Source organism: Cognatundibacterium aquatile, assembly GCF_014699135.1.
GTDB lineage: Bacteria > Pseudomonadota > Gammaproteobacteria > Burkholderiales > Burkholderiaceae_D > Undibacterium > Undibacterium aquatile.
The window spans coordinates 1-115,343 of record NZ_JACOFT010000003.1 but is presented as its reverse complement, the minus strand read 5'-3'; the positions used below and the strand labels follow the sequence as shown (position 1 = coordinate 115,343).

Annotated in this window: 99 protein-coding genes and 1 riboswitch (1 of these 100 running past the window's edge); of the genes, 37 read left to right on the top strand and 62 right to left on the bottom strand. The window is 50.2% G+C overall.

The features are described 5' to 3' along the window. Nucleotides 1–202 carry the end of a glutamate-1-semialdehyde 2,1-aminomutase gene (gene hemL / locus H8K26_RS09075; RefSeq protein ID WP_190479000.1) on the top strand. 1,079 nt of this gene lie to the left of the window's left edge, so only the last 202 of its 1,281 coding nucleotides appear in the window; its start codon lies beyond the left edge, outside the window; the stop codon is at nucleotides 200–202. Nucleotides 203–285: 83 nt separating this feature from the next. Here the strand turns inward: hemL and H8K26_RS09070 are convergent, their stop codons facing one another. After that, nucleotides 286–1,578: an amidohydrolase family protein gene (locus H8K26_RS09070; RefSeq protein ID WP_190478998.1), complete on the bottom strand. Its 1,293-nt coding sequence runs from the start codon at nucleotides 1,576–1,578 to the stop codon at nucleotides 286–288. An 87-nt stretch (nucleotides 1,579–1,665) separates the two neighbouring features. Here H8K26_RS09070 and H8K26_RS09065 point away from each other — a divergent pair, with 87 nt between their 5' ends. Further along, nucleotides 1,666–2,670, top strand: coding sequence for a LacI family DNA-binding transcriptional regulator (locus H8K26_RS09065; protein ID WP_186882837.1), 1,005 nt, complete (start codon nucleotides 1,666–1,668; stop codon nucleotides 2,668–2,670). A gap of 9 nt (nucleotides 2,671–2,679) precedes the next feature. Here the strand turns inward: H8K26_RS09065 and H8K26_RS09060 are convergent, their stop codons facing one another. From H8K26_RS09060 to H8K26_RS09025, 8 genes are all read right to left on the bottom strand, one after another. Further along, a complete protein-coding gene (locus tag H8K26_RS09060) occupies nucleotides 2,680–3,228 on the bottom strand; it encodes a YggT family protein (RefSeq protein ID WP_186882836.1) in 549 nt (182 codons plus the stop codon). Nucleotides 3,229–3,317: 89 nt separating this feature from the next. Beyond that, nucleotides 3,318–4,157: a hypothetical protein gene (locus H8K26_RS09055; RefSeq protein WP_190478995.1), complete on the bottom strand. Its 840-nt coding sequence runs from the start codon at nucleotides 4,155–4,157 to the stop codon at nucleotides 3,318–3,320. A 424-nt stretch (nucleotides 4,158–4,581) separates the two neighbouring features. Then, nucleotides 4,582–5,763, bottom strand: a complete 1,182-nt coding sequence (locus tag H8K26_RS09050) for a ribonucleotide-diphosphate reductase subunit beta (RefSeq protein ID WP_190478993.1) — start codon at nucleotides 5,761–5,763, stop codon at nucleotides 4,582–4,584. Nucleotides 5,764–5,911: 148 nt separating this feature from the next. Then, nucleotides 5,912–8,824: a ribonucleoside-diphosphate reductase subunit alpha gene (locus H8K26_RS09045; RefSeq protein ID WP_190478991.1), complete on the bottom strand. Its 2,913-nt coding sequence runs from the start codon at nucleotides 8,822–8,824 to the stop codon at nucleotides 5,912–5,914. A 536-nt stretch (nucleotides 8,825–9,360) separates the two neighbouring features. After that, nucleotides 9,361–10,800, bottom strand: a complete 1,440-nt coding sequence (locus H8K26_RS09040; RefSeq protein ID WP_190478990.1) for a sigma-54-dependent transcriptional regulator — start codon at nucleotides 10,798–10,800, stop codon at nucleotides 9,361–9,363. Continuing rightward, nucleotides 10,797–12,575, bottom strand: coding sequence for a sensor histidine kinase (locus H8K26_RS09035; protein ID WP_190478987.1), 1,779 nt, complete (start codon nucleotides 12,573–12,575; stop codon nucleotides 10,797–10,799). The genes H8K26_RS09040 and H8K26_RS09035 overlap by 4 nt, the downstream gene beginning before the upstream one ends. 20 nt (nucleotides 12,576–12,595) lie before the next feature. Then, complete coding sequence (locus tag H8K26_RS09030; protein WP_186897058.1) at nucleotides 12,596–12,862, bottom strand: PP0621 family protein; 267 nt, start codon at nucleotides 12,860–12,862, stop codon at nucleotides 12,596–12,598. Then, entirely contained in the window at nucleotides 12,859–13,668 is an 810-nt protein-coding gene (locus tag H8K26_RS09025; RefSeq protein WP_190478986.1) for a cytochrome C assembly family protein, read from the bottom strand. The genes H8K26_RS09030 and H8K26_RS09025 overlap by 4 nt, the downstream gene beginning before the upstream one ends. Nucleotides 13,669–13,920: 252 nt before the next feature. Between H8K26_RS09025 and H8K26_RS09020 the strand changes: the two genes are divergently transcribed. Beyond that, on the top strand, nucleotides 13,921–16,083 hold the full coding sequence (locus tag H8K26_RS09020) for a S46 family peptidase (RefSeq protein WP_190478984.1): 2,163 nt from the start codon (nucleotides 13,921–13,923) through the stop codon (nucleotides 16,081–16,083). A 135-nt stretch (nucleotides 16,084–16,218) separates the two neighbouring features. Here the strand turns inward: H8K26_RS09020 and H8K26_RS17890 are convergent, their stop codons facing one another. Next, a complete protein-coding gene (locus tag H8K26_RS17890; protein WP_263398856.1) occupies nucleotides 16,219–16,350 on the bottom strand; it encodes a hypothetical protein in 132 nt (43 codons plus the stop codon). A 1-nt stretch (nucleotide 16,351) separates the two neighbouring features. On the opposite strand from H8K26_RS17890, the gene H8K26_RS09015 reads away from it, so the two are divergent. Both H8K26_RS09015 and H8K26_RS09010 read left to right on the top strand, forming a co-directional pair. Beyond that, a complete protein-coding gene (locus tag H8K26_RS09015) occupies nucleotides 16,352–16,921 on the top strand; it encodes a YIP1 family protein (RefSeq protein ID WP_186882826.1) in 570 nt (189 codons plus the stop codon). A 300-nt stretch (nucleotides 16,922–17,221) separates the two neighbouring features. After that, complete coding sequence (locus H8K26_RS09010; protein WP_190478982.1) at nucleotides 17,222–18,010, top strand: type IV pili methyl-accepting chemotaxis transducer N-terminal domain-containing protein; 789 nt, start codon at nucleotides 17,222–17,224, stop codon at nucleotides 18,008–18,010. Between the two features lie 39 nt (nucleotides 18,011–18,049). On the opposite strand, the gene H8K26_RS09005 is transcribed toward H8K26_RS09010, so the two are convergent. The 7 genes from H8K26_RS09005 to H8K26_RS08975 form a co-directional block, all read right to left on the bottom strand. Next, nucleotides 18,050–19,399 carry a sigma-54-dependent transcriptional regulator gene (locus H8K26_RS09005; RefSeq protein ID WP_317889263.1) on the bottom strand — a complete coding sequence of 450 codons (1,350 nt, stop codon included), beginning with the start codon at nucleotides 19,397–19,399 and terminating at the stop codon, nucleotides 18,050–18,052. A gap of 133 nt (nucleotides 19,400–19,532) precedes the next feature. After that, nucleotides 19,533–21,335 carry a sensor histidine kinase gene (locus H8K26_RS09000; protein ID WP_190478980.1) on the bottom strand — a complete coding sequence of 601 codons (1,803 nt, stop codon included), beginning with the start codon at nucleotides 21,333–21,335 and terminating at the stop codon, nucleotides 19,533–19,535. Nucleotides 21,336–21,388: 53 nt separating this feature from the next. Continuing rightward, on the bottom strand, nucleotides 21,389–22,186 hold the full coding sequence (locus tag H8K26_RS08995; protein WP_190478978.1) for an ABC transporter ATP-binding protein: 798 nt from the start codon (nucleotides 22,184–22,186) through the stop codon (nucleotides 21,389–21,391). A gap of 1 nt (nucleotide 22,187) precedes the next feature. Next, complete coding sequence (locus tag H8K26_RS08990; RefSeq protein ID WP_190478976.1) at nucleotides 22,188–23,006, bottom strand: ABC transporter permease; 819 nt, start codon at nucleotides 23,004–23,006, stop codon at nucleotides 22,188–22,190. A 115-nt stretch (nucleotides 23,007–23,121) separates the two neighbouring features. Continuing rightward, complete coding sequence (locus H8K26_RS08985) at nucleotides 23,122–24,093, bottom strand: ABC transporter substrate-binding protein (protein ID WP_186897064.1); 972 nt, start codon at nucleotides 24,091–24,093, stop codon at nucleotides 23,122–23,124. A gap of 259 nt (nucleotides 24,094–24,352) precedes the next feature. Continuing rightward, nucleotides 24,353–25,498 (bottom strand): ABC transporter substrate-binding protein, encoded by a 1,146-nt coding sequence (locus tag H8K26_RS08980; protein WP_190478975.1) that lies wholly within the window; start codon nucleotides 25,496–25,498, stop codon nucleotides 24,353–24,355. A 115-nt stretch (nucleotides 25,499–25,613) separates the two neighbouring features. Beyond that, nucleotides 25,614–26,762 (bottom strand): ABC transporter substrate-binding protein, encoded by a 1,149-nt coding sequence (locus tag H8K26_RS08975; protein ID WP_190478973.1) that lies wholly within the window; start codon nucleotides 26,760–26,762, stop codon nucleotides 25,614–25,616. Nucleotides 26,763–27,153: 391 nt separating this feature from the next. Between H8K26_RS08975 and ffh the strand changes: the two genes are divergently transcribed. Next, nucleotides 27,154–28,521: a signal recognition particle protein gene (gene ffh, locus H8K26_RS08970; protein WP_186882818.1), complete on the top strand. Its 1,368-nt coding sequence runs from the start codon at nucleotides 27,154–27,156 to the stop codon at nucleotides 28,519–28,521. A gap of 246 nt (nucleotides 28,522–28,767) precedes the next feature. Further along, nucleotides 28,768–29,097: an SWIB/MDM2 domain-containing protein gene (locus H8K26_RS08965; protein ID WP_186882817.1), complete on the top strand. Its 330-nt coding sequence runs from the start codon at nucleotides 28,768–28,770 to the stop codon at nucleotides 29,095–29,097. A gap of 133 nt (nucleotides 29,098–29,230) precedes the next feature. Here the strand turns inward: H8K26_RS08965 and H8K26_RS08960 are convergent, their stop codons facing one another. Then, the gene (locus tag H8K26_RS08960; RefSeq protein ID WP_223826977.1) at nucleotides 29,231–29,827 is read right to left on the bottom strand and encodes a lytic transglycosylase domain-containing protein; all 597 of its coding nucleotides are present in this window, start codon (nucleotides 29,825–29,827) and stop codon (nucleotides 29,231–29,233) included. Between the two features lie 135 nt (nucleotides 29,828–29,962). Beyond that, nucleotides 29,963–31,699, bottom strand: coding sequence for a proline--tRNA ligase (locus H8K26_RS08955; RefSeq protein WP_190478971.1), 1,737 nt, complete (start codon nucleotides 31,697–31,699; stop codon nucleotides 29,963–29,965). Nucleotides 31,700–31,915: 216 nt separating this feature from the next. On the opposite strand from H8K26_RS08955, the gene H8K26_RS08950 reads away from it, so the two are divergent. Beyond that, nucleotides 31,916–32,491 (top strand): RNA pyrophosphohydrolase, encoded by a 576-nt coding sequence (locus H8K26_RS08950; RefSeq protein WP_186882815.1) that lies wholly within the window; start codon nucleotides 31,916–31,918, stop codon nucleotides 32,489–32,491. 3 nt (nucleotides 32,492–32,494) lie between these two features. Continuing rightward, on the top strand, nucleotides 32,495–33,028 hold the full coding sequence (locus tag H8K26_RS08945) for a CNP1-like family protein (protein WP_190478969.1): 534 nt from the start codon (nucleotides 32,495–32,497) through the stop codon (nucleotides 33,026–33,028). Between the two features lie 44 nt (nucleotides 33,029–33,072). Here H8K26_RS08945 and proB read toward each other — a convergent pair whose 3' ends face one another. The 4 genes from proB to rplU all read right to left on the bottom strand — a co-directional run bounded on the left by proB (nucleotide 33,073) and on the right by rplU (nucleotide 36,279). After that, complete coding sequence (proB, locus tag H8K26_RS08940) at nucleotides 33,073–34,191, bottom strand: glutamate 5-kinase (RefSeq protein WP_190478966.1); 1,119 nt, start codon at nucleotides 34,189–34,191, stop codon at nucleotides 33,073–33,075. Nucleotides 34,192–34,404: 213 nt separating this feature from the next. Continuing rightward, nucleotides 34,405–35,517: a GTPase ObgE gene (obgE, locus tag H8K26_RS08935; protein WP_186897069.1), complete on the bottom strand. Its 1,113-nt coding sequence runs from the start codon at nucleotides 35,515–35,517 to the stop codon at nucleotides 34,405–34,407. Between the two features lie 149 nt (nucleotides 35,518–35,666). Continuing rightward, complete coding sequence (gene rpmA, locus H8K26_RS08930; protein WP_186882811.1) at nucleotides 35,667–35,924, bottom strand: 50S ribosomal protein L27; 258 nt, start codon at nucleotides 35,922–35,924, stop codon at nucleotides 35,667–35,669. 43 nt (nucleotides 35,925–35,967) lie between these two features. Beyond that, a complete protein-coding gene (gene rplU / locus H8K26_RS08925; RefSeq protein ID WP_186882810.1) occupies nucleotides 35,968–36,279 on the bottom strand; it encodes a 50S ribosomal protein L21 in 312 nt (103 codons plus the stop codon). 274 nt (nucleotides 36,280–36,553) lie between these two features. Between rplU and ispB the strand changes: the two genes are divergently transcribed. The 7 genes from ispB to H8K26_RS08890 all read left to right on the top strand — a co-directional run bounded on the left by ispB (nucleotide 36,554) and on the right by H8K26_RS08890 (nucleotide 43,327). After that, entirely contained in the window at nucleotides 36,554–37,534 is a 981-nt protein-coding gene (gene ispB, locus H8K26_RS08920; protein WP_223826933.1) for an octaprenyl diphosphate synthase, read from the top strand. Between the two features lie 250 nt (nucleotides 37,535–37,784). Next, nucleotides 37,785–39,524 carry a type IV-A pilus assembly ATPase PilB gene (pilB, locus tag H8K26_RS08915; protein WP_190478965.1) on the top strand — a complete coding sequence of 580 codons (1,740 nt, stop codon included), beginning with the start codon at nucleotides 37,785–37,787 and terminating at the stop codon, nucleotides 39,522–39,524. Nucleotides 39,525–39,539: 15 nt separating this feature from the next. Beyond that, complete coding sequence (locus H8K26_RS08910; protein WP_190478963.1) at nucleotides 39,540–40,766, top strand: type II secretion system F family protein; 1,227 nt, start codon at nucleotides 39,540–39,542, stop codon at nucleotides 40,764–40,766. Continuing rightward, the gene (locus tag H8K26_RS08905) at nucleotides 40,766–41,629 is read left to right on the top strand and encodes a prepilin peptidase (protein WP_190478961.1); all 864 of its coding nucleotides are present in this window, start codon (nucleotides 40,766–40,768) and stop codon (nucleotides 41,627–41,629) included. Before H8K26_RS08910 ends, H8K26_RS08905 begins: the two co-directional genes overlap by 1 nt. Continuing rightward, the gene (gene coaE / locus H8K26_RS08900) at nucleotides 41,629–42,282 is read left to right on the top strand and encodes a dephospho-CoA kinase (RefSeq protein WP_190478959.1); all 654 of its coding nucleotides are present in this window, start codon (nucleotides 41,629–41,631) and stop codon (nucleotides 42,280–42,282) included. Before H8K26_RS08905 ends, coaE begins: the two co-directional genes overlap by 1 nt. Nucleotides 42,283–42,379: 97 nt before the next feature. Beyond that, nucleotides 42,380–43,135 carry a cell division protein ZapD gene (gene zapD / locus H8K26_RS08895; protein WP_186882805.1) on the top strand — a complete coding sequence of 252 codons (756 nt, stop codon included), beginning with the start codon at nucleotides 42,380–42,382 and terminating at the stop codon, nucleotides 43,133–43,135. 9 nt (nucleotides 43,136–43,144) lie between these two features. Beyond that, a complete protein-coding gene (locus H8K26_RS08890) occupies nucleotides 43,145–43,327 on the top strand; it encodes a DNA gyrase inhibitor YacG (protein ID WP_186882804.1) in 183 nt (60 codons plus the stop codon). On the opposite strand, the gene H8K26_RS08885 is transcribed toward H8K26_RS08890, so the two are convergent. From H8K26_RS08885 to H8K26_RS08835, 11 genes are all read right to left on the bottom strand, one after another. Beyond that, nucleotides 43,324–44,883, bottom strand: a complete 1,560-nt coding sequence (locus tag H8K26_RS08885) for a sigma-54-dependent transcriptional regulator (protein ID WP_190478957.1) — start codon at nucleotides 44,881–44,883, stop codon at nucleotides 43,324–43,326. The genes H8K26_RS08890 and H8K26_RS08885 overlap by 4 nt on opposite strands. A gap of 27 nt (nucleotides 44,884–44,910) precedes the next feature. Then, nucleotides 44,911–45,462 carry a hypothetical protein gene (locus H8K26_RS08880; RefSeq protein WP_190478955.1) on the bottom strand — a complete coding sequence of 184 codons (552 nt, stop codon included), beginning with the start codon at nucleotides 45,460–45,462 and terminating at the stop codon, nucleotides 44,911–44,913. After that, nucleotides 45,459–46,751 (bottom strand): D-amino acid dehydrogenase, encoded by a 1,293-nt coding sequence (locus H8K26_RS08875; RefSeq protein ID WP_186882801.1) that lies wholly within the window; start codon nucleotides 46,749–46,751, stop codon nucleotides 45,459–45,461. Before H8K26_RS08875 ends, H8K26_RS08880 begins: the two co-directional genes overlap by 4 nt. Before the next feature lie 63 nt (nucleotides 46,752–46,814). Then, a complete protein-coding gene (alr, locus tag H8K26_RS08870) occupies nucleotides 46,815–47,939 on the bottom strand; it encodes an alanine racemase (protein ID WP_190478953.1) in 1,125 nt (374 codons plus the stop codon). A 676-nt stretch (nucleotides 47,940–48,615) separates the two neighbouring features. Next, on the bottom strand, nucleotides 48,616–49,089 hold the full coding sequence (locus tag H8K26_RS08865) for an ankyrin repeat domain-containing protein (protein ID WP_190478951.1): 474 nt from the start codon (nucleotides 49,087–49,089) through the stop codon (nucleotides 48,616–48,618). Between the two features lie 273 nt (nucleotides 49,090–49,362). Next, entirely contained in the window at nucleotides 49,363–49,809 is a 447-nt protein-coding gene (gene mutT / locus H8K26_RS08860; protein WP_190478949.1) for an 8-oxo-dGTP diphosphatase MutT, read from the bottom strand. Further along, nucleotides 49,802–50,680 carry an ATP-binding protein gene (locus H8K26_RS08855; protein ID WP_190478947.1) on the bottom strand — a complete coding sequence of 293 codons (879 nt, stop codon included), beginning with the start codon at nucleotides 50,678–50,680 and terminating at the stop codon, nucleotides 49,802–49,804. Before H8K26_RS08855 ends, mutT begins: the two co-directional genes overlap by 8 nt. An 11-nt stretch (nucleotides 50,681–50,691) precedes the next feature. After that, the gene (gene argJ / locus H8K26_RS08850) at nucleotides 50,692–51,930 is read right to left on the bottom strand and encodes a bifunctional glutamate N-acetyltransferase/amino-acid acetyltransferase ArgJ (protein ID WP_186882795.1); all 1,239 of its coding nucleotides are present in this window, start codon (nucleotides 51,928–51,930) and stop codon (nucleotides 50,692–50,694) included. 157 nt (nucleotides 51,931–52,087) lie between these two features. Then, entirely contained in the window at nucleotides 52,088–53,296 is a 1,209-nt protein-coding gene (locus tag H8K26_RS08845) for an acyl-CoA dehydrogenase family protein (RefSeq protein WP_190478945.1), read from the bottom strand. Nucleotides 53,297–53,760: 464 nt separating this feature from the next. Continuing rightward, a complete protein-coding gene (secA, locus tag H8K26_RS08840) occupies nucleotides 53,761–56,523 on the bottom strand; it encodes a preprotein translocase subunit SecA (RefSeq protein ID WP_190478943.1) in 2,763 nt (920 codons plus the stop codon). A 171-nt stretch (nucleotides 56,524–56,694) separates the two neighbouring features. Further along, complete coding sequence (locus tag H8K26_RS08835; protein ID WP_190478941.1) at nucleotides 56,695–57,651, bottom strand: M23 family metallopeptidase; 957 nt, start codon at nucleotides 57,649–57,651, stop codon at nucleotides 56,695–56,697. A 70-nt stretch (nucleotides 57,652–57,721) separates the two neighbouring features. Between H8K26_RS08835 and H8K26_RS08830 the strand changes: the two genes are divergently transcribed. Next, entirely contained in the window at nucleotides 57,722–58,237 is a 516-nt protein-coding gene (locus tag H8K26_RS08830) for a DciA family protein (protein WP_190478939.1), read from the top strand. Nucleotides 58,238–58,263: 26 nt separating this feature from the next. On the opposite strand, the gene H8K26_RS08825 is transcribed toward H8K26_RS08830, so the two are convergent. Further along, on the bottom strand, nucleotides 58,264–58,815 hold the full coding sequence (locus tag H8K26_RS08825; RefSeq protein WP_190478937.1) for a cob(I)yrinic acid a,c-diamide adenosyltransferase: 552 nt from the start codon (nucleotides 58,813–58,815) through the stop codon (nucleotides 58,264–58,266). A gap of 304 nt (nucleotides 58,816–59,119) precedes the next feature. Between H8K26_RS08825 and H8K26_RS08820 the strand changes: the two genes are divergently transcribed. Then, nucleotides 59,120–60,004 carry a LysR substrate-binding domain-containing protein gene (locus tag H8K26_RS08820; protein ID WP_190478935.1) on the top strand — a complete coding sequence of 295 codons (885 nt, stop codon included), beginning with the start codon at nucleotides 59,120–59,122 and terminating at the stop codon, nucleotides 60,002–60,004. A 110-nt stretch (nucleotides 60,005–60,114) separates the two neighbouring features. On the opposite strand, the gene H8K26_RS08815 is transcribed toward H8K26_RS08820, so the two are convergent. From H8K26_RS08815 to H8K26_RS08800, 4 genes are all read right to left on the bottom strand, one after another. Next, nucleotides 60,115–61,035 carry an aldo/keto reductase gene (locus tag H8K26_RS08815; protein WP_190478934.1) on the bottom strand — a complete coding sequence of 307 codons (921 nt, stop codon included), beginning with the start codon at nucleotides 61,033–61,035 and terminating at the stop codon, nucleotides 60,115–60,117. Next, nucleotides 61,032–61,682, bottom strand: coding sequence for a DsbA family protein (locus H8K26_RS08810; protein ID WP_190478931.1), 651 nt, complete (start codon nucleotides 61,680–61,682; stop codon nucleotides 61,032–61,034). The genes H8K26_RS08815 and H8K26_RS08810 overlap by 4 nt, the downstream gene beginning before the upstream one ends. A 56-nt stretch (nucleotides 61,683–61,738) precedes the next feature. Then, on the bottom strand, nucleotides 61,739–62,860 hold the full coding sequence (locus tag H8K26_RS08805; RefSeq protein WP_190478928.1) for an anhydro-N-acetylmuramic acid kinase: 1,122 nt from the start codon (nucleotides 62,858–62,860) through the stop codon (nucleotides 61,739–61,741). Nucleotides 62,861–62,922: 62 nt separating this feature from the next. Beyond that, entirely contained in the window at nucleotides 62,923–64,293 is a 1,371-nt protein-coding gene (locus H8K26_RS08800) for a M23 family metallopeptidase (protein WP_186882784.1), read from the bottom strand. A gap of 238 nt (nucleotides 64,294–64,531) precedes the next feature. Between H8K26_RS08800 and tyrS the strand changes: the two genes are divergently transcribed. The 9 genes from tyrS to ruvB all read left to right on the top strand — a co-directional run bounded on the left by tyrS (nucleotide 64,532) and on the right by ruvB (nucleotide 72,677). Beyond that, nucleotides 64,532–65,800, top strand: coding sequence for a tyrosine--tRNA ligase (tyrS, locus tag H8K26_RS08795; protein WP_190478926.1), 1,269 nt, complete (start codon nucleotides 64,532–64,534; stop codon nucleotides 65,798–65,800). Then, on the top strand, nucleotides 65,797–66,246 hold the full coding sequence (gene dtd, locus H8K26_RS08790) for a D-aminoacyl-tRNA deacylase (protein ID WP_190478925.1): 450 nt from the start codon (nucleotides 65,797–65,799) through the stop codon (nucleotides 66,244–66,246). The genes tyrS and dtd overlap by 4 nt, the downstream gene beginning before the upstream one ends. Nucleotides 66,247–66,295: 49 nt before the next feature. Next, complete coding sequence (locus H8K26_RS08785; protein WP_190478923.1) at nucleotides 66,296–66,955, top strand: histidine phosphatase family protein; 660 nt, start codon at nucleotides 66,296–66,298, stop codon at nucleotides 66,953–66,955. Between the two features lie 285 nt (nucleotides 66,956–67,240). Then, nucleotides 67,241–68,251 (top strand): tRNA dihydrouridine synthase DusB, encoded by a 1,011-nt coding sequence (dusB, locus tag H8K26_RS08780; RefSeq protein ID WP_190478921.1) that lies wholly within the window; start codon nucleotides 67,241–67,243, stop codon nucleotides 68,249–68,251. Nucleotides 68,252–68,348: 97 nt separating this feature from the next. Further along, nucleotides 68,349–68,582: a helix-turn-helix domain-containing protein gene (locus H8K26_RS08775; protein ID WP_186882779.1), complete on the top strand. Its 234-nt coding sequence runs from the start codon at nucleotides 68,349–68,351 to the stop codon at nucleotides 68,580–68,582. 51 nt (nucleotides 68,583–68,633) lie between these two features. Next, nucleotides 68,634–70,199 (top strand): bifunctional phosphoribosylaminoimidazolecarboxamide formyltransferase/IMP cyclohydrolase, encoded by a 1,566-nt coding sequence (gene purH / locus H8K26_RS08770; RefSeq protein ID WP_190478919.1) that lies wholly within the window; start codon nucleotides 68,634–68,636, stop codon nucleotides 70,197–70,199. A 35-nt stretch (nucleotides 70,200–70,234) separates the two neighbouring features. Then, a complete protein-coding gene (gene ruvC, locus H8K26_RS08765) occupies nucleotides 70,235–70,777 on the top strand; it encodes a crossover junction endodeoxyribonuclease RuvC (RefSeq protein ID WP_186897096.1) in 543 nt (180 codons plus the stop codon). 263 nt (nucleotides 70,778–71,040) lie between these two features. Continuing rightward, nucleotides 71,041–71,622: a Holliday junction branch migration protein RuvA gene (ruvA, locus tag H8K26_RS08760; RefSeq protein ID WP_190478917.1), complete on the top strand. Its 582-nt coding sequence runs from the start codon at nucleotides 71,041–71,043 to the stop codon at nucleotides 71,620–71,622. An 11-nt stretch (nucleotides 71,623–71,633) separates the two neighbouring features. Then, the gene (gene ruvB / locus H8K26_RS08755; RefSeq protein ID WP_190478915.1) at nucleotides 71,634–72,677 is read left to right on the top strand and encodes a Holliday junction branch migration DNA helicase RuvB; all 1,044 of its coding nucleotides are present in this window, start codon (nucleotides 71,634–71,636) and stop codon (nucleotides 72,675–72,677) included. Between the two features lie 295 nt (nucleotides 72,678–72,972). Here the strand turns inward: ruvB and H8K26_RS08750 are convergent, their stop codons facing one another. Together H8K26_RS08750 and H8K26_RS08745 are read right to left on the bottom strand one after the other, a co-directional pair. Further along, nucleotides 72,973–74,025 (bottom strand): porin, encoded by a 1,053-nt coding sequence (locus H8K26_RS08750; RefSeq protein WP_190478914.1) that lies wholly within the window; start codon nucleotides 74,023–74,025, stop codon nucleotides 72,973–72,975. A 423-nt stretch (nucleotides 74,026–74,448) separates the two neighbouring features. Continuing rightward, nucleotides 74,449–75,606 (bottom strand): porin, encoded by a 1,158-nt coding sequence (locus H8K26_RS08745; RefSeq protein ID WP_190478912.1) that lies wholly within the window; start codon nucleotides 75,604–75,606, stop codon nucleotides 74,449–74,451. Between the two features lie 349 nt (nucleotides 75,607–75,955). Here H8K26_RS08745 and coq7 point away from each other — a divergent pair, with 349 nt between their 5' ends. Then, complete coding sequence (gene coq7 / locus H8K26_RS08740) at nucleotides 75,956–76,585, top strand: 2-polyprenyl-3-methyl-6-methoxy-1,4-benzoquinone monooxygenase (RefSeq protein WP_186883310.1); 630 nt, start codon at nucleotides 75,956–75,958, stop codon at nucleotides 76,583–76,585. A 102-nt stretch (nucleotides 76,586–76,687) separates the two neighbouring features. Here coq7 and H8K26_RS08735 read toward each other — a convergent pair whose 3' ends face one another. From H8K26_RS08735 to H8K26_RS08700, 8 genes are all read right to left on the bottom strand, one after another. Further along, nucleotides 76,688–77,950, bottom strand: a complete 1,263-nt coding sequence (locus H8K26_RS08735) for a putative Na+/H+ antiporter (RefSeq protein WP_190478910.1) — start codon at nucleotides 77,948–77,950, stop codon at nucleotides 76,688–76,690. Nucleotides 77,951–78,087: 137 nt separating this feature from the next. After that, entirely contained in the window at nucleotides 78,088–80,373 is a 2,286-nt protein-coding gene (locus H8K26_RS08730) for a UvrD-helicase domain-containing protein (RefSeq protein WP_190478908.1), read from the bottom strand. A gap of 266 nt (nucleotides 80,374–80,639) precedes the next feature. Next, complete coding sequence (thiE, locus tag H8K26_RS08725; protein ID WP_190478907.1) at nucleotides 80,640–81,263, bottom strand: thiamine phosphate synthase; 624 nt, start codon at nucleotides 81,261–81,263, stop codon at nucleotides 80,640–80,642. A 6-nt stretch (nucleotides 81,264–81,269) separates the two neighbouring features. Beyond that, the gene (thiD, locus tag H8K26_RS08720) at nucleotides 81,270–82,058 is read right to left on the bottom strand and encodes a bifunctional hydroxymethylpyrimidine kinase/phosphomethylpyrimidine kinase (protein WP_223826932.1); all 789 of its coding nucleotides are present in this window, start codon (nucleotides 82,056–82,058) and stop codon (nucleotides 81,270–81,272) included. Then, nucleotides 82,058–82,867 (bottom strand): thiazole synthase, encoded by an 810-nt coding sequence (locus H8K26_RS08715; RefSeq protein ID WP_190478905.1) that lies wholly within the window; start codon nucleotides 82,865–82,867, stop codon nucleotides 82,058–82,060. Before H8K26_RS08715 ends, thiD begins: the two co-directional genes overlap by 1 nt. Before the next feature lie 63 nt (nucleotides 82,868–82,930). Beyond that, nucleotides 82,931–83,131: a sulfur carrier protein ThiS gene (gene thiS, locus H8K26_RS08710; protein ID WP_186883309.1), complete on the bottom strand. Its 201-nt coding sequence runs from the start codon at nucleotides 83,129–83,131 to the stop codon at nucleotides 82,931–82,933. A gap of 12 nt (nucleotides 83,132–83,143) precedes the next feature. Beyond that, nucleotides 83,144–85,069, bottom strand: coding sequence for a phosphomethylpyrimidine synthase ThiC (thiC, locus tag H8K26_RS08705; protein WP_190478903.1), 1,926 nt, complete (start codon nucleotides 85,067–85,069; stop codon nucleotides 83,144–83,146). An 84-nt stretch (nucleotides 85,070–85,153) separates the two neighbouring features. After that, a riboswitch (TPP riboswitch) is annotated at nucleotides 85,154–85,257 on the bottom strand. Between the two features lie 126 nt (nucleotides 85,258–85,383). Next, nucleotides 85,384–87,426 (bottom strand): tetratricopeptide repeat-containing diguanylate cyclase, encoded by a 2,043-nt coding sequence (locus H8K26_RS08700; protein WP_190478901.1) that lies wholly within the window; start codon nucleotides 87,424–87,426, stop codon nucleotides 85,384–85,386. A 287-nt stretch (nucleotides 87,427–87,713) separates the two neighbouring features. On the opposite strand from H8K26_RS08700, the gene H8K26_RS08695 reads away from it, so the two are divergent. The 5 genes from H8K26_RS08695 to H8K26_RS08675 all read left to right on the top strand — a co-directional run bounded on the left by H8K26_RS08695 (nucleotide 87,714) and on the right by H8K26_RS08675 (nucleotide 95,455). After that, nucleotides 87,714–90,539 carry a valine--tRNA ligase gene (locus H8K26_RS08695; protein WP_190478899.1) on the top strand — a complete coding sequence of 942 codons (2,826 nt, stop codon included), beginning with the start codon at nucleotides 87,714–87,716 and terminating at the stop codon, nucleotides 90,537–90,539. 169 nt (nucleotides 90,540–90,708) lie between these two features. Further along, on the top strand, nucleotides 90,709–91,152 hold the full coding sequence (locus H8K26_RS08690) for a DUF2147 domain-containing protein (RefSeq protein ID WP_190478897.1): 444 nt from the start codon (nucleotides 90,709–90,711) through the stop codon (nucleotides 91,150–91,152). Nucleotides 91,153–91,495: 343 nt separating this feature from the next. Next, nucleotides 91,496–93,094, top strand: coding sequence for a methyl-accepting chemotaxis protein (locus tag H8K26_RS17950; RefSeq protein ID WP_190478894.1), 1,599 nt, complete (start codon nucleotides 91,496–91,498; stop codon nucleotides 93,092–93,094). A gap of 147 nt (nucleotides 93,095–93,241) precedes the next feature. Further along, nucleotides 93,242–93,484, top strand: coding sequence for a YdcH family protein (locus H8K26_RS08680; protein WP_190478892.1), 243 nt, complete (start codon nucleotides 93,242–93,244; stop codon nucleotides 93,482–93,484). Between the two features lie 300 nt (nucleotides 93,485–93,784). Next, nucleotides 93,785–95,455 carry a methyl-accepting chemotaxis protein gene (locus tag H8K26_RS08675; RefSeq protein WP_190478891.1) on the top strand — a complete coding sequence of 557 codons (1,671 nt, stop codon included), beginning with the start codon at nucleotides 93,785–93,787 and terminating at the stop codon, nucleotides 95,453–95,455. A gap of 103 nt (nucleotides 95,456–95,558) precedes the next feature. On the opposite strand, the gene H8K26_RS08670 is transcribed toward H8K26_RS08675, so the two are convergent. From H8K26_RS08670 to H8K26_RS08640, 7 genes are all read right to left on the bottom strand, one after another. Beyond that, the gene (locus H8K26_RS08670; RefSeq protein ID WP_190478889.1) at nucleotides 95,559–96,377 is read right to left on the bottom strand and encodes a DUF3025 domain-containing protein; all 819 of its coding nucleotides are present in this window, start codon (nucleotides 96,375–96,377) and stop codon (nucleotides 95,559–95,561) included. Between the two features lie 5 nt (nucleotides 96,378–96,382). Next, the gene (pyrC, locus tag H8K26_RS08665) at nucleotides 96,383–97,447 is read right to left on the bottom strand and encodes a dihydroorotase (protein ID WP_190478887.1); all 1,065 of its coding nucleotides are present in this window, start codon (nucleotides 97,445–97,447) and stop codon (nucleotides 96,383–96,385) included. 233 nt (nucleotides 97,448–97,680) lie between these two features. Beyond that, nucleotides 97,681–98,409 (bottom strand): amino acid ABC transporter ATP-binding protein, encoded by a 729-nt coding sequence (locus H8K26_RS08660; protein WP_186882758.1) that lies wholly within the window; start codon nucleotides 98,407–98,409, stop codon nucleotides 97,681–97,683. Nucleotides 98,410–98,507: 98 nt separating this feature from the next. Continuing rightward, nucleotides 98,508–99,200, bottom strand: coding sequence for an amino acid ABC transporter permease (locus tag H8K26_RS08655; RefSeq protein WP_186882757.1), 693 nt, complete (start codon nucleotides 99,198–99,200; stop codon nucleotides 98,508–98,510). A 2-nt stretch (nucleotides 99,201–99,202) separates the two neighbouring features. Continuing rightward, nucleotides 99,203–99,955, bottom strand: coding sequence for an amino acid ABC transporter permease (locus tag H8K26_RS08650; protein WP_186882756.1), 753 nt, complete (start codon nucleotides 99,953–99,955; stop codon nucleotides 99,203–99,205). A 201-nt stretch (nucleotides 99,956–100,156) separates the two neighbouring features. After that, complete coding sequence (locus H8K26_RS08645) at nucleotides 100,157–101,104, bottom strand: transporter substrate-binding domain-containing protein (RefSeq protein WP_186882755.1); 948 nt, start codon at nucleotides 101,102–101,104, stop codon at nucleotides 100,157–100,159. A gap of 171 nt (nucleotides 101,105–101,275) precedes the next feature. Then, nucleotides 101,276–102,172 (bottom strand): amino acid ABC transporter substrate-binding protein, encoded by an 897-nt coding sequence (locus tag H8K26_RS08640; protein WP_186882754.1) that lies wholly within the window; start codon nucleotides 102,170–102,172, stop codon nucleotides 101,276–101,278. Between the two features lie 32 nt (nucleotides 102,173–102,204). Here H8K26_RS08640 and H8K26_RS08635 point away from each other — a divergent pair, with 32 nt between their 5' ends. Next, nucleotides 102,205–102,492, top strand: a complete 288-nt coding sequence (locus H8K26_RS08635) for a hypothetical protein (protein WP_186882753.1) — start codon at nucleotides 102,205–102,207, stop codon at nucleotides 102,490–102,492. Here the strand turns inward: H8K26_RS08635 and H8K26_RS08630 are convergent. The 3 genes from H8K26_RS08630 to H8K26_RS08620 all read right to left on the bottom strand — a co-directional run bounded on the left by H8K26_RS08630 (nucleotide 102,437) and on the right by H8K26_RS08620 (nucleotide 106,765). After that, complete coding sequence (locus H8K26_RS08630) at nucleotides 102,437–103,723, bottom strand: Glu/Leu/Phe/Val family dehydrogenase (protein ID WP_186882752.1); 1,287 nt, start codon at nucleotides 103,721–103,723, stop codon at nucleotides 102,437–102,439. The two genes, H8K26_RS08635 and H8K26_RS08630, sit on opposite strands and share 56 nt — an antisense overlap. 204 nt (nucleotides 103,724–103,927) lie before the next feature. Further along, entirely contained in the window at nucleotides 103,928–104,881 is a 954-nt protein-coding gene (locus H8K26_RS08625) for a LysR family transcriptional regulator (RefSeq protein WP_186882751.1), read from the bottom strand. Then, complete coding sequence (locus H8K26_RS08620; RefSeq protein ID WP_190478885.1) at nucleotides 104,882–106,765, bottom strand: ABCB family ABC transporter ATP-binding protein/permease; 1,884 nt, start codon at nucleotides 106,763–106,765, stop codon at nucleotides 104,882–104,884. Nucleotides 106,766–107,049: 284 nt separating this feature from the next. On the opposite strand from H8K26_RS08620, the gene H8K26_RS08615 reads away from it, so the two are divergent. Continuing rightward, nucleotides 107,050–107,469: an acyl-CoA thioesterase gene (locus H8K26_RS08615; RefSeq protein ID WP_186882749.1), complete on the top strand. Its 420-nt coding sequence runs from the start codon at nucleotides 107,050–107,052 to the stop codon at nucleotides 107,467–107,469. An 11-nt stretch (nucleotides 107,470–107,480) separates the two neighbouring features. Next, entirely contained in the window at nucleotides 107,481–109,064 is a 1,584-nt protein-coding gene (locus tag H8K26_RS08610; RefSeq protein ID WP_190478883.1) for an alkaline phosphatase D family protein, read from the top strand. A 214-nt stretch (nucleotides 109,065–109,278) separates the two neighbouring features. On the opposite strand, the gene H8K26_RS08605 is transcribed toward H8K26_RS08610, so the two are convergent. The 3 genes from H8K26_RS08605 to H8K26_RS08595 form a co-directional block, all read right to left on the bottom strand. Next, complete coding sequence (locus H8K26_RS08605; protein ID WP_190478882.1) at nucleotides 109,279–110,964, bottom strand: long-chain-fatty-acid--CoA ligase; 1,686 nt, start codon at nucleotides 110,962–110,964, stop codon at nucleotides 109,279–109,281. Nucleotides 110,965–111,226: 262 nt separating this feature from the next. Next, nucleotides 111,227–113,305: a molybdopterin-containing oxidoreductase family protein gene (locus H8K26_RS08600; protein WP_190478880.1), complete on the bottom strand. Its 2,079-nt coding sequence runs from the start codon at nucleotides 113,303–113,305 to the stop codon at nucleotides 111,227–111,229. 119 nt (nucleotides 113,306–113,424) lie between these two features. Further along, nucleotides 113,425–114,339 (bottom strand): NAD(P)-dependent oxidoreductase, encoded by a 915-nt coding sequence (locus H8K26_RS08595; RefSeq protein WP_190478878.1) that lies wholly within the window; start codon nucleotides 114,337–114,339, stop codon nucleotides 113,425–113,427. A 117-nt stretch (nucleotides 114,340–114,456) separates the two neighbouring features. Here H8K26_RS08595 and H8K26_RS08590 point away from each other — a divergent pair, with 117 nt between their 5' ends. Next, a complete protein-coding gene (locus H8K26_RS08590; protein ID WP_190478876.1) occupies nucleotides 114,457–114,999 on the top strand; it encodes an acyloxyacyl hydrolase in 543 nt (180 codons plus the stop codon). Nucleotides 115,000–115,343: the final 344 nt, after the last annotated feature.

Sequence of the window (115,343 nt, the reverse complement as noted above, 5' to 3'; positions counted from 1 at the left end):
CGCCGCGCAGATTCCCGACTCCTATGCAGCCATGATGGCAACGGACAAAGATAAATTTAACCGTTTCTTCCATCTGATGCTGGATGCTGGCGTGTATCTCGCACCATCGGCTTTTGAAGCCGGCTTCGTTTCGATCGCGCATGACGACGCGATTATTGAGACGACGATAGCAGCAGCAAAACAGGCATTTTCAAAACTGTAACTCCTAATATTTACGCGGCTGACAGCGCAAAAATAGCCTGTCAGCCGCGTGAATATTCAGAGTCCTGTTTTTCCCTTCCTTTTTTACGCGCCTTTTCCATCCCCTTGCCTTCTGAAACTCACCCGCGTTTCTTTGCCGGATAAATGCAGCAGTGCTTCCTGTTTTGGTGTTTCACTGATGATCTGGCCGCGTTTAATCACGTAGCGTCGCACCGGACGCAAACGTAATGCCTCGATACTGCTGGCAGCATCAAGAATAACGAAATCAGCAAAGCAACCCGGCTGCAAACCATAGCCTTCCAGCCCCATGATTTTGGCGGGCGTTTTAGTCACGGCATCAAAACACTGCCGCATTGCCTGCTGGCCGGTCATCTGTGCAACATGCAAGCCCATGCTCGCCACTTCCAGCATGTCACCAGACCCCAGGCTATACCAAGGATCCATCACGCAATCATGTCCGAAAGCCACATCGATTCCCGCCGCCAGCATTTCCGGCACCCGCGTCATGCCGCGACGTTTCGGGTAAGTATCGTGACGGCCTTGCAAAGTAATATTAATCAAGGGATTGGCAATGGCAGCGACACCTGCTTCACGCATCAGCGGCAACAACTTACTGACATAGTAGTTATCCATCGAATGCATTGATGTCAGATGCGATCCTGTCACCCGATGATGCAAACCGAGGCGCTGAGTATGAAAGGCCAGCGTTTCTATATGACGTGACAAGGGATCATCGGATTCGTCGCAATGCATATCAACGCGCAGACCTTTTTCTGCGGCGAACTCACATAACAGGCGTACCGATTCAGCACCCTCCGCCATCGTCCGCTCAAAATGCGGAATGCCACCGACCACATCCACACCCATCGCAATCGCGCGTTTCAGATTGTCGAATGCAGTCGGGCTACGTAACAAGCCATCCTGCGGAAATGCCACTAACTGCAAATCGATATACGGTGCCACCTGCCGCTTCACCTCCAGTAAAGCTTCGGCCGCCAGCAAACGATCGTCGCAAATATCGACATGGGTACGTATCGCCAGCAAGCCTTTGGCAATCGCCCAGTCGCAATATTCGATTGCTCTGGCAATCAGCGCTTCCTGCGTCAGCGTCGGCTTGAGTTCGCCCCACAATGCAATCCCTTCCAGCAGCGTCCCTGACTGATTCACGCGTGGCAAACCATATGAAAGCACCGCATCCATGTGGAAATGCGCGTCAACAAACGGTGTGCTGAGCAAATCCCCGTTTGCATCAATTTCAGGAATACTTATCTTCGGTAAGCGTTCCGCTATCACTTCTATCCTGCCCTGCCGCACAAGAATATCGACACCGCTGCGCCCATCAGGCAAATGAGCATTCCGGATCATCAGATCATGCATGTGAAACCCTTTCTGGATGTTTGCAAAAATTTTAAACGCTACCGCTATCCTGCGTCATAATCTCATCATCGAAAAGCAGGAATTTTTATGGCAACAATGAAGCAGGTCGCGGAAAAAGCGCGCGTATCAACGACTACCGTTTCGCATGTAATCAATAATACCCGGGTTGTCAGCGATGATGCCCGTGAACGTGTTCTCTCTGTCATCAAAGAATTACGCTACATCCCCAGCGCCGTTGCACGCAGTTTAAAAAATGACCGGACCCATACTCTCGGCATGATGATTCCGAATAATTCGAATCCCTATTTTGCCGAAGTGATCCAGGGCATAGAAGATGCGTCATTCAAACTCGGCTACAACATTATTTTGTGCAATTCTGATGATGATCCGAAAAGGCAGGCAGCGTATATCCGCGTACTGATGGAAAAACGTATCGATGGCCTGATTCTGGTGCCATCAGGATCCGACGAAGAATTAACAAAACTACTGGCCGATGAAGGCATCCCGAAAGTGTTGGTTGACCGTGAAGTGGCAGGCGTTGCGGCAGATTTAATTGAAGCGGATCACGTACAGGGCGGCTATGATGCGACCCGCTATCTGATAGGATTAGGACATCGCCGGATCGCCTGTGTTGCCGGGCCGGACACGCTGCTGCCGAGCGGTGGTCGGGTCACAGGTTATTTACGCGCTTTAGCCGAAGCAAAGCTGGAATTCCGCACTGAATATCTGATCCATAGCGACTTTACCAGCCAGGGCGGATTTAATGCATTTAAACAGTTACTGGCTTTACCTGAAAGACCGACGGCGATTTTTGTCAGCAATGATCTGATGGCCATCGGCGGCATCTGTGCAGCAAATGAAGCAGGAGTAAAAATACCGCAACAGCTGTCTGTCATCGGCTACGACGATATTGCACTGGCCTCATTCAGCACGCCACCATTGACGACCATCGCACAACCGAAACACGATATAGGACAACTCACCGCGCAGGTTCTGGTCGCCAGAATTACGAATCCTACCCTTCCGTTACGACGGGAAATGCTGAGGTCGCAGCTGATTATCCGTCAATCGACCGCCAGACCGGAAAACTAAGATATCCGGTTACAGCATCAACAAGCGAGGCATCAACTCATTGAGCACCCGGCTCAATATCTGCAATAAAATCAACACCAGCAAGGGCGAAAAATCGAGACCGCCCAATGCAGGCAATACCTTGCGGAACGGTGACAACAAGGGCTCATTCAACGCTCGGATAAAGGGTGCCAATGGCGCATGTGGATTCACCCAGCTGAAAATTGCCTCAAGCACCAGCAGAGCCATCAAACCATACAGTACCCACTGCAACACACGAAATACTGTGAGCAGCAAAATCGCACTGAATGAGACTTCGGATAACAACCAGAAATCCAATACCATCGACAACAACGCGGTCAGAAAAACGCCGACCATCGTTGCCCAATCGTAGCCACGAAATCCCGGAACGACACGTCGTATCGGATGTACCAGCCAATCTGTGATCTGAAAAATCGCCTGTGCTAAACCAGCAGGGGGACGAACCCGTTGCACTTGCATCCAGAAACGTAACAGCAAAAAGCCGGCAAAAAAACCAGTCAGGATATCGATGACGAAGGTAAAAATTCCATGCAGCACAAGTTATCCTCAAAAAAAAACCCACCAGGTGAATCATCACAGAGTGGGTATTGTGCCTGAATAAGGTCAGGCAACCAAGTAGCACAAAATTACGCTGGACGATTGCCAGTTGGGAATGGCCACGCAGCATTCGGGCTAACGACCGTTTTTGCATCAGGAGTCGCTGGCTTCGCTGGAGCAGCCTTTTTTGCCGCTACTTTTTTTGCAGTTGGTTTAGCGGCAGGTTTAGCCGCTGCTTTTGCTGCTGGCTTCGCTGCTACTTTTTTCGCTGCTGGCTTCGCTGCCACTTTAGCGACGACTTTCTTCGCTACTGGTTTGGCCGCTGCTTTTGCTGCTGGCTTCGCTGCTACTTTTTTCGCTGCTGGCTTCGCTGCCACTTTAGCGACGGCTTTCTTCGCTGCTGGTTTGGCCGCTGCTTTTGCTGCTGGTTTCGCTGCTACTTTTTTCGCTGCTGGCTTCGCTGCCACTTTAGCGACGGCTTTCTTCGCTACTGGTTTGGCCGCCGCTTTTGCTGCTGGTTTCGCTGCTACTTTTTTCGCTGCTGGTTTCGCTGCTACTTTAGCGACGGCTTTCTTCGCTACTGGTTTGGCCGCTGCTTTTGCTGCTGGCTTTGCAGCTGCTTTTACTGCCGGTTTCGCTGCTACTTTTTTCGCTGCTGGCTTCGCTGCCACTTTAGCGACGGCTTTCTTCGCTACTGGTTTGGCCGCCGCTTTTGCTGCTGGTTTCGCTGCTACTTTTTTCGCTGCTGGTTTCGCTGCTACTTTAGCGACGGCTTTCTTCGCTACTGGTTTGGCCGCTGCTTTTGCTGCTGGCTTTGCAGCTGCTTTTACTGCCGGTTTCGCTGCTACTTTTTTTGCGACAGCTTTTTTAGCAGTCGTCTTTTTCGCAGAGGCGGAATCGCCCGCTGCCGTTTTTGGTGCTGTTGCCATTTTGTTTCTCCTTCGATAGAGATGGAAAAAATCGGATAAAAATTAAATCCGCTCTATCCTTTCAAGCGGATTATTCATGGGCACAAACATAAACGATGTTTGCGCTAATGAATTCGGCACCGGCTGAACTGCTGCATGCCCTCGATGATGCAGCACTTCAGCCATCAAACTTTCGCTCTGCGATCGTCGTCTGAAGCGATCGATCTGCAACGCCCGCACTACCTGCGTACGTCAATATTAGTTACAGAACTCAAGGCACAAAGCCAAAAACCGCAATACCCGATTTCGCCAGGTATTGCGGCACTAACAGTACAAGTAATTTAATCTTTGACTGTCCATTCAGTTTGGTGAGGCCTCTCGAGTTTTACATCTCGTGCAAACCTTGAGTATCCCTTTTCAGGAGGCCGGGGCGCTTATTCAGCAGCTACTCCCAATTGAGGGCTCCGCCTGTTTGATACTCAATCACGCGCGTTTCAAAAAAGTTGCGCTCTTTTTTCAGGTCTATCATTTCACTCATCCACGGGAAAGGATTTTCTTCCTGAGGGAACAAAACATCAAGACCAATTTGTTGTGCTCTGCGATTTGCGATGAAGCGTAAATATCCTTTGAACATCGGCGCATTTAATCCAAGCACTCCACGCGGCATTGTATCCTCTGCGTAGCGATATTCCAACTCCACCGCGCGCAAAAACAACGATTTAATTTCACCTCTGAATTCCGCTGTCCACAAATGCGGATTTTCCATCTTAATCGTATTGATCAAATCGATACCGAAATTGCAGTGCATCGATTCGTCGCGCAAAATGTATTGATACTGTTCAGCTGCACCCATCATTTTATTTTGACGACCCAGCGCCAGAATCTGCGTAAATCCAACATAGAAAAACAGCCCTTCCATCAGACACGCAAAGACAATCAGCGAACGCAGCAATGTCTGATCCGCTTCAGTCGTACCTGTTTTAAATTCAGGGTTCGTCAACACATCGATGAATGGAATCAGAAACTGATCTTTGTCACGGATGGATTCGATTTCGTTATAAGCGTTAAAAATTTCGCCTTCATCCAAACCCAGTGATTCAACGATATATTGATACGCGTGAGTATGAATCGCTTCTTCAAATGCCTGACGCAGCAAATACTGACGGCATTCCGGCGCAGTAATGTGACGGTAGGTACCCAACACAATATTGTTTGCCGCCAGAGAATCTGCAGTCACGAAGAAACCGAGATTACGTGTCACCAAACGACGCTCATCATCAGTCAGTCCATTTGGATTTTTCCACAATTCAATATCGCGTTGCATATTGATTTCCTGCGGCATCCAGTGATTCGCACAACCAGCCAGATATTTATCCCATGCCCACTTGTATTTGAATGGCACCAACTGGTTAACGTCTGTCTGTCCATTGATAATACGTTTGTCGGCAGCATTCACACGACGCGCGATATCTTCTGCACTCGCCGCTGATTCGGTGTTTTTTACCAACGCTGGGTTTAGCGCAACTTCCTGTAATTGCAGACCAGCTTGTACATCGCTGCCTGCTGGCCGCACAGTTGATGGCGCTACAGGTGCTGCTGGTGTGGCTTCATCGTCCCAAGATAACATTTTTATTCCTTACAAGATGACACTTTATCTTTGCGCATAAGCAAAAATGTGCCGGACATTGCGAACGACGGATAGCTCACACCGTTCGCTGAAAATTCAATTGATTAGTTCTGTATTTCTGTCAGTTACTGCCTGAAAGCCGACAGCATTACTGACAAGCTTCGCACTCTTCAAAACCTGGGTCACCTGGACGAAGGTAGCAAGCTGCACCTTCCGCCTCAGGAGCAACTGCTGGAGCTGCCGCAACCGGTGCTGCGCTGAATGCACCCGCACCGCCATCTACCGCAACCGCATTCAACGCACCAGTTTTCGATGTCGATTTTTCGGTATGCGTCGCGCCAATCGTACGCAAGTAATACGTCGTTTTCAGACCACGTAACCAGGCCAGTTTGTAGGTCTCGTCCAGTTTTTTACCGGATGCGCCTGCCATATAGATATTCAGGGATTGCGCCTGATCTATCCATTTCTGACGACGTGAAGCCGCTTCGACCAGCCACGACGGGCTGATCTCAAACGCAGTCGCATACAGTTCGCGCAAATCTTGTGGAATACGATCAATGCGAGCCAAGCTGCCATCAAAATATTTCAGGTCAGCGATCATCACCTCATCCCACAAGCCACGCAATTTCAGATCGCGCACCAGGTGTTCGTTAATTTCAGTAAACTCGCCGGACAAGTTCGATTTCACATACAAATTCTGATAGGTCGGCTCGATACAGGCTGAGACGCCGATGATGTTAGAAATCGTTGCTGTCGGCGCAATCGCAACGCAGTTTGAATTGCGCATACCAAATTGTTTGATGCGATCACGCACCACAGTCCAGTCCATGGTTTCGCTAAAATCTGCTTCCAGATAACCACCACGCTCTTCCGCCAACAACTTCAACGAGTCTTGCGGCAGAATACCTCTATCCCACAACGAACCTTGATAAGAGCTGTAAGTGCCACGTTCTTCCGCCAGCTCAGTCGATGCCAGATAAGCGTAGTAACACACGGCTTCCATCGAGGTGTCAGCAAACTGCACCGCTTCATTCGATGCATAAGGCACGCGCATCATGTGCAGGCAATCCTGGAAGCCCATGATACCCATGCCGACCGGACGGTGACGCAGATTGGAATCGCGTGCTTTTTGTACGGCATAGTAGTTAATATCAATCACGTTATCCAGCATACGCATCGCGGTACGGATCGTTTTTTGCAGTTTGACGTGATCGAGCTTGCCATTCTTCATGTGCGCTGGCAGGTTAACCGAGCCCAGATTACATACGGCGATTTCGCTTTCGTTAGTGTTGAGCGTGATCTCGGTACACAGATTCGACGAGTGCACCACGCCTACATGCTGCTGCGGGCTGCGGATATTGCAAGGATCTTTGAACGTGATCCATGGATGTCCTGTTTCAAACAACATGGACAGCATTTTGCGCCAGAGGTCGAGTGCCGGGATTTTCTTGGACAATTCGATTTCCCCGGAAGCCGCTTTGGCTTCGTAAGCGAGGTAAGCACTTTCAAATGCCTTACCGAATTTATCATGCAGATCCGGCACATCCGATGGAGAGAACAGGGTCCACTCTCCTTTTTCCATCACGCGCTTCATGAACAGATCAGGAATCCAGTTGGCGGTATTCATGTCATGCGTACGGCGGCGGTCATCGCCAGTGTTCTTACGCAGATCAAGGAATTCCTCGATATCCATATGCCAGGTTTCAAGGTACGCGCAGACTGCACCTTTACGTTTACCACCCTGATTGACCGCAACCGCAGTATCGTTGACCACTTTCAGGAACGGCACCACACCCTGGGATTTACCATTCGTGCCTTTGATGTGCGCGCCCAGTGAGCGTACCGGTGTCCAGTCATTACCCAGACCACCGGCATATTTCGCCAGCAAAGCGTTTTCTTTGAGCGCGTCATAAATACCGGCCAGATCATCAGAGACCGTAGTCAGGTAGCAGGACGACAATTGCGAACGTTGTGTGCCGGAGTTAAATAGTGTCGGCGTCGAGCTCATGAAATCAAAGCTGGACAACAGGTGATAGAACTCGATGGCGCGCGCATTTCGATCTTTTTCTTCCAACGCCAGACCCATCGCCACGCGCATATAAAATGCCTGCGGCATTTCAATACGGGTGCCGCGGACATGCAGGAAATAACGGTCATACAAAGTCTGCAAACCGATATAGCTGAATTGCAGATCGCGGTCAGCGACCAGTGCTTTTGCCAGACGGTCCAGATCAAATTCCGCCAATTTTGTATCCAGTAATTCGGCAGCAATACCTTTCTGGATAAATTGCGGGAAATAGGTAATGTATTCAGCTGCAGCATCCTGCTGAGCCACCTCTTTGCCAAAGACTTCTTTACGCACTGTGTGCAACAGCAAGCGGGAAGTCACCTGGCTATAGGCTGGTTCTTTTTCCATCAAAGCGCGCGCAGCCAGAATCGCTGATTTATGCAATTCCTCGACAGGCACGCCGTCGTACAAGTTCTTCAATGTTTCAGTCAGGATCGCTTCTGCATCCGCCAGTTTGTCGAGACCAACGCAGGCAGCAGTAATAAGGGCACGAACTTTTTCAATGTCGAGGATGACTTTTTCACCGTCAATAACCACATGGATTTGCGGCAGTTTTGCCTGTGAGGCTTGTTGCGCTTCGCGTTGCAAGCGGCGTTCCTCCTGATGTTTTGCACGATACAAAACATAAGAACGGGCAACATCATGCTCACCGGAACGCATCAGCGCCAGTTCAACCTGATCCTGAATATCTTCAATATGAAACGTGCCGCCGGTTGGCTGTCTGCGCAGCAATGCCGCAACAACCATCGAAGTCAGTTGCTCAACGAGTTCACGAATACGGGCAGAGGCTGCGCCTTGACCACCGTTGACAGCAAGGAAAGCCTTCGTCATCGCGATCGCAATTTTTTGCGGCTCAAAACCAACTACGGCACCATTCCGGCGAATAACCCGGTGCTCGCTGTATCCGCTGCCAGCACTCGCCTGAACGGCGTTGCCGCTTGCGGAGCTTAGATCGGAATGAGATGGCGTTGATGTTTCCATTGAAGAGTGCATTGAACCTCCAGAGTCGGTGATATCTTGAGTCGCTCATGACCTCAGACGATCATGAAACGCTCGGGTTAACTGAATGTTGCGCCTTATTACAAACTAGCTTTACACGGAAAACGGCCGTGTTATTTCTTCATTTTTAAATCAATTGCTGCGAAAAAGGGGAATGTGAAGCAAGAAAGGTAAAACAAGAAAAACTACTATATATAGTGCACAAATAATTTATAGCCCTAATTCTAGTACCCGATGCTAAGGTGTGCAACCGCTTTATTTGCTAATTTTTCAGTAATTTTTTTGTGCAGGCGATTGACTTTCGCAGATGATCAGAAATCTGCAGCAAGCTGAGTAAGTGAGTGCTAACAGAAAATAGTCACACCGCTTACAGGATCTTTATCTATCGGTTTTCAGCATCATTATCAACAAGACTGCAACGAGGCGAAGCAGATCTTAGGGCGCAAGCAAAGTGACACTGGCAACATGCTGGCAATACTTTCGTCGGCGTGAAAGCGGACGCACAAGCGCCAATTGAATTCCCGGAAAAACTAATCCTGAATTTTTAATTTCTGTATCTGGTAACGCAACTGCCTGAAGCTGACGCCGAGCAGCTCCGCCGCCTGGGTCCGGTTATGCCGGGTCTGCTCCAAAGCCCGCATAATCATTTCGCGTTCGATATTCTCCAGATACTCAGGCAAGGAACAAGGAAGCGCCGGGGGAGAAAAAACGTCTTCATCTTTCGTTGATATAGCCTCAGTAACGATCTGCTCAGGCTGCACAACATCATCAACATGCTGTTCCGTTGGTAGTTTTTTATGATTGCGTAAGGCCAGATCGGCCACTTGTATACAACCATCGTTGGCAAACGCGAGTGCCCGCTCGAGTATGTTTTCCAGTTCACGGACATTGCCGGGGAAATCATAAGCACGTAAAGCTTGCAATGCTGCTGGCGACAAGGTGACATCACCGCCAGCGAGCTTACGTAATATCGCAGCAGATAAATCGGCAATGTCGTCAAGACGCTCACGCAACGGCGGCAAGTGCAGCTCAATGACATTTAAGCGGTAATACAAGTCCTGCCGGAATCGCCCTTCGTCTACACAAGTACTCAGATTCTGATGGGTTGCACTGATAATCCTGACATCCACGGACTCTTCCAGTGTTGCGCCGACTTTGCGAATACGGCGCTCCTGAATTGCCCGCAACAACTTTACCTGCATCGCGAGCGGCAAATCGGCGACCTCATCCAGCATCAGCGTGCCGCCATTCGCCGCCTGAAAAAATCCTTCACGATCATCTGCGGCCCCGGTAAAAGCACCTTTACGATAACCGAAAAATTCCGCTTCCATTAACGTCTCAGGAATTGCCCCGCAATTAACCGCAATAAACGGCTTGCCAGCGCGCGAACTGGATGTGTGAATTTCACGCGCTGCCAGTTCCTTACCGCTACCAGACTCCCCGGTAATAATGACCGGTGCCATACTACGCGCCAGACGACTGATTTGTGCCCGGACGTCCTGCATACCTGGCGATGAGCCAATCAGAAACGAGGCTGGCGTCATTTCACAGACATCGGAGGCCACTTCGGATTCCGCATTGACCAAATTTATTTCCAGCGCAGAACGCACCAGTTTGCGTAAATGATCAAGAGCCACAGGCTTGGATACATAATCAAACGCCCCGGCCTTCAGGGCAATCACCGCATTATCGGTGCTGCCAAAGGCTGTAATCACCGCGATCGGGGTATTTTTATAATGAAGATTAACCTCTTCAACTAACTCCATTCCCGAACCATCGGGCAAACGCATGTCGGTCAACACCAACGAATAGCAGTTTTTGGCTAGCAGCGTTCTGGCAATATCCAGATTTTCGGCGCTATCAACATCCAGCCCCATTTTAATCAGCGTGATCTCTAACAACTCGCGCAAATGCGCCTCATCATCCACCACCAGGATGCGTGGACAAGTGTTGCCGCTAGTGTTGCTCATGCGTTCAATCCAGAAAAATTAATCACGAAACGCCCCTTAGGCTCACTGTCTTCAGCATCGCTGTGATCGACACGATATTCATAATCTAGCAAGGCTTTGTTATTCAGGCATAATTCCCGCGCCATATACAAGCCCAGACCAGTTCCCATCCGCGATGTCGTATAAAAAGGTTCGAATAAATGCGCACGGACTTCAAAACTGATAGCGGGACCGTCATCCTGAATATGCAACTCCTGCCGGCCGCCAGGATTTACCATGGCATACAAACGAATGCTGCCAGAGCGACCGCTCGCATACCGGATTGCATTCGACAGCAAGTTTGAAACGATTTCAGTCAAATGACCAGGATCGAAGCTGACTTTGAAATCTACTTCATGAGCAACGGCGATCAGATCGGGGGCGACTTGTTTTATCTCGACGAAATCCTGCACGCACTGGCGCACCAGCGGCATCAGGAAATAAGGCTCCACATCATTGCGCGCCTTACGTGAGAGTTTCAGAATATCTTCGATCAACTGATTTAAGCGTCCGACATTATCGTCAACAATTTTTAAGAGGCGTTTGGCCTGCTCTTTATTGTCCTCAATGTGAGCAATATCTTCGTTCAACAAGGACGCCGCATAAGAAATGGACGACAGCGGATTTCTGACTTCGTGCGCAATGCTGGCGGTCAGACGTCCCATCGATGCCAGTTTCAATTGCTGCGCATGATTCTCAATATCCGACACATCCTGCATAAAAATAACGGTGTAATCATTCGCAGATGCCTGCAGACCAGTTTCATTCGCATCCTTGACGATAATCATCCGCAATTTCAGATGCGTGACAAAATGCGGTCGTTCTGATCTGAAACCAAAACTGCTGTGTTCAAAACCTGAGCGCGGTATCGCTGAGCCGGAAACACTCCCGTTACTTTCATCCAGGTAGCAGGGAATAGAAACAAATGAAATCTCATCTTCCAATTCTCTGGGCGTCTTACCCGCATTGCGGATCTGGATATCAGCCAAGGTGTCTACCATAGGACGCAAAGCGATGACATCTGCCAATTTGACGCCAATCATGCCTTTCTTGAGATTTCCCCCGAGCATACGTTCTGCGGCCGGATTCATTTCAAACATGCGCCCGGAATGATCAAGCACCAGTATTCCGTCATCCATATCCGCGATCACCAGACGATTAATTGCCTGCTGCATCACTAATTCATTTCCTCGCAGTGCCGCGAGTTGCTCCTGGCGGATAAGATTGCTCGCGAGACGATTCACCACGTACACCACAGCAAAATAGGATGCGCCGAATAAACCGGCCTGAGAAACCAGACTGCCATCATCTAACTCAAGGGAACGGTACATCCCTTCACTCAACAACAACAAACTGACAAGCGAACAGAAAAAGAAAGCCCACAATAAAGGCGCCAGAATTGAAACGCCTGCCAGAGGAAACAAAAATAAGATATTGAAGCCTCCACGCCCGCCGCCGGAACCGAGATAAAGCAAGGAAATAATAATGATATCGAGCGTAATCTGCGACAGCAGTTGCAAAATGAAATGCCGCGTGTGTACAACTTTGAGTATCGTAAAGCCCAGACTGGAAATTAAGTAGGCGGTACAAATATCAATGGCAAACACATGGGAAAATACCCAGATATCTTTGGTACTGCGTAAATTGAGCAGCAACAAAAGACTGATCGCAATGATTACCCGGGAAATATTCAGGGTTTGCAGAGATCGCCAGAACGAGGGCGTCGGCTCAGGAAAAACAGAAAAAGTCGCTGCCATGGGTTCAGCTTATTTCTGAACTAGTGCAAATCAGCGTGCGCTGAAGAACAATAGGTTTGCTGCTCCCGGATAACGGCTTCAGAAGCTGGTAAATAAATCTGACAATGCGCACAGCAAACCATGGTTTCTACTGGTGCAGCGGCCGTCGCCGGCATATCAAATGACGACGCATCGGATGTCGTTTCAGCATTCCGGCTGCGCATGCTGTCCTGAGACAAAGGTTTAGCTTTTTTACGTATCGCCAGAATGACCAACACTGCCAATACCAGCCACATCAGCAATTTCATACCAGACTCCTGTGCAACACCACTTCCAGCACGAAACGACTACCGACATACGCCAGCAATAAGGTCAGGAAACCGGACAACGTGAAATTCAATACAGTTTTTCCACGCCAGCCGCGCCACCGGCGCCCCACCAGCAAGATGGCAAACAACAGCCAAGACAATAACGACAAGATGGTTTTATGATCCCACTTAAATGCCACACCCAGTACCTGCTCAGAAAATACGATACCAGACAATACGGTCAGGCTGAGTAATACAAATCCGACAGAAATCAGCCTGAACAAGACCTTTTCCATCGTCAGTAAGGCTGGCAACTTATCAATCACCGCGCTCAGCCATGGCTGCAAGGTGCGTGAACGCAATTTATGCAAATGTTTGTCTTGCAGACTCATGATAGCCGCATGAAACGCCGCGATAGTCAATGTGCTGTAGGCCAGCAAAGCGATGCTGACATGCCATGGAAACATCGCTGTTTTCCCTGTCAGTGCAATCACTGCACCCGGAAAAAATACGGGCAGGATAGAAAATCCTGCTGCAGGCGGAAATAACAAAAACTTCAAGCCATCGAGTGAAAAATTACGATTCTCTATCAGATACACAGAGACGGTCACCCATAGCGCCGCCGATAACATAGTCGCAAAACCGATACGTAAAGCATCATCCGCAAACACCGCCAGCCATAATAAGGCAGCATGCAGCAACCACGCAAGGACGCTGACCCCGGCACCAACCATGCGCTGCGGGAACGGAATAAAAACAGCGGCCAGATAGAGAACGAGCACCAGAAAAGATAAATAGATTTGCATCAGCTAAGTTTACACCATGTCACCGTAAAAATTGACGTTCGCTTGCATACTGACTGCATTTCAGACACCGGCTGAAAATTGAAATGTCCGAAAAATCTCGGAACAAGCGATCGCATCAGGATTAATTGCAGAAATTAGAGGTTATTTTGAACTTTTCAGAATTTTTCGCGACTAAACTCGCTGTGTCCAGTATTCATATACTGAGCCAAGGGATAGACTCACTTCGTTTTCTCACTTTTCAATAATAAAACCATGAAAAAGACACTCATTACACTGGCAGTTCTGAGCACAGCCTCTGTCGCCTATGCCGACGAAGGCATGTGGATGCCGCAACAGCTGCCACAAGTAGCTAAAGAGCTGAAAGCCGCCGGCTTAAAACTGGATCCGGCAAGCTTAACCAAACTGACAGAATTCCCTATGGGCGCAATCGTCAGTCTCGGTGGTTGTTCGGCTTCTTTTGTTTCGCCACAAGGTCTGGTTGCAACCAACCATCATTGCGTCTATGGCAGCGTGGCGTACAACTCCAAGCCTGAGCGCAATCTGCTGGCGAATGGTTTCCTGGCAAATACGCTGGCAGAAGAATTACCGGCAGCACCCGGCTCACGTATTTTTGTCACCAAAGAAGTGACCAATGTTTCGGACAAAATTATCAGCAAAGATGTTGCGAAACTGGAAGGCAAAAAGCGCGTTGACGCAATAGAAAAAAACTCCAAAGCGCTGGTTGCCGAATGTGAAAAAGATGCCGGTCACCGTTGCAACGTCTATCCATACTATGGCGGTCTTGAGTTTTACATGATCAAACAGATGGAAATCCGTGACGTCCGTCTGGTACACGCACCTGCCGAAGGTGTCGGCAAATTCGGTGGTGATACTGATAACTGGATGTGGCCACGTCACACCGGCGACTACGGTTTCTACCGCGCATATGTCAGCAAGGATGGCAAAGCCGCTGACTACAGCAAGGATAACGTTCCTTACGTTCCTAAACATTACCTGAAACTGGCAAAAGACGGCTTGTCTGAAGGCGATTTCGTCATGGTACTGGGCTACCCTGGCCGCACTAACCGTCACCGTCTGCCATCTGAAGTTGCGTACACATTTGACTGGAGCTACCCTGCGTTCGTCAAAGCTTCCGGCGAGTCACTCGCGATCATCGCTAAAGAAACCGCCAATGATCCTGACGCCAAGCTGAAATATGCAAGCCAGGTTGCAGGTATCAACAACTACTACAAAAACCGTCAGGGCATGCTCGACAGTTACGCTGGCAGTGATTTTCTTGCCCGCAAAACCAAAGAGCATGAAGAGTTAAAAGCATGGGTCAATAGCAATCCGGCCCGCGCAAAAGAATTTGCCAGCGATATTGCGGATGTAGAAAAACTGATCGCTCAGCGCGATGCACAAGGCAAACGTGAGTTTTTCCTCGACCGTTCGTATCCGCGTCTGCTGAGCACTGCCCGTAGTCTGTATCGCCTGGCAAATGAAACGATGAAACCGGATGCTGAGCGCAAAGCAGGCTTCCAGGTCCGCGACCTGCCACGCTTTAAAGCTGGTGTAGAAGCAGTTGAGCGCAACTATGTAGAGAAGGTCGATAAAGCGCTGGTACTGAACAGTCTGAGCCAATACGCTGCACTGCCAAAAGATCAGCGCAGCGCTAACTTCGATGCGGCAATTGGCATCAAAGACGGCATGAACGAAGCTGACCTGAAAGCCTTGCTGGATAACTTGTATGCCGGTAGTAAACTGGGCGATAAAGCGACGCGTGCAGCCTGGCTGAGCGCTAAACCTGAAGACTTTAAAACCAGCAACGACAGCTTCATCAAAGCAGCGGTAGCAATGTATGAAGGCGGTCTGAAACACGAAGCGGAAGACGAAGAACTGGCAGGTAAAATCCAACAAGCCTATGCCAACTACATGAAAGCAAAAATCGCCTTCATGAAGAGCAAAGGACAAGCGGTTTACCCTGATGCGAACAGCACATTGCGCGTGACATTCGGTAAAGTGGCTGGACGCGATCACGGCACAGCCGATGGTCTGGCATGGTCTGCATTCACGACAGTCAACGGTATTCCGCCGAAAGCGACAGGCCAGGGCGAATTCAATGCGCCTGCTGCTCAGCTGGCCGCAATCAAAGCCAAAGACTTCGGAAAATATGTTGATCCTAAGTTGAAAGCAGTGCCGCTCGCCTATCTGGCAACACTCGATATCACTGGCGGTAATTCCGGCTCTGCTGCGCTGAATGCAAAAGGTGAATTCATCGGTCTGGCCTTTGATGGCACTCTCGATTCCATCATCTCTGACTGGGATTACAACAAAGCTAATACACGTTCGATTCAGGTCGATCTGCGCTACATGTTATGGCAAATGAAACATGTCGATAAAGCAGACAAACTGATCAAGGAAATGGGCGCAGAATAATTCGCCTTACTTCTCACCAAAAGCCACGCGGTCAGCGTGGCTTTTTTTTGTTGCGCATGATTGCCGACGATTACCCACAAAGACTGATTCTTCAAACAGCACAGCCTATCGTTTCCTTGACTTTCTCTGCTTATCTCATACATTGATATAAATTCTGTGCATCAGTAATTCCCCTGGCGGATGCCCGCTGCACGAGTTCACTGATTGGTGAGCAGCCAGACTGACACCGATATCCATCAAAGCACAATAAGGATAAGGACGAGACATTATGAATCTGCTGAATCTGGGAAAAATGCCATTTTCATTTCATGGCGGCTGGGATACGGTGAGTAAGATTCACCCTTCTGTGATCCGTAGTTTTCTGTTGCTGGTGTTGCCATGCTCATTGATCCCGCCGCTGGCATTGCTGTATGCGGGCAGCCATCATGCCGCCTTATACTGGGTTGATGCGCCTTACCTGCGCTGGCTTGATGTGGCTGCCGTTTTTCTGGTCATGGAATTAATGACCGTACCGCTGATGGGCTGGCTGATTCGCAAGCTGGCGAAAGATCATCAGGTGACCATGGACTTTCAGGATAGTTTTCTGCTGGCCAGCATTACTGCGGTGCCGATGTGGTTATCCAGTCTGGGCTTGTTATCCGCCGATCTCTGGCTGGTGATCGCCTGCGTGATTATGGGTCTGCTATTGGCGGCCAGCGTGCTGTATCATGGCCTGTATGCGATTTTGAAATTAGAAGATACCGTTGACGCGCAAGTCATGGGCTACAAAATTTTCTCTTTCGGTGGCATCGTCTGGATCATGCTCTGTAGTTTTGTCGCATTGCCACTGATGTGGTAAAACCTGCCGTCACGCGTGCTAACACGCGTTAGCTCTTCAGCGCCTTCCCCTGATGCCGGACATGCTGCATCTCAGCCTACGTGTCCGGTTTCGCATTACCAGATACTCCCCCCTCTTTTTTCGTAAAAAGCCTTATTTTCGGCATCAATAAAAGGCCTGTTCAGATACTCCCCGGAGTATCTTGATAAGCCGGAAGCCGCCCCGCATCCGGCATTTGCCTTGCCGCGTCTAGTTCCAATGACGAATAGACGCGCACTCCCCCACCCCTTAGCATCCTCAGGGTCATTCGGGAGAGCAATCATGAAACGCAGAACCTTCATCTTCACCAGCCTGGTCCTCAGCAGCGGACTGATATTGCCGGCGTCGGCACAAGTGAATAACATCAGTGATGCGATCAATAAAGCCGGACGACAGCGCATGCTGGCACAGCGGCTGGCGAAAGCCTATTTGCAGTTAGGCATGGATATCGATGCCGAACACGCCAGAAAAATTCTGGATCAGTCCTTATCCGTATTTGATCGCCAGCTGGTGGAATTACGGACCTTCGCGCCAAATCCCGACATCAAATCGCGCCTGAGCGAAGCCGAAAAAATCTGGCTCGATTACAAACAATTATTGGTGGGAAAAGCACCCAACAAGACCGATGGCAAAAGCATCCTCGTATCGAGCGACAAGCTGATGCAACTGGCCGATGACAGCACGCTGCAGCTGGAAAAACTTGCCGGAAACAGCAGCGGTAAATGGGTCAACCTCGCCGGTAGGCAAAGGATGTTGTCGCAGAAAATGGCCAAGCTTTATTTAGGTCGGCAATGGAATATCGCACCAGCCGACGCCAGCACTCTGCTCGACAGCGCACGCAGAGAATTCGTCGCGGCCCAGAACGCGCTGAAGAACGCGCCAGTCAACACCGCAAAAATTAAAGATGAGCTTGAACTGGCGCAGCAACAATGGCTATTTTTCGACCTAGCCCTGCAACAAGCGGATGATGCTAAAACGCGGCATCAGTCTGCCATCAATGTTGCCACCAGCAGTGATCGTATTCTGGAACAGATGGATAAAGTCACCAGCCTGTATCAGCAACTCAGCTAAATACTAAGCGCGCCCGGTTTTGTTATCAGCGCCACTCACTTAATTGAGCTGATATTTTTTGAGTTTGTCGTACAGGGTTTTTTTAGGAATACCGAGACTGTCGGCTGCCAGCGCGACATTCGACTGATGCGTACGCAGCGCCTGTGCGATCAGCGATGCTTCGATAGCCTCGAGTTTTTTCGGCAGACTGTTCGCGTCCGGCAGCGGCTGTTTATCAGTCGCGTTTTCGTTCACATATTCACTCTCGTTCTGACTCTGCATATCAGCGACACCGAGCACCAGCTTGTCTGCAAAATTGCGTAATTCACGCACATTACCTACCCAGTCGCGTTGCTGCCAGAGCTGCATTTCGGCCGCACTCCATTCCGGCAGCGGGCGTTGAAAACGCTGTGCCGCACCTTGTAAAAAATGCGCCAGTAACAGAGGAATATCTTCGCGTCTGTCATTCAGGCGCGGCAGATACACATGCACGATCGCCAGGCGGAAATACAGATCTTCGCGGAATTTATTTTCTGCGCTCAGCGCCAGCAAATCGGTTTTGGTTGCGGCGATAATCCGGCAATCGAGTTCGATCAGATTGTTGCCGCCCAGTCGTTCCAACCGGCGCTCCTGCAACACGCGCAGCAGTTTAACTTGCATCGCCAATGGCATGCTTTCAATTTCATCGAGAAATACCGTACCACCGTTAGCGTATTCAAGCTTGCCGATACGACGTTTTTGCGCACCGGTAAAAGCGCCCGCCTCATGCCCGAAAATTTCGCTTTCAAATACGGATTCAGGCAGTGCGCCGCAATTGATCGCGACAAATGCGCCCGCCCGTCCACTCGCCAGATGCAACTGGCGCGCCACCACTTCTTTACCGGTGCCGGTCGCACCGTGTATCAGCACGTCGGCTGGCGTCGGCCCGATATTGCGGATGAAATGGCGGATTTTTTCGATTGCCGCTGACTGCCCGATCAGCTCAGGCATCGCCGGACGATTCGCCAGAGTTTGTTTCAGTTGCTGATTTTCCAGCACCAGACGGCGTTTCTCCTGCGCGCGCAAACAGGTATTGAGCAAGCGCTCGGCCGAGAATGGCTTTTCTATGAAATCGTACGCACCGGCGCGCATCGCCTCTACCGCCATGCTGACGTCGCCATGTCCGGTAATCACGATCACCGGTAAATCTTTATCCGCAGCGACCAACTCGGCCAGTAAATCCAGCCCGGATTTTCCCGTTAAGCGCACATCCGTCACCACGATCCCGCTAAAGCCTGCGGACAATTGCGCCTGCGCCGCTTCTGCGCTGGCAAAAGCAGCGACGGAAAAGCCGCCCAGTTCCAGCGTCTGCGTGGTTGCCAGACGCACGGCTTGTTCATCTTCAATTAATACAACCGACAAAGCTGACACAATTTATTCCTCTCTATGGCGCTGATTATTCTGGCTGTAAATGCCAGGAAAATCAGATACTCCCCCCTCATTTTAACTTTTTCGGTCTAACCTCAAGGAAAACAAAGGACAAAAAAATATACTCCCCCCAGTATTATTCTGGCAAAACGGGCAATCGGATCACAAACTGGGCACCGCCCTGAATGTGATTGCCCGCATGCAGACTGCCGTTCATTGCCTGCACAATGGATGACGAAATCGCCAGCCCCAGTCCCAAACCTTTGCCGCTGGGCTTGGTGGTAAAAAACGGTTCAAACAAATGTGTAATGACATCTTCCGGTAAGCCTGCACCGCTGTCGCGTATCTGCAAACTGACGTGGGCATCACTTAATTCCAGCAGTACCTCAATTTTTCTTACAGCAGATGTTTCCACAGCATCCAGCGCATTTCTGAGCAGGTTGATCAAGACCTGTTCTATTCGCACACTGTCGCCCAGCACCAGCACCTTATCTGGCATCGCCAGTTGTACCTCTACCTTGAGCCGCTCAATATCGCTCTGCAACATGGCGATGGATGCATGCACAGCAGAACACACGTCAACCGCGCCTAACTGCCCGCTGCTCTTTCTGGCAAATCCCTTGAGCTGAGCGATGATGGAACCCATGCGTGCGCTGGCATCGCTGATATGCTGCAAGTTCGCAATCGCCTCATCTGTTTTACCACGCTGCAGAAATGTGCCGGCGTTATCGGCAAACGCGCGGATGGCAGTCAGCGGTTGATTCAGCTCGTGGGTGATTCCCGCCGCCATTTGCCCCAGCATCGCCAGCTTACCTGTCTGCACCATTTCATTCTGCGTCGAACGCAGCACTTGCTCGGTCGTCTGCAATTTATTGAACTGTTCTTCTAGCTGCATATTGGCCAGGATTAAGTCACCGGTACGCTGCGCAATTTTTAATTCGAGTTCATCAGCAGCGCGCTGTAAAGCAATTGCCGCCGCCTGCCGTTCTTCGATACGGCGTCGGCGCTGATAATAAACACCGGCAACAGTTGCCGCGAGCACCAGCAACAACATGGAAATCACCGCCGCCTGCACACCTGCCTGCACCACCTTGCTTTCATCGGGGAATAGCATCAGTTGCCAGCCAAGACGACCAATCGGACGCGTCAGATAATCACCAAAGCCAGCCTGATCTTTTTTGGGCAGGCTACTGATGGCCGTAACCGGCTTACCGGAATATTGCAAGGTCGCCTGAATATCGTTTAAAACGTCTTTATCCAGCAAACGCAGACTGCGATAGCGCCATTCGTCGCGGTTGCTGAGAAAAACCACGCCATTACGATCAGTCAGTGCTATCGGTTCATTATTACTGCGCCAGGATTTCTGAAATTCATCCAGACTGATCTTGACCGTAATTACACCGACAGGCGCACTATGACTGCGTTGCGCGGCCGATGCATGAACCGGTTGGGAAATAAAATAGCCGGGAATACTCGTGGTGTTGCCAACCCCATAAAAATGGCCTGCCCCACCACCTTTCACCATCGCATCCTGAAAGTAGGGGCGAAAGCTGAAATTTTTTTCTATGTAACTTTGTGCACTATTCCAGTTGCTGGAGGCGATCGTCAGACCTTGCGCATCCATCAGATAGATCGCGGCAACTTTTGCCTGCTGCTGCATATCTTGCAGTGTCAGATTTAATTGCTGCACCAGTGCTTTGTCAGCAGGATTCGCGAGTACCTGCGCGGCTAACGGCAGATACGAAATCGAGTACGGCAAAGTCTCGTAGCGCTCGAGCACCGACTCCAGATCCAGCGCAATGATTTGCAGTTGCCTGTCCCCGGCCAGACGGATTTCACTTTTTTCTTTTTGTGCGAAAAATAAATAAGCAAAAAAAATCAGCGCCACACTACATGCCGCACTGAGACACATAGTAATGATGCGCTGATGAGAGTTCATATATTATTCAATGACCTGCTTTTGCCATCATAGTGATGGCATGACGGGCATGTTTAATCAACGGCAGCCATTTTCAGTTCATCATTATGATGACGCTGCTGCTCTTCCATGACGAGCTGTCCGAGTTCACGTTTCAAGGCGTTGAATTCAGCTGCAGACGGGTCACGCAAACGTGGCAGGTCGATCAGAATATCTTTCTTCACGGTGCCCGGACGATAGGTCATGACGATAATCCGGTCGGCCAGATAAATCGCTTCTTCGATACTGTGCGTCACAAAAATAATGGTCTTTTTCAGCTCCGCCCAGAGACGCAGCAACTCATCCTGCAGATTACGGCGGGTCAGTGCATCCAACGCACCAAACGGTTCATCCATCAACATGATCGGTGAATCCAGCGCCAGCACGCGGGCAATCGCAACCCGCTGACGCATACCACCGGACAAATCTTTAGGAAAGCGCTGTTTGAAATCGGCCAGACCCAGCATCTCGAGTAATTTGCTGACGCGTGAGGCGATATCGGCTTTTCCCATACCTTTAATTTCCAGTCCGAAAGCGATATTTTGCTCGACGGTCATCCAGGGAAATAAAGCGTATTCCTGAAACACCATGCCGCGATCCGGGCCTGGTTCAGTCACGGCTTTTCCATTCGCAATAATGCTGCCGGACGACGGCAAAGAAAAACCGGCAATCGCATTCAGCAAGGTCGATTTACCGCAACCGGAAGGGCCAAGCAGGCAAACAAACTGCCCTTCAGGAATTTCCAGATTAATGTCGCGCAGGGCGACGACTTCTTTGTCTGCAGTCTTGAAGATTTTATTGACCGCATTCACTTTGATATGTGTGGGATTCATCTCAATTCTCCAATCCACGGTGCCAGCGCAGTAAATAGTTATTTAATTTATTCATCGCCAGATCAATTGCCAGACCCAGCATACCGATGCTGATCATGCCGGCGATAATTTTGTCCGACCAGAAATACTCACGCGCTTCGAGAATCCGGAAACCCAGACCGTTATTCACCGCAATCATTTCAGAAACGATCACGACAATGAAAGCGGTACCGATACCGATACGCACCCCTGATAAAATATACGGCACAGCCGCAGGCAGCATGACCCGTACAAACATTGTGCTCTGGCTGGCACCGAGATTACGGGCCGCGCGGATGTAGATCCCGTCAACATGACGCACACCGGCAATCGTATTCATCAATACCGGGAAAAACGCGCCGATCGCAATCAGGAAAATTGCCGGCGGATTACCGAGTCCGAACCAGAGGATAGACAAAGGAATATACGCAATCGGCGGAATCGGACGCAAGACCTGCATCAATGGATTCATCCAGGCATAGACGCGCTGGCTTGATCCCATCGCCAGCCCCAGCGGCAATGCAAGCCCGGCACCGACCACAAAACCAACCAGCACACGATACATACTGCCGATGGTGTCACGCACCAGTTCACCGGAAAATGCCCATGACAAACGGCTCATGGTCGCCGGGTCATACGCTTCCAGCGGCAATGCGTACTCTATCCATTTTTTCACCACAGCTACCGGTGAAGGTAATACTTGCGGATTGACCCAGCCATTGCTGGTGACGATTTGCCAGATCGCGATGAGGATGGCGGGCACAATCAGACCCGCGCCAATTTCACGCCATTTGAATTTCATTTGTTGTCCTTAGAAAAGAGAAACAGAAGCAGCGTCAGGGAATAGCAAGAGACTTGCTTCTGTTCTGAATGTTGCAGGCTGATGCTGTGCCGGGAGTACCAGGGCTTACCGGTACTTATTTAATGTTCAGACTTTTCTTCGCTTGCTCAAGCAAATCTGTTTTGACCCATTCTTTTGCCACTGGCGGCTTGCTCATTTTGCCGATGCCGTATTTTTGCATCAGATCCGTCGTGACCTGAATATGCTCTACAGACATATCGTAAGAGTAAGGTGAATTTCCTATCGCATTCACAAAGTCTTCGTGGCTGACCTGACCTTTGAACATACTTTCGCGCACATATTTTTCAGCCAGATCTTTGTTGTCGATGAAGGCTTTTGTCGCTTCAACGAAACAACGCATGAATTTTTCAGCGACAGGGCGGCGTTCTTTATAAAACTTCTCAGTCATCACCATCGCACGTACTGGTTCACCCAGCGGAGTATCGTAAGGCTTGATGACCTCTTTACCGAAGCCTTTACCAATCGACTGTGAAGAGTAAGGTTCAGACTGCATCATCGCATCGATATTTTTACCCAGCAAAGCCTGATTCAGATCAGGAAAACCGAGGTAAATAATCTGCACATCTTTACCAGGCTGATCGGAATACGTCAGCCCATTCTGCGACAACTCGGCAGCCAGCAAAATATCCTGAATGCCACCGCGCGTGACACCCACTTTTTTGCCTTTCAGATCCTTGACCGTTTTAACGCTGAGATCAGCACGAGCGACGAGGCGCGCACCACCTTTGGCAAAACCAGCCACCACATAAATTGGTGTGCCGCTGGCGCGACCAGAAATCGCCGCTTCAGAAGAGACTGCGCCGACATCCAGCTCTCCGGCGATCACTGCCTGCATCGCATCGAGGCCTTTGGAAAAAACGCGCTCTTCTACTTTCAGACCGCATTTCGGTGCGATTTCTTTGATGTAGGATACCGCACCATAATGGGCGAATTTGAGGTTACCGAGACGGACAACTTCCTGTGCCTGAGCACTGCCAGCCAATGCCAGAGGAATCACGGCGGCCATCGTCAATACTTTCTTCAACATACTATCTCCTTATGATTTTTTCGATAACGTTGATGTCAACACGGATCTATCAGCACAGATCGTGCCAATAACGCAACTCACGTAAATAATTGATTCCATTAGACCTCCGTAAATAATTTGCCGCAAACAGTCTGAATATTCAGAAAAAAATGCCGGAATCTTCTGAGACTCCAGCATTGTATTCGGCGTTGCATCACTTATACCTTCGCTTTCCAGCCCGTCTGGGACTAAACAGAAACGAAGGTAGATTCTCAAAGGATCAGCGTAAAAATTTCTTGTCGCGATTGATAATCGTCAATTCAACGAATTCACTGCCACTATGATCTTTCTCACCATAGGTCAACAAAATGCCGCCGATATCATTTTTATGCATCGATTCCAGCGCCCGCACAAAGCCATCACGCGTCAGACCGCGACCGCTTTTCTTCAAGCCTTCGACCAGCACTTTCGCAGACACGAAGCCTTCCATCGCGGAATAAGACTCTGGTACCGTAGTCCCTTTCGTCACCTGCTTGAATTCCTGACCCAGTTGCGTCGCCAGATTCGGCGCGGGCATCACTTGTGACACCATAATGCCCACTGCGTGCGGGCCCAGACTATCAATAAATCCTTGTGTCGCGTTATTGGATAAAGTCATGATCTGCGCGGTGTTGCCACCGGCACGCAAGGATTTAATGATATCTGCGGTAACGGGAGCAGCACCGACAATAATCAGGGCTTTTGCATTCGACGCCTTTACCGCATGAACCACCGCAGCCACATCAGGTTTTAAACGGTCAAACTTAATCGTTGCTGCCGGTTTCAGCTTAAAGCTGTTTTCTGCCGCCAGAAAACCTTCCAAGGCATCATGTCCGAAACTGTCGTCAATATGAATGATGCCGACTTCTTTCAGGCCTATCGTAGAAAACTGCTCGACCGCTTTTCTGACCTCATCCTGATATTTCGCCCGCACGTTGAATACGTAACGATGCAAAGGCTGATGCATCACTACCGCGCCTGTACTCGGAGCAACCAGCGGAATTTTATGTTCATTCAACAGCGGAAATAAAATCTCAGACGTCGGTGTGCCGCGGCTTTGGAACAATGCAAACACGTGGTCTTTTTTAATCAGCGTTTCCGCATTTTTATAGGCCTGGGTCGCATCAAATTTATCATCCAGAGTGATGAGTTCAATTTTCCGGCCATTCACTCCACCGTTTTTATTCACATAAGCAAAGTAGGCATTTGCACCTGCCTGCATTTCTTTGACAGCTCCGGCAATCGGGCCGGTGACACCGACGGTTTGTCCTAACAATATCGTCGAATCTGTCACACCATCTTCAGCCGCAGCGATAGCACTGGCGAAGAGGGCTACCACGCTCAGACTGAGCCCGGCAATCAGATGATTCAATTTTTTTTTGCGCATAATAGTCTCCGAAAAAAATAACAGGTTATGACGTCAGCGCTCCATAACTCATAACAAAAAATATAAAAACTCAATCACATACAGGACGAAAAATCCTTATAGATCATAAAAAGAATCAGCGTAAGAAACGCTTGTCACGTCCAATCATGGTCAGCTCCACAAATTCACTGCCAGTGTGGTCTTTTTCTGAATACGTCAGTGTCAGCCCGCCGAGGTCAAAGCGTTTAATTGATTCCAGTGCCCGGATCAGCCCCTCTCTTGTGGGGTTTTTACCGGCACGGCGCAAACCTTCTACCATCACTTTGGCAGAGACAAATCCTTCCATCGCGGCATACGATTCAGTTACATGATGCTCTTTCGTAACTTGCCGGAACTCTTGCCCCAACTGGCTGGACAACAGATGCGGTGCAGGTACGATCTGCGACACCATAATGCCAGTCGCATGTTTACCCAGCGAATCAATAAAAGACTGCGATGAATTATTCGATACCGCCATGATCTGTATCGCACTACCAGCATCACGTATGGCATTGATCAACTCCGCTGTTGTCGTGCCAGACGTCACCAGAATTAAGGCCTTGCCCCCGCTTTGAACGACGCTTGCAGCGACCGCTTTAATATCCGGTTTGGCTCTGTCGTAAGAAATGATGGAGACCGGTTTCAGCTTGAATTGCTGCATCGCGCTTTGAAACCCTTCCAGTCCATCTTTCCCAAAACTGTCGTCAACGTGGACCAAAACAATATCTTTCAGGCCGATAGTGGCAAATTGCTCGACGGCCTTTTTCACTTCATCCTGATATTTGGCACGGACATTAAACACGTAATGATTGACCGGCGTATGAAATGTCACCGCGCCGGTTGAAGGGGCAATCAACGGAATTTTATGTTCTGCCAGCAAAGGCAGAATCGCCTGTGTATGCGGTGTACCACGACTCTGGAACAACGCAAACACGTGCTCTTTCCTGATCAGAGCATCGGCATTGCTCATTGCCAGCGCCGGATCAAATTTATCATCCAGTGTCTTTACTTCAATTTTACGGCCATGTACTCCACCGTTTTTATTAACGTAGGCAAAATAGGCGGCAGCACCTGCCATCATTTCCTTAACAGGCCCAGCAATTTGCCCGGTCACGCCTATCGTCTGCCCCAGCAAGATAGCGGAATCCGTCACGCCATCCTCTGCGTTTGCATGCAAGCTGGAGAAGAACGTGCCGACGGCGAGCAAACCGACAACAAACAAACGGCGCGATAGATTTTTTTTCATTTGATTTGATTTCCAGCTTTTCAATGGACTTAGGTTTTTTACAATTTCGCAGCAAAGACAACAAAAATAATTACCATAAAGAAATATAATTATCAGGCCAAAGCAGATTTTATTCCCAGGAAAAATGTAAGCAAAAACCGGTGACGCTTATCTGTGTCAGCAAAGAAATAACCCCAACAGAAATGAATCTCTTCTGATTTTACAGAATTGTTCATGTAAACATTCTGATTTTACGGAACATCTGCATTTCAACCACAAGCTTTTCTATGAATTCGCAGAGCCACTGCGGTGATCAGGTAAAATGGCGGATTGTTTTGCCTCTGGCAGTTAAGCGCCAGGCTGGCAACTGCGCTCAATTTGCTTTTTACTCAAGAAATTCTACTCGTTCGCTATGCTTGATAACCTTACCCAGCGCCTCGCTAAAGTCGTTAAGACTATGCGCGGCGAAGCCAGACTGACCGAATCCAACACAGCCGATATGCTGCGCGAAGTGCGCATGGCATTGTTAGAAGCGGACGTTGCCTTGCCTGCAGTACGCGAACTGATCGCCCGCGTTAAAGAAAAAGCGATGGGCGAAGAAGTTATCTCTTCACTGACTCCCGGCCAGGCATTGGTCGGCATCGTTCAGAAAGAACTCGCCGTATTGATGGGCGCCGATCTCGGCGAAGAAGCCTCGCAACTCAGCTTTGCCTGCCAGCCACCAGCGATTATTCTGATGGCGGGTTTGCAGGGTGCGGGTAAAACGACCACCGTCGGTAAGCTCGCCAAATATCTGCGCGAACAGAAAAAGAAAAAAGTGCTGACCGTTTCAGCCGACGTTTATCGTCCGGCCGCGATCGGCCAGTTGCAAACGGTGACCGGACAAGTCGGTGCCGACTTTTTCCCATCGACACCAGATCAGAAGCCTGTCGATATCGCCCTGGCCGCGTTGGATTACGCAAAAAAACATTACCACGATGTGTTGATCATCGATACCGCCGGTCGTCTTGGTATTGATGAAGCGATGATGCAGGAAATCGCCGCTGTACACGCCGCAGTCAAGCCTATCGAAACTTTATTCGTCGTTGACGCCATGCTGGGGCAGGATGCCGTCAATACCGCCAAAGCGTTTAACGATGCGTTGCCACTGACTGGCGTGGTGCTGACCAAGCTCGACGGTGATTCGCGCGGTGGTGCAGCTTTGTCGGTACGTTACGTGACTGGCAAACCGATTAAATTTGTCGGTGTTGCTGAAAAACTTGATGGACTGGAAGCCTTTGATGCGACCCGCATGGCCAGCCGTGTGCTAGGCATGGGCGACATCATGGCGTTGGTCGAATCGGCGCAAAAGGGCATGGACGTCGCCGCTGCGCAGAATCTGGCGCACAAAATCAAAGACGGCGGCAAGTTCGACATGAACGACTTTAAAATGCAAATTTCGCAAATGAAAAACATGGGCGGACTATCCGGACTCATGGATAAATTGCCAGCGCAAATGCAGCAGGCCGCCGCCGGTGCGAATATGGATCAGGCAGAAAAATCCGTGCGCCGCATGGAAGGCATTATCAATTCCATGACGCCGCTGGAACGCGCGAAACCAGAGCTGATTAAAGCCTCACGCAAACGCCGCATTGCCACCGGTGCCGGTGTGCAGATTCAAGAAGTTAACCGTATGCTGGCGCAATTCGAGCAAATGCAGTCCATGATGAAAAAATTGCGCGGTGGCGGCATGATGAAAATGCTGCGCGGAATGAAGGGAATGATGCCAGGAAAACGCTGATTTTCAGACGTAAGCTGATGTTACAAAAAATGGCCGTATCAGAGGTAAAACCCTGCTGATACGGCTTTTTTTTGGATAGAAATCCAACGAAGCAGCATTTCCTGCATTTTTTCTTAAAAAACGCACAAAAAAGACTTGCATCACCGTGGAAACCGCACCACTATGGGCGATGCGTGAAGTGACGCAATGCAGGAGCTTTTCAAAACGATCAAAGCTCCGTCCACAAAATTGTGAAGGAGGCTATTTATGGCAACAGCAGCAAAAAAACCAGCAGCGAAACCAGCCGCAGCACCAAAAAAGGCAGCAGCTAAACCGGCAGCAGAACGCAAGCCAAACGCAGCGTTCATGAAGCCAATGACGATTTCCCCAACGCTGGCAGCAGTGATCGGTGCCGCACCGATTCCACGTACTGAAGTGACGAAAAAAGTATGGGAATACATCAAAAAGCATAACCTGCAAGCACCAGAAAACAAACGCAATATCAATGCAGATGACAAGCTGAAAGCCGTTTTCGGTGGTAAAGCGCAAGTCTCCATGTTTGAAATGACAAAACTCATTTCCGGTCACCTGTCCTGATTCTTCAGGAATAGCAACCGCAGTTGCGTTGGGAAACTTTATGGGAAGAAAATGTCCCATCCCAAACAAAAATGCCCGCATCGCGCGGGCATTTTTGTTTTCTGGTTTTATTTTCAAACCTGAAAATATCTGCTTACTTCTTAAATTCCCAGTTCTTCCAGTTTGCCAGTACGGCATTCGGATATTCCGGCTTGCCACGGCTGCCGTTATAACGGCCCAGCGCCAGATATAAATCGCCCTTTTCCATATCCATATACAGCCGCAGGATAGAGCAGCCATAGCGCAGATTGGTTTGCATGTGAAATAACTTGGTCGCATCACCATCGCCGATGCTGCGCGACCAGAATGGCATCACCTGCATATAACCGCGCGCGCCGACCACCGAGGTCGCGTATTTGCGGAATGCCGATTCGACCTGCATCAAACCCATCACCATCGCAGGATCCAACCCTGCGCGTTTGGATTCATACCATATCGTTTCGAGCAACTCGATGCGCGTCTGATAATCCGGTATCCGCTTTTTCAGGCGCGACGACATTTCGCCCAGCCAGTGCAGATAGCTGATGCGCTCTTCTATCGTATTGAAGCTGGGTTTGGGCGGACGCGGGTCAGAAATCGCTTTTGACAAGGCGAGACGAACCGAATCCGCCATGGCTTCTTCTTTCTGATTACCGGCGTGTGCCGGCAAGGCATACAGCAATGCGGTCCATAAACTGAACAGCAAGATCATCCATCGGGGCAACAGCAAAATCGCTTTCAACTTCTCAAAAATTAAGATTTAAGGGGAGTATCTGTCATTTCATGCCAATTGTCTGAATAAACAAAAGGTGGTTTGAAGATACTCCCCCCAGTATATTTAGCCGCTTTACGCCGCTACCAGCTTGCTCTGAACAAAAGCCAGCATCTCAGCAACCGGAACGTTGGTCGCTTCAGTATCGCGACGGCCGACGTATTCCAGCTTACCTTCTTTCAGACCACGGTCACCGATTACCACGCGATGCGGCACGCCGATCAACTCCCAGTCGGCGAACATCGCACCAGGACGCTCACCACGATCATCCAGAATAACGTCAATGCCAGCTTCCAGCATCGCCGCATAGAGCTTTTCGGTTTCTGCTTTGACCGCCTCGCTGCGATCCATACCCATAGGGCAGATCACGACTTCAAACGGGGCAATCGCGGTTGGCCAGATAATGCCTTTATCGTCGAAATTCTGTTCTATCGCCGCGCCAAGAATACGGGTCACGCCGATACCGTAGCACCCCATTTGCAGCAATTGTGGTTTGCCATTTTCATCGAGGAATGTGGCCTTCATGTCTTGCGAATAGCGCGTGCCGAGCTGGAATACATGGCCAACTTCAATGCCGCGCTGTATCGCCAGCACACCTTTGCCATCAGGCGAAGGATCGCCATCAACCACATTGCGGATATCCAGCACCAGCGGCTCAGGCAAATCACGTCCCCAGTTTGCACCGGTGAAATGGAAATCTGCTTCATTCGCGCCGCAAACAAAATCGGCCATATTCGCCACCGTACGATCAGCGACGATGTGGACAGGTTTTTTGGTATTGATAGGGCCTAAGTAGCCTGGCAATGTGCCGAACCATTCAACGATTTCCGCTTCGGTGGCGAAACGGTAATTTGCCAGACCCGGTATCTTGTTGGCCTTGACTTCATTCAACTCGTGATCGCCGCGCAGCAGCAACAGCCAGATTTGTTTGCCTGCCTCGCCTTTTTCTTCATCATCCACCGCGAGTACGATCGATTTGACTGTGCTTTGCAAAGGAATATTTAAGAATGCGGCAACGTCCTCGCACTTGGCTTTGCCAGGCGTCGCTGTTTTGGTCAGTGCTGCGCTCGCGCCAGGGCGCGTTGCCGACAATGCCACCGCCTCTGCGGCTTCCATATTGGCCGCGTAATCCGATATCGGGCAATACACCAGCGCATCTTCACCGGTTTCTGCAATCACATGGAACTCATGCGAGCCAGAGCCGCCAATCGCACCGTTGTCCGCGGCAACGGCGCGGAATTGCAGGCCAAAACGCTGGAAAATCCGGGTGTAAGCGTCAAACATGATCTGATACGATTTCTTCAGACCATCAACGTCGCGATCAAAAGAATATGCATCTTTCATCGTAAATTCACGACCACGCATCAGACCGAAACGCGGACGGCGTTCATCGCGGAATTTGGTCTGAATGTGATAGAAGTTGACTGGCAACTGACGATATGAACGGATGTCCGAACGCACGACATCGGTAATCGCTTCTTCCGAGGTTGGCTGAATGATGTAATCACGGCCATGACGGTCTTTCACACGCATCAGTTCCGGGCCCATTTTGTCCCAGCGACCGGTTTCCTGCCAGAGTTCCGCAGGCTGCACAACCGGCATCAGCATTTCAATCGCACCGGCGCGATTCATCTCTTCGCGGACGATATTTTCGACTTTACGAATCACGCGCAAGCCCATAGGCATGTAGTTGTAAATGCCGGATCCCAGACGTTTAATCATGCCGGCACGCATCATCAGTTTGTGGCTGACGATCTCAGCGTCGGCAGGGGCTTCTTTAAGTGTAGAAATAAAAAATCGGGTAGCTCGCATGACAGTGATTCTTTTTAAATGGAAGGTTATAATCAACTCAATTTTAAAGGATTAGCTGGCTAATGCGCCCACTCTTTGCATATTTGATGAAGGAAACCGCGTTTTGTTCGCCAGACTGGCTGCTGCCCGGAACTAAATGGGCTCGCTTTTTGACGTAACCGACGCTTTCAATTGCAGGGACAAGCCGTTTAGCCACAGAAAGTTTTGAGGTTAGACATGCTAGATCGTGAAGGCTTCCGCCCTAACGTTGGCATAATTTTGCTTAACGCCAACAATCAAGTCTGGTGGGGAAAGCGCGTGCGCGAGCACTCATGGCAATTCCCGCAAGGTGGCATTAAATATGGCGAATCTCCTGAGCAGGCAATGTTTCGTGAGTTGGAAGAAGAAACAGGTTTGTTGCGGGAACATGTCAAAATTATCGGCCGCACCCGTGACTGGCTCCGTTATGAGGTGCCAGATCATTTTATCAAACGTGAAATTCGTGGGCATTACCGTGGGCAAAAACAGATCTGGTTTTTGCTACGCATGGTTGGTCGCGATTGCGATATCAACCTGCGTGCCAGCAACCATCCTGAATTCGATGCGTGGCGCTGGCATGAATACTGGGTGCCGCTGGACGTGGTGATTGAATTTAAACGAGGTGTTTATCAACTGGCGTTACAGGAGTTATCCCGTTATCTGCACAGAAGCGATCACCCCGGAGCCCAGCGCCAGCGCTCGCAACGACAAACGCCGAAGGTCACGGAAAAATTGATGAATCCGGACAAACCTGAACAGGAAGAATCGAAATAATTTATGGCACATGACAATCAACACCGCTATGCCAAAGGCTTGTTCGGACTGCTGCTGATTGCAGCCGGATTGCATCTGCCGCTGACGCACGCAGCAGATCAGGAAGACGATGAAGTGAATACAGGATGGCAGGAAACGGCACTGCAATTACCTGCCGCACCAAAATCAGAAAATCTGCTGCCTTTTTATAACAGCGGCACGCAGACTTTTTCGATTGATAAGCCATCGGTTTCTGTCGAAAAAGATGGTTCTGTGCGTTACACCCTGGTGTCGACCAGCAGCAATGGCGCGAAAAACGTCAGTTATGAAGCAATACGTTGTGAAAGCTATGAAAAAAAGCTCTACGCATTTGGTCGCAGCGACGGCACCTGGTCAGCATCTCGACGTAAAGAGTGGGACAGAATTTCAAATGCTGGCGCTAACAAGCAGCACCACGTTTTATACACCGAGTATTTGTGTGACGGCAATACGGTTGCCGGAAAAGCTGCAATGATCACGGACCGATTAAACGGGAAACGCTCGCCGTTTAATCGCTAAAAAACGCGGGACTTATACAAAAAAAGGTGCTCAGGCACCTTTTTTTACAGAACAACCAGGTTGTCCCGGTGTATCAGTTCCTGCTCTTCGACAAAGCCAAGAATGGCTGCAATTTCAGCCGAAGGATGGCGCTTAATCCGCCGCGCGTCTGCGCTGGCATAATTCGACAGCCCTCTTGCAATAACACGCCCCGCTTCATCAACACAAGTCACCACCTCGCCGCGGCCAAACTCACCGCTCACATCCAGCACCCCGATCGGTAACAAGGATTTACCTTCCCGTGTTAATTTCTGTACGGCACCAGCATCGAGCACAATAGTACCCGCAGTTTGCAAATGATCCGCCAGCCATTGTTTGCGCGCAGCAATCGGTGCCATATCGGAAACCAGCTGCGTGCCGATGGCTTCGCCGTTTGCCAGCCTGACCAGCACATCCTCTTCGCGCCCCCAGGCGATCACGGTATGCGCCCCGGAACTCGCTGCACGTTTGGCGGCCAGAATCTTGGTCAGCATTCCGCCGCTACCGAGGCTGGAGCCGGCTCCGCCGGCCATCGCCTCCAGTGTTAAATCCCCTGCTTTCGCTTCATGTACAAATTTTGCATCGGGATTTTTCCGAGGATCTGCGGTATACAAGCCTTTTTGATCCGTCAGAATAATCAAGGCATCGGCCTCGATTAAATTCGCCACCAGCGCACCCAAGGTGTCGTTGTCGCCAAACTTGATTTCATCAGTCACAACCGTATCATTTTCGTTGATGATAGGAACGATACCGAATTGCAACAAGGTGAATAAGGTCGAGCGAGCGTTCAGATAACGTTCGCGATCAGCAAGATCAGCATGAGTAAGTAAAATCTGCGCCGTACCGATGTTATGCGCCCGAAAGCTGCTTTCATATATTTGCGCAAGCCCCATTTGCCCCACGGCGGCGCAAGCCTGCAGCTCATGTATGCCTGTCGGTCGTTTGTCAAAACCTAACCGTTGCCGCCCCTCAGCAATGGCACCAGAGCTGACCAGAACAACTTCCTTCCCCATTTGTCGCAATGCGGCGATCTGTACAGCCCATCGTTCTATCGCTACCTTGTCGATACCTTTGCCGTCATTTGTTACTAGTGAAGAACCCACTTTAATTATCAGCCGTTTGGCTTGCTGGATCACAGAATGCATAAAGAGTAAAACCAAAGTCGATGGGGAGGAAAGTCTTAAATTATACTTTATGTGGACTTAATCGCATTAAACTAAATTAAATTCAGACTTATCTTTTCTTTTCATACCAATATCCTGAAAAAATATTATTTCAATACGAATCAGGAAATCATTTTTTGAATGTCTGACAAAGTAGCAGGCGAAAAAAAAAGCCTGAAATTCAGGCTTTTTTGATTATTCGTCCCAGACTTTAAAACGAGGATCATCCGGATCAATGGATAAAATGCCCTGCGCTTCTTCTTTCATCTGTGTTTCTTGTGAACGCTGCTCTTGTGTACGCTTCTCTTCGATGTCTTTATAAATCGCCATGACCAGATCTTCGCAACCTTCGCGATTCAACGCGGAGATTTCAAATACCGGGCCTTTCCAGCCAAAACGTTTAACAAAGTCTTTGACTTTTTTCTTACGCTCATCTTCACTGAGGACATCCAGCTTATTCAATACCAGCCAGCGCGGCTTGTCGTAAAGGCTCTCATCGTATTTACGTAACTCTTTGATCAGAGCCTTCGCATCTTTAACTGGGTCAACGTTATCGTCAAATGGCGCCAGATCAACAATGTGCAACAACAAGCCAGTGCGCTGCAAATGCTTCAGAAATTGCACCCCCAGACCGACGCCATCCGCAGCACCTTCGATCAAACCAGGAATATCGGCAATCACGAAACTCTTTTCGTGGCTGACACGCACCATACCCAGATTCGGATGCAAAGTCGTAAATGGATAATCGGCAATCTTAGGGCGTGCGTTTGATACCGCCGTGATGAACGTGGATTTACCCGCATTAGGCAATCCCAGCAAACCAACGTCTGCCAGCACTTTCAATTCGAGACGCAATTCACGACGTTCACCCTCTTTACCTTCGGTACGCTGACGTGGGGCGCGATTGGTCGAGGTTTTGAAGTGGATATTTCCCCACCCACCTTCACCACCTTTAACCAGTTCCACTTGCTGACCATGCTCGGTCAAGTCAGCGATCACTTCGTCGGTGTTACGGTCTGCGATTAAGGTGCCGACTGGCATGCGGAGGAAAATGTCATCCGCGCCTTTGCCGTAGCAATCTGCACCACGACCATTTTCACCGTCTTTTGCCTTGTGCAGTTTCGAATAACGATAATCAACCAAAGTGTTAATATTACGATCAGCAACCGCCCAGATACTGCCGCCACGACCACCATCACCGCCATCAGGGCCGCCGAATGGGCGGAATTTTTCGCGACAGAAAGAGGCAACCCCATTACCGCCATCGCCGGCGATAACTTCAATTCTGGCTTCGTCAATAAATTTCATTTTTACCACCTAAAAAAGCTTGTATAAATCTTTGCTACCCAGATGGAACAAACGATTTATACAGGATTTCTCGAAACTAAAAAGGCTCTACCAATGGCAGAGCCTTTTCATCATACTGGCTTGCGCCTTAGCTTGAATTACTTCAAAACTTAAGCTGCAACTACAATCGCGTATTGATGCTTGGAAGCACCTTTGATTGCGAACTGTACTTTACCGTTAACCAGCGCGAACAAAGTATGATCTTTGCCCATGCCAACGTTTTCACCTGGGTGAACACGTGTGCCGCGTTGACGAACAATGATACCGCCAGCATTGATAGCCTGACCGCCGTAAACTTTAACGCCTAAGCGTTTTGACTCTGAGTCACGGCCGTTGCGCGTGGTGCCGCCGCCTTTTTTATGTGCCATTTAATAGCTCCTTGATACAGGTAATTAACAGGTAATCGAGAGATTAGCCGTTGATAGATACGATTTGCAATTCAGTGTAGTTTTGGCGGTGGCCTTGACGCTTCTGGTAATGCTTACGACGACGCATTTTGAAAATACGTACTTTGTCGTGACGACCGTGATCTACTACCTTAGCCAGCACCGTAGCACCTGCGACCAATGGAGTTCCAAATTTAATTGTTTCTCCAGCACCCAATGCGAGTACTTGATCAATGGTGATTTCGGAGCCAATGTCTGCAGGTATCTGTTCTACTTTAAGTTTTTCACCAGCGACAACTTTATATTGTTTGCCGCCGGTTTTTATGACCGCGTACATGTGAAACCTCATCAAATAAATAAAAGGGATTTTCCCCCGCACTTCAAAAACGACCTAGGAATTCGGGAAAACCCCAAATTATACATAGACTTAGACTTTGCGTCAAAAACAATTTGCATATTTTTTCAGCAGAGAAAACCTCACGAATGAAAGCGGTTTGAGGAATTTCAATAAGAAACGAGAAAACAGATGTATTGCGTACCGGCTTACAGCGCAAATTTAATCTTGTCGTCGTATAATCTCGCGGTCTTGAATTAATTAGCAGGATTCCCCCTTGTCTGCCACTGCAAACCCAAACCCTATTACCGACGTGATTACTGCGGATATGTCTGCGGTTAACGATGTTATTCGCCGACAGCTCTATTCTGACGTTCCTCTGGTAAATCAGGTTGCTGAGTACATTATCAGTGCAGGTGGAAAACGCTTACGTCCCGTTCTCGTACTGTTGATTGCGAACGCTTACGGCTATCAAGGGAAAAACCACCACGACTTGGCAGCAACTATTGAGTTTATTCATACCGCAACTTTGCTGCATGACGATGTTGTTGATGAGTCATCGCTGCGACGTGGTCGCCAGACTGCCAACGCACTGTTTGGTAACGCGGCATCCGTGCTTGTCGGCGATTTTTTACATTCACGCGCGTTCCAGATGATGGTGTCTGTCGGCAGCGTTCCGATTATGCAAGTTGTTGCCGACGCCACCAACGTGATCGCTGAAGGTGAAGTGCTGCAACTACTCAATATGCACGATCCGGATGTGACGGAAGATCGTTACTTACAAGTAATACGCTCAAAAACAGCCAAGTTATTCGAAGCATCGGCAAAAGTTGGCGCTCTTATTGCAGGGGCAAATGAAGAACAGGTAGAAGCGGCAGCAGAATATGGTCGCAGTATAGGCACTGCATTTCAATTAATCGACGACGTGCTCGATTACACAGGAAACGCAGAAGAAATCGGGAAAAATGTCGGTGATGATTTGCGTGAAGGCAAACCGACATTGCCTCTGATTTATCTCATGAAAAATGGTACGGCCGAAGAAAAAGAACTGGTTCGCACATGTATAGAACAAGGTGATGAATCACAGTTCGATAAAATCTTACATGCGATTACGCAATCCGGCGCACTGAATTACACTAAAGAAAAAGCGGTGGAAGCAGCGCGTAAAGCATCAGCCGCGGTCACGCATTTACCAGAGTCTCCATACAAAGAGGCACTTCTCACTTTGAGTCAGTTCGCCGTTCAACGCAATCACTGAGCGTAAAAAATCTCATTTAAGCAAAGTTTCTATAGAGGCAATCACAGAAATGTGCTTGCCTCTATTTATTAGCAGACTCTACTGAGTTCAGCAGTATTTTTGTCGCGCACTTTCACACAAAGACAACAGTTCCGTTGGCTGAATGCAGCTCAGATGTAAAAAAAAGTAGCATGCCTTTACAAAAAAGGGCTTCAGTTGCATCATCGCAAAGCAATTCATTCTTTTTTGCAAACCTAACCCATAAGTCACTATGTCTGCCGCTCCACCAAACACTGCACCGCAAGTAACAACCCCAGGACTTGCCCGAGCTTTAATGCAAGGCAATTTGCTGACAGCAGCACAAACGGACACGATAGTAAAAAAAACGCAGATAGACAAAACACGTTTTATCGATGGGCTATTGCAAAGCAACATTATCAGTCCGCGTGACCTTGCCACGTTTTGCTCTGAAACTTTTGGCTACCCGCTAATGGACTTATCGGTAATCAATGAGAGTCTGATACCGGACAAATTAGTTGATCCCAGGCTCATGCAAACGCAGCGCCTTGTTCCTATCGCAAAAAAAGGAAACAAACTGGCACTGGCGGTTTCAGACCCAACCAACAACTCAGCGTTCGATCAGGTTAAATTCCAGACCAGCCTGGGCATAGAACTCATCATGGTGCAGCATGATGAGTTGCTGAAAATGTTGGAAAAAATCAGTAAAACATCAGAGCAGAGTCTGAACGATCTGTCTGGCGATGAATTCGATCTGGACTTTAAAGAAGAAGACTTAGGTCAAGCCGCTGCTGCGGCAGCGGCAGATGCCCAGGCCAATGAGGTTGATGACGCACCTATCGTCAAATTTTTGCAAAAAATGCTGGTCGATGCCATCAACCTGGGGGCATCCGATTTGCATTTTGAACCCTTTGAAAAATTCTACAGGATTCGTTTCAGGGTTGACGGTGAACTAAGGGAAATTGCCCAGCCGCCGCTGGCTATCAAGGATAAGCTGTCATCCCGCATCAAGGTTATTTCCAAGCTCGATATCTCTGAGAAAAGAATACCTCAGGATGGCCGGATGAAATTGGTTCTGAACGCCAATAAATCCATCGATTTTCGTGTAAGCACGTTGCCAACACTGTTCGGCGAGAAGATCGTTATGCGTATTCTCGACGGATCGCAAGCGCAAATGGGAATCGATGCACTGGGTTACGATCCGGATCAAAAAGAAACGCTGATGAATGCGATTCAGCGTCCTTACGGCATGGTCTTGGTGACCGGCCCAACCGGTTCAGGTAAAACGGTATCTTTGTATACTTGTCTGAATGTGATTAACAAACCAGGCATCAACATTTCCACAGCCGAAGACCCTGCTGAGATTAACTTACCAGGCGTGAATCAGGTCAATGTGAACGATAAAGCCGGCCTCACTTTTGCTGCGGCACTAAAATCTTTCCTCCGTCAGGATCCGGACGTCATCATGGTCGGTGAGATCCGTGATCTGGAAACGGCAGATATTGCGATCAAGGCTGCGCAAACCGGCCATATGGTATTTTCAACGCTGCATACCAATGATGCTCCATCTACCCTGACACGTCTAATGAACATGGGCGTAGCACCGTTCAACATCGCATCATCAGTTATTCTTATTACGGCACAGCGTCTGGCACGCCGCCTCTGCACTTGCAAACGCCCAGCAGAAGTACTGGATGAAGTACTGCTTGCGGCCGGCTTTAAAGAAGAAGATCTGGACGGGACATGGAAGCCTTACGAACCCGTAGGATGTGATCGCTGCAATGGGAATGGTTACAAAGGACGCGTCGGCATCTATCAGCTCATGCCAATTTCCGAGTCGATTGAGCGCATTATTTTAAATAATGGCAGTGCCATGGAAATTGAAGAACAAGCACAGCTTGAAGGAATACGCAATTTGCGCCAATCTGGATTGCTGAAAGTGCGGCAAGGATTAACCAGTCTGGAAGAAGTACTTGGATGTACTAACGAATAATCGGAGAGCAGTTACATGGCAACTAATTCCGCCAAACCTATAAAAAAAACCAAAGATGTTCTCTATGCCTGGGAAGGTAAAGATAAATTCGGAAAAACAGTGCAGGGAGAATTGCGCGCAGGCGGAGAGGCTATCGTCAATGCTACTCTCAGGCGTCAAGGTATTCTGGTTACCAAGCTAAAGAAAAAAACTTATAGCTCAGGTAAAAAAATTACGGATGCGGACATCACCTTATTCACACGCCAGCTTGCGACCATGATGAAGGCAGGTGTACCACTTTTACAGTCATTTGATATCGTCGCCAAAGGAAATGCAAATCCATCAGTATCCAAGTTGTTACAGGATATACGTGGCGATGTAGAAACAGGGACCAGTCTGAATCAGGCATTCAGAAAATTTCCTTTGTATTTTGATCCGCTGTTCTGCAATCTGGTTGGCGCTGGCGAACAAGCCGGTATTCTGGAAGATTTGCTGACCCGACTGGCGATCTACAAAGAAAAAACCCAGTCTATTAAGAAAAAAATTAAATCTGCATTAACTTATCCGATTGCGATTCTGTCAGTTGCCTTTGTAGTGACAGCGGTGATCATGATTTGGGTGGTTCCTGCCTTTAAACAGGTATTTACAAGTTTCGGTGCCGATCTCCCTGCTCCGACACTATTCGTGATGGCGATATCAGATTTCTTTGTGAAATACTGGTACATGATTTTCGGTGGTCTTTTTGGCTCCGTCTATTTTTTCTTTCAGACTTGGCGACGCTCCTTACAAATGCAGCGCACCATGGACAGACTACTGTTGCAAGCCCCTATTTTCGGTGCAGTGATCAGAAAAGCAACGATTGCTCGCTGGACTCGTACTTTGGCAACCATGTTTGCTGCCGGCGTTCCTCTGGTTGAGTCGCTGGATTCCGTCGGCGGCGCTGCCGGTAATGCTGTATATCTTGACGCTACGATAAAAATTCAGACGGAAGTCAGCACCGGTACCAGTCTGACTGTCGCAATGCAAAATTCAAATGTTTTCCCGACGATGGTAACGCAGATGGTTGCCATCGGCGAAGAATCGGGGGCACTCGATAACATGCTGGGGAAAGTAGCTGATTTCTACGAGGAAGAAGTCGATGAGGCCGTTGCGTCTTTATCCAGCTTAATGGAGCCCCTGATCATGGTGATTCTGGGTGTCATTATCGGCGGTCTGGTCGTTGCGATGTATTTGCCTATTTTCAAACTGGGTTCAGTCGTCTGATGTTAGAAGAAATTTTTTTTGCACAACCCGGAAATGTACTGAGTACGGTCATATTAGGCATCTTCGGGTTGTTAGTAGGCAGCTTTCTGAATGTGGTTATTTATCGCCTGCCAAAAATGATGCAGCGAGAGTCCGATAACTACGTTGCGCATGAAACCGGGCAGGAATTACCTCATCAGGAACCTTATAATCTGACCATACCGCGCTCGGCTTGTCCTCATTGCGGACATAAAATCACTGCACTTGAGAATATTCCCATTGTCAGCTACCTGGTCATCGGCGGGAAATGTACAGGTTGTAAAGCACCGATTTCCATTCGCTATCCACTCGTTGAACTGTTCACTTGTTTGCTGAGCGCAGGCATGATCTGGCACTTTGGCAGCGGCATTGCAGGTTTATCGGCGATGTTTTTTGCTTACTTCCTGATTGCGATGACACTGATCGATGCGGATACGCAATTGCTACCGGATGACCTGACACTGCCATTGCTCTGGCTGGGCTTATTGGTCAATCTGAATGGCACGTTCACCTCATTACCTTCAGCAGTCATAGGTGCAGTGGCAGGCTATTTATCTCTGTGGTCAATTTACTGGATATTTAAATTGGCGACTGGAAAAGAAGGCATGGGGTATGGCGACTTCAAATTGTTAGCAGCACTCGGGGCCTGGATGGGCTGGAGTATGCTGCCCGTGATCATCTTACTGTCATCCGTTGTAGGTGCTGTTGTTGGCATTGCTCTGATCATCATGTCAAAAATGGGGAAAAACACCCCACTTCCCTTTGGACCTTACCTCGCAGGTGCTGGGCTGATTGCTTTATTCTGGGGAAAACAGTTATCAGCCATGTACCTGAGTACCTTCTGATGTCTGAGAGATTTACGGTTGGTCTGACGGGCGGCATAGGCAGTGGAAAAACAACCATTGCCAATATGTTTGCTGACTTTGGTGCAAGTATTATTGATACCGATGTCATCGCACATCAACTGACCCAACCAGATGGCATCGCCATACCAGTGATACGTGAACAGTTTGGCGATGCATATCTGACTGACGATGGCGCCATGGACAGGGCACGGATGCGTGAACTGGTCTTTGCCGATAGCGGCGAAAAACAAAAGTTAGAAAATATCCTTCATCCTCTGATACGTCAGGAAACCGAAAAAGCTGCCAGCCTCGCAACTGGTCTTTATCTTATTTTTGTCGTTCCTTTACTCATCGAATCAACAACCTGGCGCAACAAGGTGAGTCGTATCCTGGTTGTTGACTGTGAAGAGCAAACCCAGATTCACCGAGTGATGACGAGAAATAATTTAAGTGCTGAACAAGTTCGCGCCATTATGCGAGCCCAGGCAAGTCGCCAGCAACGACAAGCAACTGCGGACGATCTTATCTTTAATGACGGCGATCTGAGTTCAGTAAAAGCCGAAGTCCGTGCATTGCATGAACACTATGCATCTCTGGCAAAATTATCAATAAATAATCATCACAAAATAGCATCATCAGATAATTCCCGATAAGAACAAAAAAAATTCACGTGGCATTTGTATTTTCTGACAGTATAGTTCAGAATCACGTGAGGCTAGAGTTAGCATAAATTTAAACAGGGAAACTATTTTGATTGTTTACGAATACCCTTTCAACGAGCGTATTCGAACGCTATTGCGTTTGGAAGACCTGTACGAAAAATTTACTTTTTTCCTGCATCAGCCAGACCCTCTGCAACATCACATCGCGCTCGCAACCATTTTTGAAATGCTGGAAGTGGCAGGTCGTGCCGATCTGAAATCCGACCTATTACAAGAGCTTGAGCGCCAAAAACACACCCTGATCGGTTTCAAGTCCAATCCCAATGTGCAGGCAGAAATGCTGGATAAAGTGCTTGACGATGTCGATCGCGTCAGCAGTGCACTCATTGCCTGCACCGGAAAAACAGGACAAAATATTCGTGACAATGAATGGCTGATGAGCATACGTGGCCGCACTATCATTCCCGGTGGCGCATGTGAATTCGATTTGCCCAGCTATCACGCCTGGCAAAAAAACACGACTGAAAAACGATTTGCCGACATTACTGCCTGGTTTGCACCGATCGCCCCGTTATTTGATGCGATCAATGTGGTCTTACGTCTTTTGCGGGAGTCCGGCACAACAAGCAAAGTCATTGCACAAACTGGTAGTTATCAGCAGATGTTACAGGGAAAAGTGTATCAACTCTTGCGCGTCAACGTAGCTCGTGAGACTGGCGCTATTCCTGAAATTTCAGCCAACAAATATATGCTCTGGATACGCTTCATGTCACAAGATGGCGATATGAAACCCAAAGCATTTGAGGGCGATATCACCTTCGACCTCACACTCTGTAATTTTTAATTTCTGAATATGGCTACCTTTGTCAATTGCCCCACCTGCAGCAACAAGGTGGAATGGAAAGAAAGCAGCCTTTGGCGTCCTTTCTGCTCGGAACGCTGCAAACAGATCGACCTTGGCGCATGGGCTGAAGAAAAATATACGATTCCCGCCGTCAATTTACCGGAAGACCCCGAAGAAAGCGCAGTGAATTAACGCTTTTGCGGTATGCCATACTTGCGTAACTTCGTCGCAATCATGGAATGGGAAGTTGCAAGTCTGGCGGCCAGTTTCCGGCTGGAAGGATATTGTGGGTACAGCCGTTCAAGCAGCGCCCGTTCAAACGCTGACACCGATAAATCCCAGTTTTCTGCCGTATCCAGATTGACCTCATCGGCACTGATGCTGCCCTCTGCCCAATCCACATCAGCAGCGCCAAGCACCCGCTGATCCGACATCGTAATTGCCCTGAACACGACGTTTTGCAACTGTCGCACATTTCCCGGCCAGCGATTCGATACCAGCGCTGCGCAAGCAGACGTATTCAGACGACAAACCGGTTTTTGTGACTGTGTGCAGGCTCGTTCAATAAAATGTCCGGCAAGCAGCAAAATATCATCAGGTCGGTCGCGCAAAGCTGGCATCTCCAGATGCAGGACATTCAAGCGGTAAAACAAATCATCGCGAAACAAGCCTTCTTGTACCATCTTGGGCAAATTCCTGTGCGTCGCGCTGATGATACGCACGTTCACCCTGACTTCTTTATCGCCGCCGATACGACGAAACTTACCGTCATTTAAAAACCGCAACAACTTCGCCTGCAGATACAGGGACATTTCACCAATTTCATCCAGAAAAACGGTGCCGCCATCGGCCATTTCAAACAAACCGGGCTTGCCTCCACGCTGGGCACCGGTAAAGGCCCCTGACATGTAACCGAATAACTCGCTCTCAGCGAGACTCTCGGGCAATGCCGCGCAATTTAACTCAAGAAATGGCGCGTTACATCTGTTGCTGACGCCATGACAAGCTTGCGCAAGTAATTCTTTACCTGTGCCGGTTTCACCTGTAATCAGCAAAGGTGCATCGACCACCGCCATCCGGGCTGCACGTTTTTTCAGAACGCGCATCTGCTCAGACTCACCGATCAGCAAGTCAAAACCGCTGCCGGCAGAATTCTGCAGGGCATGAATCCTGCCGCCGATACGTGTAGGGGCATGAAACGTCAGTACGGCACCGACAGAGCGCGATAAGGGTGTCAGTTCCGGAAGTAAGGGTTCTGATACTGGCGTCACATCCATAAAGAAAGGTTCGCCATACAAGCTCACTTCACGACTCGGAATACGGAATCCGTTCGCAATCAGTTCCTCTTGCAGCGCCGCATCATCCAGCACCTGACTCAGGGTCAACCGGCACAACGCTGCTTCATCCATACCGGCAACAGCCGCAGCAGCGGCATTGGCGATGACCAGATTACCGCTGCCATCGACCGCCAGCACAGGGTCTTCCATAACCGCCATCATGGTGTCCAGATGCAAGCGCCGGCGTATGCCCGGCAATACATCAATCACCTCAATCTGACCAACACCATCCACTTTCTGACAATCTTCCTGCAAGGCAGGAAGCATATAGTCCAGCAGCTCCGGGCTGTCGATATAGATATGGGGCGGGTCAACCTCTACTGCGATGACATTCAGACCGCGCCTGGCCAGCACCGCCAGAATTTCATGTGCGATGCCAACCCGGTCACGAAACTGAATATTAATGCGCATGAGTTGATGAATGAATGTGGTGGAAAATCAATGCGGCTCGGGAATGTAGTCGCGTGGGCGCGCGTAGTGACTGCGAAAACTATTTGTTGCCGCCAGACCGCGCAAGCGTCCCAGATCGAACTGCTCGAGTTGCTCCAACACGGCTCGGTTCACCGTCATTCTGACCTGGATCAGCAACAGATCGACACTCTGCTGGCTAGGGTTGCGGCCTGAGCGCAACCCGTCTCCGGCAAGGTTGGCATCATCCTCAGCACCTTTACATAAAGCACGCTCTTCAGCCTCAACAAAGCAACGATAAACATCCGCCAAAGTAAAGATGCTGCTGCGGTCACGACAATGCCAGGCATCTTTCTCTTTGCTATCGCGCCCGACCAGGCCATTCTGACTCAGAGTCGAGAGAATAGAACGGATCAGCCGCGGTGATTTTCCCGTCGTTGCCACCAGACTGCTGATGTTCGTTGCTCTCGGCATCTCCATCATGATCTGGGCCAGCAGTTCAATTGCCGTATAAAAACGGGTATTCAGATTCGCATCTGCAAATATCTGCGTTGATGACAGCAATTGCTCAAACTGACTCATACCAATTCCTGAGGCATTACAACAGGACGATTAACGCTGCCATAACGATCCATGAACAAACCTTCGGTAGAAATCGCCGGACGCTTGCCTGAAACGATATCGGCGATGAACTGACCAGATCCACATGACATCGTCCAGCCCAGCGTGCCATGACCTGTATTCAGGAATAAATTGCGGTAAGGTGTAGGGCCAACGATAGGCGTGCCATCCGGTGTCATCGGGCGCAAACCAGTCCAGAATTCTGCCTGACTGACATCGCCACCACCCGGGAACAAATCATTGACGGAAAATTCCAAAGTATCGCGTCGCTCTTTGCGCAGATCGAGGTTATAACCAGCAATCTCAGCTGTTCCGCCAACCCGGATACGATCACCAAGACGGGTAATCGCAATCTTATAAGTTTCATCCATGACTGTGGATTCAGGCGCGCGTGTCGCATCGGTGATCGGTACCGTAATCGAATATCCTTTAATCGGATACACAGGAATTTTGATGCCCAGATCGCGCAACAGGAAAGGCGAGTAACTTCCCAGCGCCAGCACGTAACGGTCTGCCTTGAATTCGCCTTCCGATGTGATGACGGAAGTAATCTCGTCACCTTCGTGTACCAGTTTCTGTATCGTCACACCGTACTTAAACTGCACCCCAAGGCCTTCTGCCAGCTTCGCCAGATTTTGTGTGAACTTGAAGCAATCGCCGGTTTCATCGCCAGGCAAACGCAAGGCGCCGACAAATTTTTCCTGCACATTCACCAATGCTGGCTCGACTTTCAGACAACCCGCTTTATCCAGCGTTTCGTAAGGAACATCATAGCGTTTCAGAATGTCGATATCGGCTGCCGCGCCATCGAGCTGCGCCTGATTCCGGAATAACTGCAAGGTTCCCTGCGTGCGCTCATCATAAGAAATGCCAGTGTCAGCACGTAATTGCTGCAATACATCGCGACTGTATTCTGCCATGCGCAACATTCGGCCTTTATTCACTTCATAGCGTGCGTTGGTGCAATTCATCAGCATCTGCATGACCCAGCGCCAGGTATTCAGATCCAGCGTGGGCTGAATCGCCAGCGGGCTGTGTTTCATCATCAGCCATTTGATGGCTTTTAGCGGCACGCCCGGTCCGGCCCATGGTGACGAATAACCTGGCGATACTTCACCAGCATTCCCATAACTGGTTTCTAGCGCTGCAGCTGGCTGACGGTCGATCACCGTGACTTCATGCCCGGCTTTAGCCAGAAAATAGGCGGAGGTGGTGCCGATGACGCCGGAGCCGAGGATCACTACTTTCATATTATTTCTCCTGGATACTGAATACTGAATTAAGCGCGGATGCGTTGTTCGTCTATTGTTCGTCTATTGTTTGCCGTCTGGTTTGCCGTCCGTATACTCGCGCTGATAACGCGCGCCAAGACTGGTCAGAATTTCGTAAGCAATGGTGGACGCTTTACCGGCCACCGCATCTACGGTATTGGTTGCGGAAATTAAATCCACCAATTCCCCTGGCTGCAAATGCTCGCTGGCGATGTGCGTCACATCCAGCGTGATCGTATCCATCGATACCTTACCCACCATAGGCACATCGCGCCCGGCGATCTGTGCGATACCCCGGTTGCTCAGACTGCGCATCCAGCCATCGGCATAACCGACCGCCACCGTCGCAATGCGTGTCGTTTCGTTGGCCTGCCATGTCGCGCCATAACCGACAGTAGTACCGGCAGAGATTTCGCGGGTCTGAATGATGCGACCTTGCAAGTACGCCACTGGGAATAAAGGATTTTCCTGCCCGGCAACCGGGGCGATACCGTACAAAGCCGCACCGGGGCGCGCCAGATCGAAGTGGAAATCAGGCCCCAGAAAAATGCCCGAAGAATTTGCCAGACTACCGCCCGCAGAAGGAAGCAATTGACGAATCTGCTGAAAACGTTGAAGTTGCTGACGATTCATAGGATTACTCTGGTCTTCAGCGCAGGCCAGATGGCTCATCACATATCGCACATCAATACCCCGAATAAAATCAGGATCAGCGCGCCATTCCGCCACTTCAGCAGCAGACAAGCCCATGCGCGCCATGCCCGTATCGAACTGGATAATCGCAGGTAACGCGGTTTGTTTTGCCGCAGCCAGATTACGCCACGCCTGAATCTGTTCGCGACTGTTCAGCACCGGCATGCAACGATGCGCCAAAAATTCAGCTTCATAGCCGACGGGCGAACCGTGCATCACAACGATCTCAGCCGTATCCGGTAAATGCGGGCGCAAGCTGATCGCCTCTTCAAGATGCGCGACAAAAAAATGCCGGCAACCTTCATCGAACAACACCTGCGCGACCGGAACTGCACCCAGCCCATAAGCATCGGCTTTGACAGCAGCGCCGCAATGCGCAGTGCCGAGTTTGCTGCGCAGCAGCCTGTAATTACCCCGCACCGCCTGCAAATCAATACGCAGTACCGCGCCACTCTTTCCAGCTACTTGTTGCATGTTCTTAGCACTCCATCGCTACCGGGAAAATGATACATATTCATAGCAATGCCCGTGCCACGTGAATTAGTCTCATCAATTCAAAGACTTAGCTTGTCGCCTGAAAAACCACCCAGAAACAGGTGTATTGAAACCAATACACCGTTTGCGGCATTTACCGAGAATCACATGCAGAGCTAGACTGAATCGTATCAAAACCGGCACATCGTATATAAATCAATACAGTGTTCGCATTTTAATACAGCGCCAAATTAAAAACGAGCGACGACCATTTTCACCCAAAAAAATATCAGGCAATCGAATACTAAAAGGAAATGGTGATGAATTAGAAAAAAACACCAGGCTTGATGCACTCTCCCCGCACATTCCAGCAAAAACGTCGAACTGCCGAGGCAATTAGCGACGTGAGCAGATTCAACAGGGCGGTAGATTTAACTTTGTGCGGCCGATGTGCGGATTTTATTGATACGCTGCAAGCCACGTAGATATTGCGTAGAGTGCGCCGTGTCCACCAATGACAGAAGACGAATAGTGAAAAAGTTGAGGGTATCCGGTGAAACTTTGCACATGGGGCGCACACTAAGGGGGTGTGCACTCCGCTTGCTTTATCGACATCGATTTAGCTGTCCACTTGTGTGGACGTGACAATGGAAAAAAATGGATAACCCCATTTTCCTTACGACCTTAGTAAAGCAATCATATCCTCATCCTCTATCTGAATCGCAAAATCTAAAGGAGATCTATTACTCTTGTTTTTATGATTTACGTTAGCACCACGCTGTACTAATATTTTTACAGTATCGTATTTACCTCTTGCATTAAATACAGCGGTCCAAAGGGCTTCATTTCCGTAATCATCACTAACAAAAATGTTAGCTCCTGAAGCTATTAATTGAAAAACCGCATCATAAAAATTATGCATCGCGCAATAATGAAGCGGCGTTTGTCCTTTATGATCTTTTTGATCTACATTTATCTTTCGACTTAGCAACCTATCTACGAATATTAGCTGTTTATGTGCGATTGCCTCATGCAGCATATTTTGACTGAATTCATTTGTCGAATTCACGTCAATATTATCAATAAGTGATGAGAACAAACTCACATCGCCCGTACGAACTGATTGAAATATGACCTCAATTATTTTCATTTTTTTCCTTCATATTTATGTTCTCTATTATTAGGCAGCTCAGGTTGATATTTTGCTGGATCTCTATATATTTTTAGCAAGCGTAGGATGCGCAAGACGTACCCTCCGACGCTACGCTTGCTCATAGGCAAACAAAATGCTGCGATCACAACTCCCCAATCTGTTGACTTTAGAACTCGTTAGACTGCTCTCAATGCATTGCAAAATACGCGCACCGCGTCATCAAAGCGAGATCAACGACACAGAGCCGACAACTGATGACCGAGATGGTATTTAAGAAAGAGATGCGACCTGCGCGGAGATCTGGTCGTTTTGCAATAAACCCAGCCACTCAAGCAGGGGAATTGTCGCCGGTAACAGGGGTGTCACGCCGACGCTGCCTTGCCAGGCGAATGCCTGCCCCTCCAGACTTTGCGGCTCTCCCTGCCATTCGCGGCAGATGTAAAAATGCAGCCGGACATGGGCATGCGGATACACATGTTCAACGCCACACCACGGATCCGCACTCAGAATCTGAATGCCCAGCTCTTCGACAAATTCCCGCTTCAGCGCATGCAAAATGGTTTCGCCGGTTTCCACTTTGCCGCCGGGGAATTCCCAATACCCTTCGTAGGGTTTTCCTGCGGGGCGCTGACCAAGCAAGACATCGCCGTTTGGTTTCATTAAGATGCCAACCGCCACATCCACCGGTTTAACAGACACAGGCGCAACTTCAGACATGCGGCACCTTTGTCACTTTACCGGCATAGTCACGTGCAAACTGCCACGCGACGCGACCGGAGCGCGAGCCGCGCTGCAAAGCCCAGCGCAGGGCTTCGGCGCGGGCATCGTTAATCTGCTCGCTGCTGCAACCAAAATGACGGAGCCAGTGGGCGACGATCTCCAGATAATCATCTTGCTTGAATGGATAAAACGATACCCATAAACCGAAGCGTTCCGACAAAGAGATTTTTTCTTCCACCGTTTCACCGGGGTGCAGATCACCATCATCGCCATGCGTATAACCGCTGTTGTCCGACATTTTTTCCGGCAACAGATGGCGACGGTTCGATGTCGCATAAATCAGGACATTATCGGACTGCGTTGCAATGCTGCCGTCCAGAGCGACTTTCAGGGCTTTGTAACCGGCCTCGCCTTCCTCAAACGATAAGTCATCACAGAAGATGATGAAGCGCTCAGGGCGCTCTGCGATCAGATCAACGATATCGCCCAGATCTGCCAGATCGCTTTTATCAACTTCAATCAGACGCAAGCCCTGATCAGCAAACTGGTGCAGGCAAGCTTTGATCAGCGAAGATTTGCCTGTACCTCTGGCTCCGGTCAGCAAGACGTTATTCGCAGGCAGCCCTTGTACAAACTGCCGCGTATTTTGCTCAATTTGCACCTTTTGCGATGCAATGTTGTGCAGATCATCGAGTCGAATAACGGACGCGTGACGGACGACTTGCAAGTAACCTTGTCCACCGCGTTTGCGCCAGCGAAACGCATGACCGAGCTGCCAGTCCGGCGCCGGGGTTGCCATGGGCAGCAAACTTTCCAGCCGGTTCAATACATGTTCGGCGCGGAGTAAAAACTGATCAAGCTGCGTCATAGTTCAGCGTATCACGAACGGTAATCGGCATTGATCGATACGTAGTCATGCGACAAATCGCAGGTCCAGACCGTGGCGCTGGCGTTACCGCGTGCAAGCTTAACGCGGACGGTGATCTCGCTTTGCTTCATCACGCGCTGCCCGTCTTCCTCGCGGTAATCAGGATTGCGGCCACCATTTTTCGCTACCCAGACATCATCCAGATACAGATTCAATTTGCTCACATCCAGATCGGTCACGCCTGCATAGCCAATCGCCGCGAGGATGCGGCCGAGATTCGGGTCAGATGCAAAGAAAGCGGTTTTCACCAACGGCGAATGGGCAATCGAGTACGCAATTTTGCGGCATTCTTCGATATCACGCCCTTCTTCGACGGCAATCGTCATGAACTTAGTCGCACCTTCACCATCACGGATAATCATGTGCGCGAGTTTTTGCGACAGATCGATGACCGCTTTCGCCAGTTGCGCGTATTCCGGTGAACCGATTTCGTTCACTTCCACTTCACCCGCGCCGGTCGCGATCAGCATGAAAGAATCGTTGGTGGAGGTATCGCCATCAATTGTGATGCAGTTAAACGATTTATCAGCGGCCTGCTTGACCAGATGATCGAGTACGGGTTGCGCGACTTTTGCATCCAGCGCCAGATAGCCGAGCATGGTCGCCATATTCGGCTTGATCATGCCGGCGCCTTTACTGATGCCGGTCATGGTGACGGTTTTACCGGCTATCTCTACGGTTGCGGATGCCGCTTTCGGCTGCGTATCCGTCGTCATAATCGCTTCGGCAGCGAAGAACCAGTTGTCTTCTTTCAGATTGGCAATCGCTTGCGGCAAACCGGCCACCAGACGATCAACAGGCAAAGGTTCCAGAATCACGCCGGTGGAAAACGGCAGAATCTGCGCTGCCTCACAACCCAGCAAATCCGCCAGCGCAGCACAAGTCGCATTCGCCGCCGCCAATCCGGCGTCGCCAGTTCCCGCATTCGCATTGCCGGTATTCACCACCAGTGCACGAATAGGGGCGGACGCCATGTGCATGCCTTCCAGATGGGCTTTCGAGACCTGTACCGGCGCGGCGCAAAAACGATTGGTCGTGAAGACGCCGGACACAGTTGCCGTCGGTGCCAGTTCCATGACCAGCACATCTTTGCGGTTAGCTTTGCGGATACCTGCTTCGGCATGCCCCAGACGAATACCGGCAACCGGTTTCAGATCAGCAGCGACAGGGACGGGAGAATTGACGGCCATGATAGTTTCCTTGCGATGAAATCAAGCTGCCATTGTAGGACATTTTATTGTTCAGCGAACGGCAAAATCAGCACTGGGAATGAATGACAAAAATGGATGACATAAGCGGATAACAGAAGCAAATGCCCGCAGCATCCGCCTCTTCCGGCGCGGGACATTACAAGCCCATCATCATCTGGGCAATGATATTTTTTTGTATCTCGTTAGAACCGCCGTAAATCGATAACTTGCGCAGATTGAAATAGTTCGCACCGAGCGAACGTGCATCGCCATCGTTCGCTGCATCGCCGTCATATCCGTACATCGCAGTTTCCGGCTGAAATGGCTGTGCCTGCGGCCCCAATGCCTGCATCAATAATTCGCTGATGGTTTGCTGAATTTCTGTCCCTTTGATTTTCAGTATCGATGCTTCCGGCCCCGGCGCGCGCTGGCTGGCTTCTGCTGACAGCACGCGCAGATTGGTGATTTCCAGCGCCATCAGATCAATTTCCACCTGCGCCACGCGCTGCGCAAACTGCGGGTCCGCGAGCAAGGGCAAGCCATTCTTGTATCGAGTGAGCGCCAGCTTTTTCAGGCGTCCCAGTTCACGTTTGGCTATGCCTATTCCGGCGATATTGGTGCGCTCATGGCCCAGTAAAAACTTGGCATAGGTCCAGCCCTGATTTTCCTGCCCGACCAGATTTTCTGCCGGCACCCGAACCTGATCAAACCAGACTTCGTTAATCTCATGCGCGCCATCCATCGTGATAATCGGGCGCACCGTAATTCCCGGCGACTTCATATCGATCAGCAGGAAAGAAATGCCGCGCTGCGGCTTGACCTCTTTATCGGTGCGCACCAGACAAAAAATCCAGTCGGCGTACTGCGCCAGTGTGGTCCAGGTTTTCTGCCCGTTGACGAGATAATATTCGCCGTCGGCATCACGCATTCTGGCGGCGCTGGTTTTCACTGCCGCCAGATCGGAGCCCGCACCCGGCTCGGAATAGCCCTGACACCACCACTCATCCGCCGACAGAATTTTGGGCAGATGGCGTTGTTGCTGCTGCGGCGAGCCAAACGCCATCAGCACCGGCGCCACCATCTTGATGCCGAATGGCGGCAGGCGTGGCGCACCGGCTGCGGCACAGGCTTCTTCAAACAGATATTTTTGTACGGCAGTCCAGCCGGTGCCGCCAAACTGCTGCGGCCAGGAACTACCACCCCAGCCTTGCGCGAATAAAATCTTTTGCCAGCGTACATAGTCATCGCGTTCCAGCTTCCAGCCATTCAAGACTTTATCGCGGATATCGGCCGGTAAAGCACGCGCCAAAAACGCCTGCACTTCATCACGGAACATGCCATCGGCAACACTCAGATTCAGATTCATCACAAGACCCGGAGTAGTGAACAAAAATTAGAAAGCAGAACCCGCAGTATGCAATAAACCGGCGCTGACTGGCACTGCCTTCTGATGCTGCATGGCGGCAATCCGTCGTTGCAAAGTCAGGCGATTATCTGGATGACATCAGCGCGATTCTTCGTAAAAGAAGCGGTTAAAACGCATACTCCCCCCTGTTTTTATAGAAATCGGCTTAACCTCAGCATAAACATTGGGGTTTTTAAGATACTAGGGGGGAGTATTTTTAATGCATTTTGGAGCAAAAAAAGCCGTTGCAGACCAGATTACCGGCTATGTCAGTGCAGGCAAGGATGCCGCCACAATGACCAAGACAAACGCAGCCGCTACGGCGACAAACCGCACGATGTTGATCGTGCAAGAAAATGCCCATAAAAAAAGGGATGAATTTCTTCATCCCTTTTTCAATTCGTGACACTAAAGTCAGACTTGCATCACGCCAGTTTGCCGTGGCATTGCTTGTATTTTTTACCGCTGCCGCAAGGGCAAGGATCATTACGGCCGACCTTCAACGCATACGTGATTTCCTGCTGGCCACCGTTATTCGTCGCTGCAGATGGTGCCAGCATTTCTTCCGGTGATGCGTTTTCATCAAAGTCAGCATGTTGGTAATGCACGTTGCCGACTTGGGATTGCGCCATTTGTTCTTCCGCCGCTTCGATTTCTTCACGCGACTGGATACGGACAGTCACCACAGTGCGAACCACGTCGTTTTTGATCAGATCCAGCATTTGCGAGAATAATTCAAACGCTTCGCGCTTGTATTCTTGCTTAGGATTTTTCTGTGCGTAACCGCGCAGATGGATACCCTGACGCAGATGATCCAATGCCGCCAGATGTTCACGCCAGTGGCTGTCTATGCTTTGCAACATGACGCTGCGCTCGAAGCCAGCGAAAGATTCTTTACCGACGATCGCGATTTTTTCTTCGTAGCTTGCGTTCACGGCTTGCTGCACGCGCTCAAGAATATCTTCGCCGGTCAGATTCGGTTCTTTTTCCACCATGCTGGCCAGCGGCAGATCCAATGCCCATTCAGACGACAGTGCCGCTTCCAGACCTGGAATATCCCACTGCTCTTCGACCGAACCCGGCGGCACATACATGTGCACCACATCGGCAAACATACCGTGACGCAACGACGACATCAGTTCCGTCATGTCGTGCGCTTCCAGCAATTCATTACGCTGCTGGTAAATCACTTTACGCTGATCGTTGGCAACGTCATCGTATTCCAGCAATTGCTTACGCACGTCGAAATTGCGTGCTTCCACTTTACGCTGAGCAGATTCTATCGAGCGCGAAACGATGCCCGCTTCAATCGGTTCGCCTTCCGGCATTTTCAGGCGTTCCATGATTGCGCGCACGCGGTCACCGGCAAAAATGCGCAGCAACTGATCGTCCAGCGACAGATAGAAACGGCTGGAGCCAGGATCGCCCTGACGACCGGAACGACCGCGCAACTGATTATCAACACGGCGTGATTCGTGACGCTCGGTACCGACGATATGCAAACCACCGGCATTCACCACCTGCTCATTGAGTGATTTCCACTCGTCGCGCAATTGTTGCGACTGCGCCTGTTTCTCAGCATCCGACAACGCCGGATTCGCTTCGATCAGCTGCACCTGCTTGGCGACGTTACCACCGAGCACGATATCCGTACCGCGACCCGCCATGTTCGTCGCAATCGTGATCGCTTTCGGGCGACCCGCCTGCGCCACGATTTCCGCTTCACGTGCATGCTGTTTCGCATTCAGCACGTTGTGCGGCAATTTGGCCTTGGTCAGAATGTCAGATAACAATTCGGAATTTTCAATCGATGTGGTACCAACCAGCACAGGCTGACCACGTTCGTAGCAATCCTGTATGTCTTTCAGCATCGCGCCATATTTCTCGTCGGCGGATTTATACACCTGATCCTGACGGTCTTTACGTTGCGAAGGACGATTCGGCGGAATCACAACGGTTTCCAGACCGTAGATTTCCTGGAATTCATACGCTTCGGTATCGGCTGTACCTGTCATGCCTGACAGCCTGGTGTACATACGGAAGTAATTCTGGAATGTGATCGAGGCCAGTGTCTGATTCTCATTCTGAATCTTCACGCCCTCTTTCGCTTCAACCGCCTGATGCAAACCATCAGACCAGCGGCGGCCTGTCATCATACGGCCGGTGAATTCATCAACGATGACGATTTCATCATCCAGCACCACATAGTGCTGGTCTTTGAAATACAAGGCGTGCGCACGCAAAGCTGCGTACAGATGATGGATCAGGCTGATATGCGCCGCGTCATACAGCGATGCGCCTTCCGGCAACAAGCCCATCTGCGTCAGAATTTTTTCTGCCTTGTCGTGACCAGCTTCGGTCAGCAAGACCTGATGCGCTTTTTCATCTTTGGTGTAGTCGCCCGGAACTTCGATCTGGCCTTTGCCATCCGGCGTTTCTTCGCCGATCTGCAAGGTCAGCAGTTTCGGCACTTCATTAATCTTGTAATACAGTTCGGTGTGATTTTCGGCCTGACCGGAAATAATCAGCGGTGTCCGCGCTTCATCGATCAGAATCGAATCGACCTCATCGACAACGGCGAAATTCAGGCCGCGTTGTACGCGCTCTTTCGCTTCAAACACCATGTTGTCACGCAAGTAATCGAAACCGAATTCGTTATTCGTGCCGTAGGTGATATCGGAGGCGTACGCGCCCTGCTTGGCATCGTGATCGAGTTGCGACAGATTGATACCGGTCGTCAATCCCAGCCAGCCATAGAGTTGCCCCATCCATTCGGCATCGCGCTGCGCGAGGTAATCATTCACCGTCACCACATGCACGCCCTTGCCGGACAAAGCATTCAGATAAATCGGCAGGGTTCCCATCAGGGTTTTACCTTCGCCGGTACCCATCTCTGCAATTTTGCCGTAGTGCAGAACCATACCGCCTATCATCTGCACATCAAAGTGGCGCATTTTCAGGACGCGCTTACTGGCTTCGCGGCACACCGCAAATGCTTCTACCAGCAAACTGTCTAAGGTTTCACCTTTCGCGACACGGGCTTTAAATTCAGCAGTCTTGGCTTGTAAAGCCTCGTCCGACAGAGTTTCCAGCTGAGGTTCCAATGCGTTGATCTCACGCACCGTCTTTTGGTATTGCTTCAAAAGCCGCTGATTGCGGCTGCCGAATATCTTGGTCAGGAATGACATGCTATGAACGAAAAGTTAAATTCTGAAAAAAGCCGCAGCAAAAACTTGCTTGCACAGCAACAATATGGGATAACTCACGATTTTACCACGCGGGAACGGCTTGACCAGCAAATCACTGCCTAAACCTTGACGCATTGGTACGAGTTGGTGGCTATTTGGACAAACTCAAGCCTATTTTTGATTCAAAGCGGAAAGACTGGCCTGATTGGCTCCGGCGGACAGGAATTTATGCGGATTTTGCGGTACGTCCTTGACCCGCACCTCGAAATGCAGATGGGCGCCGGTTGAGCGACCAGTCGAGCCTATATCGGCAATATGCTGCCCGCGCTTGACGATATCGCCGAGCTTCACATAAATTTTGGAGGTATGGGCATAACGGGTAATCAGCTCACCGCCGTGATCAATTTCCAGCATATTGCCAAATTGCGGATGATACTCAGCGGCAATCACCACGCCCCCAGCGGCAGCCTGAATCGGCGTTCCGGTCGGCGCTGAAAAATCGATCCCTTCATGGAATGCGCTGCGCCCGGTAAACGGATCAAGGCGCCAGCCAAATCCGGAGGCGTTATACGCAACATTCACAGGCTGTATCGTCGGCAGCATTTTTGACTGTATCTTGAAACCCATCAGCTTCGTTTCGACGACATTCATATAATCGGAGCGATGTTCAACATCCTTTTCTAACACGTCCAGCGCTGCCTGAAACTCTTCCATATTCAGTTCATGCGAAGGTGCGCTGGAAATTTCCGGACCGCCGCGCGCTGGCAGCTCCTTGAAATTAAACTCCTCAGGCTTGACGCCCGCCAATCCTTGCACACGCTCGCCCAAGGCATCGAGCCGTATCAATTGCGCCTGCATTTCGCCCAGCTTGACCGCCATTGCCGCCAGGTTTTCTTTGACATAGCGGTCTTTTGCATTCGGATCGTTTGGCAGAGCGGCGCTGGCCGGCAGGATATTTCGCAAGAAAGGTAAATCGGCACTCGCCAACCGGAATGTGAGTGCCGCCATCAGCGCACCGCAAATAATCGTGATGAGCATAAAACCCAGTATCGCCAGCACGACATGATGTGACGACAAAGTCACCGATTTCGCTTGGGTAAAGCGGGAGTGCATTAATATAATTTGCATCAATACTACCCCTTAAAAACTGTGTGGAATGCGGCTGTAACGCCGCCCGGTTTGTGGTAATGTGCTGCCCATGTCAACACCATTCACACCATCGCGACCTCCGTACCGAATCAATATCAAGCGCGGACGCCCGGTTATGGGTGCCACTGGCGCTGGCGATTTTTTGCGTAGCAACGATAAAATTTCGCCGCTGCTACCTACGATACAACGTCATTTGTCGCTGCAAAAAGATTGCGGCGCGATTTTGCCGCCGATATTTGATACCTGTGAAGTCATGCAACTGGCAGACGGTCTGCTGACGTTGTCTGCGCCGAATGCGGCATTAGCAACCAAACTGAAACAACAATGCCCGAAATTGCTGAGCAGCTTGCAAGAGCGGGGCTGGCAGATTAACGCAGTCCGCATCAAAGTACAAGTCAGACGGGTGGTAGAAAAAGCCCCTCCTGTAAAACAACTGGCACTCTCAGGCAAAGCACTGCAGGCATTCAGCACCCTGGAACAGAATCTGGAAAACACATCCCAGAACACGGATCTGCTTGCGGCATTGTCACGGCTGCTAGAGCGCCATCAACAACAAAAAAAATAACACTGAGCATCACGGTGCAGCAGCAATCAGCGCTCGCGTTCTTTTTCCCACAGAACATCGCTGCCGCCATCAACCCGATTCAAAACCCGCGACAAAACGAACAGCAAATCAGACAGACGATTCATATACTGACGCGGATGATCATTGATGGCTTCATTTTTCCCGACACTCACAATCGCCCGTTCAGCGCGCCGGCAAACGGTGCGGCACACATGTGCCAGCGCTGCAGGCCGGTTTCCCCCGGGCAGAATAAAATCCCGCAACGGCGGCAAATCGGCGTTATATTTTTCCAGCAAAGCATCCAGACGTGCGACCTGTGTTTCAGTAATCAGGCTATAGCCGGGGATGCACAACTCGCCGCCCATATCAAATAAATCATGCTGAATAGAGATCAGCTCATGCCGCAACTGCGGCGATAAGTTTTCACACAACAAGACGCCGATATGTGAATTCAGTTCATCCACGTCACCCATCGCGTGCACCCGCAACGCGTCTTTATCGACACGACTGCCGTCACCCAGACCAGTGGTACCAGCATCGCCGGTACGTGTCGCAATTTTTGAAAGTCGGTTACCCATAGCTCATATAATTCGGACAGAAGTCGCAGAGCATAAGCCAAAAACGTCGGGAACGCATCATAATAGACTCCATCGAATATGCTGCTTACCAGCATAAAATAAAAAACCAGCGTTATCGTAGACCAGATCCGGGTGTACTTAATAACTGCAATACTGAGAGGCTTATAAGGCTGCTGTCAGAAATGCGCGTCATAATGGTGGATTAAGCGGCTATTCGCGCCGCCTTCGCTATGCCAATAAACGAGACACACTGCATGCATGTGCGCCACTGAGCGCATGGGATGAAGAATAATCAGGATACAGAATGGCTACAAGATTACCTCCGGTTCACGCTCTTTCCGCTTTTGAAGCGGCCGCCCGCTTTGGATCATTTGCCGTTGCAGCAGAAGAGCTGTGCATCACCCCTTCCGCGCTTTCCCACCGCATACGTTTACTCGAAGAACATTTGTGCGAACGTGTGTTTGTCAGAGAAGGCCGCAGCGTCACACTGACTGAATTCGGTCGTCGCTATCTTGACGTGGTGCGGAATGTGTTGCGCACTTTGTCTGATTTTCCGTTGCCCAACAAAGCAACGCAAAATCAGATGCGCGTCAAAGTTACAGTGCCGCCAACGTTTGCCCGCTACATGTTCATGCCACGTCTGGCAGAATTCACCAGCAAACATCCTGACATCGAAGTGGAAGTCTATCTGTTTGTTCCCTTATACGATCTCAGCCTCTCAGAAAGTGATGTCGAGGTCAGATTCGGCGCGGGAGAATATCCTAATCTCGTCACTAAAAAACTGTTCATCGAACCAAGCTTTGCGGTTGCCAGCCCGGCTTATCTGAAGACGATTCCAAAGATAAATACACCAGCCGATTTACGCCATGCCTGTTTGCTACGCTCAGCGCTGGAGCCATGGCAACCCTGGTTTGAAGTCGCCGGTTTGGACTGGGCAGAACCAACGCATGGATTACGCGTAGATGATCTGGGCTTATTACTTGAGGCGATTAAACATGGTCATGGTGTTGGTTTAACACGCCAGCACTTTGCGCAGGAAATGATAGACAACGGAGAAGTCATTCGCCTGTTTGACACACAACTGGCAACGCCGCCGCACGCCTACCATCTGGTACACGAAGCACAGCCAAGCCTGAGACCGGAAGTAGCATTGTTCATCGAATGGATGCAGTCTGTCTTTAAGGATTAAATGCGGGCGGCGCCGGCTTGGCGCTGCCACGCTATCAATTGGATCCGGCACAGTCGGAAATAAAATCTTTATCAAGGCTGCATCCCTTGCAGACAGGGCGTTGGCCAAGATCAGTCAACTCCTTTTCCGGCTGCGGCACACCAGAGAGAAAACCATTGCTCACGGCTCAATGTCTGGCTACATGCTAAAACAGCTTCACGCAATGCCGACATACGCCCAGATCCAGTCAGCACCATTGGCTTAGAAGGATGTTGTAATACCCAGGCAATCGCAACCGTTGCCAGAGGCACCTGAAGTTCTGCGGCCACCTGACCCAAAGCAACGCGGACACGCTGCACATCGGCATTCGCTGTGGCATCCGATAATAAAGCACCACCACCCAATGCCGACCAGATCATCGGCGCAATGCGCAATCGTTGGCACAAATCCAGTGTGCCGTCATGCAAAGGCGGCAGATGCAACAGCGAGAGTTCGACCTGATTTGTGACCAATGGAAAACGTGATGCCAGTAAATCAAATTGCGACGGCGTAAAATTCGACACGCCGAAATGTGCGACCTTGCCACTTTGCTGCAAATGATGAAATGCCTGAGCCATTTCATCGGCATCCATCAAGGGATCGGGACGATGAATCAACAGCAGATCCAGACGATCAATCTGCATTGCCCGCAAAGAATTTTCGGCAGAAGCAATGATGTGCTGGCGACTGGTATCGTAGTGCTGAAGATGATGTTCAGAGCGATGCTGCGACACCAGTTTGATACCGCACTTACTCACGAACTGAAATTCTTTTTTTAATTCAGGCGCTATATGCAACGCCTCACCGAGCAGACGTTCACTCTGGTAATCGCCGTAAATATCCGCCTGATCTATGGTTGTAATACCGAGTTCCAGCGCCTCTTGCAAAAAGCTGACCCGTTCTTGCGGTGTTTTTTGCCAACTCGCCAGTCGCCACAGACCAAGAACGATACGGGAAAATTCCGGACCACCGGGGGCAATCTGAATACGTGGGGAAATCAATGAGGTATTCATATTTTTTGTATTTCCTGAATCGCGGAAACTAATTCCGCTGTTTTCGTGAAGCCGGATGCAATCATGTGCAAGGCATTGTCGTGAACCAATAACAGTGCGGGGAAGCCGCGTATTCCCCAGCGCTGGCATTGCTCAAATTCCTGCCGTGTATCCGCCATACACATCGGCGACACGAGTGTTTCATAAAAACTGGACGCATCAAAGCTCTCTGCGCCGTCCATCTCATTCAAGGCATTGACCGCAACATCCGAAAGAATATGTAAATCGGTTACGTCTTTACCTTCGGCATAAAACGCATGTTGAATAGCGCGAAAGACCGATAACAGCTGTTCTGGTGCAAGGTGATCCGCCAGCATTTTGGTCGCCACAACTGCACGGCATGCGGGCTCAGTATCGTATTTAAATCCCTCTTGCGTCATCCCTGTTTCGGCAAACGGCAGGCCGGTAGCGTCGGCGACATGCGTCCAGTGACCGCGTATGGTTTGTCGTTGTTCCTCACCCATGATCTCCTGGTTATAGGCGCGCAAGCCAGCGACGACGATATCCAGATTCGCCTCCGGCATCAGTTCCAGCAAGGCTTGCAGCTCCGGGCCAAACCCATAGCACCATGAACACATAGGGTCAGCGACGTAGATCAGTTGAATCATGCGATGTCTCTTTTCATAGCGAGAAAAAATCAAATAGGGGTCAGAGTGTACGCAATTTATGCTGGATACAGCGCACCAAGAATACGCGGGCCTTTGGCGCCAGTGACTACCGGCAGATTACCCGGACGGCGCAGACAGAATTGTTGCGCCAGCCAGGCAAAAGCCATCGCTTCTACTTGCTCCGGTGCGACACCGAGCGCATCCGTGCTGCACACCAGCGCAGACGATCCGGCCTCAAACAAAAAAGTCTGCAACATCAGCATCAGACGACGGTTAAACGCACCGCCGCCGCACACATAAACGGCCTTTGCCTGCTGTCCGCCGTAAGTACAAATCGCCTGCGCCAGACTCATCGCGGTGTAAGCGCACAATGTCGCCTGTACGTCGGCAGCGGGTACGGTATCAAATCCCTGTAATTGCTGCTGCAACCATGCGGGATGAAACAGATCACGTCCGGTGCTTTTGGGCGGAGTCAGATGTAAATAAGGCTCAGCCATGAGTTTCTGAAGCAATGCTGAATTCACTTCGCCTTGCGATGCCCAGGCACCGTCGGCATCATAGTTTTTTGCCTGATGCTGATGTATCCAGTAATCCATCAGCACATTGCCTGGCCCGGTATCAAAACCAGTCGTGCTGCCATCCGCGCCAAGAATACTGATATTACTGATGCCGCCGATATTGGCGACGACTCTGCATTCATTGTCGGCCGCAAATACGGCGTGATGAAATGCCGGCACCAACGGTGCGCCTTGTCCACCTGCAGCGATATCGCGACTGCGGAAATCAGCAATCACATCAATGCCGGTTAATTCGGCCAGTAAAGAGGGGTTGTTCGTTTGACGGGTATAACCCAGCTCGGGCCGGTGCCGTATCGTTTGTCCATGTACACCGATTGCCCGGACATCCTGAAGAGGATATTGCTCAGACAAAAGATGAATGCACTCAGCATAGGCTCGCGCCAGCGCGTTGGCCAGCAAGGCTTCCTGATGCAGTTCATCATTGCAAGTACTCTGCAACATCATTGCCTGCTGTCGTATCTCTGTTGAAAACGGAAGGTAAGCACTGGCAAGCAACTCCACAGGCGTTCCCGGTATTTCAGGTAAGCGCACGAGCACTCCATCCACACCATCAAGGCTGGTGCCAGACATTAAACCAATATACAAAGAAGTATTCTGCATATGAACATCACTAAAATGAAAAAGGCCGAACGCAATGTTCGGCCTGTATTGAGCTTATCGCTTTAACGGGATGCCAGTTTCATCGTTTCCGCTAAACGTTCAGGACGCAGCAAATTGAAGCGGTGGTGCATTTCAGCAGCAACTACTTTGAAACGCGGCATATCGTTTCCTGCCAATGGCGGAGCCTCTGGCAAACTGATGCCCATAGGATCGCGTGCCTCATTATTCACACGGAACTCATAATGCAGATGAGGGCCAGTTGCCCAGCCAGTTGAGCCGACATAGCCGATGACTTCGCCCTGACTAACACGGCTGCCTTTATGTATGCCAGCCGCGAAACGGCTCATGTGCGCATAGGCTGTACTGTAATTGGAATGATGTTTCACCACCACCAGATTACCGTAACCATTGCTTGGCCCAACAGAATCCACAATACCATCAGCAGTCGCACGAATCGGCGTTCCTGTCACAGCAGCAAAATCGACTCCTTTATGCGCTTTCCACTGACCTGAAATCGGGTGTACGCGCATCGAGAATCCCGAAGAGATACGGGTAAATTCCAACGGCGATTTGAGGAAAGACTTTTTGAGAGACTTACCGTCGAAAGTGTAATAACCACCCTGACCACCGGCTTCATCAAACCACACAGATTGGTAAGTTTTTCCGGCATTAGTGAATTCACCTGCGAGTACCCGGCCAGTTTTCACAAGTTGGCCGTTTTGCCAGAAACTTTCATAGACCACATTAAACTGATCTCCGCGTTGCAGCTTGCGAAAATCAATGTTCGTTTCAAACATACTGACAATCTGAGAGGCCACATTATCAGCGATGTTCGCCTCATCCGTCGCTGCAAACAGCGAGGAAACGATATTGCCGGAGGTCATTTCAACGCGACGCTCCAATGCAGCAGGTGCGTCGGTTGCCACGAAATGCCCCGAAGCATCGCGTTTGACTTCGATATTCCGGGCGGGCTTATCTGTACCGTCCACGACTGTCGTCTGCAACCATTCCAGCTCGCCGTCTTCATTCGTTTTGACGCGAACGGACTTATCGGTACGCAACTGTAATAAGCTGCGCGCCACATTATCGGTTTTAATGAAAGTATTCGCGTCGGCGTCATCCACGCCCAGGCGCAACAATAAGCCACTGAGCGTGTCGCCACGACGGACTATCTCTTCGCGCACATACTGCTGGTCAGCATTGGCCAATGCAGCGACTTGTTCATCAAGGCTGGGTAAAGGCAATTCTTTGGTAATTTTTTTAACCGGCAAATCTGCCGCATCCGGTGCCAGAGGCGCAACGGCCGTCGCACCTACAGCACAGACAGCAAAGAATAAAGCAGTGACGGAAACAATACGGGAAACGCGGGTGGAACCTAACAACAGTCTGGAGCTGCCGGTAGCCACACGAAGTAATTTATCTGATGGTCGCATGCAATAAGTTAAAATTGACTGTTTTTATCGAAAATTCGGGGGTCGCTGCAGCAATAATATTCTAAGCAAAACATGCTCGAAGAATATGATCGGCGACAAACCAAGGCTGGATTATAAAGCAAGAAAACTTGATCCCAGCAAAATTAAACCGACACCCAGAATCTGGCAAAACGCTGATTATTGATTCAGAATGAGAACCCTGACCAGCGATGTTACAAAAAATCTCGTTTAAATACCTATGACTTCTGCACAAAATTCCACCTCCAGTTCCAGCATCATCACGCCAGCCAAAGCCTTGCCACTATCCGATGCCGTACAACACGCCCTCGCGGTCACCAAACGTGGCGTTGACGAATTGCTCATCGAAAGCGAATTTGCGCAAAAACTCGCCCGCAGCGAACAAACTGGCAAACCTTTACGTATCAAACTGGGGCTGGATCCGACTGCACCAGATTTGCACCTTGGTCATACTGTCGTTCTGAATAAATTACGACAACTGCAAGATTTAGGCCATCAGGTTATCTTTTTGATTGGTGACTTCACGTCGATGATCGGCGATCCTTCCGGACGCAATATCACCCGCCCGCCGCTGACCCGCGAGCAGATCGAGGAAAACGCCAAAACTTACTTCCGGCAAGCGAGCCTGGTATTAGATCCGGCAAAAACTGAAATCCGTTACAACTCAGAATGGTGTGATCCGCTGGGTGCACGCGGCATGATTCAGTTGTCATCAAAATATACTGTGGCTCGTATGATGGAGCGTGATGACTTCACCAAACGTTTCAAAGCAGGCACACCGATTTCGGTACACGAGTTTCTGTATCCGCTGATGCAGGGCTATGATTCCGTCGCATTACATGCTGACCTCGAACTCGGTGGCACAGATCAGAAATTCAATTTACTGGTCGGACGCGAACTACAAAAAGATTACGGACAAGAGCAACAATGTATTCTGACCATGCCACTGCTGGAAGGTCTGGACGGCGTTGAAAAGATGTCGAAATCAAAAAATAACTACATCGCCATCACGGAACCGGCAAATAACATGTTCGCCAAGATCATGAGTATTTCAGACGAGATGATGTGGAAGTATTACGACCTGCTTTCGTTCTGCTCTATTGAGCAAATTGCGGCCTATAAAAAAGCCGTTGCTGACGGCCAGAATCCACGCGATATCAAGGTTGCGCTGGCGCAGGAGATCGTTGCCCGCTTCCATAATAAACAAGCTGGTGAAGATGCACTGTCCGATTTCGTTAACCGCTCGAAAGGTGGCATACCGGACGACGTGCCGGAAGTCAGCCTGAGCGGTGCGCCAGTCGGCATCGCGCAGTTATTGAAACAGGCAAATCTGTGTGCATCGACCTCTGAAGCTTTGCGTATGATTGAGCAAGGCGGCGTACGTATTGACGGCACCGTTCTCAGTGACAAAGGCTTGAAGGTCGAAGCTGGGACATTTGTATTACAAGTCGGCAAACGAAAATTTGCCCGCGTGACTTTGTCAGCATGATCGCACTATTGCAACGCGTCAGCCATGCCAGTGTCGTCGTCGATGGTGAAACCACCGGCGCGATCACGGCAGGCTTAATGGTATTGGTCTGCGCAGAACGCGGCGACAGTGAAACCGAGGCGGATGCCTTACTCAATAAGCTGCTGACCTACCGCGTATTCAGTGATGATGCTGGAAAAATGAACCTCAGCATTACAGATACGCAGGGCGGCTTATTGCTGGTACCGCAATTCACGCTGGCGGCCAATACCAACGCCGGCACCCGTCCTTCGTTCACTCCTGCTGCACCGCCTGATGTCGCGCGCCAATTGTTCGACTATTTTGTCCGGCAAGCAAAAAGTAAACACAGCACAGTCGAGACTGGCCGTTTTGGTGTCGACATGAAAGTGTCGCTGACCAACGACGGCCCTGTCACATTTTGGCTGGAAACAAAAAAATCGGCGTAAGGACAACGCCATAGCCGTTTCGACGTGCCTGCAACTATCCACAAATCAGATGACTGAAATTCTCCTTATCCGCCACGGCGAAACAGCCTGGAATGCTATTAAACGCTTGCAGGGCCACCTTGATATTCCATTGAATGCACAAGGAACGCAGCAGGCAAAGGCGCTGGCGTGGTCGCTGCAAAATGAAAAACTGGATGCCATCATTTCCAGTGACTTACAACGGGCAGTGCAGACTGCCGGTGAAATCGCGCGCTTGCAAGGCATCAGTACCCGCATCGATGCTGGCTTACGCGAACGTTGCTATGGCGGCTTTGAAGGACAACTGTACAGCGAGATTCCACATGTTTTTCCGGAAGCCTATGCGGCCTGGAAATCGCATGATCCTGATGCAGAATTTCCTCCAGGGGAAAATAAAGGTGAGACGACACGTCAGTTTCATCAACGTATCGTCGAGCACATTGAGCACTACGCAAAACAATTCGAAGGAAAAAAAATCGCCCTGGTCGCCCACGGTGGTGTACTCGAATGCGCGTATCGTGCAGCCAAAGGATTGCCGTTGAATGCTCCGCGTGAGGTGACGATTTACAACGCAAGCATTAACCGCTTTGAGTACAAAGACAATGCTTTGCAACTGATCCAGTGGGGAGACATTGCCCATCTCGATACTGACGCCATGGATGAAATTAATCAAAACGATAAAGCATCCTGACGTCGTTCATATCGCTCATTTCCACTGATAGCGCTGATGCAAGCACCGCATCCGCTCTACACCAAGCCCATACATGCTGCGCAATTTTCAGCCAAACTTCAACCAAACAAAACATGACGACAAGCCAGTACCGACTGGCTGTCGAAATTTAGAAAAGCAAGTCTAAAGCTATCAAAATCGCGACCTGATTGAAATAAATATTCCTTCAGAAAACAGCGTATTTGCTAATTATTTAGGCAGGTTTCAGGTAAAATAGCGCTTCTTCAAATTCCCTCCCACCTCATCGTGCAAATTGGTTCCTACGTCTTGCGTAACAATATTTTTGTGGCTCCCATGGCTGGGGTCACCGACAGACCTTTCCGTCAGTTATGCAAAGAACTTGGTGCAGGTTATGCCGTTTCGGAAATGGCGGCATCGAATCCAAAATTGTGGGAAACCGAAAAATCGACCCGGCGCACCAACCATGCCGGAGAGATGGAACCCAAGGCAGTACAAATCGCAGGCGCAGACCCACAAATGCTTGCAGATTGCGCAAAACATAATGTGGATAAGGGAGCGCAGATCATCGATATCAACATGGGCTGCCCAGTCAAGAAGGTATGCAATGCGTGGTGTGGCTCGGCTCTGCTACAAAACGAAGCTCTGGTTGGCGACATTCTCGATGCCGTGGTCGGTGCCGTCGATGTGCCTGTCACGCTGAAATTCCGCACAGGCTGGGACAGAGCAAACAAAAACGCGCTGACGATTGCACGCATGGCAGAATCGGCAGGTATACAAATGCTGACCTTGCATGGCCGTACCCGTGCTGACGGCTACAAAGGCGATGCCGAATACGACACCATTGCCGCCGTCAAAGCGGCGGTGACTATTCCAGTGGTTGCCAATGGCGATATCACCACGCCGGAAAAAGCAAAATACGTGTTAGAAGTCACCGGAGCAGATGCGATCATGATAGGACGAGCAGCACAAGGGCGGCCCTGGATCTTTCGCGAAATCGAACATTTCCTCGCAACTGGCGAACACTTACCGCCGCCATTGATCAGCGAAGTCCGGCACCTGATGGATAACCACCTGAAAGCACATTATGAGTTTTACGGTGAGTATCTTGGTGTCAGGACTGCGCGCAAACACATAGGCTGGTACGTGCAGGATCTCGTCAACGGTGAGGAATTCCGGCAGCAAATGAATTTGCTGACCTCTTGCGATGAACAACTTGATGCCGTCAGTCATTTTTTTGATCGCATGGCGGGGGAACGGTTACAATACCGCCCCTTTGAAGAAAAAATGGCGGCGTAAAACAAACCGATATTTGTAATCCGACCGCATAACATCAGCGCTTTCAGTATTTGAATAAAAGCGCCGACCGGCATAACCGAACAGTGACAAAAACAGCATGAGCAAAGATAGCATTCAGGACGCCGTCCATAAAAATCTGGAAAAATATTTCCGCGATCTCGGCGAACAACCCGCCTCCAATATTTACGACATGGTTGTATTAGCAGTAGAAAAACCTATGCTGGAAATGGTGATGATACGCGCCTCCAGCAATCAGTCACAAGCAGCAGACATGCTCGGCATTAACCGCAATACCTTGCGCAAGAAATTGCAGCAGCACGGTTTGCTGTAATTATTTGCCGCCAGCGCCTGACACCGATTTCCTTACTCACTTATCTTCATCATGATCAAACAAGCTCTTATCTCCGTCTCCGACAAGACCGGTGTGCTCGAATTTGCACGTGAATTGTCTGCACTCGGTGTCAAGTTGCTCTCCACCGGCGGCACCGCTAAATTATTAGCCGATAATGGTTTGGCTGTAACCGAAGTAGCGGACTACACGGGCTTTCCTGAAATGCTCGACGGACGTGTGAAAACACTGCACCCGAAAGTACACGGCGGCATTCTGGCGCGCCGCGATTTTCCTGAGCATGTGGCAGCGCTTGCACAGCATGGCATTCCGACGATAGATATGGTCGTCGTGAATCTGTATCCATTCCAGCAAACGGTCGCAAAAGCAGAATGCTCACTCGAAGATGCAATTGAGAACATCGATATCGGTGGCCCGACGATGCTGCGCTCATCGGCAAAAAATCACAAAGACGTGACCGTGATTGTTGACCCCAGCGATTACGCCGTGGTTCTCGCTGAAATGAAGGCGAATAACAATGTCGTCAGCTATGACACCAAGTTCACGCTGGCAAAAAAAGTCTTTGCGCATACAGCACAATATGACGGTGCTATCACTAACTATCTGACCAGCCTCGGTGAAGATAAAGCACACACGACACGCAGCGCTTATCCACAGACACTGAATCTGCATTTCGACAAAGTGCAGGAAATGCGTTATGGCGAAAACCCGCATCAGTCGGCAGCTTTCTATCGTGATTTGAAAGCAGTTGACGGTGCACTCGCCAACTACAAACAATTGCAAGGCAAAGAACTGTCTTACAACAATATCGCTGACTCCGACGCAGCCTGGGAATGCGTTAAGTCGTTCAAAGAATCCGCTTGCGTCATCGTTAAGCATGCGAATCCTTGCGGCGTAGCGGTAGCCCCGACACCATTTGACGCATACAGCAAAGCATTACAAACCGATCCGACATCAGCCTTTGGCGGCATCATTGCATTCAACCGTGAACTCGATGGCAAAGCAGCAGAAATCGTCGCTAAACAATTCGTTGAAGTACTGATCGCACCATCGTTTACAGCAGAAGCAAAAGCGATTTTTGCGGCGAAACAAAACGTGCGTTTGTTGGAAATTGCCTTGGGCAACGAAGTCAATCAATACGATGTCAAACGCGTTGGTGGTGGCTTGTTGGTGCAGGCACCGGACGCGAAAAACGTTTTGCAGGAAGAATTGCGCGTCGTTTCCAAACTTCAACCGACACCACAACAAATGGCCGACATGATGTTTGCATGGCGTGTCGCGAAATACGTTAAATCGAATGCGATCGTATTCTGTGGCAACGGTATGACGCTGGGTGTTGGTGCCGGTCAGATGAGCCGTATTGATTCTGCGCGTATCGCCTCGATCAAAGCACAAAATGCCGGATTATCGCTGGTGAGCTCCGCAGTTGCATCCGACGCATTCTTCCCGTTCCGCGACGGTCTGGATGTGGTGGTCGATGCAGGCGCGACTTGTGTGATTCATCCGGGTGGCTCTATGCGCGATCAGGAAGTCATTGATGCCGCAGATGAACGCGGCGTGGTGATGGTCTATACTGGCACACGTCATTTCCGTCATTAATCATTCGCCTTGCTCTTTTGCGGGGCAAGGCACACATGAAGATTTTAGGTATCGACCCCGGATTGCGGACAACTGGATTCGGGGTTATTCATAAGCAGGGACAGAAGCTCACTTACGTGGCCTCTGGCACCATCAAAACGGTCGAAGGTTCTTTACCTGAGCGGCTGAAAACTATCCTTTCTGGCGTTTCTGAAATTGTCCGCACTTATCAGCCTGATTGTGCAGCGATAGAGAAAGTCTTCGTCAACGTCAATCCCCAATCCACCTTATTGCTGGGACAGGCACGTGGCGCCGCGATTTGTGCTTTGGTCGCTGCCGATCTGATGGTCGCCGAATACACAGCGTTGCAGGTCAAGCAAGGGGTCGTCGGCCAGGGGCGTGCCAGCAAAGAGCAAGTGCAGGACATGGTGCAACGTCTGTTAATGCTATCCGGCACACCAAGTGCGGATGCCGCTGATGCACTCGGCGTAGCGATTTGCCACGCCCATAGTGGTGAAGCCCTGGCAACCTTGAGTGCCATTGCGCCCGAACTGGCCAAAAAAGGTTTACGTGTGAAAGCAGGCAGACTGATAGGGTAAGCGACCATCCTGTCAAATCACATTCGATGTCAGACATTCGTTCCCAGCTTGGCACCTCTCAATATTAATCCGGCTTAGCGCACTTTTTTGCCTGAAAACCCTTGCAAATACAGCGACACCTCTCCGCTTATATTTTTATCTCTCATCGCCGTTCAGGAAAACAACAGCAGTCCTGAGTAACGGAATTTCGCTGACACACTCTCGTCAAGCCAGAGAGAATCGTTTACTATCACTGCTTATTCATACAGTATGAAAGCAGTCTCATGATAGGTCGCATCGCAGGCACTCTGCTAGAGAAAAATCCCCCGCAATTACTGATTGATTGCCAGGGCGTGGGCTACGAAGTCGATGTGCCGATGAGCACGTTTTATAACCTGCCACCGCTAGGCGAAAAAGTGGTTTTGCTGACACATCTGGCCATACGCGAAGATGCACATGTGTTGTTTGGTTTTGGCTCAGCAGAAGAACGCGCAACCTTCCGCCAACTGGTTAAAATCAGTGGCGTCGGCGCGCGCACGGCATTGTCTATTCTCTCAGGAATGTCCGTGGCAGATCTGTCGCAAGCGATTACGATGCAGGAAGTCGGTCGCTTAACCCGCATTCCGGGAATAGGCAAAAAAACCGCAGAGCGCCTGTTACTGGAACTCAAAGGCAAACTCGGTGCCGATTTATTTACGTCCAGTATGGCGGCCGCAGCAGGTGATCATAGCGCCGACATTCTGAATGCCTTGTTAGCCCTGGGTTATTCCGATAAAGAAGCGATGCTGGCGATGAAATCCGTACCAAAAGACACTGGCGTATCGGAAGGAATCAAGCTCGCCCTGAAATCACTGTCTAAAGGCTGAAAAATTACATCATGAGCATACAGACAGATAACCTTTCTATCAATTTCAGCGAACAGCGCATCATTGCGGCAACACCAGTGTCCGTTAACGAAGAAGCGATTGAACGCGCATTACGGCCAAAACAACTCGACGAATATGTTGGTCAGGAAAAAATCCGTGGCCAGCTGGAAATTTTCATCACTGCTGCACGCCAACGCGGAGAAGCACTCGATCACACCCTGTTGTTCGGGCCTCCGGGCTTAGGTAAAACTACGCTGGCACACATTATTGCCCGTGAAATGGGAGTAAACCTGCGTCAGACTTCGGGGCCGGTTCTGGAGCGTGCAGGCGATCTGGCCGCACTACTGACGAATCTGGAAGCAAACGATGTGCTGTTTATCGATGAAATTCACCGTTTGTCTCCCGTCGTTGAAGAAATTTTATATCCGGCATTGGAAGACTATCAGATCGACATCATGATAGGCGAAGGCCCCGCTGCACGCTCGGTTAAACTGGATCTGCAACCGTTCACGCTGGTCGGAGCAACAACGCGGGCGGGTATGCTGACGAATCCTTTGCGTGATCGCTTTGGTATCGTCGCCCGTCTGGAATTTTATACGCCGGAACAACTGACGCGTATCGTCACACGTTCGGCCTCCCTCCTGAATGCACCGATACACGAAGCTGGCGCGCGAGAAATCGCTAATCGTGCGCGCGGCACGCCGCGTATTGCCAATCGCTTACTGCGACGAGTGCGCGACTATGCCGAGGTGAAAGGCAATGGGGAAATCACCAAAGATATTGCCGATGCCGCGCTGAAAATGCTGGATGTGGATACCGTTGGCTTCGATCTGATGGACAGAAAACTCCTGGAAGCCATCCTGTTTAAATTCGGTGGCGGCCCTGTCGGGCTGGACAATGTTGCGGCAGCAATCGGTGAAGAGCGCGACACCATTGAAGATGTACTGGAACCCTATCTGATACAACAGGGTTACCTGCAACGTACTCCTCGCGGGAGAATTGCCACCACGCTGGCTTACGAACATTTTAATCTTGTACCGCCAGAGAATGAGTAAAAAAATAAAGAGACTGCTGAAGTAAAACCGTCAGCAGACCGAACGGCATAGTCTATGCTAACAGAGGCAATTCATGCTCATTATGCGCGTGAACCTAAATCATCGTTAAAGACGTGGCATCTTCAAGATCACATTCTGCAAATGAAAATCTGGTAAGCCAAACTGATCCTGCACTTCCCTGATACACGAAAATTAAAACCACAAAAGTGAAATTTTTAAATTAATACGCAAAATAAAAAAGCACCCAAAGGTGCTTTTTTATTTTCTAAGACAGCAAGCTCACGCCTGCTGAAGATTAGAATGCGTGACGGATACCAACGTTAACCATACGCTCTGTACGTCCCAGCCCAGATGCTAAGCCACCTGCATTTACGTTTGCATCATTAGACAACCGAGAAAAAGATGTGTAAACATTAGTACGTTTAGACAGAGAGTGTGTATAACCTAAAGCCAGTTGTGTGCTGTTGCGATCAGTACTGACTACATCACTAGAAACGCGTGTTACACCGGCGATGATAGTACCTGCTGCGCTGACCGGGAAAGTTGCACCAAGATTCCAAAGTTTGTAGGCAACAGAGTTATCATCTGATTTCACTTTACCATAAGCAAGCGCTGCTTTTACAACTGTGAAGTCATAAGTTGCACCAGCGAAAATATGCTTAACAGCATTCGTTGGCTTTGCAGCAGCAGATACATCTTCTGTGTGGTATGCCACTGTTGCGAGCAACGGTCCTGCTGCGTAAGACCCAGATGCACCGATACCACGGTTTTTGCTGTTATCACCAGCTTGTTCGCCAAATGTGTAAGCCAGAGAACCAGTAAAACCACTCAGGTTGTTGGTTGTATAGTTTGCTGTGTTGGTGGAACGTGGATTTGTTGCAAAAAACAGATTACCCAAGCCTGTTGCACTTGTGCTGTCTGTTGCGCTACCACCGATAATGCCTGTACCGAACGGATCGATAGAATCTACAGCATCGAACATTGGTTTGTTTTGACGACCCAGTTGAATCGCGCCAAAGTCACCGGACAAGCCCACCCATGCTGCGCGACCAAATGCCAGTCCGCCTTGAGCAGACGCACCGGTATCAGCCTGAATACCCATTTCCAATTTGAAATTTGCTTTCAAGCCGTTACCCAGATCTTCACTACCTTTGAAACCCAGACGAGAGCCAGATTGCACGCCACTGTCCAATGACGTAATCGCACCTTTACCACCTTTAGAAAAGGCACCGTTATTTTCATTCTGAAGAGCCATATCCAGTACACCGTATACGGTAACGGAAGACTGTGCCTGAGCCGTACCTGCAACTGCTGCCAATACTGACAATGCGATAAGTGATTTTTTCATTTTTATTTCTCCAAAGGGTTAAGACAATTGCGTTGAGTTTCGATCATTCATTTCAACTTGCTGGCAAGTGATACTAAAAATGAAACGTCAAAATATATGAACTGCTAATATCAACAGTCGTATTTGACCAAATTTGAAGAAGAACAGCCAAGTTAAATCGACGTTCGAGGGTAAATAAGCGAAATTGATGTCTCAATTCCACAACAGACCTTAACCGGAAATCTATATTGCTCTGGACGATAAGAACATAGTGAAAGACAAATTTCGAGTATCTGAATATGAGTTTTTTAAAATTTAAATAACGAAAAAACATTAAAAATCACAAGAACATCAACACAACGTCATTAATAAATTTCGTTGTTCAAAGAAAAAAAGCCAGCGATTCGCTGGCTTTTTAATTGCGTGAACTGATGAAACTACATATCAGAACGCGTGCAAGATACCAAATGCTGCGCGAGTCGCGCTACTCTGAACGCCATCAGTGCCGATGATACCCAGTGCCAATGTAGTGTCTTTCAAAGCTGAAGAACCAGCTTTAGCATAAGTCAGCGATGCGTAAGCAGTAGTGCGTTTGCTGAATGCATACTTAGCCAGACCGATGTACTGATCAGCCTTACCATCGAAATCGCCCGAGCGTTTTGTATTGTAGTAAGCGCCAGTCAGAGTCAACTGATCAGAAACCGCATAGTCAACACCCAGACCAATAACGGTAATCTTGCGATTATTGTTTGGCGATGTCACTGCAACCGGAGCACCCAGATTGCCTTCAATTGTATTGTGGCCATAGGTAAAGCGCAAAGTAGTTGATGGCACAACTTTGTATTTAACGCCACCAGCCCAACCGCTCAGAGAAACATTTCCTGTAGGATCTTTCAATTTCGCGAAAGACAATGCGGCGCCATTCGTGCCATCTGTGAAGATACCTGCCAGACCAGCATAAGAACTGGAAGAAATTTCGCCTGCTTTTTCACCAAAGCCGTACATCGCTGCGCCAGCGAAGCCAGAAATGAAAGGGGAAACATACTTAACCGAGTTATTTTGACGCAAAGCTGTACCGCCCTGATTTGTACCGAAACCGCCGAAGAATGCACCAGAGTTCAAGCCCACCAACGCTACGTTAGGATTTGTACCTGCATGTGCCAGACTCATAGGATCAGCCAGACCAACGGAATCCACACCCAGAATATTGTTACGACCCATCGTAACAGCACCGAAATCGCCAGACAGACCAACCCAGGAAAGGCGGTCAAACAGGGAAGTGTTATTACCGGCCTGGCTGAAATTTTGCGTCAGGTTGCTGCCGCCAAAACCGGCACCTGCTGCACCTGTATCATTCGCCAGAGTGCCTTCCAGATTAAAGTTAGCTTTCAGACCGCCGCCCAGATCTTCGCTGCCTTTAATACCCCAGCGAGATGTCAACAGCTGACCAGCTTCCATAACGGCTTTATTGGTGCCGCCCGCTTGATTATTGGTGTACATAACAGCGGCATCGACGATACCGTAGACGGTCACATTAGATTGTGCGGATGCCGCAGATGCGAACGCGCCCAGTACAGCAAAAGCGATGAGTGATTTTTTCATTGAAATTGTCTCCAGATTTTATAGTGTGATTTGACTTGATGTCTGCGGCTCTTAGTTAGGCCGCTTTTTTTGATTGTGTTGCAAGTTCTTCCAAACTGATTGATAAACAATCTAGGAACGATTGAACCAAACTACGTGGATTTGGGCAAAGAGAATTTGCGAACGACCGTGTTTAAGCAAATTAAATGTGGCGCGGCGACAACAGTCGCATTCAGCACACCGGTAGTCACTTTTAGGCACCCGTGAGGCACCTGTATATCTGCGCATGCCTTGCGCCAGCTTAAAGCCAGCCCCCGGGTCTGTTGTTTTACAATAGCGCCTTACCTTTTACCGCATTGAAACCATGTCTCTGCCAAATATAGATCGTATCGTCCTCAGCTTTGATCGCGCGCTGCGCACCGTTTCGGCTCAGGCGAAAAGCTCGCGCCCTTATCCCGCCGCGACCGTCACGACTGAAGACGCACTGAGTGAGCAGGAAAAAAAACACAGCGCCGGTCTGATGCGGGTCAATCATGTCGGGGAAATCTGTGCACAGGCACTGTATGACGCCCAAAGTGCGTTTTCACATACAGCAGAAGTGACCCGCCAGTTGCAACATTCCTGCATCGAAGAAGAAGATCATCTGGCGTGGACGGCAAGCCGCCTGAAAGAACTGAACTCCCATACCAGTTTCATGAATCCGCTCTGGTATGCAGGCGCCTACACTTGCGGCGTCATCGCGGCAAAATGTGGCGATGCAGCAAGCCTGGGATTTGTCGTTGAAACCGAGCGGCAGGTTGAAGCCCATCTGGCCGGGCACCTGAAGTCGCTTCCTGCACATGACAACAGGTCGCGTGCGATTGTCGAACAGATGCGCGTTGACGAAGTTGCACATGGTGCTGCGGCACAAGCGTTGGGGGCAAGTGAAACGCCGCAGCCAATCAAAATGGTGATGAAACTGATGGCAAAAGTGATGACATCAACGGCTTACTATATCTGACAGCAGACACCAATGCCTTACCGCAACAGCGCATTTTGAAAGTGGATTCAGGCGCTGTTGCCGCAGAGCATTTGCAGCTATTCAGCCAGCAGCGCATGGGGCTTACACAAAATGTAAAAACAAAGCGGCGATACCAGTCGGTAAGGCTGCAGCGGCGATCAGACCCAGCGGGCTGATCGCTTTCTCATTAAACGAGTCTTTTAAAATCGCAAATCCGGCAGGATTCGGCGCATTCGCAATCACCGTCAAACCACCACCCGTAACAGCGCCAGACACCAGCGCATATTTGGCCGCATCCGGCAAACCAACGACCAACGACCCCAGATAAGTCAGCGCGGCATTGTCCGTCACTGCCGTTAATGCGACCGCGCCGAAAAACAAGACAGCGTTATCCATGCCTGCCAGCAACGGTTGCAGCCACCACGCCTGTTTGCCGCCAAGAACTACCAGGCCAGCCAGAAAAAATGCGACCAGCAAGCCTTCTCTCAACATCAGCCTGTCCTGATACTGTTTGTACGCTTCGGTGAACCCGAGGAAAAATAAAAACAGTCCCAGAAATACGACCGGATAATGTGCAAACCAGACCGTGGCCGCGAGAAAAATAAAATGAATTGCCACGACAGAAAAAGGCACAGGCGCATCCGCTGTTGTCGGTTCCGGCGCTTTCAGTGACGTCAGTTCTTTACGGAAGAACAAGCTCAGCAATAAGGCATTTAATACGACGGCACCAGCGGCCTTCCAGCCGAACATCTGCATCATGAACACGCTGTTCCAACCCCATTTCTCTGCGACCATCAACACCGGCGGCGCCGCAAACGAAGTGAGTACGCCACCGATAGAAATGTTGACGAATAAAACGCCCAACGTCATGTACTTCATCCGCTCGGAAATCGCTTGCGAATAAAAACGGTCGCGTAACATCAGCGCTGCCAGTGTCATCGCTGCCGGCTCAGTAATAAAGGAGCCAAGCAAAGGCACCAAAGACAGACACAGAAAATACGAAGCGAGCTGGGTATTTAACGGCAGCGCGCGCGCGATACGAGAAACAAACGCCTGCACTGCCCACAACACTGGCCGGGTACCGGCCACCACCAGAATCACAAATACGAATAAAGGCTCAGTAAAATTCTGTGCTTCAAGATAATGAATCGCGTCTTTCTGATTCATTAGTAAAGCCATCACGGCGACCAGCACAAAAGCCCAGAAGCCGAAGACGACCTCGACTTCCCCCAGCAAATGCCAGAGACCGGCATGATGCCGACTTTTGTGTGCCAGCGAAATAAAAAATTTGGTGGAAAAAGTATGCAGCACAGCGATACCGAAGATCGCCGCCGCCACATACTGAATCAACATATCAGTCGTCATTCTGTGTCCTTTTCCATTAATTTAAGCAGATCAACACACCGCAGCCGCGCACACAATCAACGCAGGCACCAGCACGTTGCGGAATAAACTGCGCTGACCGGTTAAAGCCATCCAGCGAAATTTATGCGATCACAAAATCAGATTTTTTCCAGTTTGGCGATACTCAGATCCAGCAGTTTCATTCCGAACTTACCGAAATTGATATGCGCACGCGCATTCGTGCCGCTGCCTTCGATATTTACGATCACCCCTTCACCAAACTTAGGATGCGCGACGCCCTGCCCGATACGCCATGCATTCGCATCCGCGACCTGATTGAAATTCTGTGCAATCCGATTCGCGCCTACAGCAGGAGCATCATCCCATGCCGATTTTTTATTGCCAAACCATTGCGGCTGAATCTTTGGCGACAGCCATTTCAAGGATTCTTCCGGCAACTCTTCCAGAAAGCGCGAACGCATGTTGTAGCGTGTCTGCCCATGCAGCATGCGGGTTTGCGAGAAACTCAGATATAAGCGTTGCCGCGCACGGGTAATCGCCACATACATCAGACGCCGTTCTTCTTCCACGCCGCTTTCTTCCTGCGCGCTGTTCTCGTGCGGGAACAAGCCTTCTTCCAGACCGGTGATAAATACCGCATCAAATTCCAAGCCTTTGGCGGAATGCACCGTCATCAACTGCATCGCATCCTGCCCAGCCTGCGCCTGATTATCACCCGCTTCCAGCGACGCATGCGACAGAAAAGCTGATAACGGCGACATGACAGTCGGCAAAGCGGCATCAGCATCGATGATGACATTGCCATCGCCGTTCTCCAGCAACACGGTATTGGCAGATGCGGGGCCGGTCAGCGCTGGGGCATCTTTGCCAAAGCCTTCTTCCGACACAAATAAACTCGCGGCATTCACCAGCTGATCCAAGTTTTCTATGCGGTCTGCGCCTTCTTTTTCTGTCTGGTAATGCGTCTTCAGGGTGCTGAGCTCGATCACGATCTGCACCATCTCCGGCAAAGGCAGATACTGCGTTTCAAAGCGCGCACCTTCGATCAGTTTGATGAATGCTGCCAGCGATGAGCCCGCTTTACCGCCGACATACGGCACCGCCGCATACAGTGAACAGGCATGCTGTTTAGCAGCATCCTGCAACTGCTCCAGAGAGCGCGCACCAATGCCACGGGTAGGGAAATTCACCACCCGCAAAAAGGCGGAATCATTGTGCAGGTTATCCATCAACTGCAGATACGCAATCGCATGCTTGATTTCGGCGCGCTCAAAAAAACGCTGGCCGCCATACACACGATAAGGAATATTCGCGCTGAACAAGGCATGTTCGATCACGCGCGACTGGGCGTTCGAGCGGTACAGAATCGCGATTTCACTGCGCGGCAAACCTTCGCGGATCAGATTTTTTGCTTCTTCTATGATCCAGTTTGCCTCTTGTATATCGCTGCTGGCTTCCATCACGCGCACAGGTTCGCCATGCCCGGCATCGGTGCGCAGATTTTTTCCGAGACGTTTGCTGTTATTCGCAATCAGGATATTGGCGCTGTCCAGAATGTGGCCATGCGAGCGGTAATTCTGTTCCAGTTTGATCAGATTCTGCACTTCAAACTCGCGTTCAAATGCCGACATATTGCCGACATTCGCACCACGGAAAGCGTAAATACTCTGGTCGTCATCACCGACCGCAAAGACCGCAGCACCACGGCTGCTACCGGCACCGGCCATGAGTTTCAGCCATTTGTATTGCAGGTCATTGGTATCCTGAAACTCATCGACCAGTATATGTTTGAAGCGAGCCTGATAGTGTTCGCGCAAAGGCTGATTGCGGCTGAGTAATTCATACGTGCGCAACAACAGTTCAGCAAAATCGACCACGCCTTCACGCTGACACTGGGCGTCATACAGATCGTACAGTCCCACCAGTTTGCGATTGAACTCATCGTAGGCATCGACCTGCGCGGCACGCAAACCCTGATCTTTGGCGCTGTTGATGAAATACATCAGGGTCTTAGGCGGGAATTTTTCATCGTCGATATTATTCGCTTTCAACAAGCGCTTGATGAACGATAACTGATCGCCGGAATCGAGAATCTGAAACGTTTGCGGCAAACCGGCATCGCGGTGATGCGCGCGCAACAGGCGATTGCACAGACCATGAAAAGTACCTATCCACATGCCACGAGTATTGATCGGCAACATCGCCGACAAGCGTGTCAGCAATTCTTTCGCCGCCTTGTTGGTAAAGGTCACCGCCAGCACACCCTGCGGGGACACCTGGCCGGTTTGTATCAGCCACGCAATGCGAGTCGTCAGCACGCGGGTTTTGCCGGAACCGGCACCCGCTAAAATCAGCGCCGACTGCGCCGGCAACGTCACAGCGGCAAGCTGTTCTGGATTGAGATTGTGAAGTAAATTTTGCATACCCCGATTATACGGGACAGACCCTGTGCTGCTTCGCCGATCTGCAGAATATCCGGCAAACCGGCGTGTAATAGCATGCCCGGAAAACGTATAGGATTGCGCGATACCAGCGCCCCGCACTAAAGCAAAAAATCTGCAGAAAATACCTTAACAATATCGGGAATTCTGCATACTCCCCCTGAAATTTGATAAAACCAGGCTAATCTCAGCATAAACAAAGGGCTTCAAAATATACTCCCGGGAGTATATTGATGCCCAAAATGAGCTCAAAACAAGCCGCAGAAATCGACTGCGGCCTGACGCGGATTTTCTGCCATATACACGCTGCTGATGACCGCCACCATTTCCGCCCCGTTGGCAATCAGCGGCTGGCAGTTTTGCAGCGTCATGCCGCCAATCACGACCCGCGGCAGATCGAATTCTTTGCCTGCGACGCTCACAATATCTGCGGGCGTAGTGACCGCATATTGTTTGATCCGTGATGGATAAAATCCGCCGAACGCAATGTAGCTGGCGCCACTCGCAACCGCGCTACGGGCCAGTTGCATATCGCCATAACACGAGGCACCAAGAATTTTATCGGCACCGATCTGCGCCCGCGCTTCGGCCACCGAGATATCCGTACCGCCAACATGCAAACCATCGGCATCGATTTCCAGAAACAAATCCAGATGATCGTTGACGATAAAAGGTTTTCCAAAGCGACGGCATAGAGCCAGCAAAGCCGTGGCCTGTTGCCGCCGCAATTCCATGTCTGCCGTTTTGTGGCGATACTGAACAATCGCCGCGCCGCCCAGCAAAGCCTGTTCAGTGACGGCGAGTAACTGCTCCGTGTCGTTCCAGTCCGGGGTCACGATATATAAACCACGCAATGTATGTATCTTTGTCATTTGAAGTTATCTCCCCGGAATAAATTGCCCGTCTGCGATTGCGTAAGCACGCTGCAGACTTTGTTGTGTGTAGATTTGCGCCTGATGCAAAGCTTGTTGCATGGAATGCCCCAGCGCCAGCTGAGCCGCAATCGCAGACGCCAGCGTACAACCGCTGCCGTGAAATTCACCGGATAAGCGCGGCCATTGCCAGCGCTGTTCACCCCCGGCATGTGAATACCAAAAATTATCAACCAGTGTCCCCGCTGCATGTCCGCCTTTCAGCAGGACATCGGCTGCCGTCATCTGCATCAGCATTTTTACCTGCGCCTGCGGTTCTGCGGCGTGCGGCACCAGCCTTTGCAACTCCGGCAGATTCGGCGTCAGCAGCGTCGCAACTTTCAGCAAAGGCTGTATCGCAGCGACCGCATCATCCAACGATAAACGATCACCGTGACCGCTGCCCAGCACGGTATCGACCACCACCGGCAGACGCGGATTTTTTATCCGCAACTGCTGTATCAGTGCAGCAATAGCACGTGCATTTTCTGCATTACCAGCGATACCGACTTTTATCGCAGTCACCGTTATTTTGTCGAGTAAGCACTGTGCTTGCTGAATTATCAGCGTGTGCGGCACCGCCTCCAGCGCATACACATGATCATTGTCTTGCACAGTTAATGCAGTAATGACCGGCAAGGCATGTGCGCCCTGCGCGTCGATCGCTTCGATGTCTGCCTGTATGCCAGCGCCGCCACTAGGGTCATGGCCGGCAAACGCCAGTACGCACGGGCGCTGCGGCATGGTCGCTGCCATCAGACGATGCGCCCTGCCATCGGTGAGGATGGTGACGCTGCAAATTTGCGCGGCATACGTCCGGCCAGAAACGCTTCGCGCCCCGCCTCCACCGCCAGCCCCATTGCCCGCGCCATGCGGACTGGGTCTTTAGCACCAGCAATCGCGGTATTCATCAACACGCCATCGCAACCCAACTCCATCGCAATTGCTGCATCAGACGCCGTGCCAACGCCAGCATCAACCAGCACCGGCACCCTGGCCTGTTCAATAATCAGCGACAGATTCCACGGATTCAGTATGCCCATACCGGAACCAATTAAGGATGCCAGCGGCATCACCGCGACACAGCCGAGGTCTTCCAGCATACGCGCCTGTATCGGATCATCGCTGCAATACACCATCACATCAAAGCCATCCTGCACCAGTGTTTTCGCGGCTTTCAGGGTTTCCGGCATATTCGGGAACAAGGTCTTTTCATCGCCTAACACTTCGAGTTTGCACAGCTTGTGACCACCCAATAATTCGCGCCCGAGCTGCAAGGTGTAGACCGCATCTGCTGCGTTATAGCATCCGGCTGAATTCGGCAAGATTGTGTATTTGGATGGCGGCACCGCATCCAGCAAGCTAGGCACATTCGGGTCTTGCCCGATGTTCACGCGACGAATTGCAACCGTAATAATTTCCGCGCCTGCGGCTTCGGTTGCCAGTCTGGTCTGTTCCAGATCTTTGTATTTACCGCTGCCAACCAGCAAGCGCGAACGGTAAGTTTTACCGGCAATCGTCAGGCCGCTGTTTGCGTCGATTTCTTTATTTATTTCTGTTTGCATGTTCAAATCCTTTTCTGTTTTTCCTGTCAACTGGTGCGAACTGTCTGAGTTATTTTTCAGCCATCAGCCGCCACCAATGGCGCGCACCACATCGACTTTGTCATTCGCCTGCAATGCGTGATCTGCCCAGCATGAACGCGGAATAATCTGGCGGTTCACCGCCACCGCAATCGCTTTATCCATCAGACTCAGATCGGCAATTAAATCAGCCACCAGTTGTGCAGACCTGATCTGATGCGGCGCGCCATTTAACTGAATTTCCATCATCGTCACCACTTACTGTTTTTTATAAATTTCAGCGCCGGACTTGATGAATTCCACTGCCTTCACTTCCATGCCTTTTTTCAGCGCATCGATTTCGCTGATACCCTGATTCGCTGCGTAATCGCGGACTTCCTGCGTGATTTTCATCGAACAGAAATGCGGCCCGCACATCGAGCAGAAATGCGCGACTTTGGCAGAATCTTTCGGTAGAGTTTCATCGTGAAATTCGCGCGCTTTGTCAGGGTCAAGACCGATGTTGAACTGATCTTCCCAGCGGAATTCAAAACGCGCTTTCGACAAGGCGTTATCGCGGATTTGTGCCCCCGGATGGCCTTTCGCCAGATCGGCGGCATGCGCGGCAATTTTGTACGTGATGATGCCGTCTTTGACGTCGACTTTATTCGGCAAACCCAGATGTTCTTTCGGTGTGACATAGCACAGCATGGCCGTGCCATACCAGCCGATTTGCGCCGCGCCGATGCCGGAAGTGATGTGGTCGTAACCCGGTGCGATATCGGTCGTCAATGGTCCCAGCGTGTAGAACGGCGCTTCGTGGCACTGTTCTAGTTGCAGATCCATATTTTCTTTAATCAGATGCATAGGCACATGACCTGGCCCTTCTATCATCACCTGTACATCGTGTTTCCACGCAATCTGCGTCAGTTCGCCCAGGGTTTTCAATTCACCGAGCTGCGCTTCATCGTTAGCGTCGTAAATCGACCCGGGACGCAAACCGTCACCCAGACTGAATGACACATCATAGGCTTTCATGATTTCGCAGATGTCTTCGAAATGCTCGTACAGGAAGCTTTCTTTATGATGCGCGAGGCACCATTTCGCCATGATGGAACCGCCACGCGAAACGATGCCGGTCATTCGCTTCGCTGTCAGTGGCACATATTGCAAACGCACACCGGCGTGGATCGTGAAGTAATCGACGCCCTGCTCGGCTTGCTCAATCAGCGTGTCGCGAAAGATTTCCCAGGTCAGATCTTCGGCCTTGCCATTCACTTTTTCTAAAGCCTGATAAATCGGCACGGTACCGATAGGAACGGGTGAATTGCGGATGATCCATTCGCGGGTTTCGTGGATGTGTTTGCCGGTTGACAGATCCATCACGTTGTCGCCGCCCCAGCGTATCGCCCAGGTCATTTTTTCGACTTCTTCACCAATCGATGAAGTCACTGCGGAGTTGCCGATATTGGCGTTAATTTTCACCAGAAAATTACGACCGATGATCATCGGTTCGACTTCAGGATGATTGATGTTCGCCGGAATAATCGCGCGACCGCGTGCAACTTCTGAGCGCACGAATTCCGGCGTGATCTCATTCGAAGGATTGGAAAATGCGGCTGCACCAAAAGACTGCCCCGGATGCTGGCGTCCCATCAGATCTGCCAGCTTGTTACCCATAGGGCCGGACGCTTTTAATTGTTCCAGATATGCTTTGCGTTGCAGGTTTTCGCGGATGGCGATGTATTCCATTTCCGGCGTGATGATGCCTTGCCGCGCATAGTGCATTTGCGTCACATTTTTGCCTGCCAGCGCGCGACGTGGTTTGCGTTTCAGGTTGAAGCGCAGTTCAGCCAGCTTGGGATCATTCAGCCGCGCTATGCCATATTCAGAAGTCGGGCCAGCCAGTTCTTCGGTATCGTTTCTTTCTGCAATCCAGTTGCCACGTACAGAAGCTAAGCCTGAGCGGATATCGATTTTGACGTCAGGGTCGGTGTACGGGCCCGATGTATCGTAGACATAAATCGGCGGATTTTTTTCCGAACCGAACATGGCGGGCGTATCAGACTGGCTGATTTCGCGCATAGGCACACGGATATCGGGGCGGCTACCCTGTACATAGATTTTGCGGGAATTCGGCAGCGGCTGTATCGCGGCTTCATCAACTGTCGCGGTGGCGGACAGAAATTGTGGGTTGGCATTCATTTTGGCTCCTTTGCGCTTTGCATATAGGCATGGAGCCAGCAAAGGAGTTTGTAAAGAGGTGCGCAGTCGTCGCGGTACGGCGTTGGCAGTCTTTAGCAGCTTCCCTTCGCTGGCATTATCCAGATCAGGTTCGAGGGTATTTCTCACCCGTCATCGCACAAGTGCGGACAGGACCCCTAGCATTTTTTATCCGGGCAAAAACAGTGCTTTTGTCTTTGCCCGGAAGACCGACATTATAGCGGGTTTATTGCGGATTTAATCAGAGTGTCAATTTTACGATTGCATGATGAAAATCAGACAAACCAATATCAGTATCAATGCGGCTCTGGCGTTTTAGCGAATGATAAATCCAGCCTGGGTGGCCCCGACACTTCGATCAACTCCACCATGCCATTCGCAATCGCCGTGGAAATATCCGTTTCCAGCACTGGCAACGCGAACTCAGGCGGGACCAACAAACGCGAAATACCGTAAGCACGGTTACGACCATTCGCCTTCCCCAGGTACAAGGCCATATCGGCAATCTGCAATACTTTTTCCCAGCCAAATGCCGACTCTGGTACGTCAGAAAATGGCAAGGCAATGAAGCCCGCGGTTACCGTGACCTGTATTTCCTTGTCACCGGCGACGATAGGTTCAGCTCCAACCGCTTGCAGCAGACGTTCAACCAAACCGGCGCTCTGGGGTGGCGATGATTTTGGTGAAAACACCAGAAATTCTTCGCCCCCCCAACGCAGCACCATATCGGTGTCCCGCACCACTTTCCGCAACCGGTGCGCTACTTCCATCAACACCGCGTCCCCAACGGCGTGCCCCAATCCATCATTAATCTGTTTGAAATAATCGATATCCAGCAAGATCAGACAATCCGGATTATGTTCCTGCACATCACGCCGCTCCGCCTCGGTCTGCGCCATTCTTGCCTTCATCATGTCGAGGAAAGAACGGCGGTTATATAGCCCAGTGAGTGGATCGCGTATGGCATGAAATTCCAGCTGTGAATTAGCTTCACGCAATTGCAGATTAATCCGCTTTACCCGGCGATATAAGAGGAACAAAAATGCTACCACCAATACAGTCACAATCGCCCCCAGCAGCGTAACGATTTGCTGCAAGCGATGATTGCGGATGTCCGCGTCCTTCAGGTCATTTTCTTTCGCCAGTAATTCAATCTGCTTCTGCTTTTGCTCGGAATGGAACTGTTCCTGTAATGCGGCAACGGCCTTGGCCCGGTCTGAGCGAAATAGTTCGTTACTGAGTTCTTGCTGCTGACGCACGGTTTGTAAAGCCTCTTTGTACATACCGGCGCGCTCATACATCGCGGCCTGCTCAGACAATATAGCCTCGGCATCCGGCTTCTGATCCGAGTCGAGAAAGTACTTCACTACGTCATTAATCAACTCAACGCCTTGGGAAATCTTTCCCTGACCTGCCAGCGCAAAACCCAGATTCACACGGGCGATGGTGATCGATTGCTTATCCTTCAGGGTCTCGGCTTCTTTGAGTGCCTGCCTTGCATAATTTTCCGCCTGACGGTACTGATTCATGATCAGGTAATAATCGCTGATATTAATCAGGCTGGTTACCGCCATGGCGACTAATCCCGCCTCGTTGGCCAGTTTCAGGGCGCGCTTATACGCTTCGGCCGCCTCCTTATTTCTGTGCAGCGCCGATAAGGCAATTCCCTGGCTGATGTTCAGCGATGCCGCCGTTTTGGGCGAGCGCGACAAAGGCGACAAAGAAAAAGCTTCATCTATCGTCACCAGCGCTTTTTCAGGGTCTTTCATGACGGAGTACAACTTGGCAATGGCGTCCAGTTTGTACATGCGGTTTTCGATTTTGCGTGTAGTCAGCTCATCGGTGAGCCGTAATGCTTCGAGAAAATGCTGCAATGACGCCGCAAAATTACCGGTAATGTAATACGCCGAGCCAAACGCACTGTGCAAACGCATACGAACCTCCGCGCTGGCGGATGCATGCAGAGAAGATCGGATCTGTAATAAGTTCTTTATCGCATCATCGGGTTTCCCGTCGTCAATCAGTGCGTAACTTTCCATGATGCGGGCGATTGCCACACCATCCTGATCATGTTCAGATCCTGCCAGTGTTTTTAATTCAGCAATGCTGTCAAGCGCTGACTGTATCCGTCCCGCATCGTAATACAGGCTGACGATGACCTTGAGCGCCTCCAGACGCACCTTGGGTGTCGATTTGGCGAACTGTTTTTGTTTCAGGAACTCAAGTTGTTTTAAGGCTTCGGTATTATCGGTATCAGATAATTTCCGGATATTGTTGATATGTTCAAGATCGGCCTTTTCGTCTGCTTTTGCAGGAGACGCCGATAGCGAAAGGGTCAACGCACCACAGACACACAGAGATATAAAATTCCACGTTCTGAGGTTCGCCATCGGTATTTATAAGCAACGGAAAGTAAAAGGCAGGAAAATCTATCCTAACACTTTATCGCCAAAAAATAACATTTTTGGGACAAATGCGGGAGCGACTAAAAAACAGGTAGCAAAACTTCTACGACAATTGACAGGACTAAGCAGCAAAAAGCCGGGCAGAATTATGTAATAGAGCGATATCAGACAGCACTGTCATTTATAATCAAAGGTTTAGCACACTCAACTTTCAGACAATCATGGAATTAGCGAAGTCTTTCGAACCCGCAGAAATCGAACAACAATGGCGCTCCGAGTGGGAGAAACGCGGTTATTTCGCGGCCAGCATGGACGATGGCAAACCCTCATTTTCTATCCAGTTGCCGCCGCCGAACGTGACCGGCACGCTGCATATGGGGCACGCATTTAACCAGACCATCATGGATGGTCTGACGCGTTACTATCGTATGCGTGGTTACAACACGGCGTGGATACCCGGCACCGATCACGCCGGTATCGCGACACAAATCGTGGTGGAGCGTCAGCTCGATGCGCAAAAAATTTCACGCCATGATCTTGGCCGTGAAAAATTCCTCGAAAAAGTCTGGGAGTGGAAAGAAAAATCCGGCTCCACGATCACCGGCCAGATGCGTCGCATGGGCGCGTCCGCCGATTGGGATCGTGAATATTTTACGATGGATGCGGAACGCTCGAAATCGGTCACCGAAGTATTCGTGCGCCTGGTCGAGCAAGGTCTGATCTATCGGGGCAAACGTCTGGTGAACTGGGACCCGGTGCTGGGCACAGCAGTCTCGGATCTGGAAGTCGTATCGGAAGAAGAAGACGGCTCGATGTGGCATATCCGCTATCCGTTTGCGGATGGTTCCGGTCATCTGACAGTGGCGACAACACGCCCTGAAACCTTGTTAGGTGACGTGGCCGTGGCCGTTGATCCTACCGACGAGCGCTATCTCCATCTGGTCGGCAAGATGTTGAAACTACCGCTGACCGACCGTGAAATTCCGGTAATTGCCGACAGCTATGTCGATAAAGAATTCGGTACCGGTTGTGTGAAGATCACGCCAGCGCATGACTTCAACGATTACGCCGTTGGTCAACGTCACAATCTCGACAAAATCAGCATCCTGACACTGGATGCAAAGATCAATGAAAACGCGCCAGCGGTGTATCAGGGCATGGATCGTTTCGTCGCACGTAAACAAATCGTGGCCGATCTGGATGCACAAGGCTTACTCGAATCCGTTAAACCACACAAACTGATGGTGCCACGTGGTGACCGTACGAATGTGGTGATTGAACCGATGCTGACCGATCAATGGTTCATGGCGATGAGCAAACCTGCGCCGGAAGGTACGCATTTCCCGGGCAAATCGATCGCTGAAGTCGCGCTCGAAAAAGTCGCTTCCGGCGAAATCAAATTCGTGCCCGAAAACTGGACCAATACCTACAACCAATGGCTCAATAACATTCAGGACTGGTGTATCTCGCGTCAATTGTGGTGGGGTCATCAGATTCCGGCATGGTATGGCGACAATGGTGAAATTTTCGTCGCCCGCAATGAAGCAGAGGCAACAGCAAAAGCCGCGGCAGCTGGCTATACCGGTGCACTGAAGCGCGATGACGACGTGCTCGATACCTGGTTTTCTTCTGCGCTGGTACCGTTCTCAACGATGGGCTGGCCGGAAGAAACACCGGACATCAAACACTTCCTGCCTTCGTCGGTGTTAGTGACTGGCTTCGATATTATTTTCTTCTGGGTGGCACGCATGGTCATGATGACCACCCACTTCACTGGCAAGGTACCGTTCAACACCGTGTATGTGCATGGTCTGGTGCGCGATTCCAGCGGTCAGAAAATGTCCAAATCGAAAGGCAACACACTCGATCCGATTGATCTGATCGATGGCATCAAAGTCGATGATCTGGTCGCCAAACGCACGGTTGGCCTGATGAATCCTAAACAGGCAACGGCAATTGAAAAAGCGACCCGCAAAGAATTTGCCGATGGCATTCCGGCGTACGGCACAGATGCATTGCGCTTCACAATGGCGAGCTACGCTTCACTCGGTCGCAATATCAACTTCGATCTGGGGCGCTGCGAAGGCTATCGCAATTTCTGCAACAAGCTGTGGAATGCAACCCGCTTCGTACTGATGAATACGGAAGGTAAAGATTGCGGTTTCGGTGCAGATGTGACCGATGCCGATCTCGATTATTCACAAGCCGACAAATGGATCATCTCGACACTGCAACGCGCAGAAGCAGAAATCGAAAAAGGTTTTGCCGACTACCGTTTCGACAATATCGCTTCCGCTATTTATAAATTCGTCTGGGATGAATACTGTGACTGGTATCTGGAAGTTTCTAAAGTACAGGTACAGCAAGGCACGGAAGCGCAACAACGCGCCACCCGCCGCACACTGCTGCGCGTACTCGAAGTCACGCTGCGTCTGGCACACCCTGTGATTCCTTTCGTCACCGAAGCGCTGTGGCAAACCGTTGCACCGCTGGCTGGTAAGACTTTAAATCCAGCAGGCGACTCCATCATGGTGCAGCCGTATCCGCTTTCCGTGGCAGCGAATATCGACGAGACAGCCGAAGCCTGGATGCATGCGCTGAAAGCCATGACCGACGCTTGCCGCAATCTGCGCGGTGAAATGCAATTATCACCAGCATTGCGTGTACCTCTGTTATTGCAAGCAGCAAATGCAGAAGACAAGGCGCGTCTGCAATCCTTTGCACCGTATCTGCAGGCATTAGCCAAGCTGTCTGAAGTGCAGGTGCTGGACGCCTTGCCGGAATCACCGGCGCCAGTCTCCATCGTTGGCGAATCCAAGCTGATGCTGAAAGTCGAGATCGATGTTGCTGCCGAACGCGAACGTCTGAGTAAAGAAATCACGCGTCTGGAAACAGAAATCGGCAAAGCAGAAGCCAAGCTCGGCAATGAAAGTTTTGTCGCGCGCGCACCAGCTGCGGTGGTCGCCCAAGAGAAAGAAAGAATGGCGAATTTCTCTGCCACACTGGTCAAACTGCGCGAGCAATTTGGTAAATTGCCAGCAGCTTGAAACAGCGTGTTTAATCAGTAAGGCAGTGAGTTAAATTAAAGTAGTTGCTCTAAAAATATTGTGCGTGGCGCAAGTTTCGCCACGTACAATCAGCGCTCAGGAAAGCGGTTTTCATGTACGTAACTACAGATGAAAACCGCAAAAAAAAATAAACTTATTTGGTGAGACTATGAAAAAAACTGCACTTCTGGCTACATTTCTTTCCCTCTTGTTTTCCTCTTTCGCGCATGCAGAAGAAGCCGCTGTCGGTCTCTGGAAAAATATCGACGATAAAACCGGAAAACCGAAAGCGCTGATCCGCATCACTGAAACCGGTGGTGAACTGCAAGGAAAAATCGAAAAATTGTTTCTCGAAGCCGATGCAGATAAAAATCCTAAATGCGACAAATGCGAAGGCGCGAATAAAGATCAGCCGATTATCGGCATGACTATTTTGTTTGGTCTGAAAAAAGACGGTGACGAATACAATGGCGGCAAAATTCTTGATCCGGGCAATGGTAAGTTATACAGCAGCAAACTGACCCTCGCTGATAACAATAAAAAACTCAATGTCCGCGGTTACATCGGTACACCATTTCTTGGCCGCACACAGGTCTGGCTGCGGGAACAATAAGCCTGCCGGTCACATATTTTGATATTAAAAAAGGAAGCCAAGCGCTTCCTTTTTTTATTTTTCAAAAAAATAAATGTGGTGATGTGTACGATTTCAAGCATGCGACAAACAGCATTGCAGATTAAACATTTGCATACACACCACGAAAAAAAACCAACTTTACTTACACAGAATTGGTACGCACGTTGTTGCAAAAAATCACGGCGATCAACAGTGGTTTTTTTGAGAAAATAATTCCACAGGTAAATTTTTGCAATAAGATGAAGCATCATCGCGCGGTACGGTCTTCAGAATCTGTAGCCGCGATTCAGGCAGATACTATTTTAAAGAAAAGAAACTGACCATGAGCTACCTGACCGAACTCAAGATTCGCACCCGCCTGATGCTGGGCTTTGGTATCGTGCTGCTGTTTGCAACGGTCTTGCTGATTCTCGGTCTGTATAAACTGAGTCAGTTACAAGGCTCAACCGACTACATCTTTCAGACCAAAGTCGCGAGTCTGAATGCCGCCACCGAAATGCGCGAACAAGGCCGCGCCTTAGCGCTGGTACTCAAAAAAATGAGTTCTCCGCGTGACCTCGCCGAAGCAGCGCAGGAATCAAAACGGCTGGCCAGCACACTGGAAATATATGACACATCTGAAACGCTGGCGAAAAAGCTGATTGACGATGCGGCTGGTCAAAAAACGCTGAAGCAGGCTCTGGATCAGAAAACAGCAATCTTATCGATCTCAAAAAAAATCCGTGATTTTGTTGCAGAAGGAAATTACTTCGATGCCTCTGCTTTGCTGCAAACGGAATTCGTCGTGCCGCATGAAAAATGGATGAACGAATTATCTGAACTGGCAAAGCAACAGCATGAAGCCATGCAAGTCGCCTACGATGGCTCCAACAGTAATTACAGGAAATCGCTGGCCAGCATGCTGATCATCGGCTTGCTAACCCTGGCACTGGGTGGCGTTGCGGCATGGATGATTGCGCGCAGCATTATCGAACCGATCACGAATGCTGCCGCATTTGCCGACCGTATTGCCAACAGTGATCTCAGCACCAGCATAAAAGCTGAAGGGCGCGATGAACTGAGTGATTTGCTGCGTTCGCTGCTGCAAATGCAAAACAACCTGTTGGCAACAGTGAGCCAGATCAAGCAGGGAACCGAAACGATTACCGTCGCCTCGCAGGAAATTGCTCATGGCAATGCGGATCTGTCTAGCCGCACAGAATCGCAGGCCGGCTCACTGGAAGAAACCGCCAGTTCCATGGAAGAACTGACCAGCACAGTCAGGCAAAATGCGGATAATGCGCGCCAGGCGAATCAGTTGGTAGTGTCGGCCACACAAGTCGCGGTAAAAGGCGGCACCGTGGTGCAGGAAGTCGTGGCAACGATGGGATCGATTAAAGACAGTTCCAAAAAGATTGTCGACATCATCAGCGTGATTGACGGCATCGCCTTCCAGACCAACATTCTGGCGCTGAACGCCGCAGTAGAAGCGGCACGCGCTGGCGAACAGGGACGCGGCTTTGCCGTCGTCGCCTCCGAAGTCCGTAACCTGGCACAGCGCAGTGCGACGGCAGCCAAAGAAATCAAGCTGCTGATCGACGATTCAGTCAGCAAGGTGGATCAGGGTGGTGCACTGGTCGATAACGCCGGCAAAACCATGGATGAGATTGTCAAAAGTGTGCAGCATGTGGCGGACATCATGAGCGAGATCACGGCGGCCAGCATGGAACAAAGTTCCGGCATAGAACAGATTAACCTTGCCATTACCCAGATGGATGAAATGACGCAGCAAAATGCGGCACTGGTGGAACAAGCCGCTGCTGCTGCCGAAAGCATGGAGGAACAGGCGATGGCACTGACACAGGCAGTCAGCATTTTCACCCTGCCAGCAACACACCGTGCTGCTACACTTAGCAGCCAGCCGGCTTTGCGTCTGAGCTGAGTACGGCGGCACTGCAATAATTCACCTTTGACTTACCTTTGGCTCAGCTGAAATACTTTGAATCAATTGATCTATATCACGCTATAAAAAGAGGAACCGAATACCATAAGGTCAGACTGACATTTACAAATTTTAACTGGAGCACATATGCAAGTAGAACATCATCCTTTAGCAGTGGAATTTCCTGAATTTAAAGACAAAATTCACACAATGAAATTGCAGAATGCACACTTTGCAAAATTATTCAGTGAATACGACGAAGCGGACAAAGCTGTCAATCGCGCAGAAAATGATGTGGAACATCTGGCCGATGAAGCCTTGGAAAATCTGAAGAAAGTCCGTATCAGCCTGAAAGATCAGTTATTCCATTTGTTGCAAACAGCATCCTGATCGGGATGCCTGTGTCTCCGGATAGTTTTCACTAGCCGGAGCTGGCATTCAACAGTACGTGGGATAAGACAGTTTATCCGTCATAAGCGGTCTTTACCCACGTCAACCTGTTGAATGCTGTTCATATCTGCGACGGCCGGATATGACAATTCGCGTTATGCAAACACAAGCAATATTGTTTAACGTTACCCGTTGCCGTAGCTTTTTGCGGGATATTTTTTCTTCGCCCCGACAACACTCTGATTTTTTTTAATTCTCTCCATTTATTTTCACGATGGCTGTATCTGCACGTCTATTACTATGAATCTCAATAACTTAAAAATCAGCACACGGCTTGGCCTTTGCTTTTTCATGATTCTGTTGCTCGCATTTATCGCAACCGGATTTGCACAATGGCGACTGGCACTGACCGCCTCAGAAACTAAACTGATGATGGAGCTGCCATTAGCAAAAGAGCGCATGATTTCTGACTGGTATCGTTACATTCAGGTTGGTGTCCGGCGCACAGCCGCCATTGCGCGCAGCAGCGATCCCTCGTTAACGGCGTTCTTCGCAGAAGATGCTGCGGTCACGATGAAGGGCGCGACTGAAATGCGCGACAAGATCGAGCCCTTATTAACGACTGATGAAGAAAAGCGCTTATTCAGCGACATTACAGAACAGAGAAAAATTTATACTGCTGCACGCGAAGATATTTTACGTGCCAAAAATAGCGGGCAAGCAGAAGAAGCAAACCGGATTATCGAACAGGTGTTTATGCCTGCCGCCAAGAAATATCAGGAGTTGGTACAGCAATTACTGGAAGCGCAGCGCGGATATCTGAATCATCTTGCCAACGCTGTTCAGGATAATTATCAGAGCGCAAAAAGTACGATTCTGGCGCTGTCGCTGGCAGCATTTATCTGTGGCATGATCTGCGCCTGGCTGCTGTCCCGCAGTATCACGCGTGAGCTGGGCGGTGAGCCTTCTTATGCGGCAGATATTGCGCGCCACATCGCTGCCGGTGATCTGTCCACCGAAATCAAGATTGAATCAAGCGATCACAGCAGCTTACTGAATGCGATGAAACACATGCGCGACAGTCTGGCGGATATCGTCAGTCAGGTCAGAGCTGGCACCGAAACCATCGCCTCGGCGTCAAACCAGATCGCCGCCGGTAACATGGATTTATCTGCGCGCACTGAAGCAGAAGCCAGCGCGCTGGAGGAGACTGCGGCCTCAATGGAAGAATTAAACGCCACGGTACGCCAAAATGCAGACAATGCGCGGCAGGCGAATCAGCTCGCAGCGTCAGCATCAGAAGTAGCGGCAAAAGGTGGCGCCGTCGTCAGCGAAGTGGTCAGCACTATGCATGGCATTAACAGCTCCGCTTCAAAAATTACCGAAATTATCGGCGTGATTGATGGCATCGCATTTCAGACCAATATCCTTGCATTGAATGCCGCAGTAGAGGCTGCGCGCGCCGGTGAACAGGGACGCGGCTTTGCCGTGGTGGCGACCGAAGTGCGTAATCTGGCGCAGCGCAGCGCGGCAGCCGCAAAGGAAATCAAAGTTCTGATCGGTGACTCACTGGATCAGGTGCAGACGGGCAGTAAGCTGGTCGAACAGGCCGGCGCAACCATGCGCGATATTGTCGACAGCGTCGGGCAAGTGGCCGCGATTATGCAAGACATTACCAGCGCCAGCCAGGAACAAAGCCTGGGTATCGCGCAGGTCAATCAGGCGATCACGCAGATGGACGATACGACGCAGCAGAATTCTGCACTGGTGGAAGAAGCCGCCACCGCCTCAGTCTCCTTGCAGGATCAAGCGCAAAATCTGGCGCAAATGGTCAGCGTGTTTAAGCTCGGCAATCAGAAAACGCAGACGCATGTACGGCCTGTGAGGTCGCAGCAAAGCGTGGCATCTGGCGAGATGGGCGCACTGCTGCAGCAAAAACGGAAGCAGCAGCTCATCAATGCGGGTTACTGAGGCGTCGATTTCATCTCCGGCGTTCAACGCTCTGTAGCGTTGAACGTGCCGGGCAAAACAATGCGGCTTATGTGAGTTATGTGGCTGATGGAGCTGATACAGCTTATGCAGCCTGCCCCGCTTTGTTTTGCCGTGCCGGGCGAAATACCTGCGCGTCCTGATAAAACCTCAAATCCTGTGTATGCCACCAGCCGGGAATACCCAGCACCGGCAAAGGTGTGTAACCCGCCGTCGTTAAGGGCTGCTCTTGCAGTTGTGCCGTGACCAGTTGATCAATCAGTGCATAACGCTCTGGCGTACTCAGAGAAAAATAATCCGCATCGACCCGCACCAGCCAGCTGTGCGCCGTAATCGCCTTATACGGTTGCACCAGTTTTTCCATCAGGGCATGACCAAAACTCAGCACTTCGGCGTGCGCGCCAAACTGAGCTCTGTGGTCGATAAATGCCGCTGTCCATTGATGCTGGCGCAAAGCCGCAACCAGTGCATCACCGCTGGCTGAATTCTCTACCACCAGCAAAGCGGCATTTTCATCAAAAATGGTTGCCGCATCGCGCGCCGGGCCACGTGATTTTCCTATGCCGAGTTCAGCAATCTGCGCGGCTTGCAAGGCATTGAGCTGACGCTTAATGCGGGGAAACGTCAGCCAGACCAGCGCATTAAAAAAATCGTGCAGGTTTTCGCGGGTAGGCACATTTCCGCTCGCGCTGATATGCGCCTCGTAAGCCACGCCTTCCGGTAAATCTTCTTGCGGAATGAATTGTGTCGGCAGCGAACGGTGATTCTGCAAGCGCATTTCCTGCGCCATGCGGTTCAGTGCGGGACGCCACTCTGGCGCGGCGACTAACTGCATTGCCGCCGGACGTACCGTTGCAAACCAGGCTTGCGACCAGTCTATCTGATCAAAAAAACGTGACGACATCCGACTTAATCCGCCAGCATTTTCCAATGTATCGTCTCGCCGCTATTTAATGGCACGATGGTGGTTCCGGCAAATGGTAATTCTGCCGGTAAAGTCCAGTCTTCGCGCTGGAGTGTGATCGTGCCGCTGTTACGTGGCAGGCGGTAAAAATCCGGGCCATTGAAACTCGCAAAAGCTTCCAGCTTATCTAAAGCGCCAGCCTGATCAAACGCCTCAGTGTACAACTCCATCGCATGCAAGGCGGTATAGCAACCAGCGCAGCCGCAGGCGTGTTCTTTCAGCCCTTTCGGATGCGGCGCAGAATCGGTACCGAGGAAGAATCGGGGGCTGCCGGATGTCGCCGCTTTCAGCAGTGCCTGGCGGTGCGTTTCGCGTTTCAATACAGGCAGACAATAGTAATGCGGACGGATACCGCCTTTGAAAATCTCATTGCGGTTATACAGCAGATGATGTGCGGTAATCGTCGCTGCGACCGGGCCGGCAGCCTCGGCCACATACGCCGCTGCTTCGCTGGTGGTGATGTGTTCAAACACCACGCGCAGTTCCGGCATATCCTTGCGCAGCGGCTGCATCACGCGCTCGATGAAGACGGCTTCGCGGTCAAACAGATCAATCGCGGCATCCGTCACTTCGCCATGCACCAGAAACGGCAGCCCGACTTCCTGCATGACTTCCAGTGTCTTGTAGCATTTTTTCAGGTCAGTTACACCGGCATCAGAATTCGTGGTGGCACCGGCAGGATACAGTTTGACTGCATGTACAAAGCCACTGTCTTTGGCGCGGCGGATTTCATCCGGCGGCGTATTGTCCGTCAGGTATAAAGTCATCAGCGGCTCAAACTGCATTCCGGCTGGCAACGCGGCGAGAATGCGCTGGCGATAGGCGGCGGCCTGCTCCGTCGTCGTGACCGGTGGTTTCAGATTCGGCATCACAATTGCGCGCGCAAATTGTGCTGCCGTGTGCGGCAAGACACTGGCTAAGGCATCGCCATCGCGTAGATGCAAGTGCCAGTCATCGGGACGGGTGATCGTCAGCGTCTGGGTCGGCGTTTGGATAGGGGAAGTGGTCATGGTGGCTTTCAGTAGCAAATTCTGTCTAGCCGCCATTCTACCTTTCCGCGCGTCGCGCAGAAAGCATAAAAATATACTCCCCCCAGTATCTTTAAACGCCCATTGTTTATGCCGACATCAGGGCAATTTCTATAAAAATGAGGGGGAGTATATGAAAAACGCACTCCTTTGAGGGAGTGCGTTTTTTATTCAGATCGCGATCAGCGCAGCACAACACTGCACTGACGATGTGATCAGTGCGTGATGATCTTCGCGAGGAAATCACGTGCGCGGTCAGAGCGCGCATTGGTGAAGAATTCATCTTTCACGCAATCTTCCACAATCACGCCTTTATCCATGAACACGATACGGTTCGCGACTTTTTTTGCAAAACCCATTTCATGTGTCACGACCATCATCGTCATGCCGTCTTGCGCCAGACCGACCATGACGTCGAGCACTTCATTAATCATTTCAGGATCAAGCGCCGATGTCGGTTCATCGAATAACATCGCAATCGGGTCCATCGACAAGGCGCGCGCAATCGCCACACGTTGCTGCTGACCACCGGACAGCTGGCCGGGGAATTTATCTTTCTGCGCAATCAGACCGACGCGATCCAGATATTTCAAACCGCGTTCAGTGGCTTCGTCTTCTGTGCGTCCCAGTACTTTCATCTGTCCGAGCGTCAGATTCTGGCGTATCGACAGATGCGGAAACAACTCAAAATTCTGAAACACCATACCGATGCGGGCGCGCAGTTTGGATAAATCTGTTTTCGGATCGCCGACAGAAACGCCATCCACAGTGATCTCACCTTTCTGAAACGGCTCCAGACCATTGACGGTTTTAATCAGTGTCGATTTACCTGAGCCAGACGGGCCGCAAACCACCACGACCTCGCCTTTAGCGACCTGGGTTGTGCAATCGGTCAATACCTGAAACTGACCATACCATTTGCTGACGTTATTTAATTTGATCATTTTTATCTCCAATATCTCAACGAGAGAAGTGGCGGAAAATACGCTGGCGACAGAACCTGGCAGCGCGTCATTTTCCGGCGTTTCTCAGTGAATAATCCTCAGCGAATAATCGCTACTTTCTGCTGCAGTTTTTTCACCAGACTGGACAAGCCAAAACACATGATGAAATACACAACAGCGACAAATGAATACATTTCCACCAGACGACCATCGCGTTGCGCTACTTTCGATGCCGCACCGACGAAGTCCGTAATCGATAACACATAGACCAGCGAAACGTCCTGGAACAGCACGATCGTTTGCGTCAGTAATACCGGAATCATATTGCGGAAAGCCTGCGGCAATACGATATGGCCCATGGTTTGCCAGTAGTTCATACCCAATGCATAACCAGCCCAGATCTGCCCGCGCGGAATCGACTGAATACCGGAACGCATGATTTCGCAGTAATACGCCGCTTCAAACATCACGAAGGTAATCAGGCACGATGAAAACGCACCGACCTGTATCGGTTCGGTCGCCCCGGTCAGCCAGGCACCGATGTACGGCACCAGAAAGTAAAACCAGAAAATCACCATCACCAGCGGAATCGAACGCATGATGTTGACGTAGGTCGTCGCCACCAGTGAAATCAGCTTATTGCTGGACAAGCGCATCATTGCCAGTATGGTGCCGAGCACCGTACCACCGATCATCGCCATCAAAGTCAGCTTGAGCGTAAATGTCATGCCAGTCGTGAAAAGATAAACCCACGAACGTTGGATGACATCAAAATCGAAATTAGAAAACATGATTAATGCCCTCCTGTCTTAGCAGAACCCGAAGTGATGAAGCCGGGAACCGCGAGCATTTTTTCCAGAACATTCGCCAGCACCAGTGCGATCACCGATACCACCAGATAAATCAGGGTAGCGGCAGTAAAGGCTTCAAATACCTGAAATGAAAATTCTTGCATGGAGCGGGCGCTGGCAGTCAGTTCCATCAGACCTATCGTCAAAGCGACCGAGCTGTTCTTAATGATCGCCGCCAACTCATTCGTAAGTGACGGAATGATGATGCGGAACGCCATCGGCAACAACACATAACGATACGTCTGCGGTAAGGTCAGACCTAACGCCGTACCTGCCATACGCTGGCCGCGCGGCAAAGCGTTGATACCAGTTGACACCTGTACTGCAACACGTGCCGAAGTAAAGAAGCCAAGACTCAGCACGGCGGTAATAAAGGGCGCATTCGGCATGGATTTAAGCCAGTTTCCCATCGCCGTCGGCACCAGTTCCGGCATCACGAAATACCAGAGAAACATTTGCACCAGCAGCGGAATGTTACGGAATAATTCGACGTAGCCATTCGCCAGTTTCGCCGCCCATTTATTTGGCGCAGTGCGTATCGTACCTATGATCGCGCCTAATACCAGGGCGATAATCCACGCCAGAGCTGCTGTGGCTAAGGTCCACAGCACGCCGGAAAGCAAAGAATCAAAATAGGTGCCACCGCCATCGGGCGCAGCCTCCCAAAAAATGTTCCAGTTCCAGTTGTAATTCATCTCACTCCCCTAAAGCAAACACCCGTCATCTTGTTATCCAAACTTATTTTCGTCCGCGGTGGTCTCTGGTTTCAGCCGGGCCAATGACACTCGGCGGCATCAATACCGAAACGCCTTGATCAGCTCACCGACGAGCCAAAAATAAAACGGGAGGCGAGTAGCACCTCCCGTCAAGATGACTTCGATCTCAACCACTAAAATTTATTTTTTCTTTTTCAATACTGCTTTTTGTGCTTCCGGTACAGCAGCGTACGCAGATGGTTCACCAGAATCTGTTGGTTTTGCCATTACCGCTTTGAGTTGCTCGGAGACTGGCCAATTCAGCGAAATACCTTTTGGTGGAATCGGTTGCAGGAACCACTTGTGGTAGATGCGATTCACATCGCCTGAAGTCAGGACATTGCTGATCGCTGTATCAACCACTTTCTTGAATGCAGCGTCATCCTTGCGCAGCATGATGCCGTATGGCTCTACCGACAAAGCTTCCTTGCTGATTTCGTATTCGCCAGGATTTTTGGAATTAGCTGCCAGAGATGCAAGCAAAATATCATCCATCACAAACGCAACAGCGCGGCCAGTTTCCACCATCAGGAAAGCTTCTGCATGATCTTTAGCCGGCAAAATGTTGATGCCCAGATTCTGGTCAGCATTCAGTGTCGTCAATTGTTTCAGATTGGCGGTACCGGAAGTCGATACAACTGCTTTGCCTTTCAGATCAGTCAGCGATTTGATGTTGGAGGATTTTTTCGCCAGGATACGGTTAGCGGTAACGAAAGTCGTTGGTGCAAATGCCACCTGTTTTTGACGCTCAACGTTATTCGTTGTCGAGCCGCACTCAAGATCGATAGTGCCGTTCGCCATCAGCGGAATACGGGTCGCTGACGTCACAGGATTGAGTTTGACATTGAGGCTGCTCAAACCTAATTGCTTTTGTACCGCGCTGACGATCTTCATGCACAAATCAATCGAATAACCTTGATATGATTGCTTATCGTCAAGATACGAAAATGGGATAGAGGAATCACGCACACCCAGAGTAATGGTGCCGGTATCTTTAATTTTTTTCAGTGTACCGGTTTCCTGCGCTTGCGCCGAACCAGCGATCACACCTGCACTGAGCATCAGCGCCAGAACTTTTAATAATTTCATACTATCTCCCAAAGTTAAACCAAAAAGATCATCCCGCTACGACGAAGTTTATCAAAACCGCTCCATGACAGTTTCTTATTTTCAGACATTTTAATAAGTAGAAACACGTATCGACACAAAAATAGTGAACAATCCGGTCACGCATGTAGGATGGTCTAAGCTTTTTAGCAATTAATCGCCCACTTTATCGTTAGGAAAACGAATAGTGTCGCGCAACAAAACCCCCATCGGCATATTCAGGTTAGCACCTTTAGGCGGGATTGGCTTTTTAAACCACTTGTCATACAGCTTTGTGAGCTCTCCGTCATTCATCATCCGTGCCATTTCACGGTCCAGCAAGTCTTTGAAAGCAGGATCATCTTTACGCAACATGACGGCATACGGCTCGGTCGATAAAGAGTCGCCAACAACAGCAAATTTTTCCGGCTCTTTGCTATTGGCGCGGAATCCGTAAAGCAATACGTCATCCATAGGGAATGCATCGGCCTGGAATTTTTCCACCATGCTGAACGATTCCGCATGGTCATTCCCTTCCAGCAAGCGCAAATTCAGGCTACGCGCCTTATCCCTCTCGTGTAACAACTTAACGGTCGTCGTGCCTTTGGTCGTCACGACTTTTTTATCTTTCAGATCGATCCAGTTTTTAATCCCGGCATCCGCACGCACCAACATGCGCGTCGATGCAAAGAAATGGGGGATCGTGAAACTGACTTGCTTGCGACGTTCTGCATTATTCGTTGTGGAACCACATTCCATATCTGCTTTGCCTTCAATAATTGCAGGAATACGGCTGCTTGGTGTGACCAGCAAATAATGCACTTTTAAATTCGGCGCTTTCAGTTCTTTCTTGATGGCGTCGACAAATTTAAGACAGATATCGACGGCATACCCTGTCGGTAACTTTGAGTCGGGGAGATAAGAAAACGGTAAGGATGCCTCACGGTGAGCGATCGTCACCGTCTGGGTTTCTTTTATGTGGCTGAGTGTGTCGGCCATAATTGCGGGAGAAAAACCCGAGGCGAGACAACACAGGGTCCAGAACTTTATCCGGCGGGTTACGGCTTTCATACAAACTCCTTTTAATCATGCTCAGGATAGTAATGAAAAATCTTTCCCTGTTTAAACTAAATATGTATCTGTTTGCAGAATTTAATTTGGATAAATTTATTATTTTCAACAGAATCACGGAAATGCTGTTGAAAAAAACAATACCCATGTTTCTGCATCCCGATAAAGAATACAAAAACATGGGTATTGAAAGAAAAAACAACGCCAGCTTATGGCGGTGGCAAACGATGCAGTATCAGCAGCATCGTCTTGCCGGGGTGACGATTATGGATACAGACCGCGTACCTCACGTGCCTGTAATACACGCGAACAACCAATAATGAAGGCGGCTGTACGCAAGGACACTTTCTTATCTTCAGTCACCTGCCATACAGAACTGAAGGCTTCACGCATGATGCGTGTCAGACGCTGATTAATTTCATCTTCAGTCCAAAAATAGCTGGAGAAATCCTGCACCCATTCGAAATACGACACAGTCACACCACCAGCATTGGCGATCACGTCTGGTACAACCAACACGCCTTTGTCGCGCAAAATATCATCGGCTTCAGGTGTTGTCGGGCCATTCGCACCTTCCAGAATGATGGAAGCACGGATCTGATTCGCATTTTTTGCTGTGATCTGCTGTTCAAGCGCGGCCGGAATCATGATGTCGCAATTCACCGCCCAGAATTCTTCATTTGGCAGTACAGCTTCAACTCCGTCGAATCCAGCGACACTGCCTTTTTCTGCAACGTGTGCCAGAAGTTTGTTCACATCCAGACCGTTAGAATGGAAAATCGTGCCGCCGTGATCCTGAACCGCAACGATTTTTGCGCCAGCTTCAGAAAACAGACGTGCAGCAATACCGCCCACGTTACCGAAACCCTGTACTGCGATTTTTGCGCCAGGCACACTCAGGCCACGTTTGGCAGCAGCTTCGCTACCGACCACAAACACGCCGCGTCCGGTTGCTTCACGACGACCAAGACTGCCGCCAAGAGAAATAGGCTTACCTGTCACAACGCCAGTCGCAGTGCGACCTTCGTTCATCGAGTAGGTATCCATCATCCAAGCCATCGTCTGCTCATTCGTGTTAACGTCTGGTGCCGGAATATCTTTATCCGGGCCAATGATGATGCCGATTTCGGAAGTATAACGACGCGTCATCCGCATCAATTCGCCACGGGATAAGGTTTTCGGGTCAACACGGATACCGCCTTTGGCGCCACCGTAAGGTACATTCACCGCCGAGTTCTTGATCGTCATCCAGGCCGACAAGGCCATCACTTCAGACAAAGTCACATCCTGGTGGAAACGCACGCCACCTTTACCTGGGCCGCGTGAAGTATTGTGCTGTACACGGTAGCCTTCAAAATGAGAAATCGTGCCATCGTCACGCTCAATAGGTACATCAACGATCAGGATACGTTTCGGGCGTTTCAGCGTTTCTACCCAACGCGACAAATGGCCGAGGTAAGGGGTAACGCGATCGATTTGCTCAAGGTAAACGGACCAAGGACCGGTCTCTGTCGGGGTAAGATAGGACGGAATCTGGTGTTGGCTGGACATGGTATGACCTCCTGATATATTGATCTGATTTTTTCTGTCTTTTCCGGAATGCCAATTTTCAGCACCTTCCGAAAGATGATGCATAGTAGTCTTCTCTGGCAAAATTCAGCCAATGCTTTGTTTGCATCAATCTATGCAATAAACGCATAACCATCAAGCGAGATTTTTTAACCGGGATTCGGCGCGCCATAACACTGACATCAATCAGGCTGATTTTTTCTGCTTCTTATCCGCTTTTTTCTGCAACTCTTCCAGGTATTCCCACAATCGCGACACGATCATTTTTCCCGGGCGCTGTACCGACGGGCGCTCGCGATACAAACGAATCTCCATGTTCACTTCCCATGCCCCGCTGCCGCCATCGGCACGTGCCAGTAACTTTTGCTTCACTTCCCGGGTTACGGCGGATTCGGGTAAAAACGCGATGCCGCGCCCTTCCAGCGCCATCATTTTCAAGCCCTCGGCCATATCGGTTTCGTAGCATTTTTCCAGATGCAAAGGGGTACGACCATCATTCAGAATCAGATCAACCATACGCCCCAGATACGCATTATTTGCATAGGCTAAAAATGGTAATGGTGCGTTATCGGTGCCGGGAAACTCAAACTCGGGCACGCCTTGTTTATTGCACCGGGTGTAGGCGCGCAAGGCCTCGGTACCCATGCTGATCATGTCGTACTGGCTCGCATCCAGCAACAAGGGTTGACGCGGATGGTGATAGCACAGCAGCAGGTCACAGCCACCTTCGACCAGCGTCATGACAGCATCGTGCACATTCAGCGCCAGCAGACGGCTGTTGATTTCGCCAAACTCAGATTCCAGCCCGGTCAGCCAGCGCGGAACATAAGTCAACGACAAGGTGTGCGGTACTGCAAAATCGACCGTAGTTTGCGTGCTCGGGCGTTTGCCGCGCAATAAAGCACGGGCATTATTGATCTGCCCCAGCATCGCCAGCGCCTGTTCATAAAACACTTCTCCGGCGTGTGTTAAGCGTGTCGGATAAGATGTGCGGTCGATCAGATCACTGCCCAGCCACGCTTCCAACGATTGTATGCGCCGTGAAAAAGCCGGCTGCGTGACATGTCTCAATTCTGCCGAACGGCTGAAACTATTGGTCTCTGCCAGCGAGACGAAATCTTCTAACCACTTGGTTTCCATTTATGCCCCCGCTGCCGACAAAGACTGCGCAGATGGTGTGCTGCCGTCTTCTTCGCTGACATCATTACCGCTGCTTTGCTGCCGCTCCCACATCTGTGCATATGCGCCTTGTTGCGCCAGTAAATCCTGATGCGTACCGCGCTCGATAAGTCTGCCTTTGTCCATCACCAGAATCTGTCCGGCATCAACGATGGTCGATAAGCGATGTGCGATCACCAGGCTGGTGCGACTGCGCGCGATTTCTTTTAATTGCGCCTGTATCATTTGCTCTGAGCGTGAATCCAGCGCCGAGGTCGCTTCGTCGAAAATCAGTATCGATGGATTTTTCAATAAAGTGCGGGCGATCGCCACACGCTGCTTTTCACCGCCAGATAATTTCAGACCGCGCTCACCCACCATGGTGTTGTAACCATCGGGCAGTGTCTCGATAAATTCATGAATATAAGCGGCTCGGGCAACGGCAATGATTTCATCTTTGGTCGCCCCCGGTTTGCCATAGGCGATGTTGTATTCTATCGTGTCGTTAAACAGCACCGTATCTTGTGGCACGATGCCTATCGCGGCGCGCACGGATGATTGCGTCACGCCGCGCAAATCCTGACCGGCAATGCTGATGCAGCCACTCTGAATATCGTAAAAACGGAACAGCAGACGCGACAGCGTTGACTTACCGGAACCGCTATGCCCCACCACCGCCGTCGTCGTTCCGGCCGGGATCGTGAAATCGACATCAAACAAAATCTGGCGATTGCTTTCATAGCTAAAATTCACATGTGCAAAGCGAATCTCTGCACCATTCTGCGCAGTGATCAGCAGCGGCTTTGCATCAGCGGAATCAGCAATATCCTGATTCTGATCAAGCAGCGAAAACAGTTTCTCAATGTCAGCCAGACTTTGCTTGATTTCACGGTACAACACCCCCAGAAAATTCAGCGGCATATACAACTGCAACATAAATGAATTCACCAGCACCAGATCGCCGAGACTCATCGTGCCATCGATTACGCCCTGCGTCGCACGCCATAAAATCAGCGTGATGGCACTCGCAATAATCAGCGATTGCCCGGTGTTCAACAGCGATAAACTGCTCTGCGATTTGACTGCTGCCGTCTCAAAATTTTTCAATCCCTGATCGTAGCGCTGCGCTTCATATTCCTCATTACCGAAGTACTTCACCGTTTCATAATTCAACAGCGAATCGATCGCCTTAGTATGTGCTTTCGAGTCCAGCTCATTCATCGTGCGGCGGAAATGCGTACGCCATTCCGTCACCGTGATTGTGAAAATAATATACGTCACCAGTGCGCCGAAAGTGATCACGCTGAACCAGATGTCGTAATGCGTACTCAGATAAACCAGCACCAGCGAAATTTCCAGCAAGGTCGGCACGATGCTGAATAAGGCATACGACACCAGCGACGAGACGGCACGGGTACCACGTTCGATGTCGCGAGTGACACCGCCTGTCTGGCGATTCAGATGAAAACGCAAAGACAAAGCGTGCAAATGCCGGAACACCCGCAATGCTATCGTGCGTACGGCTCTTTGCGTCACTTTGGCAAAAATGAATTCACGCAGTTCAGTGAACAAGGTGGTTGATAGCCGCAAGGCGCCATAGCCGATCAGCAGACTCACCGGTAATACCATCAGCGCTGCCGGATGACTTGCCGTCACAGTCAGACTATCGACCAGTTTTTTCAATACAACCGGAACACCGACATTCGCCAGCTTGGCGCCGACCAGAAATGTCAACGCCAGTAATACCCGCCATTTGTAAGCCCATAGATAGGGCAACAAAGTTTTAATCGTCGAGAAATCGCCGCGTGGCTGGTCAGTCGGTGGTAGGTGGGAAGCACTGTTACCTGTATTTTCTCTGCGACGCATCGTAAGAGTCTTTTCCTGAAGTGGTTTATCATGTCGGCAATGCCTGCAATTTGCGCAAAGAATTCTGAGCAACACCATCCGGTCTGATCGTTTACCCTTCTCAGAGCATGATTCCCGATGACTTTTTCTCTGCCAGTGTGCAGGCACATACAACGCCGTATCTCATTTTTTATCATTTTGACGTCTTTGGTCTGAGCAAGATTAAAAAGAACAGCCAGGCCGACGTTGAATAAATATCTGAGAGATGGATTTACTCTGATTGTAACGTTTTAAGGAAACTCCCGATGACTGATCATCACCAAACCACTCTTCCGGCAGGTATGCCAACCCTGCGCGTCATGCCTATGCCATCGGATGCGAATGTGCATGGCGACGTTTTTGGCGGCTGGATCATGTCGCAAGTCGATATTGCCGGCGCTATTCCGGCTGCCCGCCGCGCTAACGGCCGGGTGGCAACGATTGCCGTGAATTCTTTCCTGTTTAAACAACCGGTGTTTGTCGGCGATTTATTGTCGTTTTACGCGCAGATCGTCAAGGTAGGCAATACCTCTATCACGATAGAGGTCGAAGTTTACGCGGAACGTAATCGCCTGCAAGCCAGCACTGTCAAGGTGACCGAAGCAACTTTAACTTATGTTGCAACGGGTGAAGACAGAAAACCACGTCAGATTCCGCCACTGGAATCCGTTTCGTCCGGCGTCTGAGGATAAATCAAGTGCCGTCACGTCGTCTGTTTTTACAACGCAGCCTGCAACTGACTGCGCTTGCAGCGTTGTCGCAGGCGTTTCCGGGTTATGCGGCAGAACGCAGCAAAGTTTATCCGTTCACGCTGGGCGTCGCGTCAGGCTCGCCGCGCCACGACAGCGTTGTTATCTGGACGCGCTTACTGCCTGATCCTTTGAATGCTCAGGCGCTCGCGCCTATGGTCTACAAAGTCTTGTGGGAAGTCGCTGAAGACGAGGGATTTAAGCGTATCGTCAACAAAGGTGAAGTGTTTGCGCTGCCGGATCTGGCGCACAGTGTGCATGTCGATGTGACGGGCTTGTCACCCGGGCGCTGGTATTGGTATCGATTTATTCATGGCGATGCGATCAGCCCGGTCGCCCGCACACGTACCGCGCCGGCGATGGATGCACCGCTCAGCACCTTGAAATTGGCCGTGGCGTCCTGCCAGCATTGGGAATTCGGTGAATATGCGGCACATCGCCACATCGAGCAAGCCAATCCCGATCTGGTCGCCTTTCTCGGCGATTACATTTACGAATGGGGTCCTTACGACCTGAAGCATCCGGCCAAACCGCGCCGACGCGATATTGAAAGCAGCAATCTGGAGGAATATCGCGCCCGTTATGCGCAATACAAATCCGATCCGCAACTGCAGGCGGCACACCATGCGGCACCCTGGCTGGTAACCTGGGACGATCACGAAGTCTGCAATGATTACGGCAACGAGCGTGATGAACGTCTGGATGCTAATTTCATCCTGCGCCGCGCTGCTGCCTATCAGGCATTTTACGAACACATGCCTGTGCGGCTGCACAAAGTGACCGTGCTGCCGTCACAGTTTGCCCACATGCGCATTTACGAGCGCTTTGACTGGGGCAGGCTGGCACGTTTTCATGTGCTCGATGACCGTCAATACCGCTCGCCGCAAATCTGCGCCAAACCGGGACGCGGCGGCGCCAATGTCGTCACGCAGGCTGAGTGCACCAGTCGCAATGACAGCGCATTAACGCTGCTCGGTGCGGAACAGGAAAAATGGCTGGCACAAGGTCTGGCAAGCTCGCAGGCGAAGTGGAATATTCTGACGCAGCAAACCTTCATGGCGCAAACCAATCTGAGCAATGTGAATGTGGACGGTGAAGGAAAATTCTGGACTGATGGCTGGGACGGTTATCCGGCAGCACGCCAACGTTTGTTTGATGATATTGAAAAACACCGGCCTTCGAATACTGTCGTGATTTCCGGCGACGTTCACACGTTTTATGCCGCCAATCTGAAACGCGATTTCTGGAAAAAATCTTCGCCGGACAACCCGGTACTGGCAACCGAATTTTGCGGCACCTCGATCACCTCCAATTCGCGCCCGCAAGAACGTACCGATCAGATCGTTGCGCAGAATCCGCATATCAAATATGGCCGCAGCGATAAACGCGGATTCATGTTGCTGGACATCTCCGCCAACAAAATGCTGACGCAGTTCGTTGCAGTGGATGATGTCAGCAAAGCGGATTCGGGAATCAGTACGCTCAAAAGTTTTGTGGTCGAAGACGGTAAAGCCGGACTCGTCAGTATCTGAAACTGCGGCGGCAATAAAAAAGGAAGGCAATGCCTTCCTTTTTTTGCATCTTCACGCCGTCTGGATACGGTAAATATACTCCCACCAGTATATAAAATCCCCCCTTATTTTATGCCGACAATAGGCAGTTTTTATATAAAAGAGGGGGGAGTATCCTTCATTCAGCAAATTAATACCGATGAATTATCGAGTCAGCGCCGCTGCCATCACACGATCAAGCCGGTTTCTTTTCATCACGTAATTCACGACGCAAGATTTTACCGACATTCGTTTTCGGCAATTCGAGACGGAATTCTATGTACTTCGGTTTCTTGTACGCAGTGAATTGCTCTTTGCAATAATCCATTAACTGATCGACCGTTAATGAAGGATCTTTGCGCACCACAAACAATTTCACCGCTTCACCGGAATTCGCATCCGGCACGCCGATACACGCACATTCAAGCACGCCTGGATGCAATGCGACCACGCCTTCGATTTCATTCGGATACACATTGAAGCCAGACACCAAAATCATGTCTTTCTTACGATCGACAATCGTGGTGTAACCGCGGAAATCCATGATGCCGACGTCACCGCTTTTGAAGAAGCCATCAGGCGTCATCACTTTTGCGGTTTCTTCCGGCATGTTCCAGTAACCCGCCATCACCTGCGGGCCACGAATCGCGATTTCACCTGCATGTCCCAACGGCAGACGATTACCATCGTCATCCAGAATCGCAATTTCTGTGGATGGAATCGGCAGACCGATCGTGCCGGAAAACTCTTTAGTATCCGGTAAGTTGGCAGTCGCGACTGGCGATGTTTCAGACAAACCATAACCTTCAGCGATTGCACAGCCGGTGATTTTCAACCATTTATCGGCCACGGCTTTCTGCACTGCCATGCCGCCGCCACTACAGATTTCATAACCGGAAAAATCCAGTTTGGCGAATTCAGGATTATTCAACAAGCCGTTATACAAGGTATTCACTGCAGGGAAAATATTGACCTTGTAGTTTTTGAGTTCTTTGATGAAGCCGGGAATATCACGTGGATTCGGAATCAGCAGATTCATCGCACCGATACGGGTGCCCAGCAAACTGCAGACCGTCAGCGCAAAGATATGATACAGAGGCAGAGCACAGACGATGATGCGCGCATCATCTTTATGTCCGGACATGCTCGGGGTCAGCCAGGCGTCATTCTGCAAGACATTCGCAACCACATTTCTGTGCAGCAGTGTCGCACCTTTGGAAACACCTGTCGTGCCACCGGTGTACTGCAGGAACGCGACGTCATCACGATGGATCTCGACTGCTTTTAAGCTCAGTGAATCGGCTTCCGACAACACTTGATTGAATCGTTTTGCGTTCGGCAAAGAAAAAGCGGGCACCATTTTCTTAACATTACGAACAACAAAATTCACCAGCAGGCCTTTAAGGCCGAGCATGTCGCCCATACTGGCGACTACAACGTGTTTTACCTGTGTTTTCTGAATCACATGTTCCAGCGTTGTCGCGAAATTCTCTAGGATAAAGATCGCTTCTGCACCCGAGTCTTTTAACTGATGCTCGAGCTCACGCGGGGTGTACAGCGGATTGACGTTCACGACCACATAACCGGCACGCAGAATGGCCGCCATCACGACAGGATACTGCAAAACGTTTGGCATCATGATCGCAACACGGGCGCCTTTTTTCAGCCCCTGCTGCTGTAACCACGCACCAACTTTTTGCGACATCAGATCCAGCTTGCCGTAAGTCAGATATTTCCCCATGCAAGCGTACGCATTGCGGGCAGAAAATTTCTTAAATGCCTCTTCAAGTAACTGCACCAGTGACTGATATTGCGTCACGTCTATTTCTGCAGGCATGCCTTCCGGGTAGGATTTAAGCCAGAATTTTTCCGTCGTTTCCATCTGTATTTCCTTGTCTCTGATTGTTGTTCTGTTGATCATCTGTCACTGCACAGAATATTAAAGCATGGTCGTTCTTTTTAATAGTAACAATATCCCGAGAGCCGATGCTATCGGCTAAGTGAAACTAAGGCAAGCATTTTGCGCTAACCTGAAAGCATCCTCTATTAACTTGCTGCAACGCACAATAAGATGCACTCAAATCCTGGCATTTTACTGATACAGCACAAAACTGCGCAGGTAAAACGTGGTGATTTATGCGGCCTCAGGCTTTCTCCACCTGCACCAGGACATCGTAAAAAGTCGGGCCGCCGCCCATATCCGTTAATTGCTGACTGGTGACTTCATTCGCATTCTTATGGTCGCTGGCAAGTTTTTTCCACCAGATAGATAAACCCACAACCAGCCCCTGCCGCGCTTTATCCGTGACACGTGCCACCGCCACGAAACTGCCGCGATCATTGAAAATTCTGACCTGATCTCCGTCATTGATCTGCCGGAAAGTGGCATCGTCAGGATGAATATCCAGATGAGGCACGCCTTCGGTATCGCGCAGGCTTTGTACATTCACAAACGTCGAATTCAGAAAATTGCGTGCTGGCGGCGAAATCATAGCCAGAGGAAAACGTGCGCCCAGTTGCGGATTCGCCGCGACGGATTCATACGGCGGAATATAGGTGGGCAAAGGGTCGAAACCATCCTTGCGCATACTCTCGCTATAAAACTCACACTTGCCGGATGGTGTCGCAAAACCGCCTTCGGCAAATGGCGCTGGCTTGACATTGACTTTCTGCCAGCCAGTCTTCTTCAGCGACGCCCAGTCAAAATGGATTGCACGTTCATCGTTTTTGTGAAAAGCCTGACTCGCCATCTCATCGTCAGACTCGTCAAAACACGCATCATCAAAACCCATTTTCTTCGCCAATAGTCGGAAAATTTCGCTGTTTGGTTTGGCTTCACCTAACGGAGCAATGGCTGGATTGTTCGCCATCATGTACAGATGACCGTAGGTCGTGTGTACATCGGTGTGCTCCAGCTGCGTCGTTGCTGGTAACAAAATGTCGGCATAATCTGCGGTATCCGTTTGAAAATGCTCAATGACAACGGTGAACAAATCCTCGCGGGCGAATCCCTGTGCCACTTTTGAAGACTGCGGTGCGACCGCGACGGGGTTCGAGTTATACACAATGACAGCGTCAATTTTCGAACCGAACTCTGCGCTGCTTTGCTTTAACAAATCGTCACCTATCGTACTCATATTGATCGTGCGTCGCGGCTGCCCTTGCGGAAACAAGTCTGGTCTCTGCAAATACGATACGTTTTTCGGAAATGCATCGGATAAAGATAATTGCACGCCACCGGCCGCATGTCGCCATGCGCCAACTAATGCGGGTAAGCAGGCAATATTCCGGACAGCCATACCGCCGCCATGAACGCGCTGTACGCCATAGTTCATACGAATCAGGCTTGCCTCACCACGTTGCGCACAATGTCCGTAATCGCGTGCAAGCTGAATTACTTCCTCTGCTGTAATACCGCAAGTGGCGGCGACACGCTCAGGTGTCCATTCTGCAACCCGTTGGCTGAGCTGCTCGAAACCCAGTGTGTGTTGCGCGATGTAGTCGTGGTCAAGCAGATCTTCTGCAATCAGAACATGCATTAAACCCAAAGCTAGTGCGGTGTCAGTCCCTGGCAGCAGAGCGATATGCTGATGGCATTTTTCTGCTGTCAGCGAACGATAGGGATCAATCGCAATTAATTTGGCGCCATTGCGTTTGGCTTCCTGCACCCGCATCCAGAAATGCAGATTCGATGCAATCGGATTACCACCCCAGATCAGTATCAGCCTGGCATTTTGCGCCTGCTCAGTGTCAGTACCGATACGGGAACCAAGAGTATATTTATAGCCGACACCGCCCGCCGTGGCGCATATTGTACGATACAGAAACGATGCGCCTATCTTATGAAAAAATCGCTGCGCCATGCCATCACCCTGCAGCAAACCCATGGTTCCGGCATAGCTGTATGGCAAAATCGCCAGCGGATCTCTGCTGGCCACTGTCTTCAGCTTGTCGCTGATGATATTCAGCGCTTCTTCCCAACTGATGCGTTCAAACTTACCTTCCCCTTTTTTACCTGTCCGCTTCTGTGGATATAACAGGCGATCGGCATGATAAGTCCGCTCGGTATAACGGGAAACCTTAGTACACAAAACACCGGCAGTCGTTGGATGCTCAGGATCTCCTTTTACTGCAATGGCTTTACCATCCTCTACATGTACCAATAGCGCACAGGTATCCGGGCAATCATGCGGACAAACCGCACGTACTATTTCACTACTCATTCTGACTCCTGAAAAGATGGCTCACGAAGAAAAATAGTGAGTGAGCATCCATAAATTTTTTCCATTTGATCGGCACGCTCGTTGACGCACACCTCTGACGTTCGCTCTGGCAAACAAAATCAAGGCAACTGATCCTGTGCCGTACCGAGGCGAATTCCTGCATTCAGTCTTTCTAATTCGAGCAGAGCCGCTGAATGGTCTGCGGTTGGGTAACGAGTAGATAGGTTTCGATAAATATCCGTGACCAGGCTGGTCAATGGCAAGTCCAAACCCGCATCTGACGCCGCCCTCTGAATATTTTCCATATCTTTGGTCTGCGTTTTGACTTGTCCTCCGGGCATAAAACTACGATCCAGCATGCGCTGCCCATGTACTTCCAGAATCCGGCTCTCAGCGAATCCGCCCCGCAAAGCCTGGCGTACAGCGACGGGATCAGCGCCGCCGGCCTGTGCCAGCAACAATGCCTCCGCAACGATATTGATTGTGCCGCCCACAATGAGCTGATTACACAATTTCGCCAGCTGCCCACAACCCGGAGCACCGACGTGCGTCGGATGCCCCAGAACTTTTAATATTTCCTCTATCCGCGCATACGTGTCAGGTGTCGCACCAACCATAATGGCCAGCGTTCCAGCCTGCGCGCCAATCACACCGCCTGAAACCGGAGCATCAGCAAAAGCAATGCCTTTGCTCAACAATGCCTCGTTTAGTGCTTTCGCCTCTGATTGGCGGGTTGAACTCATATCGATAACAATGCTGCCAGCTTTCAGGTAGGGCATGACTTGTCGCATGACATCTTCAACTACCGGCCCTGAGTCCAGCATAGTAATGAGCACGTCGGCAAACCAGTCACCAGCATTGACTGCATCCTCTGGTCTGTCTGCAGTGAGCGCACCATATTGTCGCAAGGCGTCGGCCTTTGAACTGGTGCGGTTCCAGACCGTAAGCGCATAACCTGCCTCGAGCAAACGAATTGCCATCGGGCGTCCCATCAAACCAATCCCTAAAAATCCTATTCGTATTTTCTTTGTCATTATATTTTCCGATAGCTGAACGGATTAAATATTATCGTCTTTTCGCGTCCGGTGAAGCTGAATGAAAATTCCAGCCATGTTATTCTTCAACTTTTACTCCACCTTCTTAAGCAGCGTATGACAACCTTTAATAAAAAAATCCTTTTGGCCGGAGTTGGACTTCTGCTAGCCCATGCCAGTTCATTTGCCGTAGATTCAGTTTCCGCAGAATTTGCCAGTGGTAATAAGTCACAGTTTGTGCGTGGCGGAGCTCAATGGGACTGGGACAATGCCTGGTTCAAATCGAATGGTACACAAGTAGGCGGGTACTGGGATGCTACGCTGACTCAATGGCGTAATAATGCCTATCAAGGAGTATCGGGAGCGACTCAAAATATTACTGATGTCGGCATCACCCCAGTCTTTCGCTTTCAGAATGAGAATAAAAAAGGGCTTTATGCCGAAGCGGGGATCGGTCTGCATTTATTCTCCCACGTCTATAACAACAACGGCCGCGCCTTTTCGACGGCATTCCAGTTCGGAGACCACATCGGCGTAGGCTACGTGTTCAACAACGGCTGGGAAGCTGGCCTCAAGATTCAGCATTTCTCCAACGGCGCTATTAAAAAGCCCAACCCTGGAGTGAATGTCGCCACGGTTAAAGTTGGCTACCACTTCTAAGTTGTAGAGAATCGGGGAAGCAAAGTCAACAAAGGAGCCTGCGGGCTCCTTTTTCTTTACCCGGCGTAGTGACCGCTGGTCAGTAAGAGCGAAGAACAGAAGACGGCTGAATAAGGAGTGGTAATGGGAAGAGAAGTCGGAATCTGGAATAAAGCCGCCAGCGCCGAAGCATGATGATCCTGCCGCATTAATCCAGCAGTACTATAAAGTATCCCGCAAAAGCAAAACCCCCCGTTACGCTAGTAACGGGGGGTTCGCAGAATACAAGCCTGACGATAACCTACTTTCACACTGGTTGCAGCACTATCATTGGCGCAGAGTCGTTTCACGGTCCTGTTCGGGAT

Bases quoted from the DNA above. Each gene is read 5' to 3' on its own strand.
- H8K26_RS09070 (WP_190478998.1), bottom strand. From the start codon at position 1,578: ATGCATGATCTGATGATCCGGAATGCTCATTTGCCTGATGGGCGCAGC.
- H8K26_RS09065 (WP_186882837.1), top strand. From the start codon at position 1,666: ATGGCAACAATGAAGCAGGTCGCGGAAAAAGCGCGCGTATCAACGACT.
- H8K26_RS09055 (WP_190478995.1), bottom strand. From the start codon at position 4,157: ATGGCAACAGCACCAAAAACGGCAGCGGGCGATTCCGCCTCTGCGAAA.
- H8K26_RS09050 (WP_190478993.1), bottom strand. From the start codon at position 5,763: ATGTTATCTTGGGACGATGAAGCCACACCAGCAGCACCTGTAGCGCCA.
- H8K26_RS09045 (WP_190478991.1), bottom strand. From the start codon at position 8,824: ATGCACTCTTCAATGGAAACATCAACGCCATCTCATTCCGATCTAAGC.
- H8K26_RS09040 (WP_190478990.1), bottom strand. From the start codon at position 10,800: ATGAGCAACACTAGCGGCAACACTTGTCCACGCATCCTGGTGGTGGAT.
- H8K26_RS09035 (WP_190478987.1), bottom strand. From the start codon at position 12,575: ATGGCAGCGACTTTTTCTGTTTTTCCTGAGCCGACGCCCTCGTTCTGG.
- H8K26_RS09030 (WP_186897058.1), bottom strand. From the start codon at position 12,862: ATGAAATTGCTGATGTGGCTGGTATTGGCAGTGTTGGTCATTCTGGCG.
- H8K26_RS09025 (WP_190478986.1), bottom strand. From the start codon at position 13,668: ATGCAAATCTATTTATCTTTTCTGGTGCTCGTTCTCTATCTGGCCGCT.
- H8K26_RS09020 (WP_190478984.1), top strand. From the start codon at position 13,921: ATGAAAAAGACACTCATTACACTGGCAGTTCTGAGCACAGCCTCTGTC.
- H8K26_RS17890 (WP_263398856.1), bottom strand. From the start codon at position 16,350: ATGTCTCGTCCTTATCCTTATTGTGCTTTGATGGATATCGGTGTCAGT.
- H8K26_RS09015 (WP_186882826.1), top strand. From the start codon at position 16,352: ATGAATCTGCTGAATCTGGGAAAAATGCCATTTTCATTTCATGGCGGC.
- H8K26_RS09010 (WP_190478982.1), top strand. From the start codon at position 17,222: ATGAAACGCAGAACCTTCATCTTCACCAGCCTGGTCCTCAGCAGCGGA.
- H8K26_RS09000 (WP_190478980.1), bottom strand. From the start codon at position 21,335: ATGAACTCTCATCAGCGCATCATTACTATGTGTCTCAGTGCGGCATGT.
- H8K26_RS08995 (WP_190478978.1), bottom strand. From the start codon at position 22,186: ATGAATCCCACACATATCAAAGTGAATGCGGTCAATAAAATCTTCAAG.
- H8K26_RS08990 (WP_190478976.1), bottom strand. From the start codon at position 23,006: ATGAAATTCAAATGGCGTGAAATTGGCGCGGGTCTGATTGTGCCCGCC.
- H8K26_RS08985 (WP_186897064.1), bottom strand. From the start codon at position 24,093: ATGTTGAAGAAAGTATTGACGATGGCCGCCGTGATTCCTCTGGCATTG.
- H8K26_RS08980 (WP_190478975.1), bottom strand. From the start codon at position 25,498: ATGCGCAAAAAAAAATTGAATCATCTGATTGCCGGGCTCAGTCTGAGC.
- H8K26_RS08975 (WP_190478973.1), bottom strand. From the start codon at position 26,762: ATGAAAAAAAATCTATCGCGCCGTTTGTTTGTTGTCGGTTTGCTCGCC.
- ffh (WP_186882818.1), top strand. From the start codon at position 27,154: ATGCTTGATAACCTTACCCAGCGCCTCGCTAAAGTCGTTAAGACTATG.
- H8K26_RS08965 (WP_186882817.1), top strand. From the start codon at position 28,768: ATGGCAACAGCAGCAAAAAAACCAGCAGCGAAACCAGCCGCAGCACCA.
- H8K26_RS08960 (WP_223826977.1), bottom strand. From the start codon at position 29,827: ATGATCTTGCTGTTCAGTTTATGGACCGCATTGCTGTATGCCTTGCCG.
- H8K26_RS08955 (WP_190478971.1), bottom strand. From the start codon at position 31,699: ATGCGAGCTACCCGATTTTTTATTTCTACACTTAAAGAAGCCCCTGCC.
- H8K26_RS08950 (WP_186882815.1), top strand. From the start codon at position 31,916: ATGCTAGATCGTGAAGGCTTCCGCCCTAACGTTGGCATAATTTTGCTT.
- H8K26_RS08945 (WP_190478969.1), top strand. From the start codon at position 32,495: ATGGCACATGACAATCAACACCGCTATGCCAAAGGCTTGTTCGGACTG.
- proB (WP_190478966.1), bottom strand. From the start codon at position 34,191: ATGCATTCTGTGATCCAGCAAGCCAAACGGCTGATAATTAAAGTGGGT.
- obgE (WP_186897069.1), bottom strand. From the start codon at position 35,517: ATGAAATTTATTGACGAAGCCAGAATTGAAGTTATCGCCGGCGATGGC.
- rpmA (WP_186882811.1), bottom strand. From the start codon at position 35,924: ATGGCACATAAAAAAGGCGGCGGCACCACGCGCAACGGCCGTGACTCA.
- rplU (WP_186882810.1), bottom strand. From the start codon at position 36,279: ATGTACGCGGTCATAAAAACCGGCGGCAAACAATATAAAGTTGTCGCT.
- pilB (WP_190478965.1), top strand. From the start codon at position 37,785: ATGTCTGCCGCTCCACCAAACACTGCACCGCAAGTAACAACCCCAGGA.
- H8K26_RS08910 (WP_190478963.1), top strand. From the start codon at position 39,540: ATGGCAACTAATTCCGCCAAACCTATAAAAAAAACCAAAGATGTTCTC.
- H8K26_RS08905 (WP_190478961.1), top strand. From the start codon at position 40,766: ATGTTAGAAGAAATTTTTTTTGCACAACCCGGAAATGTACTGAGTACG.
- coaE (WP_190478959.1), top strand. From the start codon at position 41,629: ATGTCTGAGAGATTTACGGTTGGTCTGACGGGCGGCATAGGCAGTGGA.
- H8K26_RS08890 (WP_186882804.1), top strand. From the start codon at position 43,145: ATGGCTACCTTTGTCAATTGCCCCACCTGCAGCAACAAGGTGGAATGG.
- H8K26_RS08885 (WP_190478957.1), bottom strand. From the start codon at position 44,883: ATGCGCATTAATATTCAGTTTCGTGACCGGGTTGGCATCGCACATGAA.
- H8K26_RS08880 (WP_190478955.1), bottom strand. From the start codon at position 45,462: ATGAGTCAGTTTGAGCAATTGCTGTCATCAACGCAGATATTTGCAGAT.
- H8K26_RS08875 (WP_186882801.1), bottom strand. From the start codon at position 46,751: ATGAAAGTAGTGATCCTCGGCTCCGGCGTCATCGGCACCACCTCCGCC.
- alr (WP_190478953.1), bottom strand. From the start codon at position 47,939: ATGCAACAAGTAGCTGGAAAGAGTGGCGCGGTACTGCGTATTGATTTG.
- H8K26_RS08865 (WP_190478951.1), bottom strand. From the start codon at position 49,089: ATGAAAATAATTGAGGTCATATTTCAATCAGTTCGTACGGGCGATGTG.
- mutT (WP_190478949.1), bottom strand. From the start codon at position 49,809: ATGTCTGAAGTTGCGCCTGTGTCTGTTAAACCGGTGGATGTGGCGGTT.
- H8K26_RS08855 (WP_190478947.1), bottom strand. From the start codon at position 50,680: ATGACGCAGCTTGATCAGTTTTTACTCCGCGCCGAACATGTATTGAAC.
- argJ (WP_186882795.1), bottom strand. From the start codon at position 51,930: ATGGCCGTCAATTCTCCCGTCCCTGTCGCTGCTGATCTGAAACCGGTT.
- H8K26_RS08845 (WP_190478945.1), bottom strand. From the start codon at position 53,296: ATGAATCTGAATCTGAGTGTTGCCGATGGCATGTTCCGTGATGAAGTG.
- secA (WP_190478943.1), bottom strand. From the start codon at position 56,523: ATGTCATTCCTGACCAAGATATTCGGCAGCCGCAATCAGCGGCTTTTG.
- H8K26_RS08835 (WP_190478941.1), bottom strand. From the start codon at position 57,651: ATGCAAATTATATTAATGCACTCCCGCTTTACCCAAGCGAAATCGGTG.
- H8K26_RS08830 (WP_190478939.1), top strand. From the start codon at position 57,722: ATGTCAACACCATTCACACCATCGCGACCTCCGTACCGAATCAATATC.
- H8K26_RS08825 (WP_190478937.1), bottom strand. From the start codon at position 58,815: ATGGGTAACCGACTTTCAAAAATTGCGACACGTACCGGCGATGCTGGT.
- H8K26_RS08820 (WP_190478935.1), top strand. From the start codon at position 59,120: ATGGCTACAAGATTACCTCCGGTTCACGCTCTTTCCGCTTTTGAAGCG.
- H8K26_RS08815 (WP_190478934.1), bottom strand. From the start codon at position 61,035: ATGAATACCTCATTGATTTCCCCACGTATTCAGATTGCCCCCGGTGGT.
- H8K26_RS08810 (WP_190478931.1), bottom strand. From the start codon at position 61,682: ATGATTCAACTGATCTACGTCGCTGACCCTATGTGTTCATGGTGCTAT.
- H8K26_RS08805 (WP_190478928.1), bottom strand. From the start codon at position 62,860: ATGCAGAATACTTCTTTGTATATTGGTTTAATGTCTGGCACCAGCCTT.
- H8K26_RS08800 (WP_186882784.1), bottom strand. From the start codon at position 64,293: ATGCGACCATCAGATAAATTACTTCGTGTGGCTACCGGCAGCTCCAGA.
- tyrS (WP_190478926.1), top strand. From the start codon at position 64,532: ATGACTTCTGCACAAAATTCCACCTCCAGTTCCAGCATCATCACGCCA.
- dtd (WP_190478925.1), top strand. From the start codon at position 65,797: ATGATCGCACTATTGCAACGCGTCAGCCATGCCAGTGTCGTCGTCGAT.
- H8K26_RS08785 (WP_190478923.1), top strand. From the start codon at position 66,296: ATGACTGAAATTCTCCTTATCCGCCACGGCGAAACAGCCTGGAATGCT.
- H8K26_RS08775 (WP_186882779.1), top strand. From the start codon at position 68,349: ATGAGCAAAGATAGCATTCAGGACGCCGTCCATAAAAATCTGGAAAAA.
- purH (WP_190478919.1), top strand. From the start codon at position 68,634: ATGATCAAACAAGCTCTTATCTCCGTCTCCGACAAGACCGGTGTGCTC.
- ruvC (WP_186897096.1), top strand. From the start codon at position 70,235: ATGAAGATTTTAGGTATCGACCCCGGATTGCGGACAACTGGATTCGGG.
- ruvA (WP_190478917.1), top strand. From the start codon at position 71,041: ATGATAGGTCGCATCGCAGGCACTCTGCTAGAGAAAAATCCCCCGCAA.
- ruvB (WP_190478915.1), top strand. From the start codon at position 71,634: ATGAGCATACAGACAGATAACCTTTCTATCAATTTCAGCGAACAGCGC.
- H8K26_RS08750 (WP_190478914.1), bottom strand. From the start codon at position 74,025: ATGAAAAAATCACTTATCGCATTGTCAGTATTGGCAGCAGTTGCAGGT.
- H8K26_RS08745 (WP_190478912.1), bottom strand. From the start codon at position 75,606: ATGAAAAAATCACTCATCGCTTTTGCTGTACTGGGCGCGTTCGCATCT.
- H8K26_RS08735 (WP_190478910.1), bottom strand. From the start codon at position 77,950: ATGACGACTGATATGTTGATTCAGTATGTGGCGGCGGCGATCTTCGGT.
- H8K26_RS08730 (WP_190478908.1), bottom strand. From the start codon at position 80,373: ATGCAAAATTTACTTCACAATCTCAATCCAGAACAGCTTGCCGCTGTG.
- thiE (WP_190478907.1), bottom strand. From the start codon at position 81,263: ATGACAAAGATACATACATTGCGTGGTTTATATATCGTGACCCCGGAC.
- thiD (WP_223826932.1), bottom strand. From the start codon at position 82,058: ATGGCAGCGACCATGCCGCAGCGCCCGTGCGTACTGGCGTTTGCCGGC.
- H8K26_RS08715 (WP_190478905.1), bottom strand. From the start codon at position 82,867: ATGCAAACAGAAATAAATAAAGAAATCGACGCAAACAGCGGCCTGACG.
- thiS (WP_186883309.1), bottom strand. From the start codon at position 83,131: ATGGAAATTCAGTTAAATGGCGCGCCGCATCAGATCAGGTCTGCACAA.
- thiC (WP_190478903.1), bottom strand. From the start codon at position 85,069: ATGAATGCCAACCCACAATTTCTGTCCGCCACCGCGACAGTTGATGAA.
- H8K26_RS08695 (WP_190478899.1), top strand. From the start codon at position 87,714: ATGGAATTAGCGAAGTCTTTCGAACCCGCAGAAATCGAACAACAATGG.
- H8K26_RS08690 (WP_190478897.1), top strand. From the start codon at position 90,709: ATGAAAAAAACTGCACTTCTGGCTACATTTCTTTCCCTCTTGTTTTCC.
- H8K26_RS17950 (WP_190478894.1), top strand. From the start codon at position 91,496: ATGAGCTACCTGACCGAACTCAAGATTCGCACCCGCCTGATGCTGGGC.
- H8K26_RS08680 (WP_190478892.1), top strand. From the start codon at position 93,242: ATGCAAGTAGAACATCATCCTTTAGCAGTGGAATTTCCTGAATTTAAA.
- H8K26_RS08675 (WP_190478891.1), top strand. From the start codon at position 93,785: ATGAATCTCAATAACTTAAAAATCAGCACACGGCTTGGCCTTTGCTTT.
- H8K26_RS08670 (WP_190478889.1), bottom strand. From the start codon at position 96,377: ATGTCGTCACGTTTTTTTGATCAGATAGACTGGTCGCAAGCCTGGTTT.
- pyrC (WP_190478887.1), bottom strand. From the start codon at position 97,447: ATGACCACTTCCCCTATCCAAACGCCGACCCAGACGCTGACGATCACC.
- H8K26_RS08660 (WP_186882758.1), bottom strand. From the start codon at position 98,409: ATGATCAAATTAAATAACGTCAGCAAATGGTATGGTCAGTTTCAGGTA.
- H8K26_RS08655 (WP_186882757.1), bottom strand. From the start codon at position 99,200: ATGTTTTCTAATTTCGATTTTGATGTCATCCAACGTTCGTGGGTTTAT.
- H8K26_RS08650 (WP_186882756.1), bottom strand. From the start codon at position 99,955: ATGAATTACAACTGGAACTGGAACATTTTTTGGGAGGCTGCGCCCGAT.
- H8K26_RS08645 (WP_186882755.1), bottom strand. From the start codon at position 101,104: ATGAAATTATTAAAAGTTCTGGCGCTGATGCTCAGTGCAGGTGTGATC.
- H8K26_RS08640 (WP_186882754.1), bottom strand. From the start codon at position 102,172: ATGAAAGCCGTAACCCGCCGGATAAAGTTCTGGACCCTGTGTTGTCTC.
- H8K26_RS08635 (WP_186882753.1), top strand. From the start codon at position 102,205: ATGAAAAATCTTTCCCTGTTTAAACTAAATATGTATCTGTTTGCAGAA.
- H8K26_RS08630 (WP_186882752.1), bottom strand. From the start codon at position 103,723: ATGTCCAGCCAACACCAGATTCCGTCCTATCTTACCCCGACAGAGACC.
- H8K26_RS08625 (WP_186882751.1), bottom strand. From the start codon at position 104,881: ATGGAAACCAAGTGGTTAGAAGATTTCGTCTCGCTGGCAGAGACCAAT.
- H8K26_RS08620 (WP_190478885.1), bottom strand. From the start codon at position 106,765: ATGCGTCGCAGAGAAAATACAGGTAACAGTGCTTCCCACCTACCACCG.
- H8K26_RS08615 (WP_186882749.1), top strand. From the start codon at position 107,050: ATGACTGATCATCACCAAACCACTCTTCCGGCAGGTATGCCAACCCTG.
- H8K26_RS08605 (WP_190478882.1), bottom strand. From the start codon at position 110,964: ATGGAAACGACGGAAAAATTCTGGCTTAAATCCTACCCGGAAGGCATG.
- H8K26_RS08600 (WP_190478880.1), bottom strand. From the start codon at position 113,305: ATGAGTAGTGAAATAGTACGTGCGGTTTGTCCGCATGATTGCCCGGAT.
- H8K26_RS08595 (WP_190478878.1), bottom strand. From the start codon at position 114,339: ATGACAAAGAAAATACGAATAGGATTTTTAGGGATTGGTTTGATGGGA.
- H8K26_RS08590 (WP_190478876.1), top strand. From the start codon at position 114,457: ATGACAACCTTTAATAAAAAAATCCTTTTGGCCGGAGTTGGACTTCTG.